Source organism: Undibacterium sp. Ji83W, from assembly GCF_049340385.1.
Taxonomy (GTDB): domain Bacteria; phylum Pseudomonadota; class Gammaproteobacteria; order Burkholderiales; family Burkholderiaceae_D; genus Undibacterium.
Map to the genome: position 1 here is coordinate 346029 of NZ_JBMPOZ010000001.1, position 115343 is coordinate 461371.

At 50.4% G+C, this 115343-nt stretch carries 95 protein-coding genes, 1 tRNA gene and 2 riboswitches (2 of these 98 cut by a window edge); of the genes, 36 read left to right on the plus strand and 60 right to left on the minus strand.

What is annotated here, in order from left to right; all coding sequences use genetic code 11:
- On the minus strand, positions 1-1815 hold the 5' portion of the coding sequence (locus ACO0LD_RS01620; protein ID WP_423003064.1) for a TonB-dependent receptor plug domain-containing protein. 489 nt of this gene lie to the left of the window's left edge; the window shows 1815 of its 2304 coding nt (coding positions 1-1815); it begins with the start codon at positions 1813-1815; its stop codon lies beyond the left edge, outside the window.
- 247 nt (positions 1816-2062) lie between these two features.
- Here ACO0LD_RS01620 and ACO0LD_RS01625 point away from each other — a divergent pair, with 247 nt between their 5' ends.
- Positions 2063-2257, plus strand: a complete 195-nt coding sequence (locus tag ACO0LD_RS01625) for a hypothetical protein (protein WP_423003066.1) — start codon at positions 2063-2065, stop codon at positions 2255-2257.
- Positions 2258-2275: 18 nt separating this feature from the next.
- Here ACO0LD_RS01625 and ACO0LD_RS01630 read toward each other — a convergent pair whose 3' ends face one another.
- The 5 genes from ACO0LD_RS01630 to ACO0LD_RS01650 form a co-directional block, all read right to left on the minus strand.
- Positions 2276-3031 (minus strand): hypothetical protein, encoded by a 756-nt coding sequence (locus ACO0LD_RS01630; RefSeq protein WP_423003068.1) that lies wholly within the window; start codon positions 3029-3031, stop codon positions 2276-2278.
- A gap of 12 nt (positions 3032-3043) precedes the next feature.
- Positions 3044-3886 (minus strand): MipA/OmpV family protein, encoded by an 843-nt coding sequence (locus tag ACO0LD_RS01635; RefSeq protein ID WP_423003070.1) that lies wholly within the window; start codon positions 3884-3886, stop codon positions 3044-3046.
- Positions 3887-4217: 331 nt separating this feature from the next.
- Positions 4218-5345, minus strand: a complete 1128-nt coding sequence (locus ACO0LD_RS01640) for a glycosyltransferase family 4 protein (protein ID WP_423003072.1) — start codon at positions 5343-5345, stop codon at positions 4218-4220.
- Positions 5346-5494: 149 nt separating this feature from the next.
- Positions 5495-6817: an ATP-binding protein gene (locus tag ACO0LD_RS01645; RefSeq protein WP_423003074.1), complete on the minus strand. Its 1323-nt coding sequence runs from the start codon at positions 6815-6817 to the stop codon at positions 5495-5497.
- 3 nt (positions 6818-6820) lie between these two features.
- Positions 6821-7507, minus strand: coding sequence for a response regulator (locus tag ACO0LD_RS01650; RefSeq protein WP_423003076.1), 687 nt, complete (start codon positions 7505-7507; stop codon positions 6821-6823).
- 228 nt (positions 7508-7735) lie between these two features.
- On the opposite strand from ACO0LD_RS01650, the gene ACO0LD_RS01655 reads away from it, so the two are divergent.
- Together ACO0LD_RS01655 and ACO0LD_RS01660 are read left to right on the plus strand one after the other, a co-directional pair.
- Complete coding sequence (locus ACO0LD_RS01655; RefSeq protein ID WP_423003078.1) at positions 7736-8452, plus strand: hypothetical protein; 717 nt, start codon at positions 7736-7738, stop codon at positions 8450-8452.
- Between the two features lie 96 nt (positions 8453-8548).
- Positions 8549-9229 carry a GNAT family N-acetyltransferase gene (locus ACO0LD_RS01660; protein ID WP_423003080.1) on the plus strand — a complete coding sequence of 227 codons (681 nt, stop codon included), beginning with the start codon at positions 8549-8551 and terminating at the stop codon, positions 9227-9229.
- A gap of 20 nt (positions 9230-9249) precedes the next feature.
- Here the strand turns inward: ACO0LD_RS01660 and ACO0LD_RS01665 are convergent, their stop codons facing one another.
- From ACO0LD_RS01665 to ACO0LD_RS01700, 8 genes are all read right to left on the minus strand, one after another.
- The gene (locus ACO0LD_RS01665) at positions 9250-10194 is read right to left on the minus strand and encodes an exopolyphosphatase (RefSeq protein ID WP_423003082.1); all 945 of its coding nucleotides are present in this window, start codon (positions 10192-10194) and stop codon (positions 9250-9252) included.
- 393 nt (positions 10195-10587) lie between these two features.
- A complete protein-coding gene (locus ACO0LD_RS01670) occupies positions 10588-12243 on the minus strand; it encodes a methyl-accepting chemotaxis protein (RefSeq protein ID WP_423003084.1) in 1656 nt (551 codons plus the stop codon).
- Positions 12244-13148: 905 nt separating this feature from the next.
- A tRNA-Ser gene (locus ACO0LD_RS01675) sits at positions 13149-13240 on the minus strand.
- Between the two features lie 93 nt (positions 13241-13333).
- Positions 13334-14584 (minus strand): aspartate kinase, encoded by a 1251-nt coding sequence (locus tag ACO0LD_RS01680; RefSeq protein ID WP_423003086.1) that lies wholly within the window; start codon positions 14582-14584, stop codon positions 13334-13336.
- A 446-nt stretch (positions 14585-15030) separates the two neighbouring features.
- Positions 15031-15597 carry a DUF1415 domain-containing protein gene (locus ACO0LD_RS01685; RefSeq protein ID WP_423003088.1) on the minus strand — a complete coding sequence of 189 codons (567 nt, stop codon included), beginning with the start codon at positions 15595-15597 and terminating at the stop codon, positions 15031-15033.
- A gap of 138 nt (positions 15598-15735) precedes the next feature.
- Positions 15736-16425: an aquaporin Z gene (gene aqpZ, locus ACO0LD_RS01690; protein ID WP_423000622.1), complete on the minus strand. Its 690-nt coding sequence runs from the start codon at positions 16423-16425 to the stop codon at positions 15736-15738.
- Positions 16426-16705: 280 nt separating this feature from the next.
- The gene (aceB, locus tag ACO0LD_RS01695; protein ID WP_423003090.1) at positions 16706-18292 is read right to left on the minus strand and encodes a malate synthase A; all 1587 of its coding nucleotides are present in this window, start codon (positions 18290-18292) and stop codon (positions 16706-16708) included.
- Between the two features lie 33 nt (positions 18293-18325).
- Positions 18326-19006, minus strand: coding sequence for a haloacid dehalogenase type II (locus ACO0LD_RS01700; protein ID WP_423003092.1), 681 nt, complete (start codon positions 19004-19006; stop codon positions 18326-18328).
- Positions 19007-19173: 167 nt separating this feature from the next.
- On the opposite strand from ACO0LD_RS01700, the gene ACO0LD_RS01705 reads away from it, so the two are divergent.
- The gene (locus ACO0LD_RS01705) at positions 19174-20079 is read left to right on the plus strand and encodes a LysR family transcriptional regulator (RefSeq protein ID WP_110254094.1); all 906 of its coding nucleotides are present in this window, start codon (positions 19174-19176) and stop codon (positions 20077-20079) included.
- A 92-nt stretch (positions 20080-20171) separates the two neighbouring features.
- On the opposite strand, the gene ACO0LD_RS01710 is transcribed toward ACO0LD_RS01705, so the two are convergent.
- The 4 genes from ACO0LD_RS01710 to ACO0LD_RS01725 form a co-directional block, all read right to left on the minus strand.
- The gene (locus ACO0LD_RS01710) at positions 20172-21920 is read right to left on the minus strand and encodes a methyl-accepting chemotaxis protein (protein WP_423003095.1); all 1749 of its coding nucleotides are present in this window, start codon (positions 21918-21920) and stop codon (positions 20172-20174) included.
- 228 nt (positions 21921-22148) lie between these two features.
- Positions 22149-22352: a cold-shock protein gene (locus ACO0LD_RS01715; protein WP_007878889.1), complete on the minus strand. Its 204-nt coding sequence runs from the start codon at positions 22350-22352 to the stop codon at positions 22149-22151.
- A 255-nt stretch (positions 22353-22607) separates the two neighbouring features.
- Positions 22608-23393: an enoyl-CoA hydratase/isomerase family protein gene (locus ACO0LD_RS01720; protein ID WP_423003097.1), complete on the minus strand. Its 786-nt coding sequence runs from the start codon at positions 23391-23393 to the stop codon at positions 22608-22610.
- A gap of 60 nt (positions 23394-23453) precedes the next feature.
- Entirely contained in the window at positions 23454-23933 is a 480-nt protein-coding gene (locus ACO0LD_RS01725) for a thioesterase family protein (RefSeq protein WP_423003099.1), read from the minus strand.
- Positions 23934-24078: 145 nt separating this feature from the next.
- On the opposite strand from ACO0LD_RS01725, the gene ACO0LD_RS01730 reads away from it, so the two are divergent.
- The 4 genes from ACO0LD_RS01730 to ACO0LD_RS01745 all read left to right on the plus strand — a co-directional run bounded on the left by ACO0LD_RS01730 (position 24079) and on the right by ACO0LD_RS01745 (position 29008).
- Positions 24079-25281 (plus strand): acetyl-CoA C-acetyltransferase, encoded by a 1203-nt coding sequence (locus tag ACO0LD_RS01730; RefSeq protein WP_423003101.1) that lies wholly within the window; start codon positions 24079-24081, stop codon positions 25279-25281.
- 21 nt (positions 25282-25302) lie between these two features.
- Entirely contained in the window at positions 25303-27435 is a 2133-nt protein-coding gene (locus ACO0LD_RS01735) for a 3-hydroxyacyl-CoA dehydrogenase NAD-binding domain-containing protein (RefSeq protein WP_423003103.1), read from the plus strand.
- Positions 27436-27713: 278 nt separating this feature from the next.
- Positions 27714-28013: a hypothetical protein gene (locus ACO0LD_RS01740; protein WP_423003105.1), complete on the plus strand. Its 300-nt coding sequence runs from the start codon at positions 27714-27716 to the stop codon at positions 28011-28013.
- On the plus strand, positions 28010-29008 hold the full coding sequence (locus ACO0LD_RS01745) for a CapA family protein (RefSeq protein ID WP_423003107.1): 999 nt from the start codon (positions 28010-28012) through the stop codon (positions 29006-29008). The genes ACO0LD_RS01740 and ACO0LD_RS01745 overlap by 4 nt, the downstream gene beginning before the upstream one ends.
- On the opposite strand, the gene ACO0LD_RS01750 is transcribed toward ACO0LD_RS01745, so the two are convergent.
- Entirely contained in the window at positions 29005-29328 is a 324-nt protein-coding gene (locus ACO0LD_RS01750; RefSeq protein ID WP_423003109.1) for a 2Fe-2S iron-sulfur cluster-binding protein, read from the minus strand. The two genes, ACO0LD_RS01745 and ACO0LD_RS01750, sit on opposite strands and share 4 nt — an antisense overlap.
- Before the next feature lie 105 nt (positions 29329-29433).
- Between ACO0LD_RS01750 and ACO0LD_RS01755 the strand changes: the two genes are divergently transcribed.
- Positions 29434-29772, plus strand: a complete 339-nt coding sequence (locus ACO0LD_RS01755; RefSeq protein ID WP_423003111.1) for a hypothetical protein — start codon at positions 29434-29436, stop codon at positions 29770-29772.
- A gap of 252 nt (positions 29773-30024) precedes the next feature.
- Here ACO0LD_RS01755 and ACO0LD_RS01760 read toward each other — a convergent pair whose 3' ends face one another.
- The 4 genes from ACO0LD_RS01760 to ACO0LD_RS01775 all read right to left on the minus strand — a co-directional run bounded on the left by ACO0LD_RS01760 (position 30025) and on the right by ACO0LD_RS01775 (position 32807).
- Positions 30025-30321: an SCP2 sterol-binding domain-containing protein gene (locus tag ACO0LD_RS01760; RefSeq protein WP_186951940.1), complete on the minus strand. Its 297-nt coding sequence runs from the start codon at positions 30319-30321 to the stop codon at positions 30025-30027.
- Between the two features lie 98 nt (positions 30322-30419).
- Positions 30420-31073 carry a class I SAM-dependent methyltransferase gene (locus tag ACO0LD_RS01765; RefSeq protein WP_423003113.1) on the minus strand — a complete coding sequence of 218 codons (654 nt, stop codon included), beginning with the start codon at positions 31071-31073 and terminating at the stop codon, positions 30420-30422.
- Entirely contained in the window at positions 31066-31869 is an 804-nt protein-coding gene (locus tag ACO0LD_RS01770) for an HAD family hydrolase (protein ID WP_423003115.1), read from the minus strand. The genes ACO0LD_RS01765 and ACO0LD_RS01770 overlap by 8 nt, the downstream gene beginning before the upstream one ends.
- Positions 31866-32807 (minus strand): CysB family HTH-type transcriptional regulator, encoded by a 942-nt coding sequence (locus ACO0LD_RS01775; protein ID WP_423003117.1) that lies wholly within the window; start codon positions 32805-32807, stop codon positions 31866-31868. The genes ACO0LD_RS01770 and ACO0LD_RS01775 overlap by 4 nt, the downstream gene beginning before the upstream one ends.
- A 330-nt stretch (positions 32808-33137) precedes the next feature.
- Between ACO0LD_RS01775 and ACO0LD_RS01780 the strand changes: the two genes are divergently transcribed.
- On the plus strand, positions 33138-35351 hold the full coding sequence (locus ACO0LD_RS01780) for a patatin-like phospholipase family protein (protein ID WP_423003119.1): 2214 nt from the start codon (positions 33138-33140) through the stop codon (positions 35349-35351).
- 75 nt (positions 35352-35426) lie between these two features.
- On the opposite strand, the gene ACO0LD_RS01785 is transcribed toward ACO0LD_RS01780, so the two are convergent.
- Together ACO0LD_RS01785 and ACO0LD_RS01790 are read right to left on the minus strand one after the other, a co-directional pair.
- Positions 35427-36593, minus strand: coding sequence for an ABC transporter substrate-binding protein (locus tag ACO0LD_RS01785; protein WP_423003121.1), 1167 nt, complete (start codon positions 36591-36593; stop codon positions 35427-35429).
- Positions 36594-36646: 53 nt separating this feature from the next.
- On the minus strand, positions 36647-37633 hold the full coding sequence (locus ACO0LD_RS01790) for a fumarylacetoacetate hydrolase family protein (RefSeq protein WP_423003123.1): 987 nt from the start codon (positions 37631-37633) through the stop codon (positions 36647-36649).
- A gap of 188 nt (positions 37634-37821) precedes the next feature.
- Here ACO0LD_RS01790 and ACO0LD_RS01795 point away from each other — a divergent pair, with 188 nt between their 5' ends.
- The gene (locus ACO0LD_RS01795) at positions 37822-39546 is read left to right on the plus strand and encodes a methyl-accepting chemotaxis protein (RefSeq protein ID WP_423003125.1); all 1725 of its coding nucleotides are present in this window, start codon (positions 37822-37824) and stop codon (positions 39544-39546) included.
- 95 nt (positions 39547-39641) lie between these two features.
- Here the strand turns inward: ACO0LD_RS01795 and ACO0LD_RS01800 are convergent, their stop codons facing one another.
- On the minus strand, positions 39642-40757 hold the full coding sequence (locus ACO0LD_RS01800; protein WP_423003127.1) for a hypothetical protein: 1116 nt from the start codon (positions 40755-40757) through the stop codon (positions 39642-39644).
- A gap of 376 nt (positions 40758-41133) precedes the next feature.
- Between ACO0LD_RS01800 and ACO0LD_RS01805 the strand changes: the two genes are divergently transcribed.
- Positions 41134-42990, plus strand: coding sequence for a DUF885 domain-containing protein (locus ACO0LD_RS01805; RefSeq protein ID WP_423003129.1), 1857 nt, complete (start codon positions 41134-41136; stop codon positions 42988-42990).
- Positions 42991-43287: 297 nt separating this feature from the next.
- On the plus strand, positions 43288-44172 hold the full coding sequence (locus ACO0LD_RS01810) for an HDOD domain-containing protein (RefSeq protein WP_423003131.1): 885 nt from the start codon (positions 43288-43290) through the stop codon (positions 44170-44172).
- Between the two features lie 86 nt (positions 44173-44258).
- Here the strand turns inward: ACO0LD_RS01810 and ACO0LD_RS01815 are convergent, their stop codons facing one another.
- The 6 genes from ACO0LD_RS01815 to prpB form a co-directional block, all read right to left on the minus strand.
- Positions 44259-46193, minus strand: coding sequence for a propionate--CoA ligase (locus tag ACO0LD_RS01815; protein WP_423004062.1), 1935 nt, complete (start codon positions 46191-46193; stop codon positions 44259-44261).
- A 101-nt stretch (positions 46194-46294) separates the two neighbouring features.
- A complete protein-coding gene (prpF, locus tag ACO0LD_RS01820; protein WP_423003133.1) occupies positions 46295-47488 on the minus strand; it encodes a 2-methylaconitate cis-trans isomerase PrpF in 1194 nt (397 codons plus the stop codon).
- Between the two features lie 78 nt (positions 47489-47566).
- Positions 47567-50161: a Fe/S-dependent 2-methylisocitrate dehydratase AcnD gene (gene acnD / locus ACO0LD_RS01825; protein WP_423003135.1), complete on the minus strand. Its 2595-nt coding sequence runs from the start codon at positions 50159-50161 to the stop codon at positions 47567-47569.
- Positions 50162-50216: 55 nt separating this feature from the next.
- A complete protein-coding gene (locus tag ACO0LD_RS01830; protein ID WP_423003137.1) occupies positions 50217-50690 on the minus strand; it encodes a GNAT family N-acetyltransferase in 474 nt (157 codons plus the stop codon).
- 17 nt (positions 50691-50707) lie between these two features.
- Positions 50708-51856 (minus strand): bifunctional 2-methylcitrate synthase/citrate synthase, encoded by a 1149-nt coding sequence (gene prpC, locus ACO0LD_RS01835; protein ID WP_423003139.1) that lies wholly within the window; start codon positions 51854-51856, stop codon positions 50708-50710.
- Positions 51857-51941: 85 nt separating this feature from the next.
- Positions 51942-52832, minus strand: coding sequence for a methylisocitrate lyase (prpB, locus tag ACO0LD_RS01840; protein WP_423003141.1), 891 nt, complete (start codon positions 52830-52832; stop codon positions 51942-51944).
- Between the two features lie 218 nt (positions 52833-53050).
- On the opposite strand from prpB, the gene prpR reads away from it, so the two are divergent.
- The 8 genes from prpR (at position 53051) to phnE (ending at position 60256) form a co-directional block, all read left to right on the plus strand.
- Positions 53051-54664: a propionate catabolism operon regulatory protein PrpR gene (gene prpR, locus ACO0LD_RS01845; protein ID WP_423003143.1), complete on the plus strand. Its 1614-nt coding sequence runs from the start codon at positions 53051-53053 to the stop codon at positions 54662-54664.
- A gap of 116 nt (positions 54665-54780) precedes the next feature.
- Entirely contained in the window at positions 54781-55140 is a 360-nt protein-coding gene (locus ACO0LD_RS01850; RefSeq protein WP_423003145.1) for a response regulator transcription factor, read from the plus strand.
- A gap of 2 nt (positions 55141-55142) precedes the next feature.
- Positions 55143-55754 (plus strand): chemotaxis protein CheX, encoded by a 612-nt coding sequence (locus tag ACO0LD_RS01855; protein ID WP_423003147.1) that lies wholly within the window; start codon positions 55143-55145, stop codon positions 55752-55754.
- Between the two features lie 11 nt (positions 55755-55765).
- Positions 55766-56776, plus strand: a complete 1011-nt coding sequence (locus ACO0LD_RS01860) for a diguanylate cyclase (protein ID WP_423003149.1) — start codon at positions 55766-55768, stop codon at positions 56774-56776.
- A 123-nt stretch (positions 56777-56899) separates the two neighbouring features.
- Positions 56900-57733, plus strand: coding sequence for a putative selenate ABC transporter substrate-binding protein (locus ACO0LD_RS01865; protein ID WP_423004064.1), 834 nt, complete (start codon positions 56900-56902; stop codon positions 57731-57733).
- An 80-nt stretch (positions 57734-57813) separates the two neighbouring features.
- Positions 57814-58599, plus strand: a complete 786-nt coding sequence (locus tag ACO0LD_RS01870) for a phosphonate ABC transporter ATP-binding protein (RefSeq protein ID WP_423004066.1) — start codon at positions 57814-57816, stop codon at positions 58597-58599.
- 5 nt (positions 58600-58604) lie between these two features.
- Positions 58605-59444 carry a PhnE/PtxC family ABC transporter permease gene (locus tag ACO0LD_RS01875; protein ID WP_423003151.1) on the plus strand — a complete coding sequence of 280 codons (840 nt, stop codon included), beginning with the start codon at positions 58605-58607 and terminating at the stop codon, positions 59442-59444.
- On the plus strand, positions 59441-60256 hold the full coding sequence (gene phnE, locus ACO0LD_RS01880; RefSeq protein ID WP_423003153.1) for a phosphonate ABC transporter, permease protein PhnE: 816 nt from the start codon (positions 59441-59443) through the stop codon (positions 60254-60256). Before ACO0LD_RS01875 ends, phnE begins: the two co-directional genes overlap by 4 nt.
- 15 nt (positions 60257-60271) lie before the next feature.
- Here phnE and ACO0LD_RS01885 read toward each other — a convergent pair whose 3' ends face one another.
- Together ACO0LD_RS01885 and ACO0LD_RS01890 are read right to left on the minus strand one after the other, a co-directional pair.
- Positions 60272-61663 carry a YfcC family protein gene (locus tag ACO0LD_RS01885; RefSeq protein WP_423003155.1) on the minus strand — a complete coding sequence of 464 codons (1392 nt, stop codon included), beginning with the start codon at positions 61661-61663 and terminating at the stop codon, positions 60272-60274.
- A gap of 13 nt (positions 61664-61676) precedes the next feature.
- Complete coding sequence (locus tag ACO0LD_RS01890) at positions 61677-62795, minus strand: succinylglutamate desuccinylase/aspartoacylase family protein (protein ID WP_423003157.1); 1119 nt, start codon at positions 62793-62795, stop codon at positions 61677-61679.
- Between the two features lie 278 nt (positions 62796-63073).
- Here ACO0LD_RS01890 and ACO0LD_RS01895 point away from each other — a divergent pair, with 278 nt between their 5' ends.
- From ACO0LD_RS01895 to ACO0LD_RS01910, 4 genes are all read left to right on the plus strand, one after another.
- Positions 63074-64027, plus strand: a complete 954-nt coding sequence (locus ACO0LD_RS01895) for a MurR/RpiR family transcriptional regulator (protein ID WP_423003159.1) — start codon at positions 63074-63076, stop codon at positions 64025-64027.
- A 92-nt stretch (positions 64028-64119) separates the two neighbouring features.
- A complete protein-coding gene (locus ACO0LD_RS01900; protein WP_423003161.1) occupies positions 64120-66834 on the plus strand; it encodes a TonB-dependent receptor in 2715 nt (904 codons plus the stop codon).
- Positions 66835-67044: 210 nt separating this feature from the next.
- A complete protein-coding gene (locus ACO0LD_RS01905) occupies positions 67045-68214 on the plus strand; it encodes a cyanophycinase (protein ID WP_423003163.1) in 1170 nt (389 codons plus the stop codon).
- Positions 68215-68531: 317 nt separating this feature from the next.
- On the plus strand, positions 68532-70136 hold the full coding sequence (locus ACO0LD_RS01910) for a methyl-accepting chemotaxis protein (RefSeq protein WP_423003165.1): 1605 nt from the start codon (positions 68532-68534) through the stop codon (positions 70134-70136).
- Between the two features lie 46 nt (positions 70137-70182).
- On the opposite strand, the gene ACO0LD_RS01915 is transcribed toward ACO0LD_RS01910, so the two are convergent.
- Positions 70183-71604 carry a hypothetical protein gene (locus tag ACO0LD_RS01915; RefSeq protein ID WP_423003167.1) on the minus strand — a complete coding sequence of 474 codons (1422 nt, stop codon included), beginning with the start codon at positions 71602-71604 and terminating at the stop codon, positions 70183-70185.
- A 344-nt stretch (positions 71605-71948) separates the two neighbouring features.
- Positions 71949-72284, minus strand: coding sequence for an energy transducer TonB (locus ACO0LD_RS01920; protein ID WP_423003169.1), 336 nt, complete (start codon positions 72282-72284; stop codon positions 71949-71951).
- Positions 72285-72630: 346 nt separating this feature from the next.
- Here ACO0LD_RS01920 and ACO0LD_RS01925 point away from each other — a divergent pair, with 346 nt between their 5' ends.
- From ACO0LD_RS01925 to ACO0LD_RS01935, 3 genes are all read left to right on the plus strand, one after another.
- A complete protein-coding gene (locus tag ACO0LD_RS01925; protein WP_423003171.1) occupies positions 72631-73083 on the plus strand; it encodes a cache domain-containing protein in 453 nt (150 codons plus the stop codon).
- Between the two features lie 301 nt (positions 73084-73384).
- The gene (locus tag ACO0LD_RS01930) at positions 73385-75508 is read left to right on the plus strand and encodes a putative bifunctional diguanylate cyclase/phosphodiesterase (protein ID WP_423003173.1); all 2124 of its coding nucleotides are present in this window, start codon (positions 73385-73387) and stop codon (positions 75506-75508) included.
- A 60-nt stretch (positions 75509-75568) separates the two neighbouring features.
- Positions 75569-75814: an Imm32 family immunity protein gene (locus tag ACO0LD_RS01935; RefSeq protein ID WP_423003175.1), complete on the plus strand. Its 246-nt coding sequence runs from the start codon at positions 75569-75571 to the stop codon at positions 75812-75814.
- 72 nt (positions 75815-75886) lie between these two features.
- On the opposite strand, the gene gcvP is transcribed toward ACO0LD_RS01935, so the two are convergent.
- From gcvP to gcvT, 3 genes are all read right to left on the minus strand, one after another.
- Positions 75887-78775: an aminomethyl-transferring glycine dehydrogenase gene (gene gcvP / locus ACO0LD_RS01940; RefSeq protein WP_423003177.1), complete on the minus strand. Its 2889-nt coding sequence runs from the start codon at positions 78773-78775 to the stop codon at positions 75887-75889.
- Positions 78776-78898: 123 nt separating this feature from the next.
- Complete coding sequence (gene gcvH, locus ACO0LD_RS01945) at positions 78899-79276, minus strand: glycine cleavage system protein GcvH (RefSeq protein WP_305262518.1); 378 nt, start codon at positions 79274-79276, stop codon at positions 78899-78901.
- Between the two features lie 92 nt (positions 79277-79368).
- A complete protein-coding gene (gene gcvT, locus ACO0LD_RS01950; protein ID WP_423003179.1) occupies positions 79369-80499 on the minus strand; it encodes a glycine cleavage system aminomethyltransferase GcvT in 1131 nt (376 codons plus the stop codon).
- A 72-nt stretch (positions 80500-80571) separates the two neighbouring features.
- Positions 80572-80694: riboswitch (glycine riboswitch) on the minus strand.
- A gap of 11 nt (positions 80695-80705) precedes the next feature.
- A riboswitch (glycine riboswitch) is annotated at positions 80706-80794 on the minus strand.
- A 441-nt stretch (positions 80795-81235) separates the two neighbouring features.
- Between gcvT and ACO0LD_RS01955 the strand changes: the two genes are divergently transcribed.
- Positions 81236-82600, plus strand: a complete 1365-nt coding sequence (locus ACO0LD_RS01955) for a pectate lyase family protein (protein WP_423003181.1) — start codon at positions 81236-81238, stop codon at positions 82598-82600.
- Between the two features lie 90 nt (positions 82601-82690).
- Here ACO0LD_RS01955 and ACO0LD_RS01960 read toward each other — a convergent pair whose 3' ends face one another.
- Both ACO0LD_RS01960 and ACO0LD_RS01965 read right to left on the minus strand, forming a co-directional pair.
- Positions 82691-82966 carry a hypothetical protein gene (locus ACO0LD_RS01960; RefSeq protein ID WP_423003183.1) on the minus strand — a complete coding sequence of 92 codons (276 nt, stop codon included), beginning with the start codon at positions 82964-82966 and terminating at the stop codon, positions 82691-82693.
- Between the two features lie 52 nt (positions 82967-83018).
- Positions 83019-85424, minus strand: coding sequence for a penicillin acylase family protein (locus tag ACO0LD_RS01965; protein WP_423003185.1), 2406 nt, complete (start codon positions 85422-85424; stop codon positions 83019-83021).
- 203 nt (positions 85425-85627) lie between these two features.
- Between ACO0LD_RS01965 and ACO0LD_RS01970 the strand changes: the two genes are divergently transcribed.
- Entirely contained in the window at positions 85628-87463 is a 1836-nt protein-coding gene (locus tag ACO0LD_RS01970) for an ABC transporter transmembrane domain-containing protein (protein ID WP_423003187.1), read from the plus strand.
- A 47-nt stretch (positions 87464-87510) separates the two neighbouring features.
- Here ACO0LD_RS01970 and ACO0LD_RS01975 read toward each other — a convergent pair whose 3' ends face one another.
- Complete coding sequence (locus ACO0LD_RS01975; RefSeq protein ID WP_423003189.1) at positions 87511-88086, minus strand: TetR/AcrR family transcriptional regulator; 576 nt, start codon at positions 88084-88086, stop codon at positions 87511-87513.
- Between the two features lie 113 nt (positions 88087-88199).
- On the opposite strand from ACO0LD_RS01975, the gene ACO0LD_RS01980 reads away from it, so the two are divergent.
- Complete coding sequence (locus tag ACO0LD_RS01980) at positions 88200-89420, plus strand: MFS transporter (RefSeq protein ID WP_423003191.1); 1221 nt, start codon at positions 88200-88202, stop codon at positions 89418-89420.
- Positions 89421-89574: 154 nt separating this feature from the next.
- On the opposite strand, the gene ACO0LD_RS01985 is transcribed toward ACO0LD_RS01980, so the two are convergent.
- Entirely contained in the window at positions 89575-91251 is a 1677-nt protein-coding gene (locus ACO0LD_RS01985) for an amidohydrolase (protein WP_423003193.1), read from the minus strand.
- Between the two features lie 510 nt (positions 91252-91761).
- Here ACO0LD_RS01985 and ACO0LD_RS01990 point away from each other — a divergent pair.
- Positions 91762-93321: a transglycosylase SLT domain-containing protein gene (locus ACO0LD_RS01990; protein ID WP_423003195.1), complete on the plus strand. Its 1560-nt coding sequence runs from the start codon at positions 91762-91764 to the stop codon at positions 93319-93321.
- 192 nt (positions 93322-93513) lie between these two features.
- On the opposite strand, the gene ACO0LD_RS01995 is transcribed toward ACO0LD_RS01990, so the two are convergent.
- The 11 genes from ACO0LD_RS01995 to ACO0LD_RS02045 all read right to left on the minus strand — a co-directional run bounded on the left by ACO0LD_RS01995 (position 93514) and on the right by ACO0LD_RS02045 (position 106153).
- Positions 93514-94515 carry an NADP-dependent oxidoreductase gene (locus ACO0LD_RS01995; RefSeq protein ID WP_423004068.1) on the minus strand — a complete coding sequence of 334 codons (1002 nt, stop codon included), beginning with the start codon at positions 94513-94515 and terminating at the stop codon, positions 93514-93516.
- Positions 94516-94661: 146 nt separating this feature from the next.
- Entirely contained in the window at positions 94662-95471 is an 810-nt protein-coding gene (locus tag ACO0LD_RS02000; protein ID WP_423004070.1) for an oxidoreductase, read from the minus strand.
- Between the two features lie 129 nt (positions 95472-95600).
- Positions 95601-96209 (minus strand): TetR/AcrR family transcriptional regulator, encoded by a 609-nt coding sequence (locus ACO0LD_RS02005; protein WP_423003197.1) that lies wholly within the window; start codon positions 96207-96209, stop codon positions 95601-95603.
- A 235-nt stretch (positions 96210-96444) separates the two neighbouring features.
- Positions 96445-97119: an OmpW/AlkL family protein gene (locus tag ACO0LD_RS02010; protein WP_423003199.1), complete on the minus strand. Its 675-nt coding sequence runs from the start codon at positions 97117-97119 to the stop codon at positions 96445-96447.
- A 14-nt stretch (positions 97120-97133) separates the two neighbouring features.
- On the minus strand, positions 97134-98660 hold the full coding sequence (locus ACO0LD_RS02015) for an alpha/beta hydrolase (RefSeq protein ID WP_423003201.1): 1527 nt from the start codon (positions 98658-98660) through the stop codon (positions 97134-97136).
- A 315-nt stretch (positions 98661-98975) separates the two neighbouring features.
- A complete protein-coding gene (locus ACO0LD_RS02020) occupies positions 98976-102098 on the minus strand; it encodes an efflux RND transporter permease subunit (RefSeq protein ID WP_423003203.1) in 3123 nt (1040 codons plus the stop codon).
- A 9-nt stretch (positions 102099-102107) separates the two neighbouring features.
- Positions 102108-103289: an efflux RND transporter periplasmic adaptor subunit gene (locus tag ACO0LD_RS02025; protein ID WP_423003205.1), complete on the minus strand. Its 1182-nt coding sequence runs from the start codon at positions 103287-103289 to the stop codon at positions 102108-102110.
- Between the two features lie 285 nt (positions 103290-103574).
- Positions 103575-104045 carry a DoxX family protein gene (locus ACO0LD_RS02030; RefSeq protein WP_423003207.1) on the minus strand — a complete coding sequence of 157 codons (471 nt, stop codon included), beginning with the start codon at positions 104043-104045 and terminating at the stop codon, positions 103575-103577.
- 53 nt (positions 104046-104098) lie between these two features.
- A complete protein-coding gene (locus ACO0LD_RS02035) occupies positions 104099-104920 on the minus strand; it encodes a putative DNA-binding domain-containing protein (RefSeq protein WP_423003209.1) in 822 nt (273 codons plus the stop codon).
- Positions 104920-105843 carry a DUF692 domain-containing protein gene (locus ACO0LD_RS02040; protein WP_423003211.1) on the minus strand — a complete coding sequence of 308 codons (924 nt, stop codon included), beginning with the start codon at positions 105841-105843 and terminating at the stop codon, positions 104920-104922. Before ACO0LD_RS02040 ends, ACO0LD_RS02035 begins: the two co-directional genes overlap by 1 nt.
- Before the next feature lie 55 nt (positions 105844-105898).
- Entirely contained in the window at positions 105899-106153 is a 255-nt protein-coding gene (locus ACO0LD_RS02045) for a DUF2282 domain-containing protein (RefSeq protein WP_423003213.1), read from the minus strand.
- Between the two features lie 265 nt (positions 106154-106418).
- On the opposite strand from ACO0LD_RS02045, the gene ACO0LD_RS02050 reads away from it, so the two are divergent.
- Together ACO0LD_RS02050 and ACO0LD_RS02055 are read left to right on the plus strand one after the other, a co-directional pair.
- A complete protein-coding gene (locus tag ACO0LD_RS02050; RefSeq protein ID WP_423003215.1) occupies positions 106419-106661 on the plus strand; it encodes a hypothetical protein in 243 nt (80 codons plus the stop codon).
- 36 nt (positions 106662-106697) lie between these two features.
- Positions 106698-106916: an RNA-binding S4 domain-containing protein gene (locus tag ACO0LD_RS02055; RefSeq protein WP_162041999.1), complete on the plus strand. Its 219-nt coding sequence runs from the start codon at positions 106698-106700 to the stop codon at positions 106914-106916.
- Here ACO0LD_RS02055 and ACO0LD_RS02060 read toward each other — a convergent pair.
- From ACO0LD_RS02060 to mobB, 3 genes are all read right to left on the minus strand, one after another.
- The gene (locus ACO0LD_RS02060; RefSeq protein WP_423003217.1) at positions 106904-107356 is read right to left on the minus strand and encodes a hemerythrin domain-containing protein; all 453 of its coding nucleotides are present in this window, start codon (positions 107354-107356) and stop codon (positions 106904-106906) included. The genes ACO0LD_RS02055 and ACO0LD_RS02060 overlap by 13 nt on opposite strands.
- A 164-nt stretch (positions 107357-107520) precedes the next feature.
- Positions 107521-107721, minus strand: coding sequence for a YjfB family protein (locus ACO0LD_RS02065; protein ID WP_423003219.1), 201 nt, complete (start codon positions 107719-107721; stop codon positions 107521-107523).
- A 63-nt stretch (positions 107722-107784) separates the two neighbouring features.
- Positions 107785-108342, minus strand: a complete 558-nt coding sequence (gene mobB / locus ACO0LD_RS02070) for a molybdopterin-guanine dinucleotide biosynthesis protein B (protein ID WP_423003221.1) — start codon at positions 108340-108342, stop codon at positions 107785-107787.
- A gap of 131 nt (positions 108343-108473) precedes the next feature.
- Between mobB and ACO0LD_RS02075 the strand changes: the two genes are divergently transcribed.
- Together ACO0LD_RS02075 and ACO0LD_RS02080 are read left to right on the plus strand one after the other, a co-directional pair.
- The gene (locus tag ACO0LD_RS02075) at positions 108474-109595 is read left to right on the plus strand and encodes an ABC transporter substrate-binding protein (RefSeq protein WP_423003223.1); all 1122 of its coding nucleotides are present in this window, start codon (positions 108474-108476) and stop codon (positions 109593-109595) included.
- 195 nt (positions 109596-109790) lie between these two features.
- A complete protein-coding gene (locus tag ACO0LD_RS02080) occupies positions 109791-110351 on the plus strand; it encodes a porin family protein (RefSeq protein WP_423003225.1) in 561 nt (186 codons plus the stop codon).
- A gap of 155 nt (positions 110352-110506) precedes the next feature.
- On the opposite strand, the gene ppc is transcribed toward ACO0LD_RS02080, so the two are convergent.
- The 3 genes from ppc to eda all read right to left on the minus strand — a co-directional run.
- Positions 110507-113293, minus strand: coding sequence for a phosphoenolpyruvate carboxylase (gene ppc, locus ACO0LD_RS02085; RefSeq protein WP_423003227.1), 2787 nt, complete (start codon positions 113291-113293; stop codon positions 110507-110509).
- A gap of 225 nt (positions 113294-113518) precedes the next feature.
- Positions 113519-115153 (minus strand): glucose-6-phosphate isomerase, encoded by a 1635-nt coding sequence (gene pgi / locus ACO0LD_RS02090; RefSeq protein WP_423003229.1) that lies wholly within the window; start codon positions 115151-115153, stop codon positions 113519-113521.
- A gap of 77 nt (positions 115154-115230) precedes the next feature.
- Positions 115231-115343: the final stretch of a bifunctional 4-hydroxy-2-oxoglutarate aldolase/2-dehydro-3-deoxy-phosphogluconate aldolase gene (gene eda, locus ACO0LD_RS02095; protein ID WP_423003231.1), read on the minus strand. 541 nt of this gene lie beyond the right edge of the window; the window shows 113 of its 654 coding nt (coding positions 542-654); its start codon lies beyond the right edge, outside the window — the gene reads right to left on this strand; the stop codon is at positions 115231-115233.

Here is a 115343-nt window from a genome sequence, read left to right on the forward strand (position 1 = left end):
CATGGTGACGTACACTGCATTCGGGTCAGTCCCCTCTTTGACCAACTGCGTACGCGTAAAATCATTGATCCGGCGGAAAAATACACTGGCACTGAGCATGCCACCACCAGGCAGATAGTGTTCATAAGCCATATCCAGACCCCAGGCCAGCTCTGGCTTGAGATTAGGATTACCCATACTGTCCGGGCTATTCGGGTTCTTGTTATCGTTCGAGATGAAGCGGCGAGGTATCAAACGGCTGGTATCTGGTGCCTTATAAGTACGGGTAAGCCCCAGCCTGATCTGGTCGTTCTTGCTGTCTGGCAGTTTGTACAAAGTTTGCAGTATCGGACTCCAGACGCTGAATCTGTTATGGATACTGTAAGGCGTGTTAGTCACATCCGTACTACTCGCTTTGAAGGCACCACTGCTACGGGTATCAATACCTTCCCAGCGCAAACCACCATACACGGACCATTGCTTGGTGACATTCCATTCATCCTGGGCAAACACCGCCATGCGGGTCACATCGGCATTGAAGTTTTCGTCAAGATTGATCAACGGCAAAGTGTTACTGACGTCAACTTGCGTACGTGTTTCACCACGCTTGCTATACGCGCCATCCCAGCCAAATACAAACGAGTGATCCTGAACAAATGGCGCACTATATTTGCCACTCATGGTCAGCCCTTTGTCTGTAGCGCCAGAAATGCTCCTGCGATCAAGTATCTGCGCATTATTCTCGCCATAACCCCACAATTCCACATCAGAATTGCGCTTGTTGTAGTTTAGGCCGAGTTTGACATCCAGCTTGGCACTATCGGCCAACTTGTGTATCCAGTTCAAATTAGTGCGCAACATAGAGAAATCGGAGTGCACATTTTGCAGGTCACTCGCATAAATTGGTTTTAAACTATTCTCCTTGCCAATCAATTCTGGAGGCAATACGCCAACGATAGCAGGCGTTCTTACCTCACTGAAATGTCCATCAAAACGGTTCGCATTGACAAAACTCTGCGTGGTCAGGGTATCGCCATTTTCAAAATTCCAATTGATCCTCGGTGAGAACCCCAGGTTATTGAAAGTCCCCCAACCGAGAGTGCTGGTGTGCGTTGTTGCATAAGGTCTGCCATTCGCATCCGTGCGTACTTCATCCGAATACGAAGGACGCTCATATTGACCATGATTCAGATTACCGGAGATGGAATAAGACATGCGGCCAGCTTTGTCGGAGACCTGGTAATTGATGTTTTCACCAAATTTGCCGCCATCTTCAAACAAACCAAGCTTGAGCTCTTTTTGTGCTGTCTGCACAGACTTTTTCAACACGATATTGATCGTACCTGCAATTGACGCGGTGCTGAGATCAGCAGTCGCTGCGCGTATCACTTCTATGCGCTCGATCAAATCAGGAGAAAGTGAATCCAGCGAAAAACCCGGTGGACTGGGTTCACCGTTCAGCATAATCTGGGTATAACCCGCGCCCAGGCCACGCATGCGGATATCACCGCCACGGCCTTGTACGCCACCTATAGTCACGCCTGGCAAGCGCTTGAGCACTTCGCTGACGGTGGTATCACCATAACGCACGATGTCTTCCTGCGTGACGACGATCTTGGTGGCTGTGTCCTGACGGCGCTCATCATAGGCGCGCGTACCCTGCACTTCCACTTTTTGCATCTTTGGTTCCAAGGCTTTGGCATCGGCTTTTTCAGCGGTTTCTGCTTTAGGTGGTGTTGCTGGAGTTGCAGTTTGAGCAAAGGAAGACTGGCTAAAAGCTGCCATGATCGCCAGGGACAAGATAGTCGGGCGCAAGCTGATACTGTTGGTTTGCATATAGATATTATTGTGGCAATAGTCGTTGAAGAACAAACCTAAGACCATACCACACGGCGTCAAGTTCCGCGACGCAGCAATTCTTTGCTCAAGTTTTTGCTTATTGCGGTTTTCAAATAAGCAATATTTCTTATCAAATCTTACAAATTATTTTTTGAAACATCAGAAACAGAGTTTTACACTAAAGTTGTCAACGCAATAGGCCTGTCAAGCATTGAATGAGGAGCAGTACAAACAGGAGTACATCATGCGAAGAAACATTATTACCATTGCCAGCATACTTGTTGGCATGTTCAGTCTGTCCGGCTGCGTTGTGGCACCGGCACATAACGGCTATGGGTATGGATATGGACCCAGTGTCTATGTCAGCCCTCCTCCGATTATCATCCAGAGTGGTCCTTACTGGGGCGGTGGTGGCGGCAGACATTGGCGTCGCTGGTAAGAACGAGAGTAATAATTTCTACTCAAAGACTGGCGCAATAGCTACAGGTGGCTGTTGTGCCAGCACTTGTGCTTTTTCTGGAGTATCAGAAAAACGCAGGGTCACGGTTCTATAAGCTCTGTTATTTTCATCAGGGAAAGCACTATTGTCTTGCCAGGCAAGTGCATGCACTTGCATGTCAGTGCCCCTGAGTTTGATTCCTGCTTGCGTCATACTTTTCAGGTATGAAAATCTAACGCCTGCACAGGACTTTGCAGCGGTTTTGGCATCTCCCATATTTTTCAAATATGCCTGCGCCTGCTCACACGCCAGGCGCAATTCAGCAATTTCGTAAATACCGTCAGCCCTGGCGATAATGGAAATCCGGCTTTGAAAACTGATCTGCCCGGATGCCTGGTTCAAGACCAGTTCAGCATTCTCATCGTAAGCTGATTTCAACAAAGGGAAATTAGCACGGCCCACTGCATCCAGAGGCAAATTAAGCCGCATGTTTTTGCTGACAAGATGCAATTGCAAATTGTCCGGTAAAGGATTGCCATTTTTTGTGCCCACCTGAAAATGGCTTTGAATCAGATGCTTGGGTTTGCCATACTTTTCAAACTGTATCATCAGGCGGTAAGCATTGCGGTAGCTGATCCATTCAGTCTCGACCTGGCTTTCCGATACCTGTGCCGCCGCCGGCTTCGTGGCTGGCGTTGCGCTATTCATTTGCGCAAAAGCCTGCACTGAAGCTAACTGCATCAGGACAAAAATGGAGGCGTACTTATTGATCATGCTTTTATAAAATTAAAATCGATATGCCAGGCCAGAATATACGGTGACGTAATTCTTCTTGCCCAACCACAAACTGTCGCTGTCAATATCAAACTGATGTATTCCCGTCACATGCGAAGTGACTATCCAGGATGAACTCAACTCCCAGTTCCAATTAACGCCCAGGTAAAAATTCCTGGCATTGGCATTTGTGTGCACGATATCTTTGCCTGACCTTGCAATCAGTATTTGACTGCCAGTGCCGACAAAATCGTTTGTATTACCACCGTTGACATACACAGGGTAGCCATCTGCAAAATTAGGATCAAACCTTGAGTTGGCACTATCGTAATAGCGCCTGCTCCAGGCCAGACCAGAAGATAATGCCAGCCCGTGATGGGATGCTATCTTGTAATAAGTACGTGCTTCTATGCTCAAGTAGGTAGTCTTCTTGCCTGCACCTGCGCCAAATAATAATTTGGACCCCACACGCAAGTTACTCATAGGGCGAAAGTTAAAAAAACCACCGGCTTGAAAACTGCCATCCACATCACCAAACCCAGCCAGCTTGCGCGCAGTTGAAGCGCTGCAACCTCTTTGGTAAGACAACAAAGGGCCATACTCATAGGCACTGGACTGGCTCAGATGCATGCCGAGATTGGTGTTGCGTAAAAAAACACCATTACTCCATTGCATTTGTACATTGGGCATGACACGCGTGGTTTGCTCACCACCCACTTCGCAACTGGGTTCGGAAATCACACCCAGGCCGACATACATGTCAGAACTGCCGTCCGGTAACATGCTAGCCGCCGGGGTCTGGGCGCAAGCAAGATTGGCAACGCAAAAAAGGGAGGCAAATATTATAGATTTCATGCTGGTCAATTGTAGTCGTATGTATACCCGGCCCATTTTCAATATCATTGAAACAGAAAAGCGGCACTACAGGTATAAGGGCGTGAGAAATCCGCATCATAGACACCTCTTTCCAATTTCGCAACTTCAATACCCATACTGAAACTCATCCTATTCATCCTATTTATCCAATGCGCTCTAAGAACCTGCTTGCGACCTGTAGCGAGCGTGCGTCAGCGGGGTCAGGACAACAAAAACGCAGCGCAAAAAGCGGAATGTACTCTAGTACATGAGCATTTTGAACAGCACATGAGCCACGATCACGCAGGCACAGTAAGATCGCAAACAGGTTCTACGGCTCTTTGGTATTTCCTGAAATTACATCAACATACAAGCGCACATAATTCTTTGCCATCATTTCAGAAGTAAATATGGTCTGGTAACGTTTTTGCGCAAATTGTCCCATTTGCGCTGCCAGCGCAGGCTTGTCCCACAGACGTGTCATGGCCGCCCGCAAGGCCAACACATCTTCTGGTGGCACCACCATACCGGTCTCGCCTGCAATATTGACATAACTGGTGCCTGTCCCTATCTCGCTCGATATCATGGGCTTGGCATACATCGCCCCTTCCAGTAGCGAGATGCCAAAAGCCTCTGAACGTAAGTGGGAAGGGAACACCACGCCATAGCAAAGACTGAGCAAGGCGACTTTATCTTCTTCAGGCAATGCACCCAGAAAATGTACATTGTCTAATTTCAAATCCCTTGCCTGTTGCTTCAGTGCGGCTTCTTCCGGTCCATTTCCGACGATCAGCACAGGCATGTCCGTATCGGCCACAGCCTCAAGCAAAATATGCAAGCCCTTGTAATAGCGCAGCATGCCAACGAATAAAAAGAAGCGGCCAGCAAAACGCTGCTGCCATTTGTCGATTAATTCTGGTGACGGCTGCGGATAAATATCTTTGTCCAGGCCATAAGTGATCACTTCAGTCTTGTCACGGTAACGGTTCAAGACCGGGCTGCTGGACAGATAATTAGGTGAAGTGGCAACGATCCTGTCCACATCATTCAAAAACCAGTGGCGCAAGGGCTGATACACTTTTTCCAGGAATTTTTGTCTCACAATATCTGAATGATAAGTCACGATACTTGGCTTTCTGATCCGGCAAAACAGATGCATCAAATCCATAAATGGCCAAGGGAAGTGATAGTGAATAATGTCAGCACTATTCGCCAGTTCCCTGAAGCGCGAGAGTGCCTGCCAGGAAAAACCTGTTGAAGCAATTTCAAAATTCTGTCTTACCCTGTGTACTCTATGCCCTTCCAGTTCCAATTCCAGATCGCCATGTTTGCGTGTCAGGGTCAGCACTTCTGCATCCACGCCCAGACGACTCGTCCCTATCGCCAGTTGCCGTATCGCTTGTTCTATTCCACCGAAAGTATCAGGGTGATAAGTGCGATAAAAATGCAATACTTTCATGGCAGACCTTGATCAGAGCGAATCAGAATGCAAACACCGTTTTGCAATATTATTGAGCAATGATAGATAGCCGTCTACTGCAAGTCTTCCCCAACTTGTCTGGCAAATGTCATCAATTTGTAAGCCTGGAATTTACTGCTGCCGTATTGCTATTCCTGAAGCAAAACAGGCAAGGAAATGATGAATTTGGCTCCGCCATATTGCCCTTCTTGCACCAATATTTGACCGCCGTGTGCAGATATCGCTTTTTTTACAATCGCCAAGCCCAGACCAAAACCACCAGTAGTTCGGTCACGGCTACGGTCCAGCCTGTAAAAAGCCTCAAAAATACGCTCTCTTTCCTCTGCTGGAATACCGGGACCATCATCTTCCAGAATGATTTCAACGCCACCATCTTCACTTCTGCTTGCATGCAGCCAGATGCGCGCAGTGGCGTACTTGGCGGCATTACGCAAGAGATTGCTGATTGCCCGTTTAAGCAAGCGTTGATCACCACAATAAGTACCCAGATCCGCAGAAAAATCTGCGCTGACCTGGTGTTCATCCAGCACATGCTGCAAGCTGTCCAAGCAATCAGAAAGACTACTGTTCAAGTCGAATTCACTACGGTACAGACTGACATCCTGATCAAGTTTGCCCAGATCCAGCAACTCGCTGACCAGCGCATTGAGCTCGCCGATATCGGCTTCCATGGCTTGCATCCGTGGTTCCAGTTGGGGATTTTTTGCGGCATTTCTCAATAGCTCCAGTGCAAATTCCAACCTGGCGATGGGTGTACGCAATTCATGCGAGACTGAATGCAAGAGATTTTTTTGCGCATCCAGCAGGCTCTCTATACGCGCCGCCATCTGGTTCATGCGCTGTGCCAGCGGGTGTATGCTGTCACGCTCTTTGGTTTGCGCCCTGACCTTCAGGTGACCTGCACCAAATTCGTCTGCCACTTTTTCCAGCGCCTGCAAGCCACGCCAGTGTGAACTGGACCAGACCGCAATCGGGATCAGCAGGCAAAGTGCCACGATGATGTAGCGCAGCGCTTCTGTTTTCAGGACGGGTGCAACATCGATAGGCAATTCCTGCGCATGAATGACTTCTTCATCACTGCCTACGTAGCGCTCCCCCTTCAGGTCAACACGGCGGTAAAAAGATTTGCTGGCGACATCAATCACTACTTCACCACGCATCAGTTGCGCCTGCCTTGCCTGGGTCAACTTTGCCAGTACCGGCTGCAGAGGGATCAAATCCATCTGGACGTGGGCAATTTCCCTTATTTTATTGAGACGTGTCAGCCATTCATTCTGGCCAGCCTGATCGACATACCCGGTCAATAATAAAATTTGTCCTGATGCCTGCTGCTGTGCGACTTCCTCCAGAGGATCGCCAAAGAAAATGGTGATGGAGACATAGATGGCAATCGTGGCAACGCTGATAGACAGCATCACCAAAGCAAAAAAACGCAGGAACAGGCGGTTCATCTGCTAGTCCCAGGCAGACGGGCTGAACAGATAGCCCTCTCCCCAGACAGTCTTGATTTTATCGGCATGCGGATCATCAAATTTGCGCCGCAAGCGGGAAATCTTATTATCGATGCTGCGATCCAGGCCATCAAACTCTATGCCACGCATCTGTATCAAAATATCGTTGCGCGACAAGACCTTGCCCGCAGCCTCTGCCAACACCAGCAATAATTTATATTCTGCGCTATTGAGTATGACCGTTTCATCGCGCCAGAATACCGTGCGGTCACTGCGGCACACGCGAAAGGCACCGAAGACGAGATCGGCGTTTTCATCTGCCGGTTCTTCCTTGACACGCCTGAGCAAGGCGCGCAAACGAGCCAATAATATCCTCGGTTGCACAGGCTTATTGACATAGTCATCTGCTCCTTGCTCCAGGCCTGAGACTTCATCAAAGGCATCTTCACGCGCCGTCAGAATCAAGATCGGCACGGTACTGATAGCACGCAACTGGCGGCAAACCACCATGCCGTCCATACCAGGCAACATAAGATCAAGCACGACAATATCCGGCGAAGTTTGCTGGAAATGGCTCAGGGCGACATCGCCACGGCTGACGATGTCAATGGTGAATTCGTATTCTCTCAGGTACTCGGCAACCAATGCTGCCAGCTTGGCGTCATCTTCCACCAGCATTACACGAAACATAAATCTCTCCTTTGCCCGCATTGTAGTAGAGCAGCGCGCGATTTTACGCACATTGCATGCTGCTGCGGTACAAATTACAATTTTCAGACAATTCCAGACTGAGCAGGATTTACAAATTGGAGACAATTACCTGACATTTCGAGAACGATTTTATCGCTTCGTCCCGCTATTCTCTGTCGCCATACCACCCCAACAGGCAAGCGTTTAAACTCTTTTTTGGTTTTCATCATGAAAATACCCGCACATTTCTTTGTAGCTACTCTCATCGCGACCCTGCTGACTGCCTGTGGCGGCACCAGTGATTATATTCCCAAGCCCCTGCCAGTCCAGATCAATACTGATTTCAGTACCGAGCCACCGGGCTGGGCATTTGGTACTTCAGATTTTAGCAACGAGACCAAGCCCACCGACATCGTCACTGAGTACCGCACCCTGCCCCTGCCTTTCAGTGGCAAGGGTTTGTACACCTTTGGCACCAACCGCAGCGATGATCTGTTCATTTACATCAAGAAAAAATACTCAGGCTTTGCCCCGAATACCGAATACGCTTTAAGCTTCCAGGCCACCATCGTCACCAATGTGGCCACTGGTTGCTTTGGCGTTGGTGGCTCACCTGGCGAAAGTGTCTGGTTCTTCGGCGGTGCATCCCCTATCGAACCATTGACAATACAAAAAGGCAATGAGTTCGTCATGAATATAGACCGGGGTGGTCAGGCTGGGTCGGGCAAGTACGCCCAGGTACTGGGCACCATAGGCAATGCCAGCACCGATTGTGGCCGGGCACCGTATATGGAGAAAAAACTCACTAATCAGACAGCCTTGAATGTCAAGACCGAAGCCGATGGCAGCCTGTGGATATTGTTCGGTCTGGATTCCGGTTTTGAATCCACCAGCCATATCTATTACAAGAACATCACCGTCAATGCCGTGCCAGTAGTGAAATAAGTACCAGCAAATAAGTTCCAAGCTTGCCGTTTGCCTGTACGCCGGGCAAACGGCACAGTAAAATCGCCTATTGTGAAAACCTTAGATGAATAAGCCATGTCGCCAGCTTCACCAGCATTACCATCACCGTCATCAGAAGCTCTATCCAGTATAGCTACGCAGATACAGGCATGCGCCCTGCAAGCAGGCATAGCCGGACGCCTTGCTGACCGGGGCTTGACAGCAGGGCCAGTTTTTCTGAAAGCGCAAAAAATTATCGGTCATAAACTGAGCATGCGTAATGCCGCAGTGGCAGACGCCAGCTATATCGTCGCTTTACGCACTGATGAGCAAAAATCCAGATTCATTTCCTCCACCTCTGCCGATGTAAAACCGCAAGAACAGTGGCTGGAAAAATATACCCAGGATGACAAGCAAATCTACTTCATCATACAAAATATGGAAGGCGAAAATATAGGCACAGTACGTCTGTATGATCAGCAAGCTGATTCATTTTGCTGGGGTTCCTGGATCATACAAGCGGGTTCTGCCAGCAGCAGTTCCATAGAATCTGCTTTAATGGTGTATCACTATGCACTGGCTCTGGGGTTTCAAAGCGCGCATTTTGATGTAAGAAAAGGCAATGAATCCGTCTGGAAATTCCACGAACGCTTTGGTGCAAAAAAAAACGGTGAAACGGCGGAGGATTTTCATTACTCAATCGCAGCCAGCGACATTACCAGTTCCCTGAGCAGGTATGCGAAGTTCCTGCCCAGTGGAATACAAATACAGTTCTGAATCGCAAAGCATTCAGATCGTCAGCCATCCTGATTGATACGGCTGATCAAGGTCGCCAATACTTGTGCTGCCTGCTCATTCCCGACCTGGCAAGTACCTGCATTTTCATGGCCGCCGCCGCCAAACTCCAGCATCAATGGGCCAATATTGGTGTTGGAACTGCGGTTCAAAATCGACTTGCCGGTGGCAAATACGGTATTCTGGTTTTTCAAACCCCAGAGCACGTGGATGGAAATATTAGTTTCCGGGAATAAGGCATAGATCAGGAAACGATTTCCCGCAAAAATCGTCGACTCATTGCGTAAATCAAGTACCACCAGATTCTTATGCACAGTCGCGCAGCGCAGAATTTGCTCCTTGCATTTCTCTTCATGCTCAAAATACAGGTCAACCCTTTCCTTCACGTCCGGGTCTTGCATGATTTCTGTGATGCTCTGTGTCTTGCACAGGTCGATCAATTTCATCATCAGATTGTAGTTTGATATCCTGAAGTCGCGAAAACGCCCAAGGCCAGTGCGGGCATCCATGAGGAAGTTCAGCAAGTCCCATTCTTGGGGATGCAAGACTTCCTGGCGATTGAATTTCGCCGAATCACCCTTGTCTACAGCAGCCATCATGCTATCCCAGGATGCCGGGAAAGCCTTCAAACCGCCGTAATAGTCATACACAACCCGTGCTGCGGAAGGAGCCTCAGGCGCGATGACATGATTTTTTCTGGCACCACCCTCGGCATTGCGCAGGGTTTCAGACAAGTGATGGTCGAAAGCCATATGTATGCCTTCGACAAAGGGTAAATTGGTACTGATGTCAGCGTCACTGACCGCGATCTTGCCATCCTGCATGTCTTTGGGATGCACAAACAGGATGTCATCAATCAGGTCAAGGTGCTTGAGCAAGACTGCACAAACCAGTCCATCGAAGTCACTACGCGTAATCAAACGGAATTTTTTGGCATTTGCAGACATGAATACTCCCCGGTGGGTGGTTTATTCCTGATACAACAAAACTCGTTTTCGAATACTGGAAAATAATTTGATGAAAAATTGATTATTCAATGTAATCACTTTCTTGCAACTTGTCCACCTCGTAAATCATGCTCCATTTACATGACTGGAAAGAACAAACCTCTTACTTACCGATGCTGTCACTGAGATTTGGAGAAAAACGCCATCGCACAGGCTGAAAACATCCGTCTCACCGGGGTTTTCATCGCATCGCACTCAGCAATTTATTTTTGCATTTCGCTATCTTTTGCAGCATTCTTAATTGAAATAATGCTTATGAATCACACAGTTGCTCCAACTCCTTCGTAGTATTGGAGGCATTTAACTTTGTCCGCCCGGCGCGTATCAAGGAAGTTAGTTTGCGGACAAGCGCTTGGCTGCACTATCATTAGCAAATTTCCCCCTTGCCGTGTTCGCCGTCCCGAGGTGTTGAGTAGTGTTACTTTGTTGACCAAATTCAGCCTGTTGCCCTGGCATCCTGAAAATGCTAACTACTCGTGCCAGAACGTGTGTCTGCTCTGCCAGAGAGCCTGCTGCTGCGGCTGCCTCTTCAACGAGTGCGGCGTTTTTTTGTGTCGTTTCATCCATGTGCGTTACTGCAAGGTTTATCTGTTCAATACCCGTGGTTTGCTCTTTGCTTGCAAGGGTAATTTCGCCCATGATCTTGGTCACATTTTGGATGCTTGACACGACTGACTCCATGGTGGACCCAGCCTGATTGACCAGACGGGAACCTATCTCTACCTGCTCGACCGAATCATTAATTAAAGTTTTAATTTCCTTGGCTGCCGCTGCAGACCGTTGCGCCAGGTTGCGCACTTCACTGGCGACGACGGCAAAACCTCTGCCCTGTTCACCAGCACGTGCAGCTTCAACTGCAGCATTCAATGCGAGGATATTGGTCTGAAAAGCAATGCCATCGATCACGCCAATAATATCGACAATTTTTTTCGATGATGCATCAATTGACCCCATCGTGCTCACCACTTCGGTAACAACTGCGCCACCTTTGATGGCGACCTGAGAAGCAGAAATTGCCAAATCATTGGCTTGCCGCGCACTATCTGCATTATGTTTCACCGTGGATGTCAATTCCTCCATGGATGAAGCAGTTTCTTCCAGCGAACCAGCCTGCTGCTCTGTTCGTGAGGACAAATCCAGGTTGCCAGATGCGATTTCACCCGTGGCCGTTGCAATCGTATCAGTTCCATTGCGAACCTTGCCGACAATGTCGATCAGGTTGTCGTTCATTTCTTTTAGCGCCTGCATGAGCTGACCAGTCTCATCCGTAGAGTTGACTTGAATGTCACTTGTCAAATCCCCTTTGGCGACTGTCTTGGCAACACCAACAGCGATTGCCAGAGGTGTTGTAATAGAACGCGTGCTGAACCAGGCAATACCAGCACCAAAAACAAAAGCTAAACTTGTGATGATGATCATCATGGTCAGTGCTGAGTGATACGCCTTGGTTGCCAATTCCTCGTCGTTTTGATTCTTCTTTTCTTGCAGATCAATGAATTCTTGAATCGCATCTTGCCACTTCGCATTGGCAGGCCCCGCTACTTTTAGCAAAAATATCGTGGCTTCGTCTTTGTTGGTCTTGGCCATGTCAGCAAACTTGTCATTGAGCGCCCTGGCTGCAACTTGATCTTCTTTTATTTTTGCAACAAAAGCCTTCCCGGCTGCATCCAGCGGCATTTTCTCAAGCAAGCCAAACGCCGTGTTGTAGTGAGCCCGCGCTTCATCAATTTTCTTGTGTTCGGTGTTTGCCATCGTTTCGTCTGAAAGCAAAGCGATCGTGCGTATCACCCGCGAAACAATATGTACAGATTTCGACATGTCTTCAAGTACTTCAATCTTTTTTACATTGACAGTCACAACATGATGCAAGGCCTCATTGGATAGTGCCATCCCGTGCACACCAAGATAGGCGACTCCGAGAAGCAATATCAATATCAGGGCAAAACCAGATGCAAGTCTGGTGCCTATGCGTAAATTTGTGAGTCTCATATGTTCTCCGAAGGCATTTGGATGAATGCTGGATCAGCGCAAATCTCCATCAAGATCAATAGAATATCTATGCGATACAGACCGATGCTGGACTGCCAAAATAACAATTGATACCGACGACTAAAGCTGCTTCCAAAGATTGAGGTGTGGCGCTCAGCAATTTGAGGATTCGATTTAACAGCCTCGAAGAAAATAATGTGGCTTCCCCGTGATATGTCTGTCACTTATGCAAATCCAGGGAATATTTGCCTGATGATTTGCATGATAATTCGACTGAAATACACGCTGGTTTTTCTCAACATCACTGCCATGGCTATTTTGATGGTTTTTTGGAGAAACATCAAAAATATTATTCATTGCATCCTTAGTCATCGTAGACCAGCTTGTCAACTACATCCACTTTTTCCAATTCAAATGACAGCTTAACTTCGCCGCACTGGCAAAGTTTGCAACTTTTAAAATTGATCCTGTCTTCTCGCCAACACAAGCTCAGCTGGCCAAATCAATGCCAATGGCTGGGGCCTGGACTTAGCTCGAGGACGTAGTGATAAGGTGGTTAAGCGCAGCCAGGAGACTGAGGATCACAGGATTTGCCAAGACAGGATGCAGCCAAATTACACAAATTCATGCCGCCGGAAGCATTGCTACTCCGCAAGTTGCAGAATGGACTGCTAAACATTTATTGACTTGGTTCGTAGAGAACCTGCTTCAGTGGATAGCATGTTTTATGAAAAATTCAATTTCACCTGCAAATCAGTGCAAAGCTTTGCACCACCTTACATTTTTGGAGATTACATATTGCAGCAAAACCCGGCAGCAAAACCCTCTTCTTTATGCATAAAAAGCGAAGCTGGCAGGACAAAAAGAAAAAGCCCCTGGTTACCCAGGGGCTTTTTCAGTATTGCTGGCGGAGATGGTGAGATTCGAACTCACGATTCAGGTTACCCCAAATGCTTCCTTAGCAGGGAAGTGCCTTCGGCCACTCGGCCACATCTCCACACTCTTACAACCGCTAAAAACTCAGCTGTAATTGAGACCGTGATAATAGCTGTTTGTGTGACTTTGGTCAACAGCCATACCAGAAAAAATTTTAAGCGCTTTCCAGGCCGAATGCTTTATGCAGGGCGCGTACAGCCAGCTCCATGTATTTTTCATCAATCAGAACCGAGATTTTGATTTCAGAAGTGGAGATCATCTGGATATTGATGCCCTCTTCCGACAGGGTGCGGAACATCTGGGAAGCAATACCAACATGGCTGCGCATGCCTACGCCAACGACAGATACCTTGGAGACCTTGGAGTCACCCACGATGCTGCCAGCACCGATATGTGCCTTGACGCTGGTTTCCAGCACGTCCATGGCCTTGGTGTATTCGCCACGTGGAACGGTAAAGGTGAAGTCAGTCTTGCCTTCGACAGACTGGTTCTGGATGATCATATCGACTTCGATATTGGCATCCGCAACCGGGCCCAGGATTTGATAGGCAATGCCTGGCCTGTCTGGTACACCCAGGACGGTGATTTTTGCTTCATCACGGTTAAACGCGATGCCGGTGATGGTAGCTTGTTCCATGTGTGTATCTTCCTCGAACGAAATCAGGGTGCCGGAATTCGCTTCTTCTTCCAGCGGTATTAATGGGTCAGTCAGTGATGACAAAACGCGGGTAGGCATGCGGTAGTTACCGGCAAATTCGACGGAGCGGATTTGCAGGACTTTAGAACCCAGCGAAGCCATTTCCAGCATTTCTTCAAAAGTAACTGTTTTCAGGCGACGGGCATCAGATACCACGCGCGGATCGGTCGTATAGACACCATCGACGTCAGTATAAATCAGACATTCTTGCGCCTTGAGAGCTGCAGCAACTGCCACAGCAGAAGTGTCAGAACCACCGCGACCCAGGGTCGTGATATTTCCCAGTTCATCCACCCCCTGGAAGCCGGTAATGATGACGATCTTGCCCGCATCAAGATCAGCCTTGACCTTGGTTTCATCAATCGAGGCTATCCTGGCCTTGGTGTGGGCAGAATCCGTCTTGATGGCAACTTGCCAGCCAGCATAAGAAACTGCCTGCTTGCCTATCGCTTGCAGGGCAATAGCCAGCAAACCGACAGAGACTTGTTCGCCGGTGGAGGCGATCATGTCTAGTTCACGGGGATCAGGCTGGGCAGAAATTTCTTTTGCCAGGCCGATGATACGATTTGTTTCACCAGACATTGCTGAAGGCACCACGACTATCTGGTGACCGGCATCATGCCATTTGGCGACGCGCTTGGCGACGTTCTTGATGCGTTCTGTCGAACCCATCGAAGTACCGCCGTATTTGTGGACGATTAAAGCCATAGATATAGAAACTGAGATAGAAGACTAAAGGGTGAAAAATGCGGAAAATCAACCTCTTACTGTACATGTTGCTCTGCAAAATAACAAGGCACTTGTCAGCAGAAAATCAGAAGAAACACTTGCTCAGTAATTGCCAAAAGCAAATTTTCTACAGAAGCGTGGTTATTAAAGCATGGGATTTGCAAGAAAACGGGAATTGACTGCTTTAGCCTGGCCCAGAAATTCGAGATGGATTTTCCGGGCAGATGTGAATGATTGAGACAATCACATGGAATATTATGGCTTTTCTCTTTTTAATCAATGACTTAAATTAATATACCCCTACCAGTATATTGATTTTATATGGTTTTGAATAATATTCGTCAGTGCGTAGATTGCAAATTACTTATTTGCATATCGATATAAGAATTCGATTGATCCTCATTCAGCGGACGGGCTTGAATTACTTACTTTTTAGCGTAGCTGGAAAACAGGCGACGCCAGCCTTCATGACCCAGTTCGCGCATGGTTTCCATATTCTTTTCATAGATTTGCTCTGCTTCAGGGAAAGCTTCAACTGCCTTGTCTATACTTTCTTCACGCAGCAGATGCAAGGTCGGGTATGGTGAGCGATTGGTATAGTTTTCTATATCGTCTTGCTCGGTACCGGCAAACTGATAATCGGGGTGGAAGCTGGCAACCTGCAAGATGCCATCCAGTTCCATTTCTTCCAACATGCCATCGGCGACATCCAGGAAATCATTGAAATCGAGAAAATCATTCAATGCGAGAGGATGAATCAGCAAAGTGGTTTCTATCTTCTCTGGATTGGCTTCGGCCAGCAATTCGAGTTCGCGCTCCAGGTCTTCCAGCAAGGCTTCTGGTGTCTTCGCTTCACTGACGACATAGCGCACCTGCTGCTTGACCTGCACGGCTTTGGCAAATGGGCACAGATTCAAACCGATGACGGCTTTGTCCAGCCAGGTTGCGGTCGCTGATATTACATCTTCGGTATTAATGAGATTGCTGGGCATGATGAACATAAAAAGAGTGAAGGTCCGAGAATACCATGTCAGATTTGCAGATGCATGACACCCGACAACTTTTGCATGATATTTTGCGGACCTTCAAAGGAATTATGTGAGGCGCAAAGCCTCATATCCTCCTTCTATTTACTTGGCCTCGCCAGCAATCGCCTTGTAGCTGACAGCACCCAATACAGCACCAACGATAGGGGCAACCCAGAACAGCCACAATTGCTGCAAAGCCCAGCCACCAACATAGATGGCCACACCAGTACTACGCGCCGGATTGACCGAGGTATTGGTGACAGGGATGCTGATCAGATGTATCAGTGTCAAACCCAGGCCAATAGCGATAGGCGCAAAACCTTGTGGTGCGCGGCTATCTGTTGCGCCAAGGATGATGACCAGGAACATCATGGTCATGACCACTTCAGTCACCAGTGCAGCCACCATCGAATAACCACCAGGTGAATGCTCGGCAAAACCATTGGAAGCAAAACCGCCAGACACATCAAAACCTGCCTTGCCACTGGCGATCAGGTACAAGACACCACCGGCAACGATGCCACCCAAGACCTGGGCAACAATGTAAGGCAGTAATTTGTTGGCTGGAAAGCGTCCACCTGCCCACAGGCCGATAGAGACGGCGGGGTTAAGGTGGCAACCAGAGATATGACCTATGGCATAGGCCATGGTCAGTACCGTCAAACCAAAAGCCAGTGACACACCGTGCAAGCCTATGCCCACACCAGGGAAAGCAGCCGCCAGCACCGCACTGCCGCAGCCGCCTAGCACCAGCCAGAATGTTCCCAAAAATTCAGCTCCATATTGTTTCATTTTTTCACTCACTTTTCTAAGGTATGGGGTTGCCCGGATTTGCTGTGCAAGGGACCACAAATCGCGCCAGCACAGTGGCAACAATATAACAAACTTATATTGCCTTATTGTTAAAATGTGTGATGTATTGCTATTTTTTTCCTGAATGAGCTAATGAATTAAACATGTTTTTCAAAAAATCTGGATGACACTCACAAAAGGCAATAAAAAAGCGAACACCTAAGTATTCGCTTTTCTGGCTGCCTGCAGCCTTGTTGGGGGCTGCAATGCTGCTACAACATCAGATTTCTTCGTATAAAGGCAAGGTCAGGAATTCAGCAAAGTCTTCAGAAGTCGACATCTCTTCAAAAATTTGCGCGGCACGGTCATAAGTTGGTCCTGTACCAGCCACTTCTTTGACCTTGGCCAATTCTTCCGGGATCATGGCGCGGACCATGTCGGCAGTGACCTTGCGGCCATCTTCCAGATTGCCCTTGGCAGAGCGTATCCATTGCCAGACTTGTGAGCGGCTGATTTCTGCCGTTGCGGCATCTTCCATGAGGTTATGGATAGGCACGCAACCATTGCCTGCCAGCCATGCACCGAGGTAATGAATACCGACGTTGATGTTGTAACGCAGGCCGGCTTCAGTGATCGGTGTTTCTGGCTGGAAGTTCAGCAAGTCCTTGGCGCTGACTTCGATATCAGGACGCTGTTTGGAAATCTGGTTAGGTGCATCGCCCAATACTTTCTTGAACTCTGTCATCGCCAATTCTACCAAGCCTGGGTGAGCTACCCAGCCGCCATCGTAACCATCAGTGGCATCACGAGCTTTGTCAGTGCGCACACCGCCCATGGCGATATCGTTTTTCTCAGGATCGTTCTTGATAGGAATCAGTGCTGCCATACCGCCTATCGCTGGCGCATTACGTTTGTGGCAAGTTTTCAGCAACAGCAAAGCATAAGAACGCATGAAAGGCGCAGTCATGGTGACCTTTGCACGGTCTGCCAGGCAGAAGTCTTTGTCGTTCTTGAATTTTTTGATGCAAGAGAAAATATAATCCCAGCGACCGGCATTCAGGCCTGAGCTATGCTCACGCAACTCATACAAAATCTCATCCATCTCAAAAGCTGCAACAATGGTTTCGATCAGGACTGTCGCCTTGATGGTGCCTTGTGCCAGGCCGATTTCATTTTGTGCCATGACAAAGATATCGTTCCACAGGCGTGCTTCCAGATGCGATTCCATCTTCGGCAAATAGAAGTAAGGGCCAGCGCCGCGTGCCAGTTGCTCTTTGGCGTTATGGAACAGGAACAGGGCAAAATCAAAGATACCGCCGGAGATACGCTTGCCATCGACCAGCACATGTTTTTCATCCAGATGCCAGCCACGTGGGCGCACGACCAGGGTGGCGATCTTGTCGTTCAGTTTGTATGACTTGCCGTTTTGTTCAAGGCTGATAGTGCGGCGCACGGCGTCGCGCATATTGATCTGGCCAGTGATCTGGTTATCCCAATTTGGTGTATTGGAATCTTCAAAGTCCGTCATGTAGCTGTCAGCGCCAGAGTTGAAGGCGTTGATGACCATCTTGCGTTCTACCGGTCCGGTGATCTCTACGCGGCGGCATTCCAGCGCTTTGGGGATAGGCGCGATCTTCCAGTCACCTTCACGGATATGCAGGGTTTCTGGCAAGAAGTCTGGTGTCTCACCGGCATCCAGGCGCTTGGCACGCTCGACACGGGCGGCCAATAATTCTTGGCGGCGTGGCTCGAAAGCACGGCTCAGTTTGGCAACCAGGGCAAGGGCTTCTGGCGTCAGAATCTCGGCAAAGCCTGGCTTGATTTCGCCGCTGATTTGCATGCCTTCAGGTAAAGTCAGTTGTGTCATTGTAGTCTCCAGAAAAAATGAATTAAAACGAAATCAGTTGCGATGTTTTGCTATAAAAGGAATCAGGTCTTGCAGCGTGCGTCCTACACCATGCGGCGTGACGCCCAGTTGTTCCAGCGGCGCATTTTGCCGGTTGACCCAGAAAGTGGTGTAACCAAACCAGGTGGCGCAGCAGGCATCCCAGCAATTGCTGGATACGAACAGGATATTCTTGGCGGGCACACCAAATACATCAGGTGCCATTTGATAGGCTTCAGGTGCGGTCTTGAATTTCTTGACGACTTCTACCGATAGCAAATGGCTGAATATGCCCTGCATGCCGGCCGCATCGACAGCGGACTGTAGCATGTGCAGATTACCGTTCGATAAAATCGACATTTTCATGTCTTGTGCCTGCAAGGCTTGCAACACCGCCAGATTTTCAGGGAAAGCTTTCAGCCTTGCATACTGACCCATGAGGCTATTTTGCGCATCCAGCGTCAATTCCAGACCCAGCTTCTGGCAGCAAAATATCAATGCGTCCTGAGTTACCTCCCAGAATGGTTTGTACATGCTGCACATGGTGCGCAAGCGGGTGTATTCAATCTGTTTGTCGCGCCAGAGTTCAGCCAATGCTCGCCCCTGACCAGGAAACAGCTTGTCTGCCTGTTCACTGATGGAATACACATCGAACAAGGTACCGTAGGCGTCAAAAGCGATGGCGGAGATGGTCATGGTTTTCTTTAATGCCCGAACAATGTGCAGGTAGCTGTAAATGTAGAAAATTGAATAGCAATCATCATGAAAACAGTATATTCAATATAAAATACTATAATCATCGAATTTCATCACTACATCTTTTCATTTTAGTTGCAAATGAAAACTTAAAGAGCTTAGCCTTCATGGATCAATTCAAACAAATTTCTACTTTTGCTGAAGTGGCAACACGCGGCAGCCTGTCGGCAGCAGCAAGAGCTGAAGGCGTGGCCCCGGCCATGATAGGTCGCCGTCTTGATGCGCTCGAAGAACGCCTGGGCGTCAAGCTTTTGCAACGCACTACCCGCAAACTGGCACTGACCAATGAGGGCGAAGCCTTCCTCGAAGATTGCCAGCGCATATTGGCTGACCTGGAGGCAGCCGAAGGTGCGGTGTCAGAACGTAGCGCCCGCGCCAGCGGTACGCTGACTATTTCAGCCCCGGCAGGTTTTGGCCGTCAACATGTGGCACCACTGATGCCCTCCTTTTTGAGCGAACACCGCGATGTGAAACTGACGCTGAGTCTGAATGACCGCGTGGTGGACTTGATCGGTGAAGGCATAGACGTGGCGATACGCATCGCCGCCTTGACCGATTCCAACCTGATAGGCGTCAAGCTGGCAGACAACAAACGCGTGGTAGTCGCGTCGCCTGCCTATATCAAGCGCCATGGCACACCGCAAACCCTGGATGAACTCAGCAAACACAATTGCCTGGCTTTCAGTGCCGATGGCAGCCAGCGTGGCTGGACTTTTCGCCAGAACGGCAAGAATGTCACGCTGAAGGTGGAAGGGAATATGGTTTGCAATGACGGTGAAGTCTTGCATGACTGGGCGCTGTCAGGTAAAGGTCTGGCCTGGCGGTCCATGTGGGAAGTGGGGGCTGAAATTGAAACCGGCAAGCTGATTACTGTGCTGGATGAATTCAATGCGCCCGGCAATGACATCTATGCGATATTTGCCCAGCGTCGTCACCTGCCCTTGCGCATACGTGCCTTTATCGATTTTTTGCGTCATGCCTATAGCCAGCCGAATTACTGGAAAAAATCCTGAGCAGGATTCTTTTGAAGTATTCTGAATTTTTTTGAGTCGCTGCTCCACACCAAAGTCATGCATCTGATGCGGAGAGAAATCACTGCACGCTTTTAAAACTCTTCCCAGTCATCCTGTGCAGCTGACGGGGCTGGTTTGGTCGTCTTTTTCGGTGCTGCCGAGGCCGTAGCAGGCAGGGATTTGACTGTCGCACGTTTGGCTACAGGGTTTTCTCTGATCACTGCTTTTGCTGGCGATACCACAGGCGCTTTGCTGTGGTTGTTAGCACCACTGTTGCCGCCACTGTTGCTACCATCGTTGGCATCAATCTTGAAGATGCTGACAGCGTTATTCAAATTATTCGCCTGATCCCGCATGCTGCTGGCAGCAGCGGCGGCTTGCTCTACCAGAGCCGCATTTTGTTGAGTTGCCTCATCCATCTTGCCTATCGCCATACTGACCTGGTTGATACCATCTCTTTGCTCGGCACTGGCAGCAGTGATTTCTGCCATGATGTCAGCCACACTTTTGATAGAGACGACAATCTCGTCCATAGTCTTGCCAGCATCATCAACCAGGCGTGAACCAACTTCAACTTTATCGACAGAACTGCTGATGAGCTCCTTGATTTCTTTCGCCGCATTGGCAGATCGCTGCGCCAGGTTGCGCACTTCAGTCGCCACGACAGCAAAGCCACGCCCCTGTTCACCTGCACGCGCAGCTTCTACAGCCGCATTCAAGGCCAGGATATTGGTCTGGAAGGCGATGCCATCAATGACGCCAATAATATCGACAATCTTTTTCGAGCTTTCCTTGATCGATGACATGGTATGCACCACATCACCAACCACCTGACCACCTTTGCTGGCGACTTCAGATGCGTTCGATGCCAGGGTATTGGCCTGTCGTGCATTGTCAGCATTCTGTTGCACGGTCGAAGTCAGTTCCTCCATGGAAGAGGCAGTTTCCTCCAGGCTGGCAGCTTGCTGCTCGGTACGGCTGGACAAGTCCATATTGCCAGTGGCAATTTCTTCAGACGAGATAGCAATAGATCCGCTAGAATTTCGCACCATGGTGACAGTTTGCATCAGGCTTTGGCGCATGTTTTCGAGAGCGGAGACCAGTTGCCCCATCTCATCCCGCGAGGTAGGTTTGAGTTGCTGGGTCAAATCACCATTGCCTATCGCTTCAAACTGGGTTATCGCCTGCTTCAAGGGATGGGAGATGGCTGCCAGTAAAAAGTAAGCCGAAATAAATACAGCGACCAGTCCACCAATCACACCCAGTATGTCTACCCACAAGAAGGTAGTAAAAGCACTCTCGCTTTCTTTAAGCGAACTGGCGGCACCAGCAAATTGATATTCACTGAGCTTGGCCATTTTCTCAGAATAAGCGCTAAAGGCAGGCGGTACCAACTTCATGTTGATGTTGTCGGCTTCTTCCTTATTGCCAGCTTTGATGGCGTTATACATCGGCAAGTGCGCATCTTTAATGTACTTGTCACGTAAGGCAGCAGCTTCGTCAGAAATCTTTTTTTCTTCAGCATCTTGCGGCAAGGCCAGGTATTTTTTCCAGTATGTTTCAGATTGATTAAAAAAATCTTCTGAACGCTTGATGGTCTCGGCATTATCCGGGAATTCGGGATGAGCAATTGCTCTGTCGAGAGCAGTACGGGCCCGCAGCATAAAGACCCGGGATTGCCCCATTGCCTCTACCGAAGGTAATTGATTGCTAAATATTTCCTTGATGACGGCATTGCTGTTCCTGACGCCATAAACCCCCATCAATCCACCAATGACCAACATGATTGCCATGAAAGCCATTGCACCTATCAGTCTTAACCTGATTGTCAGATTGAACATCTTATTTTCCCCTTGTAACGTTCCTGGCAAATGTGGAACAAGAATACAAAAATTCTTAATGAGAGTCTTGATCAGGGACAACTTTAGTCTAACTGCTGCAAATTAAGTATAAATAAGTTTGCAAGTATCCGGGGAGAAAAGTTTTGTGCTAGCGCAAAAAAAAATCCCCGATAAATCGGGGATTTTTTAGCGCAAATCTAGTGCAATACTAGACTAACAAAGAAGCAATTAGATTGCTTGGATGTTAGAAGCTTGCTTGCCTTTAGGGCCTGTAGTTACTTCAAAAGAAACACGTTGGTTTTCTTTCAAAGATTTGAAGCCGTTAGATTGGATAGCGGAGAAATGAGCAAACAGATCTTCACCGCCTTCATCTGGAGTGATGAAGCCGAAACCTTTTGAATCATTGAACCATTTAACAATACCTGTTGCCATTACAATTTCCTATTTCAGTTAATGTGGGCATATGCCCGATAGATCGTTTCAACCAAGTAAGAAATGACAGACTGATACTGCACTACCACTTTGAATCTCAACGACTGAACGATTATACGCAGAATTTCAGGGAAAAGTAAAATAAAACACTACACACTCGATTTATCTTGCAGTTTCAGAGGGGAAAACCGGTTTTTAGACACAAAATTCGTCACAAACCTGTCATATATCCCTGTAATTGCCCAAAAATAGCGTTTAGTTAAGCTTGCAGCCAAAATGAGCTGTGCGCTTATCCAGGAAGGCGGATACCCCTTCGGCAAAGTCTGGCGTCATGGTGACTGAGGCAAAAGCCTCGATTTCGTCATTGACTTGTTGTTCCAGCGAAGTCGCATCTGACTGATAAACCAGGCGCTTCATCCTGGCATAGCTTTCTTGCGGACCGCGCAAGAGGCGCATTGCCAGCTTCTCTGTGACATCTTTCAATTGCTCAGGCGGTACGACAAGATTAATCAAGCCAAACGCCAGGGCTTCATCGGCATCAAAATTTTCTGAAAACAATAGCCATTCGAGTGCCTTGCGGTTACCCACAAGGCGCGGCAGGAACCAGGTATTACCTACATCCGGGCTGGCACCTATCTTGGCATAGGCCATATTAAAACGCGTGCCCTTGGCTGCCACCACCAGGTCAGCTGCATTCATGGTGCCCATGCTGCCACCGGCAACCGCACCATGGACAGAGGCAATGACTATCGCAGGCAGTTGATGCAAGCGCAATATTGCCTGGTTCAGTTCTGCGCCTATTTCACGTATGGCTTCGGGGGATGCGGGATCACCGGGCTTGAAGCTGGCAATGTCGCCACCCGCCCCAAATACCTTGCCTTCGGCACGGATAATGACGACGCGTATGCTGTGGTCTTCTGCCAGCAACTCGGTCAACTGGTTCAGGGCGCGTATCTCTGCTGCACCCATGACATTCATGCAGTTTGGATTATCAAAGATGATGGTGGCCAGTCCATTGGCTTTTTCCAGACGTATGCTCATGCTGCTCCCCCTTGTTGTAGTTTGTATCTACTATCCTAGTACAAGTAGGCAGAAAGGCAATCAGGCTCTGCCGTGAAGCATGAAAGCGGCTGCACCTGTCGCAATTCTGTCACCTTTTTCATTACGCAAATCCATCAAGACATTGGCGACACGCTTGCCCAGCCGGGTGACTTCAGCAGTAGCAACAAAATGCTTGCCGCGTCCTGGTTGCAAATAATCGATGCGCAAGTCTATGGTGCTCATCTTGCCAAATTCCTTAATCTGCGAGATCACATCATCTTGCGGGCTTTGCTGCGCCATTTTGAGCAAAATGGCAAAACCTGCCACGCTATCCAGTACGGAAGCAATCACGCCGCCATGCAGCATGCCCTGGGCAAAATTGCCTAGCAACTCGTCCCGCATGCCTATGCTGAGACGCGGTGCATCCGGGTCAAAGCTGTCCAGCTTCATGCCGAGCAAATGGCAAAATGGGATTTTTTCCTCTATCACCATTTTGAGCATGCCTTGAAATTCGGGGTTGTTAATGATGTTTTGTGTCATTGCGTGTTTTCCTCATATCCTGTGGTCAAATCAGCCACACAGCATTTAATCAAGCATTTGCTTTATTAATTGTATCATCATACACTTGAGCATCAATAAAGCCACATATCCCCTCATACAGAAACAGCCAGACTGGAGAACACAAATGACCGAAGCCTATCTTTTTGATGCGCCCCGCACGCCGCGTGGCAAGGGCAAGAAAGATGGTTCACTGCATAGTGTCAAACCCATCTCCTTGCTGTCTGGCCTGATGCAGGATATGCAGCAACGCCTGTCGCTCGATACCGCGCTAATCGATGATGTCGTGCTGGGTTGTGTCACCCCCATCGGTGACCAGGGTGCAGACATCGCCAAGACTGCAGCGCTGGCTGCAGGCTGGGATTGGCAAGTGGCAGGCGTGCAACTGAACCGCTTTTGCGCATCCGGCCTCGAAGCAGTCAACCTGGCCGCTCAAAAAGTACGTTCAGGCTGGGAAGACCTGGTCGTCGCTGGCGGTGTTGAATCGATGTCACGCGTGACCATGGGTTCAGATGGTGGTGCCTGGGCAGCCGACCCGCAAACCAGCATGCAAACCGACTTTTTGCCGCAAGGCATAGGGGCAGACCTGATCGCCACGCTGGAAGGATTCAGCCGTGAAGATGTCGATGCCTTTGCCTTGCGCTCACAAGAAAAAGCCACAGCGGCACGGGCTGCTGGCCGCTTCAAATCCCTGCGCCCTGTGCGTGACATGAATGGCCTGGTGATACTGGCTGAAGATGAATTCATCAAACCACAATCCAGTATGGCAGCACTGGCCTCGCTCAAGGCTTCATTTGAAATGCCGGGCAAGATGGGTTTTGACAGTGTTGCCATACGCAAGTATCCACACATTGAACGGATAAATCATGTACATACTGCCGGCAACTCTTCCGGCATCGTTGACGGGGCTGCCCTCGCCCTGATAGGCACAGAGGCCATGGGCAAGCGCCTGGGCCTGAACCCGCGTGCACGCATCGTCGCCACAGCAGTCACGGGCACTGATCCTACCATCATGCTGACCGGCCCCGGCCCGGCGACTTTGAAAGCCTTGAGCAAAGCTGGCCTGCGCATAGAAGATATCGATCTGTTTGAAGTCAATGAAGCCTTTTCGGCTGTCGTCATGAAGTTCATGAAAGATCTCAAGGTGCCAGAAGAAAAAGTGAATGTGAATGGCGGCTCGATTGCACTCGGCCACCCGCTGGGGGCAACCGGCTGCATGTTGCTGGGTAACCTGATTGATGAGCTGGAAGCACGTCAGTTAAAGCGCGGCCTCATCACCCTGTGTGTTGGTGGTGGCATGGGCATTGCCACCATCATAGAGCGCGTATAAAGAGCGAGAGAGCAAAACATCATGATCAATTACAGCAAAGACGAACATCAGATAGTCACCCTCTGCATAGATATGCCAGGCTTGTCAGTGAATACCATGAACGCGGCATTTCGCGATGCACTGGCATCGGCCGTAGCCAGGCTGGAAGAAGAAAAAGAGCAAGTCAGCGGCGTCATCCTGACATCTGGCAAGGAGAGTTTTTTTGCTGGTGGCGACTTGCGCGAACTCATCAGCATACAAGACGCCAAAACCTGCCTGGAGATGGTAGAGAAAAACAAGGCGGTATTGCGTCGCCTGGAAAAACTGGGTAAGCCTGTAGTTGCCGCCATCAATGGCAGTGCCCTTGGTGGTGGCCTGGAGCTGGCGCTGGCCTGCCATTACCGAGTCGCACTGGATAATGCCAAAGCAAAAATTGGCTTCCCTGAAGTGACGTTGGGATTATTGCCCGGTGCGGGCGGCGTGGTACGTACAGTACGTATGCTGGGCTTGCAGGAAGCCATGCCCTACCTGCTGGAAGGCAAGCAGGTTTCCCCGGCTGCCGCAGTCAAGGCAGGCCTGGTGCATGCGCTTGCCAGTAGCCGCGAAGACATGTTGCAGCAGGCGCGCGCCTGGATACTGGCCAAGCAACAGGCACAACAACCATGGGATGATGCAGCCTATAAACTGCCGGGTGGCGCACCCAATTCACCCAAATTACTACCGATGATCATGGTGGCACCTGCCATGTTGCGCGAAAAAACACGCGCCAATTATCCTGCCCCCGAAGCCATACTGGCAGCCATGGTAGAAGGTGCACAAGTTGATTTTGATAATGCCCTGAAAATTGAAGGCCGTTACTTCACCCATCTGGCAACCAGCCAGGTCGCCAAGAACATGATAGGCACTTTGTTCTTCCAGATGCAGGAAATCAGCTCAGGCAAAAGCCGCCCGCGAGACATCGCAAAATCCAAAGTCAACAAACTCGGTGTGATAGGCGCAGGCATGATGGGCGCTGGTATAGCCGCAGTCAGTGCAGCACGCGGCATACATACGGTATTGAAAGAGCAGACACTGGAGAAAGCTGAGCAAGGCAAAACCACTATTGCCAACAGCCTGCATAAAAAAGTGGGGCAAGGTCGCTTGTCTGCAGAAAAGGCAACGAGCCAGTTGGAATTGATACAGCCTACGGCAAACGCCAGTGATTTTTCTGCATGTGATCTCATCATCGAAGCCGTCTTTGAAAACCGTGAACTCAAGGCTACGGTCAGCAGCGAAGCAGAACACATGCTGGCAGCAGATGGCATCATGGCCAGCAATACCTCTACCCTGCCGATCAGTGGCCTGGCAAAAGCGGTGAGCAATCCTGAACGCTTCATAGGCATACACTTCTTTTCGCCTGTCGATAAAATGCAGTTGGTAGAAATCATCAAGGGAAAACAAACCAGTGAGACAACACTGGCACGCGCCTATGACTATGTACTGCAGATAGGCAAGACACCCATCGTCGTCAATGACTCTCGCGGCTTTTTCACCAGCCGGGTGTTTGCCAGTTTTGTCAACGAGGGCCTGAGCATGCTGGCCGAAGGATTGCCAGCAGCACTCATAGAAAATGCGGCGCTCTCAGTTGGCATGCCGGTTGGCCCGCTGGCAGTGCAGGATGAAGTGTCGCTGAGTCTGTCGCGCCATGTCGCCGCGCAAACCAAGGCCGATCTGGAAGCAGAAGGCAAGAGCTGGCAAGCCACGGCATCCGCTGCCATCATCAATACCATGCTTGATCAGCATGAGCGTGCAGGCAAAGCAGCCGGTGCGGGCTTTTATGAATATCCCACAGATGGTGGCAAGAAATATCTGTGGCCAGAATTGGCTGACTTGTTTGGCAAAGCTGGATACAGCCTGCCCTATGCCGACATGCAAGACAGGTTTTTATACATGCAGGCGATAGAAACCCTGCGCTGCCTGGATGAAGGTGTACTGGAATCGACCCGCGACGCCAACATAGGATCAATTTTTGGCATAGGCTTCCCGTCCTGGACTGGTGGTGCTGTGCAATTCGTCAATCATGTGGGTGCGCAGCGATTTGCTGAAAGAGCTGCTGAGCTGCAAGCCAGTTATGGTGAGCGTTTTGCCTTGCCAGCAAATTACCTGGGGTTTGCAGCATACAGCAAACAATATTAGGAAATCTACATGCCGTAGCAGCATAGAGAAGTGATTGCTGCGGCATACAAAAAAGACAAAATCTATACTTCCCTGCACTTACGAATCCTGTGATAATCACCGCTCGACTAATTAAGGGCGGCAAAGCTATGTGGTCAGTTGAAAGATGCTTGAGAAGTGCAGAGATAAAGAAAAGCTACACCAGGTTTTTTGTATTCAGCAGTCTTTTACTGATAGGCAGCCAACTACCATGTGCTGCCAAGCCCTTATTGCGCTGCTATGTAAGTTATGCTAGCAGCATGCAGACTATAGAGAGCCAGATCGTGCAAGACCCCTATGATGTGAAGACCACCGATATAGGTGAGCGCTTTACATTCAAGGCTGTCATGGTGGGCAAGGCGCAGCAGATAGACTATATCAAGCTGTACGCCTATTTCCAGACCCGCCGCAGCGATGTCCCGGTGCATCAGGCGACTTACCGCCCTCCCTTCAAAGTCACGGCTAAAGAAAGCGCTCTGACGCCACAGAATTCTGTGTACGCCGGTGATGTTGAACGTGAGTTGCAATACCGTTGCACACTGCAAGAGGTGCAGCAATGAAAACACTCAAACAAACTTTGATTCATTGCTTGGCCACCTGTGCCTTGTCTATGATAGCTACTGGTACAGCCCTGGCGCAAGACGATAGCGTCAGCATACTGTTTGCTGGTGACGTGGTTTTGGATGGCAAACCTGGCAAGATGATCGCTGAGGGTAAAGACCCGTTTTTTGCCTTTGCCACATTATTCAAGAACGCTGACATCCGCGTCGTCAACCTGGAATGCGTAGTCGCCACGACAGGCGAAGCGGCCGACAAAAATTTTACCTTCCGTGCCCATCCACGTACCTTGGCCACACTCAGGCAGCATGTCGATGCAGTGTCGATTGCGAATAATCACTCCGGTGATTTTGGCCGCGCAGCATTCCAGGAGATGCTGGGCTTGCTGGACCAGCAGCAAATCAAGCGCTTCGGTGGTGGCAATAATCTGCGTGAAGCGCATACGCCGCTGATCCTGGAAAAGAAAGGCTTGCGCATTGCCTTGCTGGGCTATAACGAATACATGCCACGCAGTTTTGAAGCGGAAGCACAGGCAGCAGGTGTGGCATGGAGTGAAGACGAACAGGTAGCACTGGATATACGCAAGGCACGTCAGCAATACCATGCCGACCTGGTGATCCCATTCATGCACTGGGGCTGGGAAAATGACAAACTCGCCGTCGACAGGCAGCGTCAGTTAGCCAGGGTCATGATAGATGCGGGTGCTGACGCCGTCATAGGCGGCCATCCCCATGTGATACAGGATGTAGAACATTACAAGGGAAAACCTGTCATTTACAGCCTGGGTAATTTTGTCATGGATGAACTCGACAATGAACCGCAAACACGCGGCTGGGTAATACGCCTGCAACTGGATAAAAAAGGCGTGAAGGCCTGGGACACCCGTTTGGCCAAGATAGATAATGATGGTGTGCCCCATCCTGTACCGAAAGCCAGCACCGCCTGCTGGAACCGTAAGGATGGGCAGCTTAAGCAATGCAGTAATGCGAGTGATTAAGTCTTTTCCAGGACATTCACTGCTGCTGGCACATCCAGCACCACATCAGAGCAGGCCTGGGCAACACAGGGCAAAATCCAGCCCTCCTGCTTTTCTTCCAGACTCAGGCCGGGCCAGTCTATCTGGTACTTGATTTCCCCGGCCAGCATCTTGCACATACAGGTGCGGCAGGTACCGTTACGGCATGAATTGGGAATACGTATGCCTTCCAGCAAAGCTGCCTCCAGCAGGCTTAGCTCATCAATGACAGCACAAGTCCAGCCTTGAGCTTGCAAGGTCAGCTTCCATGCATTATTCCCTAACACATCCTGCTTACTCATTTTTTCTCGCTATCGTCCTTGTCTTCATGCCCGAATTTTACTAGATTGAAAGTCTGCCCTCCTGTTGACTGTCAGCAGCGGCAGAAGTCACTCCAGGAGCTAAACATGATGACAGCCAGTGCACATCTACTTTCCCAACAGCAAGATAGTTATTCAGAAAGGCGTAATGCCCGCGCACCAGATTTTACCCTGATGCAGCTTGATCCCCGCGACGTCATAGAAGGAGTAATGTTAGAAGAAGGTTTTCAATCCGAGGATGCGCCCTCGGCAGGTAATATGCGTGAGCATTGTCCCCATTGCAGCGGCGTACAACTGCAACTGATACTGCGCTATAAATTCGTCAAGCGTTCCCACCTGTTTTGCAGCAGTTGCACACGCTGCTATGACGCCCTGTACCCAGACGGTACTTCGGCATTGGCTTTGAGTGCGATGTCGCTGGTTTAAGGAAATACCTTGAGGAAAGCAACATAGCAAATCCAAAATGAAAACGGCATTTCCTCGCCATCGTTAAAGGAAATGCCGCTTTATTAGAACCTGATTACAATCTTACTGCGCATGCGTGATCGGGACTCATGTGCTGCTCAAAATGCTCATGTACTGCAGTACATTCCGCTTTTTGCGCTGCTCTTCACCCCGCTGACGCACGCTCGCTACAGATCGTAAACAGGTTCTTAGAGCTAGATTGTCAGACCAGATTTACACCACAGTCTGCAAGCGCATGGCAACGCTCATGTCGCCAGTTACCTTGAGTTTGCCCATCATGAAGCCATTCATGGGATTCAATTGGCCAGTCAGCAAGGCTGCCAGGTTTTCCAAGGAAATCGTGATCGTGCAACCAGCTTCATTATTTTCATTGCTGACTGTGTTTGGTGTCACCAGCGCATCGACGAATACAACGCCTTCATCACCGCAATCAAATTTCAGAGTGGCATTCAAACCACTATCGTCACCAACTTTAGCGCGTATCGCTTCTGTGCAAGCTTGCAGATCCATGAATTACTCCAGAAAAAATTTAAACGACTTGCAATGTATCACGGCAGGCTTTCGAGGGACAATACTAGAAAGTCCTCCTAAGCTCACTTCCTCAACATCTACTTCAATACGCAAGTCAGCATCCAGTAGTAAGTATTCCTGAAAATACGGATATCACGCACTGCAGGACCAAACTTTTTGCGCAGTGCACTATCTGTAGGAAAATTCTTGAGTATCTCTACCCTGCTGCCATCTTCCTGCTTGCGTAACTGGAAGGTATTACCTTCGAGATCAGTGCGGGCAATCACCGTGCTGCTGCCTTCGACATAATTATTATCGATCAGGACCAGCGTAGTGCCTTTACCTGTCACCTTGCTCAGATGCCCCAGCAGACTGGTTTGATCGTCACGCATGACATGCGACCAGAAAAATCCGGCGAAGCAAGTCGTGTACTGGTCTGCCGTTGCTGCTGGCAAATCATGCAAGTCAGCCAGACTAAACTGGACTTTGCCTTCTGGATAAGATTTAGTTTGCGCCACATCCAGCATGGGCTGGCAATAGTCAGTTGCCACGACGCTCGTTGCCACAGGGGCAAAACGCTCGGTCCAGTAGCCTGTGCCGCAGGCAACTTCCAGCACACGCTGGTCTTTCAATACTTCCAGCACTTTGCCCTGGATTTCACGCAAATCTTGCTGGCGTTCAGGTTTTTGATAGACCTTTTCCAGGGTCTGGGCACGTTGCGCATAGTATTCGCGCATTTTATTTTCACTCATTTTTATCTTTCAACAGAAAATCAACCAGCTCTACAAATCCCTCGCCGTATTCAGCGTTGCAGACATAGGCCGGGTGGGCTTCAAATCTGTCCAGGTATTTGTAGATATTTGCCACCCCAACCGAGAGCGGATAATGGGCAAACATGCTGGCATCATTGGCAGAATCACCAATAAATACATAAGTCGTTTTTGCAACTTCATCGCCGATGCCAAATACTTCACGCAACACACGCTGGCTCATGCTTTGCTTGCTGAAGGGTGCAACTGAGGCATGCGCATGGATGCTGCTGGTGGTGGCATACAAACCATGTTCACGTATCAGGGCCACGACTTCATTCAATTGTGACAGCGGTATCGCAGGAATATTTTCCGCAATATCAAAAGCCAGATCACCTATGCGTTGTGCTGCATCAGCTGCGGGTAATACGTCCGGAAAATGCTTGCGCATGATGTCAGCAAAATCCAGCAAGCGCTGCCTGTGTTGCAGCCTGGTTTCAGCATCGGCATAATATATGGCTTGTTGCCTGCCCTCTGCATCAATCCAGAAAGCACTTGCGCCGTTTTCAGCAATGATGGCATCAAAATCACATAGCCTTAATAAGGGCAAAGTCCAGTAGGTGGGCCGCCCTGTTACAGCGATGCGCTGCAGACCTGCAGTTTTTGCACGGCCCAGAGCAGCCAGAGCATCCACTGTCAGCTTGCCATGGCTGCTGAAGGTATCATCAATATCCGTCAATATGCCGCGTACCTGCCTGCGTTGCTCTGCTGGCCAGCTACTCAGTGCCCGCATGCTCATAAATCGTAAGTATCCTTATTGCCCTGCATGACATTGTCTATCATTTTACGGTTCAGGGTAGGATTCAGTAACTCAATAAAGGTATAGATATAGCTGCGCAGATAAGCTCCCTGCTTGATCGCGACCCGCGAAATATTCATGCCAAACAATTGGCCTACTGGTATGGCGCGCAAATTCTTGTCGCGCTCGGCATCAAAGGCCATGCCGGCAATAATACCCACTCCCATGCCCAGTTCTACATAAGTCTTGATAACGTCGGCATCGATAGCTTCGAGCAAGATATCCGGCTTCAGATTCCGTATCTGGAAGGCATGGTCTATCTTGCTGCGGCCAGCAAAGGCTGCATCATAGGTAATCAATGAGTAATTGGCAATTTCTTCCAGGCTGACATTCTTCAACTTCAATAAGGGATGTTCAACTGGTACAACAACGACATGCTCCCATTGATAACATGGCAAAGAGATCAAGCCATCAAAGCCTGCAATAGCTTCGGTCGCAATCGCAATATCTGCCTGGTCACGCATGACCATTTCAGCAATTTGTTTTGGGTTACCCTGCAACAGGGATAAACGCACCTTGGGGTATTTTTGCATGAAGGCCTGTACCACCTTGGGCAATGCATAGCGCGCCTGGGTGTGGGTAGTGGCAATGGTGAAGCTGCCACTGTCCTGTGCCGCGAATTCCTTGCCTATGCGTTTAAGCCCGTCAATTTCTTGCATAATCAGTTCAACTGACTTCAACACCGCCCTACCCGGCTCAGTGAGGCCACGTATGCGTTTGCCATGGCGGGTAAAAATATCGACGCCCAACTCCTCTTCAAGCTCAATAATTGCCTTGGAAACACCGGGTTGCGATGTAAATAAGGCCTTGGCAGCCTCAGTCAGATTAAAATTCTGTCTTACAGCTTCGCGTACAAAGCGCAATTGATGTAGGTTCATGGGTAGTTTTTTTGTAAAGGCGAGGATAATCTCGTAGAACCTGTTTGCGATCTTACTGCGCGAGCGTGATCGGGGATCATGTGCTGCTCAAAATGCTCATGTACTTAAGTACATTCCGCTTTTTGCGCGGCTCTTCACCCCGCTGACACTCGCTCGCTACAGATCGTAAACACGTTCTTATGCAATTAGACCTAGGTTAGCATCGTTTTATATGCATGCGCTAGTATATAGACCCTGAGCCAAGAATTCCATGTTTCCACCAATTACAACATGTACAAATCATTATTTCCGGTAGTTATTACTATCTTTATTAGTCTTTTAGGCTACTTGTTGACACCATCTCTTGCCTTGGCAGAAAGTATTACAGTACCAGGAGAACAAGCAAAAAAACCCAGGATTTGCCTGGCCTTGTCTGGCGGTGGTGCGCGCGGCTTTGCCCATGTCGGGGTGCTCAAGGTCCTGGAAGAACTACACGTCCCCATAGATTGCATTGCTGGCACCAGTATGGGTGCGGTGGTCGGTGGATTATATGCTGCTGGTTTTTCTGCCAGTGAAATTGAAAAACGGCTGGATGCATTGAAGCTTAACGACATTGCGCTGGACAGAGTAGAAAGGCGTTACCTGCCGCAAAGCGTCAGGGAAGAAGATGAACAATACCCCCTCGGTGCCACACTGGGCCTGAGTGCCAATGGCGTGCGCCTGCCCGCAGGCGTAGTGCAGGCCAGCCAGTTTCTGGAAATTTTGCAAAACTGGACGGCGCACTTACAACCCGACATCGATTTTGACCGTCTGCCTATTCCTTTCCGTACACTGGCAACGGATATGGAAACCGGCAAGATGGTGATCTTTACCAAAGGCCCCTTGCATAAAGCCATACGCGCCAGCATGGCAGCGCCAGGCGTGTTTGCACCTGTAGAGATAGATGGCAAATTATTGTCCGACGGCGGCCTGGTCAAAAACCTGCCCGTGGATATCGCCAGGCAGATGGGTGCAGACGTGGTGATCGCCGTCAACATAGGCACGCCCTTGATGCCGCGCGACCAGTTGCTGACTCTGTTCAATGTCAGCCAGCAAATGGTGAACATTCTGACTGAGCAAAATGTGGAAGCACAAAAAGCGCTGCTGGGCCCAAATGATGTATTGATAGAACCTGCTCTTGGCAACATCACTTTCATGGATTTCGCCAGATCGAAAGAAGCCGTCAAGATAGGTGAAAAAGCTACCCATGAACTGGATGCCAAGCTGCTTGCCTTGAGTCTGTCACCAGAAATGTATGCCATCAGGCATGAAATACGCCTGAACCCGCAATTACCACCGATTAAAATCCAGTTTATTGACATCGTCACCAATGGTGCCGTGCCTGAGAGCGATATACGTCGCCAGTTAAATATATCCATGGGTACTGAATACAAGGCCGAAGACATCAACCGCAAACTGAGCATACTGAATAATGCCCGCGAGTTTGATAGCGTCAACCATGAACTGGTTGAGCGTGATGGTGAATATGGCATACGGGTAAACGCCCATGGCCGCAACTGGGGCCCGCATTTCCTGCGCTTTGGCCTGGCCCTGTCCAGCGGTTTTGAAGGTGCTGGCGGCTTCAAGCTGCAAGTCGGCCACCGCCGCCCCTGGCTGACAGATGGTGGCCTGGAATGGCGTAATGACCTGGAATTTGGCAACAGCATCAAATATCACACCGAATTGCGCCAACCCCTGTTTGAACGTGAAGGCATGTATCTCGCACCATTTGCAGAAATAGGCCAGAACACCAGGAACCTGTATAGCGGCAATACCCGTATTGCCGAATACAATTTCCGCAGCGACAAACTGGGGCTGGATCTGGGTTTCCGCATAGGGGAACAAAGCACACTCGGCGAGGCCAAACTGGGTTTGAATTTCAATCACTACCGCGTGCGCCCCAAGATAGGCGGCTTCTTGCTATTGAATGAAGATGGCAGCACGAAAGTCGAATCCCTGCCCAGTGCAGACTTGCAACAGTTTGGCCTGAAGTCAGCAGTAGTCATAGACCAGCTCAGTGATGCCAGCTTCCCGCGCTATGGCTATAAAGTCGACGCCAGCGCTTTTCTGGGCACCAGCGATACCCGTAAGAATTTTCAGGAAGTGGCGATCAATACTACCTGGGCAAATAGCATCAATAACCACAGCATCAACCTGAAGCTGAATGCTGCAGGCCTGTTCCAGAAAGGCACAGATGTACGCGGCATAGGTTCTACCCTGGGTGGCTTCCAGCAGTTATCTGCCTACCAGCCCGACCAGTTCACTGGGGACTTTATGGTGTATGGCAGCGTGACGTATTTGCTGCGTGCAGTGAAGTTTGATCTGGCGGGACAAAGCCTGTTCCTTGGTACTTCGCTGGAAGCGGGCAATGTCTGGAACAAGGGGGAAGACATTTCATTCAAGTCCCTGCGCAAGAGCGCCAGCCTGTTTGCAGGGTTCAACAGTTTTATCGGCCCTATCTACCTGGGTTTTGCGGTTGGGCAAAGTGGTGCAAAAAATGTCTTCTTCCAGTTAGGCAGGCAATAAAAAAAACGCTCAGTTCACAGTCCTGCATAAACTGAGCGCGCCTTTGTATTCACACCACGTATTCACAAATGGATTTCAACCACCATAGGCATACACAAATTTCCCGCCCTGGATTTTACCCATGACACGTGAACGCTGATCCAGGCCTACATGGTCAGTTGCATTCATATTGATGACGCCTTGAGGCACAATCAAATCCTTGGTGTTTTCGATTGCCGTGCGCAAGGCCTGCCGGAAAGCCTTGCTGCCTGGCTGCGCAGTTTTCAAGGCGACAGGAATTGCACTCGCCAACAACATATATGCGCCCCAGGCGTCCCCAGCAAATTGTGTGGTTGTGCCTGCTCCATAAGCTGCTTCATACTTGCGCACAAACTCTGTAGAGATTTTTTTGACTGCATGCTTTTCAGGTAATTGCAGTGCTACTACTGCTGGCCCGGTAGGGAATAAAGTGCCTTCCACATCCTTGCCACCGAGCTTCAAAAATTCCTGGCTGGCGATACCATGGGTCTGGTAAATCTGTGCTTTATAACCACGTTCCATCAATGTTTTTTGTGGCAAGACTGCGGGCGTACCAGAACCGGCGATGAGCACGGCATCCGGTTTGGCAGACATCATTTTCAAGACTTGTCCTGTAACACTGGTATCGGTACGGGCAAAACGTTCATTGGCAACGATTTTAATATGGCGCAGTTCAGCCAGTTTGGAAAACTCACGCCACCAGCCTTCACCATAGGCGTCAGCAAACCCGATGAAGGCAACAGTCTTGACGCCATGGTCAGCCATGTGTTGCGTCAATATGGTCGTCATGTGCGTATCATTCTGCGGCATCTTGAACGCCCAGGCACGTTTGGCATCCATGGGTTCAACGATGCTGGCAGATGCAGCAAGAGTGATCATGGGCGTCTCGTTTTCTGCCACGGTTTCCAGCATGGCCAATGCACTGGGCGTGGTATTCGGACCGACGATGACATCGACCTTTTCTTCAGCGATGAGCTTGCGCGCATTCTTGACTGCATTGCCAGGGTCGCTGCCATCATCAAGCAGGATATACTCAAGCTTTTTGCCGCCAATTTCTTTCGGCCACAACATGATGGCATTTTTGGATGAAGCACCGATCGCAGCTGCCGGACCTGTGGTCGACAAATTGATACCTACCTTGATCTGGGCCTGCGCTATAACACTGCCAAAACTCAAAGCTGCGACAACAGCGCCACGCAGGGAATACGAAAAAATCAAGGACATGCGATGACTCCCAAAAAATACAGTCAAATACGACATTCACTCACTGAATACGCTTAAAGATGTGACTCAACCACGCTTTGATCAATCGCACCAAAAATCGATTTACCATTCTTATCCAGCATTTCTATCTTGATGCTGTCACCAAATTTCATGTATGGCGTCACTGGTTCACCAACGGCGATCATTTCCAGCGCGCGTTTTTCAGCGATGCAGCTATAACCTTTGCTGGCATCTTTATTAGATACCGTGCCAGAACCAATGATAGTGCCTGCCCTGGCATTCCTGGTCTTGCACAGGTGCGTGATCAGTTGTGGGAAAGAAAACACCATGTCCACACCGGCATTTGGCTGGCCAACCAGCATGCCATTCATGCTGGAGCGCAATGCCAGATTGACCTTGCCATCTTTCCAGGCTTCGCCCAATTCGTCAGGCGTCACTGCAACCGGAGAAAAGCTGGAAGCCGGTTTGGACTGGAAGAAGCCAAAGCCTTTGGCCAGCTCTGCCGGTATCAGGTTACGCAGGGACACATCATTCACCAGCATGAGCAGGAGTATGTGGTCGCGTGCATGCTGCACTTTGACACCCATGGGTACATCGCCAGTCACGACGGCGATTTCACTTTCAAAGTCTATGCCCCACTCTTCAGTAGTCATGACGATGTCATCACAAGGGCCAATAAAATCATCACTGCCGCCCTGATACATCAAAGGGTCGTGCCAGAAACTCTCAGGCATTTCGGCATTCCTGGCTTTGCGCACCAGTTCTACATGATTGACGTAGGATGAGCCATCCGCCCATTGAAATGCACGCGGCAAGGGTGCCATACAGTTTTTTGGTTCAAACTCAAAGCTATAGGCAGCCCTGCCAGAATTCAGGCGGTTATACAATTCTTCAAGCTGGGGTTGGATAAAATTCCAATCATCCAGGGCACGCTGTAAGGTCGGGGCGATACCGTCCGCAATCGCTGCCGTCTTCAAATCACGGGCAACCACCAGCAATTGCCCATCCCGGGAGCCATCCTTCAGTGTTGCAAGCTTCATAATTCCTCTGTTTTGATCAAGTATTTTACGATTTTACCTGAAGGGTCTGTCTAATTTGTCAGGAAACTGACAACCATAACGACTAACAAGCAATTTACTTAGCAGAACGGCGCAATTTTAGGTATGCTAAAACCTGATTTCGCTGTTGCCTGTCTCCCTAAAAACTGATCTGTACAGGAATCCTCACCATGAACTTCAGTAACTTTAAAATCAGGGTACGTCTCAGCTTTGGTTTCGGCCTGACCTTGCTTACCATGTTGCTCATGGTAGTCATCAGCGTGGTAAGGCTGAATGAAATTGCTGACCGGAATAGAGACATTCTCGAAGATGACGCGGTAGGCGTCATCAGTGCACTGGAAATGTCTGCCCTGATACAGGAAAATGGTAGCCGCACGCTGGAGTTGTTTATTACACCTGATCAGAAAGCCCGTACCGCTCAATATGCTGCGATTGATGCAAACAAGAAAAAAATAAACGCCCTGCTTGAAATCTCCAAAAAGCTGGCACTGCCGTCCACTGAGAAAGAGGCGGTCGAAAGATTAATCGCCTCCAATGCCGTTTTTGTGACGGCCTTCAGCAAGACTGGTGACTTGATCGAGCTTGATCAAAAGGATGAAGCCATTGCCATGATGGGAAAATCCACCTTCCCTGCCTTGAAACAATCCCTGATTGACATAGACAAGCTGGTTGCCATACAAAAAAATGACATGAGCACCAGTGGCGAGGCAATTAAAAGCATCATCATGTTTTCGCGCAATCTGATGATCGTCCTGGGCATTATTGCCTTCATCATCAGTGCGGCCTTCGCGGCATGGATTTCGCGTTCAATTACCAATCCGCTGGATGAAGCCGTCAAAGTCGCCACCAAGGTCGCCAATGGTGATCTGACTGGCCGCATAGAAGTGCGCTCGCGCGATGAGACCGGACAATTGCTGAGCGCCCTGGCAGATATGAATAATAGCCTGGTCATGACCATCACCCAGGTACATAGCAGCACCGCCATGATCTCCACGGCTTCCAGCGAAATCGCTTCTGGCAATGCCGACTTGTCCAACAGGACAGAGTCGCAGGCCAGCTCACTGGAAGAAACCGCTTCTTCTATGGAAGAATTGACTTCCACCGTCAAACAAAATGCCGACAATGCACGCCAGGCCAATCAACTTGCTATCTCTGCCACCGAAGTCGCTACCAAAGGTGGGCAAATCGTCGGCCAGGTCGTCAATACCATGGGGTCCATCAAGGATAGTTCGGGCAAGATCGTTGACATCATCGGCGTTATTGATGGCATTGCCTTCCAGACCAATATCCTGGCATTGAATGCCGCCGTAGAAGCCGCCCGCGCTGGTGAACAAGGTCGTGGCTTTGCCGTGGTGGCAGCCGAAGTCAGGAACCTGGCACAACGTAGCGCCAGCGCCGCCAAGGAAATCAAAACCCTGATTGATGACTCGGTCGAAAAAGTCAATCTCGGTAACAAATTGGTTGATGAAGCCGGGCTGACTATGGATGAGATTGTCACCTCCATCAAACATGTGGCCGACATCATGAGTGAAATCACTGCAGCCAGTCAGGAACAAAGTGCGGGTATAGAACAAGTCAATCTTGCCATCACCCAGATGGATGAGATGACGCAACAAAACTCAGCCCTGGTTGAACAAGCGGCGGCAGCAGCCGAGAGCATGCAGGAGCAGGCAGGTGCATTGGCGCAGGCGGTAAGTGTCTTCAAGCTGGATACGGTAGTGAATAATCAAGCAGCGCCAGTGGTCAGCAAGGCAAAAAGCAAAGCACCCAAGGCTGCAACTACGCCTTTAAAAATCAGCAAGGCACCTGCCAAAGCAACAGAAAATCCTGCCAGGAAGACATCCAGCATGGAGAAACCGACTGCTGCTACCAATGATGACTGGGAAGAATTTTAAGCATTATTTGTATTGATTTGTATTGCCCACACAAAAACAGCTCCACATGTGGAGCTGTTTTTACTTGCCTTGATGTGCCTTGACCAAGCCGTTATTTATACCGACAAATCCACTTGCTGCAAACTATGCGCCTTGCCATCTTCACTTAACCAGACACCAGAAGAACGGATTTGTCCGTTAGATTGATTTTGTGCATTTTTTAAATCGAATTCAGTACTGGCATTGCCAAGATAAAGTGCCCCCACATTGGCCTGCTTCAGAGTCTGTAATTGATCATGACCGGCACCATCCTTGGTCCATACTTTCAATTTCTGGTAAATCGCATCGTTTTCGTCTATCCAGTGATTGCCGTCGCTGTCATAGGCTGCCAACTCAGAAAATCCATTCCCGGTGCCCGGCCCAAACAATTCACTGCCATTATTGATCTTGCCATCATTGTTTTTATCCAGTGCCAGAAAGCCTGCACCCTGGACGAAAGAGACATTTTCTTTCTTGCCATCGGCATCCAGATCAAATGCAAATTTTTGCGACGTCAATTGTGCAGAGTTACCAGAAAAATTGATGACCAGTGGATCGACTTTTTTGGCGTCACCAAGCCGCACACTGCTACTACTCTCTTCGTGATAGCTGCGACTTAGCTCAAACGACAAATCGAAACTGATTTCCTTATTATCTGCTGTGACTATTTTTCCGGTAGAGTGGAAAGAAGTCTGCTCAGTCTCGGTATAGGATTGATGGCTGTCTATCTCTACACCCCAGCCTTTTTGTGCTGGCGGAGCATTTTGCGCTGCAGCGTCTGCAGCAGGCTGGGCCGTTGCCTGTGTTGCGGGTGCGGCGGTATCTGGCTGTACATCAGCGCTACTCAGGGAATTGATTTTCCTGCCTGTCATGAGTTCTATGATGTACTTGATCAGCTGTATGCGCGGGTCATTTTCAGCTTCATCGCTGGCTTGCTGCACCGCATCAGTTGGCGCAGCAGAGCTTGCCGGAACTGCGGGGGGCAGAGGTGGCGCAAACTGCGCAGCCCTGCCAGCATCAGAGATTTGTACATTACTGGATGCATTTCTCAAGTTCGCAGGGCCATTGGCATTCCTGCCCTCAAAATCAGGGCGCTCCTTGCCTATCCAGGTCCGTAATTTTTCCTGCGTTTCCAGAGTCGTGGTGGCAGCGTGTTGTGAAGAAAGGGAAATATCCGAGGAAGCAATTTTCATGATGCGCTCCAGCCTTGATCTGCCAATTTAAAAAACCTGGAACGTATATCAAAGATCCATGCACTTTCACATGCAAGAGCCTGCCCCTCGCGTACAAAAAAGAACGCGACCACGCATGGCTTGCCAGCCCGATATCAGTTCCATCCGCACGCACTTCGGAATTGGTGAACCATCAAATGGAATATGCGTGATCTAATGGTTTAACGGTCAAAGTTCAAAAAGCTTTATGAAAAAATGCCGGATAAACCGATTTTTTATTCGAAGAAGATCCCGCTCATGGGAACTGCCATACGCTCACTAAGGTCATAGCAAACTTGCACACGCACAGTGGTATGCTTGCAAACTATTTTATTTCTATCTTCTTTGGGAAACTCTTATGTTCAAGTTGCGCTTATTAACAAGTGTTCTTATTTCTGCTGGCTTGATCAGTTGCGCCACTGTCATGGCCGCGAATGATGCTGCCAAGACTACAAATAAGCATGCTGCAGTTGCGCAATCCGGGCAGCAAGGAAATACTGAACTGAGTCGATACCTGAGCCCACAGTTAAATAAGCTGGCGGATGAATACTATGAAAAACAAACCGCCTTTGACCCCATAGGTGCCACCTATAACGGTGACACCCGTTATGATGACAAACTGCCTATGACACTGTCAGCGCCGGTCCGGGCAAAACAGATCGCCATGTGGAAGGATGTCGCCAGCAAATTGGCGCGTGTCAAACGTGAACAATTATCAGCGACCGATGCAGTCAGTTATGATTGCCTGGACTATGAACTCAAGGCCAGCCTGGAAATGGCCAGGTTTGATGGCCACCTGCTGCCCATCAATCAAATGGACAGCCTGCCAGTCACGCTGGCCCATTTTGCCTCGGGACAAAGTGCACAAGCCTTGAAGACGGTTAAACAATACGACGTCTTTTTACGTCGCCTGGCACAATTGCCAGTATGGATAAACCAGGCCACTGGCAATATGCGCGAAGGCATGAAGCGCGGTATCGTCTTGCCCAAGGCCCTGGTCAGCTCTGCCCTGCCCCAGTATGCGCAACTGGTGACCGACAAGGTGGAAGATCATGCCTACTTTGCACCGGTCAAGAATTTCCCCGACAATTTCAGTGCGGCGGACAAGCAACGCCTGAGCAAGGAATACAAGCAGGTATTAACAGCAAAAGTCTTGCCTGCCTTGCGCCAGTTCAATCAATTCCTGTCGCAAGATTATCTGGCTGCCAGCCGCAGCAGCAGTGGCTTCAGTGCCGTGCCAGGTGGCGACGCCTGGTATCGCGCACTGGTGCGCGACCAAACTACAACCAATCTGGACCCGGACTCTATCCACGCCTTGGGTTTGAAAGAAGTAGCGCGCATACAAAGTGAATTTGTCGCCCTGGGGCCAAAACTGGGCTACACCGGCGACCCGGTGGGTTTGCCAGCCTGGATAGATACGCAAAACCAGTATCGCCCTTACAAGACTGAGGCGGAGGTGCTGGATGGCTACCGCCAGATAGAAAAAATGGTCAAGGCCAAATTGCCAGAACTGTTTAACAAGATGCCAAAAGCGGCGCTCGACATTCGTGCCGAACCGGAAATCAGCAGGCAGACAGCATCTGATCACTACACCCAGCCTGCCTTTGATGGCTCGCGTCCGGGCGTATTCTGGGCTGTCATTAATAATCCTGCCGACTACAGTACAACCGGCATGAAAACCCTGTACCTGCATGAAGGCCAGCCTGGACATCATTTCCACTTGGCAACATCACAGGAACTGGACATCCCTAAATTCCGCAAATTCGGTGGTAATAATGCCTATACCGAAGGCTGGGCCCTGTACGCTGAAACCCTGGGCAAAGACATGGGCCTGTTCGAAAACGACCCTAGCGCCTATCTGGGTCACCTGACGGACGAACTTTTGCGTGCAACCCGCCTGGTGGTGGATACCGGTTTGCATTCCAAGGGCTGGACGCGTGAACAGGCTATCCAGTACCAGCAAACCACTTTGGGTTATAGCGAAGCCGCCTCACGTCAGGCAACCGAGCGCTATATGGCCTGGCCGGGCCAGGCTCTGGGTTACAAGATAGGCTCACTGAAAATTGTCGAACTCAGGCAAAAAGCCAGCGCAGCTTTGGGCAAGCGCTTTGACCTGCGCCAATTCCATGATGTGATACTCAGCGATGGCACTCTGCCGCTAGCCTTATTGGAAGCCAAAGTGAACAAGTGGATAGACAGCCAAAAGACAAATTGAGCGAGTTTGGATTTATTTTCCATCGCTTGATTGACCTGCATCACTATCTGAAGCAGAATGAAATCTCATGTTGGAGTAACGCAAAACCGCCCCAGCTGCGTTGCAGCTCCTAGCCGTACTAAAGTACTGTCTTCGTCGCTGCGCCTTGCTGGGACAATTTTGTGTTACTCCCACTTGCAATTAGTAAGTGGGGCGCAGCATTTGACTTGTTAATCAACGAACAAGTCCCGCGCTGACCGGTAGGGCGTAGTTTGCGTCCGCCAAATGTTTGTTTAACTTGTGCAAAAGACACCTGCGATGAATAAAATCGATGCGCTCAACAGCATAGCGGAACAAGCCAAACGGGGAGAGCTGGTTTTCCCTACGAATGTTGCGGCTTCCCTGAAGCTGCAACAAACGCTGGATGACCCTGATTGCAGTATCGATACTGCAACAAAGTTAGTCCTGAATGAGCCCTTCCTGGCCGCCCGCATGGTGGCCATTGCCAATTCTGCGGCTTACAACCGTGGCAACGATGTTACCAATGTCAAGGCTGCCATCAGTCGGCTGGGCTTCCGCACCTTGCGTGCAGTGGTAGCCTCGCTGGTGGTACGCCAACTGGCAGGCAGCAGCAAGAACAAGCAACTGCAAGCCATGACGAACAAGCTCTGGGAACACACTGCCCAGGTTGCAGCACTGTCACAAGTCATTGCCAGGCGCATCACCAAGCTTGACCCTGATACTGCCATGTTTGCTGGCATCGTCCATGAGGTGGGCAATTTTTACCTCTTGTCACGAGTTGATGAGTTCCCCTCACTGCTGGAACGTGATGAGCCAGCACCAGATTCCAGCGTCGATGATTTGCCGTCCTTTTCTGACACCATCATAGACCGCGAATCATCCGAGTCACAGATAGGTGCGGCTGTCATCAAGAGCTTGATGCTGCCTCAAGCCGTGGTAGAAGCAGTCGAGGCTCTCTGGTTTGGTTTGCGCGCGATGCCACCAGAAACCTTGGGTGACACACTGTTGCTGGCGAATGAACTGGCAACCACGCATTCGCCCATGGATATCCATTCCTATGCTGAAGAGTCGGAACAGTATTCTTCAGAAATCGATTTTGTCGTAGGTGATGGCACGCTCAACAGCATTTTGGAAGAGTCAGAAGAAGAAGTGAAAACCCTGGCTGCGGCGCTGCAACTCTGAATCTGCTCATGTAAGCAACAAAGCAACAAAGCAACAAAAGGGAGCAAATGCTCCCTTTGTTTTTTAGCTCGCCGATTTCAAAACATTCAAGCAGTCAGTGCCGCCTGGATTTGCTGCAAGGAAGATGGATCTTCTATCGTTGTCAAATCCCCTGCTTCACGTCCTTCGCAAATCGCCTGAATGGAACGACGCAGCAATTTACCAGAACGTGTTTTCGGCAACATGCTGACAAAATGCACGCGTGATGGCCTGGCAACTGCCCCTAGCTGCTTGTCAACCACACTCATGACTTCTGCCTCCAGCGCGCGCTTTTGTTCTGGTGTTTCCACAAGCTCAGGATTCTTGAGTATGGCAAACGCGACTGCCACCTGTCCTTTTAGCTTGTCTTCCACCCCCACCACCGCCACTTCAGAAATTTGCGGATGGCTGGAAATGCTTTCTTCTATCTCACGCGTACCCAGACGGTGCCCCGCAACATTGATGACATCATCTGTACGCCCCAGAATGAAATAATAGCCATCAGCATCCCTGATACCCCAGTCAAAAGTTGAATACAATTGTTCATGGGAGAAATTGGACCAGTAAGTATTGACGAAGCGCTGGTCATCGCCATACACGGTTTGCATGCAACCTGGCGGCAATGGCCCTTTGATGGCAACCACGCCTTTTTCATTGGCTGCACATTCAGCGCCCGTGTTTTCATTGATGATGCGTACGTCATAGCCATACATGGCAATGCCAGGACTGCCCAGACGGGTGGCAGTATGCTCAACACCACGCGCCACGGTCAGGATGGGCCAGCCAGTTTCTGTCTGCCAGTAATTATCTATGATGGATACACCCAGTTCATTGGCTATCCAGCTTGACGTGGTTTCATCCAGCGGCTCACCTGCCAGGTACAGGGCTTTGAGTGATGACAAATCATATTTTCGCATCAGCTCGGATGGATGCTTTTTCAAGACACGCACCGCCGTCGGTGCCGAGAACATGCGCGTGACCTTGTATTTCTCGACTATGCTCCACCAGATGCCGGCATCAGGACGTATAGGTGTGCCTTCATACATGATGGTCGCCATACCGGCAATCAGCGGGCCATAGACAATGTAGGAATGCCCCACCACCCAGCCTATGTCGGAAGTGGCGAAATAGGTTTCACCCGGCTTGCCGCAGAAAATATGCTTCATCGATGAAGCCAGTGCCACTGCATAACCACCTACATCACGCTGCACGCCCTTGGGCTTGCCAGTCGTTCCTGAGGTGTACAAGACATAGGACATGGCATTGGACTCCAGCCAGGTCACAGGCACCTGAGCATCCATATGCTGCGCTCTTGCAGTCGCATAATCAACATCACGCCCGGCTACCAGTTGCATGGTATCGAGGCTACGATCTACCAGCAAGACATGTGCAGGTTTGTGCTCAGCCAGGGTGATGGCTTCATCCAATAAAGGTTTATAAGGCACAGCCTTGCCACCACGCATGCCTGCATCAGCCGATACCACCAGTACAGGCCTGGCATCATCAATGCGTGTGCCCAGGCTCTTGGAAGCAAAGCCACCAAATACAACAGAATGCACCGCACCTATGCGCGCGCAGGCCAGCATGGCAAAAGCGGCTTCTGCAATCATGGGCATGTAGATCAAGACCCTGTCGCCCTGCTTGACGCCCAAACCCAGCATGATGGCAGCCATGCGCTGCACTTCTGCATGCAGCTCAGCAAAGCTATAAGTTTTTTCGGTATTGGTTTCAGTAGAAATGGCGATCAGCGCAGGCTGGTCTGCCTGGGTTGCCAGCCAGCGATCGACAGCGTTATGGCAGAGATTGGTTTCGCCACCGACATACCATTTGGCAAATGGCGGCTTGCTGTGATCGAGCACCTGCTCATAGGGTTTGTGCCAGTCTATCAACTGCGCTTCTTTGGCCCAGAACCCTTGCGGGTCTTGTATCGATTCCTGATAAAACGCTGCGTAAGTCATGCTGTCTCCTGGTTTTTCGCAAAATGTTTTTACCTGTCGCGACAGTGCCGTCAGCTTATTTTTATTCTTGAACAGCAACGCTGGCGCGTGACCCTGCCTGCACTTTCATGTGCATAAAACTACTACAATTCAAACCTGAAAATTTGTCAGTTAATATCTGTTGGCGGGATACGTACCCAGCCTTCCATGAGCACACGTGCGCTACGGCTCATGATGGCCTTGGTGACACTCCATTCGCCGTTGACCTGTGTTGCCTCTGCCCCTACCCGCAAAGTGCCGGATGGGTGGCCAAAACGCACTGCAGTGCGTGTGCCACCGCCAGCAGCCAGATTCACGAGGGTGCCTGGTATCGCTGCTGCCGTGCCGATGGCAACAGCTGCCGTGCCCATCATCGCGTGGTGCAGTTTGCCCATGGACAGGGCGCGTACCAGCAAATCGATATCCGCTGCCTGGACTTGCTTGCCACTTGAAGAAGTATAGTCGGCAGCTTTGGCAACGAAGGCCACCTTGGGTGTGTGCTGACGTTGTGCGGCTTCGCTGATATCCTTGATCAGCCCCATGCGCAGTGCACCGTGGGCGCGTATGGTTTCGAACATAGCCAACGCTTTGGCATCACCATTGATGGCATCCTGCAATTCAGTGCCCGTATAGCCTATCGCTTCGGCATTGATGAAGATGGTGGGAATACCGGCGTTGATCATGGTTGCTTTGAGCGTACCCACGCCATGCACTTCCAGATCATCGACCAGATTACCAGTCGGGAACATGGAGCCACCAGCGCCCTCTTCATCGGCGGCAGGGTCCATGAATTCAAGCTGTACTTCCGCTGCTGGAAAAGTCACGCCATCAAGTTCAAAATCGCCGGTTTCCTGCACTGCCCCATCGGTCATAGGCACATGAGCAATGATGGTCTTGCTGATATTTGCCTGCCATACGCGTATGGTGGCGATACCGTTTTGCGGTACACGTTCAGCATCAACCAAACCAGCACTGATGGCAAAAGCACCGACTGCCGCAGACAGGTTACCGCAATTGCCGCTCCAGTCTACAAAGGCCTTGTCTATAGCCACCTGACCAAACAGGTAATCAACATCATGATCGGGCTTGCTGCTTTTTGAGAGGATGACAGTCTTGCTGGTGCTGGACGTTGCCCCCCCCATGCCATCGATCTGTTTACCATAAGGGTCGGGGCTGCCTATCACACGCAACAACAAGGCATCACGTGCCGCGCCCGGCTGTTGGGCAGCTTCGGGCAAATCCTGCAGGCGGAAAAACACGCCCTTGCTGGTGCCGCCGCGCATGTAGGTTGCCGGGATTTTGATCTGTGGAAGATGTGCCATGTATTTACTCTTTTAAATTTGACTCAGAGGCAGCACTACTCCGTCAAGAGTAGTGCTTGCAAACCGTATCAGTAGAACTTATGCAGCTTTGACAGATTCCAGGAAATCTTGCGCAAAGCGCTGCAAGACACCACCGGCCTCATAAATCGACACTTCTTCTGCCGTATCCAGGCGGCACATCACAGGCACGGCCACTGATTCACCATTCTTGCGATTGATGATCAGGGTCAGGGTTGCGCGTGGCATGCGTTCACCTATGACATCAAAGGTTTCTGTACCATCGATGTTCAATGTCAGGCGGTTCACGCCTGGCAAGAATTCCAGCGGCAAGACACCCATGCCAACCAGGTTGGTGCGGTGTATGCGCTCAAAACCTTCAGCAACAATCACTTCCACACCTGCCAGGCGCACGCCCTTGGCAGCCCAGTCACGCGAAGAACCCTGGCCATAATCGGCACCGGCAATCACGATCAAAGGCTGTTTGCGTTCCATATAGGTTTCTATGGCTTCCCACATACGGGTGATCGTGCCTTCTGGTTCTATGCGGGCCAGAGAGCCTGCCTTGACCTTGCCATCGATCACGACCATTTCATTCTTCAAGGTCGGGTTGGCAAAGGTGGCACGTTGCGCTGTCAAATGATCGCCACGGTGGGTCGCATAAGAATTGAAATCTTCTTCTGGCAAACCCATCTTGGCCAGGTATTCACCAGCGGCGCTGTCGAGCATGATGGCATTCGATGGTGACAGATGATCAGTCGTGATGTTGTCACCCAATACTGCCAGCGCACGCATGCCCTTCATGTTGCGGGCACCGGCCAGTGCACCTTCCCAATACGGTGGGCGGCGGATATAGGTGGTCTGTGGACGCCAGTCATACAGGGGGCTGACCTTTTCACCATCATCTGCCTGTTTGGCAAACATGGGGATATACACTTTACGGAATTGCTCAGGCTTGACGCTGGCAGCAACCACGGCATCAATCTCCGCATCTGTTGGCCAGATATCTTTCAAGGTCACCGGATTGCCTTCTGCATCCAGCCCCAACACATCTTTCTCGATATCAAAACGGATGGTGCCGGCAATCGCATACGCCACGACCAGCGGCGGCGATGCCAGGAAGGCTTGCTGTGCATACGGGTGGATACGACCATCAAAATTGCGGTTACCCGACAACACAGCCGTCGCATACAGATCACGATCTATGATTTCTTTCTGGATGACAGGATCAAGCGCACCCGACATGCCATTGCAGGATGTGCAGGCATAGGCAACCACACCAAAACCGAGTTGCTCCAGCTCAAGCATGAGATTGGCTTCTTCCAGATACAGGGTCACGGCCTTGGAGCCAGGCGCCAGTGAACTCTTGACCCAGGGCTTGCGAGTAAGGCCCAGCTTGTTGGCATTGCGTGCCAGCAAACCGGCAGCCACCATATTGCGAGGATTATTGGTATTGGTGCAGCTAGTGATAGCAGCAATGATGACTGCGCCATCAGGCATCAGGCCAGGTTCGTTTTCAACCGTGCCGCTGATGCCGCGCGCGGCCAGTTCAGAGGTTGGCACACGCTTGTGCGGATTCGACGGACCAGCGATATTGCGCACGACGGAAGACAGATCAAACTTCAGTACGCGCTCATATTCTGCATTTTTCAGGGTGTCTGCCCACAGGCCAGTTTCCTTGGCATAGGTTTCTACCAGCTTGACGAGTTCATCATCACGGCCTGTCAGTTTCAGGTATTTGATGGTTTGCTCATCGATATAGAACATCGCCGCAGTAGAACCAAATTCTGGTGCCATGTTGGAAATCGTGGCGCGGTCACCCAGGGTCAGGTGGGATGCACCTTCGCCATAAAATTCCAGGTAAGACGAGACCACTTTTTGATTGCGCAAGAATTCTGTCAATGCCAATACCGTGTCTGTAGCAGTAATGCCTTCCTGCGGTTTTCCTGTCAGTTCAACACCGATGATGTCTGGCAAACGCATCCATGATGCACGACCCAGCATGACGCTTTCTGCTTCCAGGCCACCTACACCAATCGCGATCACACCGAGTGCGTCTACCATGGGTGTATGGCTGTCGGTACCGACCAGGGTATCAGGATAAGCCACGCCATCGGTGACTTGCACGACTGGTGACATGCGTTCCAGATTGATCTGGTGCAGGATGCCATTACCTGGAGGGATCACATCAACATTCTTGAATGCCTTCTTGGTCCAGTTAATGAAGTCAAAGCGATCTTCATTGCGCCTGTCTTCAATGGCGCGATTCTTGTTAAACGCGTCGGGATCAAAACCACCGCACTCAACGGCCAGAGAATGATCGACCACCAGTTGGGTAGGCACAACAGGGTTGACCAATGCCGGGTCGCCACCTTGCAGGGCAATCGCATCGCGTAAACCCGCCAGATCGACCAGCGCAGTCTGGCCCAAAATATCATGGCAAACCACACGAGCCGGGAACCACGGAAAATCCAGGTCGCGCTTCCGTTCTATGAACTGGCGCAGGGAATCAGTCAGCGTAGCCGGGTCGCAGCGGCGCACCAGGTTTTCTGCCAGCACACGCGAAGTGTAGGGCAGCTTGTCATAAGCACCTGTCACGATGGCATCTACTGCTTCACGTGTATCGAAGTAATCCAGAGTAGTGCCAGGTAGTGGCTTGCGGAATTGAGTATTCATGGCTCGCTATTTTTAAATATTAGTATTCGGTGTTTAGAAGATTTCATAGAGCAACTCAGAGTTGCAATTTGAAGCCTTCATGTGATGCTGTGAAGCCCATGCTCCCGTAGAACCTGTGCGCCTGTATGCGCTTCTTGTCGCTGGTCAGTTGTACCAACTGGCAGCCACGCTCGCGTGCCAGTTGTATGGCCTGCTGTATGAACCAGTGACCTATGCCCTGCCCGCGCAGATAGCCATCAACCCGCACGCTTTCTATCATGGCGCGGGTAGAACCTTTTCTGCTCAGGCCAGGGATGAAAGTGACCTGCTGCATGGCGATGATGCGGCCATCCAGCTCGGCTACCATCAAAAACTGATTGTCATCAACTGTTATGCGATCAAAAGCCTCGGCATAACATGCGTCCTCAGAGCCTACGCCTTCACGGTTCTTGCCCAGATCATCATCGGCGATGAGTTCCAGCAGACGCGGCAGATCCTGCTTCACAGCGCGTCTGGTGCTGAGTTTGGACAGGTCTGCCTGCTCTTTCATATTGCGACCTCTATTGTTTATTTACGTTTATTCAAAGGAACAAATTTCAGGTCTTCAGGACCAACATAATTGGCGCTAGGACGAATGATCTTGTTATCGATGCGCTGTTCTATAATGTGCGCCGCCCAGCCCGATGTACGGGCAATCACGAACAAAGGTGTGAACATGGCAGTCGGCACACCCATCATGTGATAGGACACGGCAGAAAACCAATCCAGGTTGGGGAACATTTTCTTGATATCCCACATCACGGTTTCCAGGCGCTCGGCAATATCAAACATCTTCATTGCGCCAGCTTCTTTTGAGAGGCTACGCGCCACTTCCTTGATGACCTTGTTACGTGGATCAGAGATGGTGTACACAGGGTGACCAAAACCGATCACGACTTCCTTGTTTTCTACACGCTTCTTGATATCCGCTTCTGCTTCATCAGGATTGTCGTAACGCTTCTGGATTTCAAATGCGACTTCATTTGCGCCACCATGTTTAGGGCCGCGCAAGGCACCGATCGCGCCGGTGATGGCTGAGTACATGTCAGAACCCGTGCCAGCGATGACGCGGCCAGTAAAGGTGGACGCATTGAACTCATGCTCTGCATACAGTATCAGCGATGTATGCATGGCTTTTTCCCACGATGCGATTGGCTTTTTACCGTGCAGCAGGTGCAGGAAATGACCACCTATGGAATCATCATCGGTTTCAGTTTCTATGCGTTTGCCATTGTGGCTATAGTGGTACCAGTACAGCAGCATGGAACCCAGCGAAGCCATCAGGCGGTCAGCGATATCACGCGCGCCCGGGTGATTGTGATCATCTTTTTCTGGCAAGACACAACCCAGTGTGGATACACCAGTACGCATGACATCCATAGGATGGGACGATGCTGGCAAGCATTCCAGCGCTGCCTTGACATTCGCTGGCAAGCCACGCAAAGCTTTCAACTTGGTCTTGTAACCGTTCAATTCTGCGACGGTAGGCAATTTGCCGTGCACCAGCAAATGGGCAATTTCTTCAAACTCGCAGGCATCAGCCACGTCCAGGATATCGTAGCCACGGTAATGCAGGTCATTACCAGTTTTGCCTACGGTGCACAGGGCAGTATTGCCAGCAGTGACGCCAGACAGGGCAACCGATTTCTTTGGTTTGAAAGGAACTGCTTCAGTCATGATTATTTCTCCATTGATACATTAAAAGTGCTATTCCCACCTGCTGGCTTGATGCAGCACAAAGGCGGGAAAGTATATTTATTTTTTATTTGGATTTTTGCTGCGCAAACAATGCATCCAGCTTTTGTTCAAAGTCGTGGTAATTGATGCGCTCATACAATTCCATGCGGGTTTGCATGGTATCAACGACATTCTTTTGCGTGCCGTCGCGACGTATCGCGCCATAGACGTTTTCTGCTGCCTTGTTCATGGCACGGAAAGCGGACAATGGATACAAGACCAGACCTACATCCACCGCAGCCAGTTCTTCGACCGAGAACAAAGGGGTCGCACCAAATTCAGTGATATTTGCCAGGATAGGTACTTTGACTGCATTGGCGAATTGCTTGTACATCGCCAGTTCAGTGATCGCTTCCGGGAAGATCATGTCTGCGCCAGCTTCCACGCAAGCCAGGGCACGGTCTATCGCTGCTTCCAGTCCTTCAACTGCCAGCGCATCAGTACGTGCCATGATGACAAAGTTGTCGTCAGTACGGGCATCGACTGCAGCTTTCACGCGATCTACCATTTCCTGCTTGCTGACGATTTCCTTGCCGGGGCGATGACCGCAACGCTTGGCACCAACCTGATCTTCAATATGAATGGCAGCAGCGCCAAACTTGATCATGGATTTGACAGTACGTGCCACATTGAAGGCAGAAGAACCAAAGCCGGTATCAATATCCACCAGCAAAGGCAGGTCGCAAACATCAGTAATGCGGCGTACATCGGTCAGCACGTCATCGAGATTGGAAATACCCAGGTCAGGCAAACCCAGGGAACCAGCTGCGACGCCGCCACCAGACAGGTAGATCGCCTTGAAACCGGCACGTTTTGCCAGCAAGGCGTGATTGGCATTGATTGCACCGACGACTTGCAGAGGGGATTCTTCCTGCATCGCCTTGCGGAAGGCGGCACCTGCGGAGTATGTACTCATGTGTATGCTTTCAGGTTAATGAACAGATTCTGGGATGCACATTGCAAACGGCGTGCCAGCGTGAGCATGACAAAGACATTTCCTTATCATCCTCATATAAATCAAACACTTATTTTCTTTGAGAGCAGGATAAAGCCTGTGCATTGTTTCAATTTTGTTTCATAATGCTGTTTCATATTGAAAATTGAAACATCCATTCAAGCAAAAATGAAACAATTATGAAACACCCACCAACAATTCGTGATAATCAGGACAAGCCCGTCATCTGGACGGTGTCGATATCACGCCTGTTCGACATGTTCCGTGACATCATGGTTGAATATGATGTCAGCGCCGACATAGAACCCATACACATGGGTTTTGAAGAGGCCGCGCAATACCTGAAAGAGCGCCTGCAAACCGAAAGATGCGATGCCGTTATCGCGGCGGGTTCTAACGGTGCTTATCTCAAGAACCGCTTGCCAGTCCCTGTCGTCATCGCCAAGGCCAGTGGCTTTGATGTCATGCAGGCATTGGCCAGGGCGCGCAAGGTGTCACCCGCCATCGGCCTGATCAATTACCAGGAAACCATGCCGGAACTGGCCGACTTCAAAACCACTTTCGGCTTCCCGCTGGAGCAGCGCACCTATGTCACCGAAGAAGATGCCCGTGCCCAGATCAGTGAACTCAAGGCTGGCGGCATCAAGGTCATTGTCGGTGCCGGCCTGATTACCGACCTGGCTGAAGAAGCTGGCCTGACAGGCATTTTCATGTATTCCGCCACATCGATACGACAAGCCTTTGACGATGCCCTGGAAATCGCCCGTCTGACACGACTGGAATCGGCCAGGGGACGGCACCACTCTGCCGCAGAATCTTTGCGTGCCAAACATGGGCTGAACGATTTACGGGGTGACTCTGCCCTCATGCAGGCTACCCGCAAGTCCATCGCCTTGTTTGCCCGCTCTCCGGCGACTGTGTTGTTACAAGGTGAAACAGGCACAGGCAAGGAACTCGCGGCCCAGGCCTTGCACAGGGAAAGTACGCGCGCACGCCAACCCTTCGTTGCCGTGAATTGTGGCGCCATTGCCGAAAGCCTGCTGGAATCTGAATTATTTGGCTATGAAGAAGGCGCATTCACCGGCTCCAAACGGGGTGGTCATGCAGGCTTGTTTGAAATCGCTCATAGAGGAACGGTATTCCTGGATGAAATCGGTGAAATGCCATTGAGTTTGCAAACCCGTTTATTGCGTGTACTGGAAGAACGGGAGATCAACCGCGTGGGCAGCATGCGCCCGATACCTGTAGACGTACGCATCATCAGCGCTACCCATTGCAACCTGGAAAGTCGGGTAAAAGAAGGAAAGTTTCGTGCTGACCTGTATTTCCGTCTGGCCGTACTGCGCCTGCATCTGCCCGCATTACGCGACCGTCCCGACGACTTGCTACCTCTGACAGAATGGTGTCTCAAGCACGCCTTGGCTGCCATGGGTATCAGGCCACACGCCAATCTGCATGCTGAAATAGGCAGTTGCAGCACCCTGCTGCAAGATTATGACTGGCCGGGAAATGTAAGAGAATTACGCAATCTCATGGAACGCCTCGCTCTGTTTTTGGCAGCCGAACCCCTGCAAGCCCTGACCCCTGGCTTCGTCGCGAAAATCCTGCCTGAACTGGGCCAGCATCAATACGCCTTGAATACGGTCAATGCAGGCAATACAGTCAACAATATGCCCGCCCTTGAGTCTCTGGAACTCGTCATGGAAAGATTCAATCACAACCGCGAAGCGGCTGCGGACTATCTGGGCATCAGCAGAACGACTTTATGGCGACGCCTGAAGCAAAAAGCGTAATCATTTGAAACATTAATTGATCATCTGAACCACGAATTTTGTGTCTCACTAAGGTAGAATGAATTTACGCTGCCACTCACACTCTTTGGGGGCATTTATCTTGCATAAAATATATTATGAAAAAACTACTTATTGTTGACGATAGTAAAGTTTCTCGCATGGTGATCCGTGCGCACGTCAAAGCAGTGCATCCAGACTGGGAATTTTTTGAAGCTGGCAATGGCGAAGAAGCCATCAAGTCAGTCATAGAGAACAAACCAGACTTTTGCACCATGGACATCAATATGCCAGGCATATTGGGAACTGATGCTGCTGAGCAAATCTTGCAACAACATCCAGAACTACGCATCGCCATTTTTTCGGCGAATGTGCAGGACACCATGCAAAACAGGGCCACTTCCATAGGCACCATCTTCGTGGCTAAACCGGTTACTGAGAAATCCATCACTATCGTCCTCAATTATTTCGCGAGCTGAAAATGAATTCCCTGACCGAACTTCATCTCGATGCATTAAGCGAGGTATTCAATGTCGGCGCTGGCAGGGCTGCGGCCAGCCTCAGCGACATTGTCGGTGAAGAAGTTCGCCTTTCTGTTCCATCAGTTGAAATCCGCAAGTCCTCAGAGATTGATGTCTCGTCCATGGGTTTGCAAAATGATCGCTTTGGTGCGGTACATCAAACCTTCAGCGGCTCTTTTGAAGCAGAAGCTATTTTGCTGTTCACTGAAGAACACGCCCTGAAAATCGTACGCGACATGATGGGCTCGCAAATCAGCCTGGAAGATCTGGCCGAGTTTGAGCAGGAGGCCATGTGCGAACTGGGTAACATCATCCTCAATGCCTGTCTGTCGGCCATGGCAGATATGTTGAACATACCGCTGAATTGCTCTTTGCCGGATTACTCCGTGGCCAGTACGGAAGAAATCTTCCGCCGCGTCAGCAATGATCTTCAGCAGCCTTATGTCCTGCTGCTGCATATCGACCTCGCAATTGAGAGCAGGCATTCTGAAGGGCATTTGATTTTCTTGCTGAGTTCTACCTCTTTGACAGATTTGGTGACACAGCTTGATCGTTTTCTGGGAGCTGTTTAATGGCACAGTTGATGCCCCTTTCTACCTTCCGTGTGGACGAGATATTAAATACCATCAGCCTGGGGCTGATAGTGCTTGATACCAACCAGACCATACTCTTATGGAACGGCTGGGTAGAAAGATATAGCGGCATCCCTGCCAGCCAGGCAGTAGGCAAACAAATTTCCGAAGCTTTTGAAGAGTTACCCAGCCGTGCCATCCTGAGTGCGATTACCAATACCCTGAGCTATGGCTTGCCTGTGGTCTTGTCCAATGCCCTGCACCGTTCACCCCTGCCCCTGTTCCAACGCGGCGAACAGGATATTGAAAAAAAACGCATTGATCAATCCATCACCATTACACCAATTGCGGCAGAAGATGGTGCGCGCCAATGCCTGATACAGATCATTGATTCAACCACGTCAATCAAGCGCGAAAAAATCCTGCGCACCCATTCTGAAGCATTGAAGCGTGAAGCAACGACCGACAGCCTGACCGGCATCTATAATCGTCGTTTCTTTGATGAACACTACAAAATGGCCATGGGCCATGCCGTGCGTCACAATGTTCCGTTGACAGTCTTCATGGTCGACATTGATTACTTCAAGGAATACAACGACAACTATGGCCATGTGGCTGGTGACAAAGCCCTGATACAAGTTGCAGCAGCCTTGCGCAAGCAATTGCTCAGGGCCACTGATGTACTGGCGCGTTTCGGTGGTGAAGAATTCATCCTCATGTTGCCCAACATGGCACCTGACTCTGCCATGCTGTTTGCAGAAAAACTGCGAATAGCAGTCTGGGACTTGAACATACCGCATTTTAAATCGCACATCAGCCAGCAGATCAGCGTCAGCATAGGCTTTAGCAACTACCACAAACATCCTGATGTTGACGCCAATTTCTTGCTAAAGTGTGCTGATGCAGCGCTTTACGAAGCCAAGAAGGCTGGCCGCAACCAAAGTCATTACTTGCCCCTGCAGCAGTTCAGCAGTCAAACTGTAGCCCCAGTTGGCACTTTACATAAATCTATCAGTCATTAATATTTGTCCTTAATCTGTCATTAAATACAGGACTGCTGATGCAGCCCTGCCATAGATTGCCCCACCCTTTCAGGAACTACTATGACTAATATTGTTTCATGCTTTTCCGCGTCCCGTCGCAGCATGATCGTGGCCCTGGGCTTGTTTGCATTCGCAGGCATGGCACAGGCGCAGCAGATCTTGCGCGTATCTGCCATTCCAGATGAAGCACCAACAGAATTGCAGCGCAAATTCAAACCCCTGGGTGCCATGCTGGAAAAAAAACTGGGCATGAAGGTGGAATTCATTCCCGTCACCGACTATGCGGCATCGGTCGAAGGCCTGGTCAATAAAAAACTCGACATGGTCTGGTTTGGTGGCTTTACTTTCGTGCAAGCCAAGGTCCGCAGCAAAGACCAGGTGATACCGCTGGTGCAGCGCGAAGAAGATGAAAAATTCAAATCAGTCTTCATCACCACCGACAAAAGCATCACTAAACTGGAAGACCTTAAAGGCAAGACCTTCACCTTTGGTTCTGAATCCTCCACTTCCGGCCATCTGATGCCCCGTTCTTACCTGCTGGCCGCGAAGATCAACCCTGATACGGACATGAAACGCATCGCCTTTTCTGGCGCGCATGATGCGACTGTGGCTGCGGTATCTGGCGGTAAGGTAGATGCCGGTGCGTTGAATATTTCAGTCTGGGAAAAACTGCTGGCACAAGGCAAGGTCGATACCAAACTGGTCCACGTGTTTTACACCACCCCAGGCTATTTTGACTACAACTGGTCAGTACGTGCCGACATGCCTGCCGACTTGCGCAAGAAGATCAGCGATGCATTCCTGAATCTTGATCCGGCCAATCCGCAAGACAAGGAAATTCTGGATTTGCAACGTGCCACACGCTTCATCCCTACCAAGGCTGACAACTACAAGGCCATCGAAGCGGCGGCACATAATGCTGGTCTGCTGAAGTAATGTCTTCAAAAATGTTGGCAGCGCAGTTGCGTTTGCAGCAATTGAGCGTGCCTTTTCCCGGTGCGGTACACACGGCACCGATGGCAGGGCAAGCGCAACAGCAATACATACTTGAAAACCTGAACCTGACGGTAACACAGGGTGAGCAGATTGCCATCATAGGCCCATCCGGTGCAGGCAAAACCACCCTATTGCATACCCTGGCTGCCGCCCATCAGCCAGCCAGTGGTCAATTCCAGTTCATGGACCAGGATGTCTGGGCGCTGTCACATACGGCACGCCATGTATTGCGCAGTCATCTGTTTCTGGCACCACAAACACCGCCGCTGCCAGCACGCCAGCGCGTCGTCACAGCGGTGCTGGCTGGCCGCCTGCCACACTGGACACTGGCTCAGGCCTTGCGCAATCTTATCAAGCCCACAGACCCGCTGGCTGCCTGGCAAGCCTTGCAACGTTTTGATCTGCAACACAAACTGTATGCAAGAGTAGATAAACTGTCTGGCGGCGAACGCCAGCGCTGTGGCCTGGCACGACTGCTCTTGTCCGACGCCAGCCTCTTGCTGGTTGATGAACCCTTGTCTGCACTCGACCCGGCGCTGGCCCTGCAAACCCTGAACACCCTGCAGCAGGAAGCAAAGCAACGTAATGCGACGCTGATCTGCAGCCTGCATCAGGTGGAACTGGCACGTCAGCACTTCCCGCGCATCATCGGTTTGCGCGCTGGCAAAGTCATGTTCGATAGTGATAAGGTGGATGACCACATGATAGCTGACTTGTACAGTAATGCTGGTAGCCCTGAACAACAGTCTTTGGAAATAACTGCGCTGGATCAGCCTGATTTTTCTGACGCTCCCCGCTGTTTTTAAGCACGATGACACAGCGGACAAGCCATCCAGATATACAGCATGATCCCGCATGGCGCATGCGTGTGACTGTCACGCTGTGCATGCTGGTGCTGCTCTGGCCCATGCTGCTGATCACTGAATTCAAACCCTGGCAACTGATCGATGCGCAAAGCCTGGGGGCGACCTGGCGTTTCCTGTCCGGCTTTTTCCCACCTGCGCATTCGACAGAATTTTTACTCATCGTGCTGGAAGCGACCTGGCAAACCATCGCCATTGCCACGGCGGGCCTGACGCTGGCACTGCTGGGCGCAATCCCCATGACCCTGATTGTCAATGAACATTTATCGATTTCACGCATAGGCAGCGGACGCATGCATGGCATGGCCAGGCTGCTACGCCAGATCGTGCGCTGGAAGCTGGTCTTGCTGCGCAGCGTGCCTGAACTGGTCTGGGCCCTGCTGTTCGTGCGTCTGGTCGGACTGGGGCCGACTGCGGGTGTATTTGCCATCGCCCTCACCTATGCAGGCATGCTGGGCAAGGTCTATGCAGAAATACTGGAGGCCAGCGATGCCCACGCCACCGACAGCCTGCTCAGGGACGGCAGCAGCCGCCTGACGGCATTTCTGTACGGGGCCTTGCCAAATGCCGCACCAGAACTGATTTCCTACACCATCTACCGCTGGGAATGCGCAATACGCGGTTCCGTCGTCATGGGCTTTGTCGGTGCTGGTGGCCTGGGGCAACGCATGGACGAATCGATGAAAATGTTGTCCGGCGCTGAGGTGTCAACCATGCTCATCGTCTTCGTGCTGTTGGTGGGTGTCGCCGATCTGGCCAGCAAATTATTCCGCAAGGCATTGGCATGAGTACGCACGACACACACAATAACAACGACATGCCTGCTGCACCCGCACTATTCAGCCCGCTCAAGCTGGCATTAAGTGTGGGCATCACGCTGCTGGTAATCGCCAGCTTTGTCAGCCTGAACATGGAATGGCGCGCCCTGTTCAGTGACGATGCGGCAGGCAAGACCTGGGAATTCCTGCAAGGTTTTGCACCGCCTGACATCAACCCTGCCCTGCTTAGCAAAACCGCCTTTGCCTCTTTTGAAACCCTGGCCATGTCGGCGCTGGGCACCCTGATTGCCGCCATGCTGGGTCTGTTCCTGGCATTGCCAGCCAGTGGGCGCTTTGGCAAGACCGCAAAAAGCAGCACACGATTATTTTTGAATGTGGCGCGTGCCATACCCGAACTGGTGTGGGCATCCATCATGCTGATTGCTGCTGGCCTGGGGCCATTTGCCGGCACCATCGCGCTGGCAGCCCATACCACTGGCGTACTTGGCCGCCTGTTCGCTGAAGTACTGGAAAACGCCGCACCACAGGCAGAATCGACCTTGCGTCTGAACGGTGCATCTGCCATCAATGCCTTCCTGTATGCCACGCTACCACAAAGCCTGCCGCAAATGCTGTCCTACACTCTGTACCGATGGGAAAACAATATCCGCGCTGCTGCCATACTTGGCGTAGTCGGTGCTGGTGGCCTGGGCCAGATGTTGAAGTATCATCTGTCACTGTTCCAGATGCAAACCGCCGCCACGGTCATCATCGCCATGCTGATTTTGGTGGCCATGGTAGATGCATTGAGCTTCGCGACGCGGCGCTGGTTGATGCACTAACACTATCCATTAGCACTACCAACTGATCACGCAAGACAAAGCCAGCAAACCCAGGGCCAGGACAAAGTACAGCAACTGCAAGGGTACCATCCATTTCGCCCAGGTCGCCCAGGGTATGCGCGCCAGTGCCAGCACGCCAACTGTAATACCAGAGGTCGGTATCATAGGCGTGGTGAATTCACCAAACTGAAATGCCAGTATTGCAGTCTGCCTGCTCACGCCGACCAGGTCAGCCAGGGGAGCCATGATGGGCATGGTCAATGCCGCCTGCCCGCTGCCCGAATGGATAAAGAAGTTGATGACAGACTGGATCACAAACATCTTGTGTGCTGCAAAGATAGGGTGAGAAGACTGCACGAAAGGCATGAGGAAATTCAACATGGTGTCGATGATATTGGCATCACGCGCCAGTATCATGGTGCCGCGTGCCAGGGCAATCACCAGCGCGGTGGTCACCAGGTCCTTGGCACCCTGCATGAAGGCATCGACAAAACTGTCGGCGTTGAGTTTGCCGACTATACCTACCAGAATGGCCATGACCAGAAACAGGGCAGCAATCTCTTCTATATACCAGCTATATTTGACTACTCCCACCACCATGGCAATGAGTGTCAACAGGAACATAAATAGCACGGCCTTGTGAGTCGATGTCATGCCGGTAAAACTGGTGAATTCGTCGATTTTGAGATTTTTTCGTTTTTCCTCATCTATCTCAAAGGTAGGACTGAGCAAGGGATTTTTTTTGATGCGTGCCGCGTACCAGCTCAGAAAAGCGATGGTGACCAGTGTCGCCAAGAACCACGCAAGCAGCCGGAAACCTATGCCGGAAAACAGCGGTACACCAGCAATCCCCTGCGCAATCCCGACATTGAAAGGATTCAAAAACGCCGCAGCAAAGCCAACTTGCGAACCGATAAAGGGAATCGATACGCCTACCACCGAATCGTAACCAAGAGCCAGCGCCAGCGGAATAAAAATCATGACGAAGGGAATCGCTTCTTCAGCCATGCCAAAGGTCGCCCCTCCCAATGAAAACAGAGTTATGAACAGTGGAATGATACCGGCCCTGACCACACTGGAATGAGTGTGTGCCCTGGCCACGGATTTGATCATGGCATCAATCGCTTCTGTCTTTTGCAAGACAGCAAAAGCACCACCGACTATGAGTATAAAGCCTATGATCAATGCGGCTTCAACAAAGCCCTTGATAGGTGCCATCATCAGGGCCACTACACCTTGCGGATTGCTCGTAACGTAATGAAAGCTAGTTGGGTCAATCAGCGTCTTGCCATTCACCACATGGGTATCATACTTACCGCCCGGAACCAGCCAGGTAGCCAGTGCGATCAATGCCAGCAAAGAAAACAGCAGGACAAAGGTATTCGGTAATCTGAGTTTTTTCAACATGATCTACTCCTGGTCACAAGGACAGTAAATTACCGGTGCGATAGGCAACGGGCCCAGCGATCTTGGCGATGCGCATGCCGTGCGTGGCATAACGCCTGGCGACGCGAGCAAATAAAATGCCGGAAACAGTCGCCAGTACTGGCGTCACCTTCGCGCTGATCGGGTCAACGATGTCGGCCACCCTCTCACCCGCCTTGACCTGATCACCTGTCTCTCTGGCAAATACCAGGATGCCTGCATGTGGGGCGCGCAAAGGTTCCACGCCTTCCAGCGGCGTAGGCTGGCACAAGGCTTGGGGTAAAGCCGGGGCTTTCCCACGCAGGTAGCCCGCATGCCTGAGGAAGTTAATAATGGCCAGGGCATCTGCCTGCGCCAGCTCATGACTGACCTCGGTTTCGCCACGCAATTCCACCGTGACAGCCAAGCAGGCATTCGGAATAGGTTTGGCAGCACCAAAGTGTTGCGTCAACTCCCACCAGTGACGTGAACAGGATTCATCAAAAGGATCATCGCCCGACAATACCGAGACCAGCACCGCCTGCGCCCCCAGGTAGGCAGCCAGCGGCATACAATCGTGCGCCAGCGGAGTACCCGTATATAAGTGCATGACAGCCTGGTTATCACAATGCAGGTCCAGCACGATGTCGGCATCCACGGCCAGGGTTTGCAGGATTTTCTTTTGCTGTTCTGTTGCTGTTTCTGGCTGCCATGCCTGCAGCACTGCCAGTGCCTGCTCGCGTATCAGTCTTACATTTTCTTTTTCATCCGTACCGAGCTTGCCTTCCAACAGAGGTAAAAGATGCGGTGTCAGGTGGCGATAGCCACGGTTGAAATTGACACCAGTCGCCAGATCAAAGCGACCAAAAGCCGTACCCTGTATGTCCTGTGCCAGACCTATAGGGTTGGCCACTGGCACCACAACGATTTCAGCCGCAATCGCAGAAATTTTTTCATACTGCTCCAGCATTTCGCGCAAATAGTGATTCACCAGCATGCCGGGTATTTCATCAGCGTGCAAGGATGACTGTATATACACCTTGCGGCCCTGGCCTGGAGTGCCGTAATGAAAACTCCGCAATTCCCGCACTGTCCCGCTACTGATATCTGGCAAGGCATGGCTTTGTATTTGCATAAAAACTCTTTTCTTTTGTTGGTGATAGTAAGACCAAAAACTGACTCATACAGCATTTATCTTGTGGCACACATTGTTCCTGCTTCCACAGCGCTTTTCCAATAGCAGCTTTTGCAAGGAGAAAAATACAACACTTCCTGAACCCGTCTCCGCTGCAATTTATGAACGATTTTTTACATATTCTACATTTATGAAAATAAAACGACAAATAGTATTGAAAATATTTTTAAACAGGGCTACAGTTCATTCATCGAAAAAAGTTCTATTGAATGCTGCAAATGAAAAAATTAAATACCCCTGTTGAATCCGCCTCGCCGGAAATGGTCTTTGCCAAATCCACGCTGGGTGAATCATTGATGCTGGTCTTGCAGGAAGGATCTGTCTCCTATAAGCGGATTGCCAATTTCCTCTTGCGTAACCAGGTCAAGGTGACGGCGCTGGGCATAGAAGACATGGCGGAACAATGTGATGTGTCAACCGCCACCATCAGCCGCTTTGCACGTGACATGGGCTTTAATAACTACGCTGGTCTGCGTAATCAGATCGCAGAAGTAGTACAGGCAGTGTTCCAGCCAGTAGAAAAACTGCGCAATACCATAGAAGCCAAAAAGAATGCGCCTTCGCCTGCCCACACCAGCATGCAGTTTGCTGCTGCCAATATTGATGCAGCAAGCCAGGGCATGTCTGAACCAGATCTGAACGAGGTAGTCAGCCACATCGCCAAAGCTAAAACTGTGTATGTCATGGGTTTTGGCCTCAGCGCCCATCTGGCTGGCATGCTGGCCCTGCATTTACAGCCCTTCTGCTCACATGTGGTGGAGGTGGTAGGTTATGGCGGCACTGAAGTGGCGGCTGGTCACCTGGCGAATATTACTGACAAGGATGTACTCATCGTTATCTCTTTTCCCCGCTATGCGCTGGATGTCATCAAGCTCACGCAGTTTGTACGCGACCATGGTGCCTGCATAGTCACGATTACCGATTCGCCAGCCTCACCTATCGCACAACTGGGTCATTATCTGCTGCTGGCACCCAGCAGCCATGGTGTCTTGCCCAGCAGTGCCAGTGCCGCGATTGCCGTCATCGAAGCCCTGGTCAGCAGCATGATGGTGTCGAATAAAAAGAACGTAGAAAAGGCCATGCGCCTGACCGAAGCCATATCAGCCTTTTTGCACAGCGCTGACAACAACGTCAAATACACACAGCCGGACAGTAATAAACCCAAGAAGTAAATAAACAAAACAAGCAAATCACAGTCACTCCCCGGAGTGCCTGAGGGGGATGCTTTTTTTAAATTTCTGTAAAACCTGAGGAGAAGAAGGCAATGGCAACGAAAAAACAAGCATGTCAGCCCATACCCAAGAAATTGGCTGTCGCAACCTGGTCGGCATTGAGTGTCATGGCGATGTTGGGCATGAGTACGCAAAGCGCATGGGCGCAGGCTGAGAATGATCCCAACAAACCGCAGCGTGTAGAAATCACCGGTTCATCAATCAAGCGCATCGATGCAGAAACTGCTTTGCCTGTGCAAATCATCAGTCGCGAATCGATAGAAAAATCTGGCGTCACCACTGCCGCAGAATTATTGAGCAAAGTGTCAGCCAGCACAGCAGGCCTGACGGACGGTGCCAGCTTCAGCGACAACGGTGGTACGCAACGTGGTTTCAATGGTGCCAACCTGCGTGGCATAGGTGTCTCATCCACTCTGATCTTGCTGAATGGTCGCCGCCTCGCCAACTTCGCTTCGCCCGGCACTTCATCTGGTGTGGATTTGAATTCCATTCCTTCCGCTGCCATCCAGCGAGTGGAAGTCTTGAAAGATGGCGCATCAGCCATCTATGGTGCAGATGCGATTGGTGGTGTCATCAACTTCATTACCCGTCCTGATTATCAGGGGGCGGAAATATCCGCCTATGTCGGCAATACCCAGCATGGCGGTGCCGACAAAAAAATCATCAGCCTCTCTGGTGGCATAGGCAACCTGATCCAGGACAGATACAACCTCATGGGTGTGGCTAATTTCCAGAATACCGGCAGCTTGCGCTCTACCCAACGTTCATGGATAGGCTCGGCCTATCAGCCTGACATCAATCTGGACGTAGGCAGCTCCAACACTTTCCCGGCAAACGTGCGTCGTACCACGGCCAGTGGCGGTGCCACCGGTTCACGCTTGAACCCCAGCGCGCCGACTTGCAATCCACCTGCCACTGTGTTTGCTGCTGACAGCTTTGTCGGCAGCAAAGCCTGTCTGTATGACTACATGCATGACACCGAGATTTTCCCTGAGTCCCAACGCGCATCCCTGCTGGGTCGTGCTCAGTTTGCCGTCGATGCCGACAACACCCTGTTTGCAGAACTGCTGCACAGCGATACCAAAACCACTTATCGCATCAGCCCGCTGACGGTCAGCAATCTGAATTATCCAGTCAATGGAATCTACTATCCCAATGACCTGATCACGACCAACAAAACGCCTTTGCGCGTGGGCCTACGCCTGAGTGCTGCTGGCCCGCGTACCAATGAAGTCAATGCAGTTGCACAACGTCTGATAGTCGGTGCAAAAGGCACAATTGCAGGCTGGGATTATGATACTGCCCTGAATCACAGCGTCAGCAAGGTCGATGACAAGTATGTTGATGGCTACGTCAGGACTTCGGCTTTTGACAGTGCCTTTTTGACTGGCAAGATCAATCCTTTCGGTCCATCGGGAACTGAAGGTACGAGTCTGTTGAATGCAGCAAAAATCAGCGATGCTGCGCGTCAGTCCAGGGCTACTACCGATGCTTTTGACATCAAGGCTTCACGCGAATTGTTTGCCATGGCAGGCGGCAATGCCGGTCTGGCGATAGGTGCAGAATACCGTCGTGAGAAACTGGAATTCACTCCCTCTGCCCTGCTGGCTGCTGGCGAGATACGCGGTGACGGTGCTGCATCCGCCTATGGTGGCAGCCGTACCGTCAAGGCCCTGTTTGCCGAATTGAATTTACCCATCCTCAGCAATCTCGAAGCCCAGGCCGCCGTACGCCTTGACAGCTATAACGATGTGGGCAGCACCACCAATCCAAAATTTGGCCTGCGCTGGACACCTGCCAAAGAAGTCGTAGTACGCGGCTCTTATAGTGCCGGCTTCCGTGCACCGAGCCTGGCTGACATCAATGAACCGGCACGCACAGGTCAGACCAGTGGCATCTATAATGACCCGCTCGGTTGCATCAAGACCGGCAATATCGACAATACCAAAAACCCTGATTATTGCGGCATACAGCCAGACCTGATCAAGGGTGGCACGGCCAATCTCAAGCCTGAGACATCGAAGCAGTTTTCTGCCGGTATCGTCGTTGAACCCAGCCGCAGCCTGACTGCCTCCCTCGATTACTGGCGCATAGAAAAGTCTGACACCTTGCTGGCCAACGAAGGTGCTTACTTCAGCGACCCCAAGTCCAACCCAAGCTACGCGATACGTGGCGCGGCTGACCCCAGCCTGCCAGGCATCCCCGGCCCCATCCTGTCCGTCGATGGTCGTGTGAAAAATATAGGTTCATTGAAAACATCAGGTGTGGATGTCAACGTCAACTGGAAATTGCCAGAAAACAGCCTGGGTAAATTCAATGTCAGCCTGAACGGCACTTATGTCATCGACTACAAGACCCGTAACACTGCTGCCAGCCCGGAAGTGAATGGCGTCGGCATCTATACCGACACCCAGGTAGTACAACGCTGGAGACATACCCTGACATTTGACTTTGACCGTGGTCCATGGGGCGCGACACTGCAGCAGACTTACTATCAGGGTTATCACGACCAGAATGCCCTGGCCGATGGCAGCACCCGTGACGTGCCTGCCTATGTCTTGTGGGATTTGAGTGGCAGCTATAAGTTCAGCAAGGCATTCAGCCTGCGTGCAGGCATCAAGAACCTGCTGGATACTAATCCACCACGTTCCAACCAGGTATATAGCTTCCTGGCTGGCTATGACCCCAGCTATACCGATCCACGTGGGCGCTTCGTCTATATATCCGGTAACTACTCGTTTAAATAAGCGGTATCAATAATCACTTCCAAAGCAGCGCGTTCGGGGACAAGATTTTTGCTTGTCCCCTTTTTTTAAATTCATACAGATAGTGATGAATTGAATCACTTACAATAGCAAAAAATCAGGATGAAAATAATGACGATTTCTCTGAAAAATACTATCCGACTGCTGCGTAGTTTGCTCAGCTGTCTGGTTCTCTTACTCTGGCAATTACCCATGAATGTTCATGCAGAAGACACCTCACCGCAACAATCCAAAGGTTCACTCGTCATCATAGGCGGTGCCTTGCGGGTAGATAATGCCGTCGTCTGGCAACGTATAGTGCAACAGGCTGGTGGCAAGGGTGCAAAGATTGCCGTCATCCCGGCGGCGGCGGGCAGCCCGGAAAAGTCCGGGGGATTTGCAGTGGAATCACTGAATCAGCATGGTGCCCAGGCATTTTTGATCCCACTGTCGGTGAAGCACGCGCAATTCAAGCCACAAGACATCGTCAACGACCCGGTCTGGCTCGATAAACTCAAAGATGCCAGTGGCGTGTTTTTCACTGGTGGCGACCAGGGCCGCATAGTGCAGGCGCTGGTCAAGCCAGATGGCAGCAAGACAGCGATGCTGGAAGCAATCTGGGCATTGTACCAACGCGGTGGTGTTATTGCTGGCAGCAGCGCCGGTGCGGCCATCATGAGTACCACCATGTTTTATGATGCCAAACCTGTACTGCCTACGCTCAAACTCGGCGTCACTGATGGCAAGGAGATTGCCAACGGCCTTGGTTTTATCGGCCCGGATGTATTCATAGACCAGCATCTGATTATCCGTGGTCGCTTTGCCCGCATGCTGCCTGTCATGCTCAAAAAGAATTACAAGCTGGGTCTGGGTGTCGATGAAAATACGGCGATGGTGGTCAGCAATCAGGGTGAAGTTGAAGTCATCGGCTATAAAGGTGCCATCCTGTTTGACCTGAGCCAGGCAAAAACGGATGACACTCAAAAAAATTTCAATGTCAGCAATGCCCGCATCAGCTACCTTGACCGCGGCGACCGCTACAATTTGCGCAGCAAGACACTGACACCTTCGGCTGACAAACTGCAGCACAAGCTCAATCCTGCCCAGGCATACAATACCGACCAGCGTTTTTATCCCGATATCCTGGCTAATACAGTGGTCACTGACCTGATGTTCCATTTGATCGATGGCAAACAGGAGCGCGCAATCGGTCTGGCTTTTGGTATGGATGCACAGCCTGAACTAGGTTTTGAATTCAGTTTCAGCAAAGTAGCAGAAAGCCAGGGTTATTATTCCAATGCCTCTGGTGCAGAAAGCTATACCGTACATAATTTGCGCCTTGACATACGGCCTGTCAGCATGAATCTGCCACTGTATAAATAAGGCAAACCTGGCACCAGACTCCATCAAACAGGATAGTCTTGGCACTATCCTGCGATCCACCCATTCCCCAGCACAAGATCCTTGCCCTAATTTGTCGTTTGTTTGCAAATTCTTCCTCTCAGGCATCTGAGCTTCACTTACAATCAAGATAACGCTCGCACCCTGCAACTTGCAGGCTGCGGTGCGTGATCGCCAATTAATAAAACTATGCAGACCTGCCCCGGATGCTGGTGGATTAGCCTGAGGTGATAGCCGTTTTTCTCTCACGCATCCGCCCGGCATTGCGGCACACTGCAGCAAACCAGTGAGACCACACCATGAAACTCAGCACCCGCATCATCTTGCTGTGCGCCATCACCCTGTTCGGCATTTCAGTCATTTCGGCCATTTCCCTGTACTCCTTGCGCCAGACCATGACCAGGGAGCGCACCGAGCAGATTGCCAATATGGTGGAAATGGCCCATGCGGCCATAGAAAAAGCCTATGCACTGGAACAGGCAGGCAAGCTCTCACGTGATGATGCACAAAAACAGGCCAAACTGGCGATTTCCAGTTTTCATAAAGATGAAATGTATTTCTTTGTGCGGGGTTATTCCGATGATTTACTGCGCGTACACCCCAAGGCTGACCGCATCGGTGTTCCGCAAAAGGACATGAAAGAATCTGGTGACCGTTATCGTGCCTCGCTGGAAAAAAACAAAATAGGCGTTGTGCAGGCCTTGGGTACCAGGCCTGGGGTGCAAGGCCAGGTAGAAAAAATCTATGCCATCATGCGATTCGCCCCATGGGATTGGCTGGTAGGCACCGGTACCTATCTGGATGACATCAATGAAGCCTTCTGGCAGCAGGCAGGCATCATGCTCGGCGTAGGCTGCATCATGATGGCCATGGTGGGTGCCCTGGCCTGGCATATGACACGCTCCATCCTGGGTCAATTGGGCGGTGAGCCTGCATATGCGGCTGAAGTGGTAGGTCATATTGCTGAAGGTGACCTGACTACCGATATACAGATCAGGGACAATGACCAGGCCAGCCTGTTGTTTGCCATCAAGACCATGCGCGACAAACTCGCGGCCGTCGTCGGTGAAGTGCGTACCGGATCTGAATCCATCGCCACTGCGTCTGGCGAAATTGCCTCAGGCAACCTGGATCTCTCTAATCGCACTGAGCAACAGGCAGGTGCATTGGAAGAAACTTCGTCCACCATGGAAGAACTGACTTCCACCGTCAAACAAAATGCCGATAATGCCAGACAGGCCAATCAACTCGCCATATCTGCGTCTGAAGTGGCAACCCAGGGCGGCAGCGTGGTAGGCAAAGTGGTGGCAACCATGGGTTCCATCAATGAGTCATCGAAAAAAATCGTCGATATCATCAGCGTGATCGACGGCATTGCCTTCCAGACCAATATCCTGGCCTTGAATGCTGCTGTGGAAGCTGCACGTGCGGGTGAACAGGGTCGTGGCTTTGCCGTCGTTGCCAGTGAAGTGCGTAACCTGGCCCAGCGCTCTGCCTCTGCTGCCAAAGAAATCAAGACCCTGATAGACAGCTCCGCAGAAAAAGTCGAAGAAGGCGGCAAGCTGGTTGCCATCGCTGGTTCCACCATGGATGAGGTGGTCGCCAGCGTCAGGCGCGTGACCGACATCGTCGCCGAGATTGCCTCGGCCAGCCAGGAGCAAAGCTCAGGCATAGAACAGGTCAATCATGCCATCGTTGATATGGACAATATGACACAGCAAAATGCCGCACTGGTAGAACAGGCATCTGCTGCTGCACAGGCCATGAATGAGCAGGCTGCAGCGCTGGCACAGGTAGTGAATATTTTCAAAGTACAGCAGGCCAATACTGCACCGCAGGTGAGCCGGGCAAATGGTCGTCCAGCGCAAACCGGTCAGGCAAATCAGCCACGCCGCTTGCGCTAGATCGTCATTAGTTAAAGAAGGAATTAGGAAGGAATTAGAGAAAGAGTTAGAGAAAAATTTTCCCACTCAATGCGGCAATGATGCGCTGGCGCTGCAAGGCCTGCTCACTTGCCGTATTGTCGCGGCCTGAACTGACTGAGAGATCAATGACGCTCGTCTGTTTGTCTGGTTGATTTTTTGTATCCACCAGCTTACCCAACTCGTAACTGGAAATGGATAGATTGCGATCATGACTCTTTTCCAGGCGCGCACTATTCAATTGATTTTTTTCAAATCCAAGATCCAGTTTGCTGCTCTCATGATCGTCTACCTTGACGTAGCGATAATTCTGCGAACTCTTGCCCTCATCAAGCACCGGTTTTTTGCCTGATTTTAATTCAAGATGAAAAGCTGCACTGAGGCTGGATTCAAGGTTCTGGCTGATCTTACCACTCGTCAGATGCCCTTCCTGCGTGGTCTTCTGGCTGGTCTGGAAGTTGAAATAATCACTTTCCTGCAAGCGCGCCGGATTTGGTGAGGTGGTTACGCCTTTGATCTGCGCATCAAAGTCTGCCAGGCCAGTTAACAATGAACTGGCACTGGTATCCCAAAAGGCTGGTGTCTTTGCTGGCACCAGGCCACCCACACTATTGTCATCATCCGATGTATTGATTTTCTGCATGACAGAAAATGCTTCCTTGTATTGCGATACCAGGCCTTCATCTGCATTGCCGCGCTTGGCAGCACTGTCGATTTGTCCCAGGAATTGCTGAATGGCGTTATTTCTTTGCGTCGCATTTCCCTTGAGACCTGCGTTGTCATGCTTGACATCAATATCAATAACACCACTAGCCGATGTCAGTTTAAGCTGGTGATGTGCCTCGTTAATCTTGAAATCGAGCTGGCGGTCTCCTGCTTTGATATTGAACGCCAGCGAACTGACAACAGACGTGTCAAAGCCTGACAAAGCACCCAGATTGATCTTGTTATCCGTAAAATAACTTTGTGCCGCCGCTTCCAGGCCTGCTGCCAGTTTATCGAGTGCCTTGCTATCCGCTTCGCTTAATTCTGCATCGCTGCTGGCTTCTACACTCAGGCCATTGGCATTGCTTTTGATGGACAAAGTAACACTGCGCCCTGAAGCCAGCTTCACACTCAAGCCAAGGCTTTGATCTGGACGGTCACGCAAGTCATTCAGACTGACCTGACCTGCTTCGGCCACGGCTTTGTTGTCAGCACCGGCATCGAGAGATGTCGAGATGTAGGCCTGTTTGACGTCAGCACCAGTGGTATGCAGGCGTTCTATGAGGCCAGTGGCAAGGCCATTGAAACGGCCTGAAGTGGTCGTCGTTGCAATCGCATTTTGTTCCAGCAGATAGCTGAAATGATCGTCACTCTTGTTTTCCCACCATTGCGAGGGCGCAGCAGTTGCAGCCGTACCCAATTGGCTATACGTCTGGCTGTCAGCATCAGTACGTGATGATCGCAAATTGACTTGATACGAATTTGTAGATGAAGCCGAATATGAACTGGCAGCCACAGACGAGGCTGATGATGCAGCCGCAGCCTGGTTGTTCACATTCTGTGAATGGCTAATTCCAGGGTTTACTGCTGTATTCAAACTTGTAGAAATAGTCGACATGGCTTGCATACATCCTTGAAATAAGTCCTTGCTTGATTTTCTTTATTATCGACAATATTTATTATTTCTTTAGCAAATATGCGACAAAAATCCGGATTACTCATGTTGCCTTGCACATAAAAAAAGAGATGCCTATTGCATCTCTTTTTGATGTTTTGCTGAACAAATACTTCAGCACTGATTATTGCCAATCAGGAAAGGCTCCAGACATATTCCAGCTTTGTCCAGGCTTGTTGTGGCTTGCCATCTTTAGCACCTGGTTTGAATTTGCAGGAAGAATAAATCTTTTGTGTTGCCTTGTCCAAAGCCTTGGAACCACTGGACTTCTCTACTTTTGAATCAACTACCGCACCATCTGGGCCAACCAGCACGGACAAAACAACGGTGCCAGTTTCTTCATTCATCAAGGCGGATTTTGGATAAACTGGTTTTTCGCAAGTCTGCTTGTCAACAGTTGGTGCCACTTCACTGGCAAATGTAGCGAAAGAAGAAGCAACGAGAATGGTAGCGAGAAGTAATTTTTTCATGGGAGTAAGGACGTAAGTTCTGGGGAAAGTTTGATATTGCCACATGGAAACAAGTGCGTATTTTACTGCACATTTTTTCCGCAACGCAACATTTTTTCCATTTAATCAGTGCAATGATTGTTAAAGATTGTGCCCCGCACACATAGCCAAACGACCATCATTGCGCTATGACAATGTGAACTTTGCAAGGTGTTGCCCTCGGACATGCAAGCTTTGCTTTTTTCACACATCTCCACTAGTCTTAATTCATGCATACTGTTGCCATAAATGCTGCCCATAAAAATGAAACGCTTGCTTAAATGATTAGGCAAGCACTTAATTGAACACTTATAAGGAGACCAGGAAAATGAAACTCTTCAAATTACTGATGGCATTTCTGCTGCTAGGTCAATTCAACCTGGCCCTGGCTGATGACAACCCTGCCGATGCCATCGCCATGGTCGATAAAGGGCTGGCTTACATGCAAAAAAATGGTAAAGATGCCTTGGTACAGGAAATCAATAATAAAAATCCAGAGTTTATCAATGGCTCAATTTATCTTTATGTGCGCGGACTTGATGGTGTAGTTATAGCCCACCCTATCAACCCTAAACTGATAGGCAAAAACATGCTGGACCTGCCTGATGCAGACGGCAAATACTATCGCAAGGAAATCATCGCACTGGCCAAGAGCAAGGGTAAGGGCTGGGTAGACTATCGCTACAATAATCCTGTCACCAAACAGATAGAAAACAAAACCACTTATATTTTCCGCAGCAATGATGTGATCCTAGAAGCAGGGATATATAAAGGGAAATAATGATGGAGTAATAATTAACAAGTAATAATTTTTCAAATGCAGTACATGGCAAAAAGGTATCGATTTTTCGATACCTTTTTTTATTTTTTCGCCCGAAAAAATGCAGCCATTGAAATGAAGCCTTTCCAGACACTTTGTACGGCATCGTACAGACGCATAAGTTTTCATCAAGTAATTTCTGTCCAGACATCATGACAAGAGACACTCTTGCATGAGGAAGGATATATAGCAAACCGGCTGGCGACTCCCTCACGACAGTCTTTGGCTACCCTTATTTGCAAAGTTTACAAGGAGCCAGCTCATGGCCAAGAGAATTCTCGTCGTTACACCTGTTATCGCCGATGCCCTGGCACTTCAGGACGCATTGCTAAAAGCCCGCGATGGTTATTATGAAACTGTGTTTGCAGATAGCTTGTCTAGCGCTGTTGAACACCTGCAAGACAAAACCAAGCCTATTGATATCATACTGCTTGACTGTTTTCTGCCAGACAGCAAAGGCATAGCCAGCTTCCAGCATTTATTTGCTATTGCCCCAAAAATTCCCATACTTACTATCTGTGACACAGATCATGCTCTGGCACTGGAAGCCGTAGAACTAGGCGCCCAGGGTTTTCTGACACGAGGTCATTTTTCCAGTTACCTGGTACCACAATCCCTGCGCAATATCATCCAGCGTAAAGCGGTTGAAGATGCTGCCTTCCTGGAAAAAGCACGCGCAGAAATTACACTTAATTCCATCAGCGATGCCGTCATAGGTACGGACATGGCTGGCAATATCGATTATCTCAATGTCGCCGCTGAGCATATAACCCTATGGAAGCGTGAAGAAGCCCAAGGAAAAACTATCAGCGCGGTCATGCCGCTCATCCAAAGTGAAAACAGGCAAGTGAAAGCCAATCCCGTCATGCAGGTCTTGCAACAGGATACCGCGACGACACTGACGCCCGGCACCATACTGGTCAGGCGAGATGGCAGCGAGGTAGCGATTGAAGACTCGACTACCCCCATCCACGATTCATACGGCAATCTCGCCGGTGCCGTCATGGTGTTCCGGGACATTACGGCGACCCAGGCCATGGCAGTAAAAATGGCACATTTGGCGCAACATGATTTCCTCACCAATTTACCCAATCGCGCCCTGCTGAATGACCGCATAGCGCAGGCTATAGGCCTCGCTAAACGGCGCGAGACGCATCTGGCCGTGCTCTTCCTTGACCTGGATAATTTCAAGCATATCAATGATTCCCTTGGCCATGCTCTGGGCGACATGCTGCTAAAATCAGTGACTGAACGCCTGTGCGCCTGTGTACGCAGCTCAGATACGGTCAGCCGCCAGGGTGGCGATGAATTCGTGATACTGGTGACAGATGACAAGTCTGCAGAAAATGCGGCATTCACCGCCGAGAAGTTATTAAAGTCGCTGGCAACGCCGCACAGTATCAATGGTCATGAGCTATATGTCACCACCAGCATAGGCATCAGTTCATATCCTGCTGACGGCGCTGATGCAGATACATTGATTAAAAATGCCGACACCGCCATGTACCAGGCTAAGGAAAAAGGCCGTAACAACTACCAGTTCTTCAAGCCAGAAATGAATGTGCGTGCCGTTGAACGGCAAGTCATAGAAGCCAATCTGCGGCTGGCAATGATACGCAATGAATTCTCTCTACACTATCAACCCAAGATCAATCTGGAAAGCGGCGTCATCACTGGCGCAGAAGCCTTGTTGCGCTGGGACCATCCTCAATGGGGTATGGTGCCGCCAATACGCTTTATTGGCATTGCAGAGGACTGCGGCGTCATCATCCCGCTAGGCCGCTGGGTCTTGCGAGAAGCTTGCGCCCAAACCAAACAATGGCAGGATGCTGGGCTGACAATAGCTGAAATCGCCGTGAATATTTCTGCGGTCGAATTTCGACGCCAGGATTTTGTTGAAACCGTGCGCACTATCTTGCTGGAAACCGGTCTTTCCCCTAGTTGCCTGCAACTGGAAATTACTGAAAGTGTCCTGATGCGTGATGCAGAAAACAGCATCGCCATACTCCAGCAATTGAAAGGCATGGGCATACAACTGGCCGTTGATGATTTTGGTACTGGCTATTCCAGCCTGAGTTATCTGAATCAATTCCCGATTGATGTCTTGAAAATCGATCAGTCCTTTGTACATGAAATAGGAGCCAACAAAACTGGCGGAGATGGCATCATCGTCAGCGCTGTCATCGCAATGGGAAACAGCCTGAAGCAAAAAGTCATTGCAGAGGGTATAGAAAAACAGGGGCAACTGGCATTCTTGAAAGCCCAGCATTGTGAAGAAGGACAAGGCTATATTTTCAGCCGTCCTTTGGCGGCGGAGCAATTCGCGAAAATGCTGCGATTGGGGATTACAGCGCACGCGCCTATTCCTGTGTTGATGCCGAATTGAAACGTGCATTATTCTGATATATAGTGGTCCATATAAATATCAGATCGCCTGGAGCAAGCATTGAAAATTTATGGATATAAAAATACAGAATTGGCGCCAGAACACATAGTTCCTGATGAGCTGGCAGAAATCACTCTGTTAGCCTCAGCTCAAGAATTACGGAAAATAGCAAGCTTCATACTTTCTGCTGCTGATGATATGGAACGTAAAAACTCAAATTGGGAACACAGGCATTTATCAGATGCAGATAAGAGTTTTGAAGGTTCACCACACTTCATCGTGTACAACCCAAGTACTCATAACTGAACCGCAATCAGTGTTAAAAAAAACGGACATGCAAGGCATGTCCGTTTTAATTTACCGCAAAGCAGTCAAAGCTTATTCGTAATCACTGACTGGTATGCAAGAACAGAACAGATTGCGGTCACCATAGACATTATCGGCACGGCCAACTGGCGCAAAGTATTTATTCTTGCGCAGGGAGGCTACCGGGTAAGCTGCCACTTCACGGCTGTAAGCATGTGCCCACTCATTGGCGATCAGCACTTCTGCAGTATGTGGTGCATGCTTCAAAGGATTGTCCTTGGCATCGAATTCACCACTGGCTACCTTGGCGATTTCTTCACGGATACTGATCATGGCATCAATGAAGCGGTCGAGTTCAGCCTGGGATTCGCTTTCTGTCGGCTCTATCATCAAAGTGCCAGGCACAGGGAAGCTCATGGTAGGTGCGTGGAAACCAAAGTCGATGAGGCGTTTGGCCACGTCTTCATTGCTGATGCCAGTCGCATCTGTCAATGGACGCAGATCCAGGATGCACTCATGCGCAACCAGGCCATCATGACCGCTGTACAGCACAGGGTAATGCGGGGCCAGGCGTTTGGCGATGTAGTTCGCTGCCAGGATCGCGGTTTCTGTCGCTGCCTTCAAGCCTTCAGAACCCATCATGGCGATATACATCCATGAGATAGGCAAGATGCTGGCAGAACCGAATGGTGCAGCGCTGACGGCTGAAATACCATCTTCACCACGTACATAGCCTGTCGATTTCTGGTTAGGCAAGAACTTCGCCAGATGCGCACCAACAGCAACCGGGCCTACGCCTGGGCCGCCACCACCGTGAGGAATACAGAAAGTTTTGTGCAAATTCAAATGGCTAACGTCGCCACCAAATTTGCCTGGTGCGGCTACGCCAACCAGCGCATTCATGTTCGCGCCGTCAACGTAGACCTGACCACCGTGGCTATGCACGATTTCGCACAGTTGCTGTATGCCTTCTTCAAACACACCATGCGTGGATGGATAAGTCACCATCGCTGCGGCCAGGTTGGCACTGTGTTTTTCTGCCTTGGCTTGCAGGTCAGCCAGATCAACGTTGCCCTTGTCATCACAGGCAACCACGACCACGTCCATGCCCACCATGCTGGCAGATGCCGGATTGGTGCCGTGAGCAGAAGATGGAATCAGGCAGATATTGCGGTGTGCTTCACCACGGGATGCGTGGTAAGCCTGGATCACCAGCAAGCCAGCATATTCACCTTGGGAACCGGCATTTGGTTGCAGGGATACGGCGTCGTAGCCGGTAGCTGCACACAGCATGGCTTCCAGTTGATCGATCATTTCGCGGTAACCGATGGTCTGGTCATTTGGCGCGAATGGATGGATGCTGGAGAATTCAGGCCAGGTCACTGGGATCATTTCGCTGGTCGCGTTCAGTTTCATCGTGCATGAACCCAGCGGTATCATGGTGCGGTCCAGCGCCAGGTCTTTGTCAGCCAGGCTGCGCAGGTAGCGCAGCATTTCATGTTCTGCGTGATAGCGGTTGAACGTTGGATGTGTCAGATAAGTTGTGCCACGTGTCAGCGCTGCCGGGTAAGCATCATTGACGCCAGCTTCTATCGCTGCAAAATCTGGTGCTGTAGTAACACCACTTGCCTTGGCAAAAATCGCCCATAAAGCTTCAACATCAGTACGTGTCACTGTCTCATCCAGAGAGACGCCAACTTGCGTTGCACTAATCTGGCGCAGGTTGTAGCCAGCAGCCTGGGCAGCCTGATGGTAGTCCGCAGCATTGGCGACATTAACTGTGAGGGTGTCGAAGTAAGTAGTGTTGGCGATAGCCAGACCTTGTTGTTTCAGACCACCAGCCAGAACACCTGTCAGGCGGTGTACGCGCAAGGCGATCTGGCGCAAGCCTGCAGGGCCGTGATAGACGGCATACATGGAGGCAATCACTGCCAGTAACACTTGGGCAGTACAGATATTCGACGTGGCTTTTTCACGGCGGATATGTTGTTCGCGTGTTTGCAGGGCCAGGCGATAAGCCTTGTTACCTTGTGCATCGACTGTCACGCCAACCAGACGACCAGGCATGCTGCGTTTGAATGCATCGCGTGTACCCATGTAACCTGCATGCGGGCCACCAAAACCCAGTGGTACGCCAAAGCGCTGGCTGTTACCAACCACGACGTCAGCACCCCACTCGCCTGGAGACGCGATCAGTGTCAATGCCAGCAAATCGGCAGCAGCGATGACCATCGCACCCTTGGCATGCAAGGCTGCCGCGTATTCGCGGTAATCCATGATGGAACCATCAACGCCGGGGTATTGCAACAAGACGCCGAAGCAATCATTGTCCAGCGCTTCATTGCCAGCACAGGTGCGTACTTCTATACCCAGCGGCTTGGCGCGAGTTTCTATGATTTCACGTGTCTGTGGCAAGACATCGGCAGCGACATAAAACACATTGGATTTGGATTTGCCTACGCGCTGTATCAGCGTCATCGCTTCTGCTGCAGCCGTGCCTTCATCGAGCATGGATGCATTGGCGATGTCCATGCCAGTCAGGTCAGTGATGACTTGCTGGAAGTTCAAAATGGCTTCCAGGCGTCCCTGGGAAATCTCTGGCTGATACGGTGTATAAGCTGTGTACCAGGCAGGGTTTTCAAAGATATTGCGCAGGATAACGCCAGGAGTATGCGTGTTGTAATAACCCTGACCGATCAAAGACTTCAGTACACGGTTTTTCGACGCCAGTGCCTTCAATGTGGCCAGTGCTTCCTGTTCGGACTTGGCTTCTGTGAATTGCGCCAGTGGCAGCACATCGTGACGGCGGATATTGGCCGGGACGATGGCATCAATCAGGGCTGTGCGGTCAGCATAGCCCAGGGTTTTCAGCATGGCGGCTTGTTCTGCTTCAGAAGGGCCGATATGGCGAGCGATGAAAGCGTCATGCGCTTCCAGTTGGGTCAGTGAAGGACGGGTCATGGTATATGGGGTACAGAAGAGTAACGTGGAATATCAGGCGGAGCTATGCGGGGCCAAGGATTTCATTGCATCATGCAAATCCAAAGCAATAAGGTGACCATCAGGCCACCTTATGTGCATTAATTAAGCAATATTTTTTGCGTAAGCTTCAGCATTCATCAAGGCATCAACATCAGCAATATTGGCTGGTTTCAGTTTGAACAGCCATGCTGCAAACGCATCAGCATTGATGGATTCTGGTGCATCGGCCAGTGCTTCATTGATGGCAACAACTTCACCAGTCACTGGTGCATAAATATCACCAGCTGCCTTGACGGATTCAACCACTGCACAGTCCTTGCCTGCTTCGAGTGCTGTGCCAACTTTAGGCAGGTCAACGAAAACGATATCGCCCAAAGCATCTTGAGCAAATTCAGTAATGCCGACAGTGATCGTGCCGTCTGCTTCTGTGCGTACCCATTCGTGGGATGTGGTGTATTTCAAGTCTGCTGGTACGTTCATGATGGGCTCCAGTTAAATAAATTGTTTTAAATAATAATGAGTGGCTAATCAATAGTAGTCAGTACCAGTAGCTGTACTGACTGCAGATCAAATTATACGGCCAGGATTTTGCCGTTACGGACAAAAGGCAGTTTGACAACAGATGCTGCCAATTGCTTGTCACGGATAACAACATGCACAGTATCGCCTACCGACACACCCATAGGCAAACGCGCCAGTGCAATTGCCTGCTCCATGGTGGGGCTGAAAGTGCCGCTGGTGATTTCGCCTTCGCCTTGTGCGCATACCACTTTTTGATGGGCACGCAGGATGCCGCCTTTTTCACGCAGGATCAGGCCCAGGAACTGGGCGTTCTGTCCTTGTGTTTGCAGTGCTTGCTTGCCGACGAAATCACGTTCGCTGACCAGGTCTATGGTCCATGCCAGACCAGCATCGAGCGGGTTGACTGTTTCATCCATGTCCTGACCATACAAATTCATACCAGCTTCCAGACGCAAGGTGTCACGCGCACCCAGGCCAGCAGGTTTGACACCGGCTGCAACCAGGGCATTCCAGAAATCAGTCACACGGTCAGCAGACACGGCAATTTCAAAACCGTCTTCACCGGTATAACCAGTACGTGCCACCATGACTTCACCAAAGGAAGTGTCGGCCACGATGACTGCGTTAAAAGGTTTGATTTCTGCACTGGCAGCTTTGGTCTCTGGCAAGACTTCCCATGCCTTGGCGCGGGCGTTCGGGCCTTGCACTGCCACCAGGGCAAAAGCGTTAGCACCATCACGGCGCTGGGTAATGGTCAGGCCGCTATTGGTTTCTGCATTGCGGGCATTCATCCAGGCGATGTCTTTTTCTGCGGTGCCAGCATTGACGACCAGGCGGAACCAGTTTTCGCTGAAGAAATAAATGATGAGGTCGTCGATGACCGTGCCTTCAGGCTTCAGCATGCAGGAATACAGGGCCTTGCCCGCTACCTGCAATTTATCGACATTATTGGCAACCAGGTCACGCAGGAAGCTGCGTACATTTTCACCCTGCAAATCGACGACACACATATGGGATACATCAAACATGCCGCAATCAGTGCGCACTGCATGATGTTCTTCGATTTGGGAACCATAGTTGACGGGCATGTCCCAGCCGCCAAAATCAACCATTTTTGCACCAGCCGCACGATGGGCTGCATTGAGGGGAGTTGCCTTGAGTGATGTCGCTGCTTGCGTCATGAGTGCCTCGCTACCAGATTGAAGGGACGAACAAACGCATGCCGACGAATAAACGCCGCATGCGCTGAAATCGCATACCCCTCTGTCCTGGTACCTGAGAGATTACGGGAGCCATGTATGTTTGCTGCCCGCGCGCACCTTCGGTGGGTAGTCCGGCGAATTGCTGTGCCGCTACCGCTCTCCAGAGTTGGGGCAACTTTTAACTACCCCGTTGATCAGTCCTTTGTGCCTGAGAGTTTTTTGGGTATTAGCCCCTTCGGCGGCAACTTTCGTCGCGCTCTCCCGATCAAGTAGCGCGATTATATAAGGCTTGCAAGGGCTTGGATAGTTGAGCGTGGAAATATTTACAGAAAAGTCGCTGGAATAGTAAAAAAATGAGCAAAACAACAAGCCAGGACAAAAGCAACAAGATTGCGAGCAATAAAACCACTTATAAAACTTACGCGAAACTTACTACAAAGACCTGATCAGCAAGAGCAACCAAAGCCAGACCACTATCAATTTTGACGCTCTTCCCTGTGTTAATTTGTAACTATTGTTTTAAGAGGAAACAATCACGGGAATGATCAGCATCCATTGTTACCCTAGCTCCGATTTTATTTCTATTGTGCAAATATTCGCTTCACCAAATTGAATGCCAAAGCAGATCTTTTAATACAAAAGAGATCAGTTGCGCAGAGGTTTGGGGTAAGCGATTTTTTTTTAAAACTGACGAAGCAAAAAACCCGGAGGGAAAATGAATAACAAAAAATTGAATTTGATCGCCTTTGCCATCATCGCAGCAGCTGGCAGTGCAGGTAATGTCTACGCAGCAGACTGGCCTTCCGGTTTTTCCAAATGTGCCGATGAAGGCGGCATCTGCAAAGTAGGCGACAAAGCACTGCAGGTATCGTTTGGATTGAAAGACAAATGGGTGGTCAAATCGCTGTCTGGCAATGTCAGTTGTACTGCCGCCACCTTTGGTGTCGCCGCAACTGCTGACACCAAAGAGAAATGTGCCGTGGGACCAGCTGGCGCGCCAGATACTGGCGGTGGCAGTGGCTCAAATGACGGTCCTGGCTCTGGCTCTGGCACAGCGCCAGCCGGACACAGCGGCGGCTTTGCCGGGCTGGTCACTGGTGGTGGCACAGTGGCAGCAGTAACCGTCACAACAGCAGCACAAATGCAGGCAGCGCTTGATGCTTATAATGGTACCGGTGGTCTGGTGATACGCTATAACGGTACTTTTGATTTCCGCACTATTCCTGATGCCTGCACACAATGGAAAAAAGCCAAAGGCGCGATAGTCGAAATCAAGAATAAAGGCAATGTCACGATTGAAGGTAGCAATGGCTCAGCGGCTAATTTTGGCATCGCCGTCAAAGGTGGCGCGACCAATGTCATTATCCGCAACATGACCATAGGCTTACTGCCTGGTTCTATTGATGCCATAGGCATTGAAGGCCAGAGCGGCAAATTCCCGGGCTATGTCTGGATAGACCACAACACCCTGTTCAGCTCTCTTGCTGAATGCCCGGGCGCGGGCGATCTGGAGTTTGATGGTTTGGTGGATAATAAAGCAGGTGCGCACCACATCACTTACTCATACAACTACATTCATGATCATCACAAAGTGGGCTTGATCGGTTCCAGCGACAGTGACGCAAGTGACCGCTACATCAGCTTCCATCACAATTATTATAACAACGTAGGCTCACGCCTGCCCCTGCAGCGCGGTGGCTATACTCACATCTATAACAATCTGTATAGCAATATCAAAACCTCGGGCATCAATGTGCGCATGCAAGGTTATGCTCTGATCGAAAGCAACTATTTCGAAAATTCACAAAATCCTGTGACTTCACGCGATAGCGATGTGATTGGCTATTGGGAACTGCGCAATAATAATATCAAGTCACCCGCCGACTTCAACACCTACGGCATCAAGTGGGTAGCGAGCGACTCCAAGCCCAGCCGTGATGCAACAGACTGGGTAACGACTTCGCATTTGCCAGTTGGCATACCTTATAGCTATACACCTGATGCACCTGCCTGTCTGAAGCAAAAACTGCCAACTGTCGCAGGTGCTGGCACTTCTCTGGCAAAATTGAGCTGTAAATAAGTAGTTGATTTATTCAGCATCTGCTGGGCGGCGATCATGTCGCCCAGTTTTTTGCCTGCCTGAGCTGGCAGGCAAAACCAGCATTACTGCTTAGTCATCTGTGCGGCGATGCTCCTGATTCAGCAAAGGAAGATAAAGCGTAGCTGCACCTCGCTTAGCATAAAATTCCTTCAACTGTCTCAACTCTGAAAGGTAGCGACTCCAGAATAAATTCCATTTTTTAATTTTTCTGGGCGAAGGCACACGAAGTTTCCAGTGCACGCGAATGCTCTCCTTGCCGCAATGCGGGCAAAAAAAGGCTGGCATATTTTGATCCTTGCGCTGCAACTTCTTAAAGTCAAGACAGGCAAAAGTACGATTGCTCATTATTTTTAAAAAATATCTCAAATGGCATTGTCGAGGATGTCAACTCCTTCAATTACTTTGCTCTTAATATCAGAGTACCAGTCGTGTGAGCAGCAACATCCTTATCACTCAAATACTGCGACACATAAGCCCCAGCCGCAAACCCTGCTGCCTGATCATTGTAGTGAGCATCAAACAAAACCCCGCTTTGCCCCACAGGATTAATACCCAAAGCTTTCGAGGCATCGGCAAAATCTATCAGGCGTCGCGTGGATGGTCCATACACGACATCCCATGGTGCCGGGCCTATCGCTGCCGCCAGATTATTCGGCACTTCACGTCCACCAGCTACTTCAAACGGGCCTATGTTGAATATCTTGTCCAGCGGTTTTTGTTGAGATAGCGGATGCTTGTGCGTCAGGGTATGCGCCTTGCCCCAGGTCCATTGCTTGCTGTCCGTACCAAAGGTCTTTTGCAAATGCGCGATGCTGTCGCGCCAGGCCAGTACCAGGATATCGTCACGGGTTTCCACTGCTGGGGTAGCGCGATTGTCCCACCAGGGTGAATTTGCATCAGACAGCAAGCGTGGCAAGGCATAATCCAGTGCGCGGGTGCGCAAGAGGTTTTTAAACTGCACTTCGCCCACCTCATCTGCCATTGCTGCATAGATGATTTGATACAGCAATTGGCTGAAGATGGTGGGTGCTAAGCTATTTGCCTGGTAACTGCCATCCCATTTTTCCAGTTGTTCCAGCAGGCGTTTGCCGTCCGCATCATTTATTTGCTTGCGCAAGATGGGCAATATGGATGGCAAAATCTGCGCGGCATAAGCTGTCTTATTTTCAAGCTGCAAAGCCTGGCTGTTTTTGGTGTCCCACTTGATACCGGGTTGCGACAACAAGGCTTCCAGCCGACGCGCGCGTTCGTTCAGATTGTAATAGCCGGGAATGGCAAAATCTGTTGAGGGCAAAGGTTGCTGATTGGCGGAGACGATAAAGCCACGCGCAGGATTGACTTCATGCGGGTTATCGGCAAAATCAGTAAAGCCCGGCTTATCAGCCTCTGCTGTGCTGCCATCGAGGATAAAGGCAGGGTTGACATCGGTCGGCCGCTTGACCAGCTTCGCCGCCGCCCACCAGGCGATATCGCCTTGCGCATTTGCCCAGACCACATTCAAACCCGGTGCATGGATATTGCTGGCGGCATGGGCAGCAATATCTTTTGTGCCCGCGCGATTCAATTCGTAAAAGGCATCAAGTACAGGGTTTTCAGTTTCCAGAAATGCCCACCACATGGCGATGGGCTTGGCTGTTAAATCATCACCCCAGGCTAGCCGGAAGGCATCGCTGATGATGGGGCCATGAGGGGACTTTCGCAATTGCAATTTAACTGCTTCCGCTCCTTTGACCTTGATGACTTCCTCGCGGCTTTGCAACTCCACCCATTGCTCCTTGACCCAGACTTGATTGGGATTTTGCGGGTTGATTTTTTCAGCTATAAAATCAACATCATCATTCTGGAACATCGTCAGCGTCCAACCAAAGTTCTGGTTATGGCCTAACAGTGCAAACGGATTGAGTGCCTGGTGATGACCATATAATTCAAAGCCCGGCATTTTGAGATGCGCTTCATACCAGACTGCTGGTGCCGAGTAAGCAATATGTGGATCACCCGCCAGCAAGGGTTTGCCACTGGCAGTATTTTTGCCAGCGACTACCCAGGCATTACTGCCCTCGAACTGCGGCAGGCCAAATTCTTCCATGACTTGCTGGCTGGTCGTTGCGATGCGGTTCATCCTGTCCCAGTCTGTCGCGCTCAATTGCAAGGGTTTAATGACACCTTCGGGATGCCAGGCCAAATCAAAAATGCGCAAATAATCTGCGCCTAGCTTGTCTCGTATTTGTGTCAAAACTGGTTCTGAACGGAAGGCAGCTGCAAAGCTGTAGGCCATGTAGCCGGATACTGCGATCGTATCTTCTGCAGTAAATGGACGCTTGGGTATGCCCAGCAATTCAAATTCCAGCGGCACTGCATGGCCAGCCTGATATTGATTGATGCCATCGAGGTAGGCATTGAGGGCCTTGACTGCTGGAGAGTTTTTATCGAGTCTGGCAGCATAATCCACCGCATGTTTGCGCAAACCCAGGGTGCGAAAAAGACGGTCAGTGTCCAGCAGTTTTGGGCCAAGAATTTCAGCCAACTCACCTTTGGCAAGACGACGCACCATTTCCATTTGAAACAGCCTGTCCTGCGCATGCACATAACCCAGGGCGCGATATAAGTCTGCTTCATTTTTTGCTTCTATATGTGGCACGCCACGCTCGTCATATTGCACCGTCACTTCAGCTTGCAAGCCTGTCAGCACCTGATTGCCTGAGCGTTGCACGCGCTTGCCATACAGATGGACAGCGGCTGCGGTGATAGTGATCAACAGCAGGCCAAGCAATACAAGCAGACTCCATTTCAGCAGGCGTTTCATTCGTTCGCTTTCAACGTGGCATAGTGTTCAGATTCTACACTCAGTGGCAAGAAACGCGCTCATGAGCTTAGCAAGTTCAAATATTATCAATAGTTCATCACTGGAAAAAGAGCGTTGTGGACTATTGATTTTGGCTCACCTATCATCATCTATACCTTTTGCTATTTGCTTAGCCCACGCTTGCCCACTATTCCGGACTGCGCATGACCACTCCCGCCCCAACGTCCCCTCCCAAGCCGCAACCAGCCGCTGAAATTTCCCAGCGCAGCAGCTTGCAAACACTGAAAGGCTTATTGCCCTTCCTTACACCATACAAGATGCAGTTTGTATTGGCCGGTATTGCTTTGCTGGTTGCTGCCAGTGCCACATTGGCAATACCTTATGCTTTTCGCCAGATGATAGACCTGGGTTTTGGTGCTGGTGACCGCAGTATCAAGCATGTGGATCTGACCTTCATTGCCTTGTTTGGCGTGGCCTGTGTGCTGGGCATCGCGACGGCTGCCAGGTTTTATATGGTGTCGTGGCTGGGTGAAAGAGTGACTGCAGACATACGCAATGCCGTGTATTCGCATGTGGTCACGCAAAGCCCCGAGTTTTTTGAAACCACGCAAACCGGTGAAGTGCTGTCGCGCCTGACTACCGATACCACGCTGATACAAACCGTGGTGGGCACCAGCATCTCCATGGCTCTGCGTAATTTCCTGCTCTTCCTTGGTGGCCTGGTGATGCTGTTCATTACCAGCCCCAAACTGTCATCCATCATCATCGTCATGCTGGCCGTGGTGGTCTTGCCCATCATCCTGTTTGGGCGGCGCGTACGTACATTGTCGCGTGATTCGCAAGACCGGATTGCTGATGCATCGGCAATTGCAGGCGAAATACTGAATGCCATGCCAACTGTGCAAGCATTCACTCATGAGCATATAGAAGCCCAGCGTTTTTCTGGCACGGTGGAAGGCGCGTTCAAAACTGCCATGCGCCGCATACGTGCCCGCTCACTGTTGACAGTGATGGCCATCCTCTTGATCTTCGGTGCGATTGTTTTTGTGTTGTGGCTGGGTGCCCATGCGGTGATGCAAGGTCGCATGAGTGGCGGTGAGCTGGGTCAGTTTATTTTGTATGCCTCTATCGTGGCGGGGGCTGTTGGTGCTTTGTCGGAAGTCATGGGTGATGCCCAGCGCGCTGCCGGTGCGACAGAGCGCTTGCTGGAATTGATCGAGGTCAAATCACCGATACAAAATCCAGTACAGGCACTGAGCTTGCCTACCCGTGCCGAGCATGACCCCCGAGGGGCGGCGCTGTCATTGCAGGGCCTGGAATTTCACTATCCTTCGCGCCCCAATACTGCCGCCTTGCTGAATCTGAACCTGGAAATACAACCAGGTGAAACTGTCGCCATCGTTGGTTCTTCCGGCGCTGGCAAGACGACGCTGTTCCAGATGCTGTTGCGCTTTTATGATCCGCAGCAAGGCAGGATCACTCTCGATGGCATCAATATACGCGAACTGAATTTGCATGAATTGCGCGGCGCGATAGGCGTGGTACCGCAAGATACCGTCATCTTTTCAGCCAATGCCATGGAAAACATACGCTATGGCCGCGCCGACGCCAGCGATGCAGAAGTGATTGCAGCAGCAAAAATGGCAGCAGCGCATGAGTTCATAGAAAGACTGCCGGAAGGCTATCAATCCTTCCTCGGTGAACGTGGTGTACGCCTGTCTGGTGGACAAAAACAAAGGATAGCAATTGCCCGCGCCTTGCTGAAAAATCCTCCACTGCTGTTATTGGATGAAGCCACCAGTGCACTGGATGCAGAATCAGAACGCCTGGTGCAAGGTGCACTTGAAGTAGCCATGCAGGGACGCACTACCCTGATCATTGCCCACAGGTTGGCCACCGTACAGCGTGCCAACCGTATTATCGTCATGGAACATGGCCGCATTGTGGAAACCGGCACTCATGCCTCGCTGGTAGAGCAAGGTGGGGTCTATGCGAAACTGGCGGCACTGCAGTTTGATTTGCATAGGAATGAAGAGTAGAAACTTTGCAGGCTGTTGCATGACTTTGCAGCAGCCTTTCGCCTCAATTACGCAGAAGCTTTTTCCAGATTAGTGGCAACTGCCTGCAAAATACGCTGGGAAAATCCCTCATCTTCTGCCACACGCGCCAGAACAACAGCACCCACCATACTGGCCAGGACCAGCATCGCCTTTTCCTCTCTTTTCTCTGCGGTTTCGCCAGGCAGCAATTCTGCCAGCACGGCCATCAAGTCATGCGCGCCCTTGTCGGCAACTTTGCGCACTGTTTCGTTTTGCCTGGCAATATCCGATCCCAGGGCAGCAAGCGAACAGCCTCTGCCCGGCTTATCTCTGTGCGCAGGAGACAGATAATCATTGGCGATGCGTGACAAGGCAGTATCTGGAGATTCTGCCTGCCACCTCTTCCAGCGCTCTGCAGAGCGCCCCAGGCTCAGCGCGCAAGTTTGTGCAATGAGGTCTTCTTTGGAAGAAAAATTTCCATAAAAGCCACCATGGGTCAAACCTGCGCCCTTCATCAGGTCAACCACGCTGACACCGTCATAGCCACGCTCCCGGAATAGCTGCGAGGCTACATCCAGGATGCGCTGGCGATTTTCATTTGCCTGCTCTCTGCTAACTTTCATGGCACTACTCCATCAATAAATCCCTTGACATTATAAATTACAAACGTAATATATACAATCATGATGACTATCATCTAAAATAAAAGCCGCCGATCCTCATTAACGGAAACTCCATGAATACCAAGAACAATCTATTCAACAAATACCCTGCCATCTGGCTGGTATTACTTGGCACTGCTGGCACCTTCGCCCTGACCATGGGTGCAAGGCAAAGCATGGGGCTGTTTTTGAGTCCCATGAATACGGCTACAGGCCTGGGTGTAGGCAATATCAGCCTGGCTTTCGCCTTTGGGCAACTGTGGTGGGGTCTGACGCAGCCATTTGCGGGTGCATTTGCTGACAAAATGGGTGCTGGCCGCGTCTTGTGCGTAGGTATTGTCCTGGTGGCCGTGGGTACTTTCATCACGCCGCTGATGACGACCACGGCAGGCCTGATTTTTGCCATAGGCATGCTGGCAGCTGGTGGAGCTGGCATGGCGGGCCCCGCGGTGTTAATGGCAACTGCCACTCGCATGATTCCGGCAGAAAAACGTGGCATTGCCACGGGCATCGTGAATGCTGGTGGCTCTTTTGGTCAGTTCCTGATGGCACCAATCGCCATCACGCTCATGGGTTTGTACGGCTGGAATAATGCAATGCAGATCATGGGCGTGCTGGTTTTGCTGGCCCTGCCCGCTGCTTATTTGCTGCGTGGCAAACCTGTGCAAGCTGTCAGTACAGGGCAAGCACCTGTCAGTACAACCAAAGCGATCGCTATCGCCCTGAAAAATCCCAGTTACCTGATGCTGGCGGCAGGCTTTTTTGTATGCGGCTTCCACGTAGCTTTTCTTGCCACCCATTTGCCGGGCGTGGTCAGCCTGTGTGGCTTGCCTGCAGAATTTGGTGGCTGGGCGCTGGCCATGCTGGGCCTGTTCAACATCATAGGCAGCATTTCCATGGGTTGGGCGGTCGGCAAATGGCGTATGAAATCGCTGCTGTCCTTGTTGTATGCGACACGCGCCATTGCGATCATCCTGTTTTTGCTGGTACCTAAAAATGGCACTGTCGTATTAGTGTTTGCGGCTGTCATGGGGCTGACATTCTTGTCCACCGTGCCACCGACTGCTGGCCTGGTAGCGAAGTTCTTTGGACCTGCAAACATGGCCAGTCTGTTTGGTATCGTCATGCTGACGCACCAACTCGGTGGCTTCCTGGGTGTCTGGCTGGGTGGCAAAGTGCTGGAGGCAAATGGCAATTTCAATTTGCTCTGGTATATCGATATCACGCTGGCAGTGGGCGCAGCCTTGATACATTTGCCGATACAGGAAAAACAATTGCAACTGCAGGCAGCCTAAGCCGCGCTGCTTCAACATGAAAGCAGGGTTTAGGGATCTCTGATTAAGTGTAGCGAGCGGCGTTAGTTTGGGTTAAGAAGCGCAGTCGTACGATAGTACGGCGAGCATCGCAGGCCCAAAATAGCGTCGCGCAGTAACTTAATCAGAGATTCCTTTATTTAGTAGCTGAATAAACCTGCTTACCTGCCACCCAGGTTTGCAAGACCTTGATCTTGTAAATATCCGCAGCAGGCATGTTCAGCATATCCTGATCGATAAGGATAAAGTCTGCCCACTTGCCTGCCTCCAGCGTACCAAGCGTATTTTCCTGATGTGCGGCATAGGCAGCATCAAGGGTAAAGCAACGCAAGGCTTCTTCCAATGTCATGGCTTGATTGGCATACCAGCCTTGCGCAGGCTTGCCCGCCATGTCCTGTCGTGTGACCGCTGCATGCACGCCCCAGAATGGATTGGGGGATTCTATCGGGAAGTCAGAACCACAGGCGATGCGTGAACCCTGCTTCAGGAAGCTGCGCCAGGCATAAGCCCCCTTGATGCGCTCTGCCCCTACCCTGTCTTCAGCCATATTCATATCAGATGTCGCATGGGTGGGCTGCATGGAGGGCAATATCCCCAGTTGTTTGAAACGTGGAATATCATCCTGCGCCACGACTTGCGCATGCTCTATACGATGGCGCAAGCTGGCAGAAGCTGACGCTGGCAAGCGGGCAAAGCCATCCAGTATCTGACGATTGCCGGCATCACCAATCGCGTGCACATTCACCTGATATCCCTTGCTGGCTGCTTTTTCTATCATGGCGTACATTTCATCGGCAGTTTTGAACAGCAGGCCATGGGTATGCGGCGCATCTGAATACGGTGCCATCAAAGCTGCACCACGACTGCCAAGTGCGCCATCAGCAAACAGTTTTACTGCGCGCAGAGAATAAAAATCACGTCCATATGTCAGCAAAGGGCCTTGCTGCGAAACTTTGTCGAAAAAACCATCAGTACCGCGCACCATGCCATAGATGCGCGTCGTCAATTTGCCCTGATCTGCATATTCACGGAATAACTTATCGGCAGATTCTGAAACACCGGCATCATGCACACTGGTGACACCAACCTTTGCCAATTCCAGCAAGGCCAGATCCAGGGCAGCCCTTTGCTCGGCATTCGATGCGGGTGGCACTACCTTGTCGACCAGACGCATGGCGGCATCAACGAGGATGCCGGTAGGTTTGCCCTGGGCATCTTTTTCTATCTTGCCACCTGCAGGGTCAGACGTAGTTTCAGTAATGCCTGCCAGTTGCAAAGTCTTGCTATTGGCCCAGCCAGCGTGGCCATCAACCCTCGATAACCAGACCGGACGGTCTTTGATTACGACATCAATTTCTTGCGCAGTCGGAAAACGCCCCAACTTCCAGTTGGCCTGGTTCCATTCACCACCGATGATCCACTGGTTCAAAGGGAAGCGGCGTGCATAGTCAGCAATTGCCTGTTGCGCCTCCGCCAGATTGGCAGTAGCGCGCAAACCCAGTTGCATCTGGCTCGCACCCAGGCTGAGTACATGACCATGCGCATCTATCATGCCTGGCAACAGGGTTTTACCTCCGCCATCCACATGTTTAGCCTTGGGCAATTTGCTTGCCAGGTCAGCCACTTTACCAATCCCGATAATCTTGCCAGCATCATCAAAAGCCAGAGCTTGAAATTGCTGCAGCTTCCCCTCCTGATTCAAGGTGTAGCCGCGAACATTATCGATAATCGTGTCGGCAGTTGCCAGACCTGCACTCACAATAGTAAAAACCGCAGCAAGTGCCAAAATCAGGGGTTTCAATGTGCTTTGCATAGATCACGTCCAGATTGAATAGATACGTCGATGAGGGTGTGTATTGTATTTCAATATTCTTTAGAACCTGCTTGCGATCTTACTGCGCGAGTGTGATCGAGGCTCATGTGCTGCTCAAAATGCTCATGTACTAAAGTACATTCCGCTTTTTGTGCTGCTCTTCACCCCGCTGACACTCGCTCGCGACAGATCGCAAACAGGTTCTTAGCAACACTCGTTTTGCAGCAGCCTATATTTCACTGTCATATAGCTTAAACATTAAATTACCAAACCAGGAAAAAATGCATTTTAAAAGTACTTAAATACATTTACTTATATTTTGGATAAAGTTGAAAGAATTTGAACCCACTTACTTATGGGCAAAGGTGAAATCCAGCAGGATATGCATGTAACAGATGTAAAACTTGTCATTCAGCTGACATTTTTCTTGACGCTGCAAACTGCACTTGCGTACACTCACACGATTCTGCAATCCACGTCGACTATGGTCGATTAGACAATTCATTGCCTATGAAACGATTCCGACTAAGCTCCCCAAGCATATTGACCGCCGCCTTACTGGCTGGCCTGGCACCTCAACTATGTCTTGCAGACGCACCGCCCCCAGTTTTTGCCCTGGTATCCGCACCAGAAACCACCAGCACAGTACAAGCTGCCGCCGCCAGTCAAGCCGTCAATCTGGAATTGCCAGCTGACGTAGCCAATTTTGATTACACCGACAAAACCACAGACTTGTGGGAACGAGTACGCGCAGGTTATGCCATCCCCGATCTGGAAAACCAGCTGGTAAGCAATCAACTGGCCTGGTATGGCACCCGCACAGAATATATTTTGCGCACAGTGCAGCGGGGTTCACGCTATCTCTACCATGTGGTCGAAGAGCTGGAAAAGCGCGGCATGCCAACTGAACTGGCTCTGCTGCCATTCATAGAATCTGCTTTTAATCCCCAAGCCATCTCCACTGCCAAAGCAACTGGCATGTGGCAATTCATGGCAGCGACAGGTCGTGACTTCAACCTCAAGCAAACCATGTTCAAGGATGACAGGCGTGGTGTATTGGACTCTACCGATGCCGCCCTGAATTATCTGGAAAAACTGTACGGCATGTTTGGCGACTGGCAACTGGCGCTGGCAGCGTACAACTGGGGCGAAGGCTCAGTCCAGCGCGCCATCAAGAAACAACAGGCACAAGGCTTGCCAATAGACTTCCAGAGTCTGTCAGTGCATATGCCGAATGAAACAAAGAACTATCTGCCAAAACTGCAGGCCGTTAAAAACATCATAGGTCATCCGGAACAATTCAATCTGGCACTGCCCAAGCTGGATAATCAGCCATACTTTGTCTCAGTTGAAAAAACCCGTGATATTGATGTGCGTGTTGCTGCACAGTTGGCGGAGTTGCCACTCGATGAATTTACAGCGCTGAATCCGCAGTTCAGCCGACCTGTCATTACCGGCGGTAGCAATACCAAGATTTTGCTACCAACTGACAATGCAGTCCTGTTTAAAGAAAATCTGAACAAATGGCAAGGCCCGCTGTCGAGCTGGTCTGCCCATACTGTACAAAAAACCGAACGCGTAGAAGCGCTGGCGACAAAACTGGGGCTCAAGCCTGAGGTTATACGCGAAGTGAATTTCATTCCGGCGAAGATGATGGTGAAAGCAGGCTCGACCTTGCTGGTACCAAAATCCTCCAAAACGCCAGATCATGATATTTCTTTGGAAATCGCCGAGAAAGCACAACTGGTCATAGAAAAAACCTCTACCCGCCAGGTCAGCTACAAGGTAAGCAAGCACGATAACCTGGCTGGTATTGCAAAACGTTTCCGCGTCAGCGTTGCCGAATTAAAAACCTGGAACCATCTGAAGCGTGAAAACGTCGCCCATGGCCAGACTTTGCACATACAAACGCCAGTTGTCACCCAGGTCAACCAGACCAATATACTGGCAAGTGCAGGCAGCCGCCGTGCAGCACCTGCACCTAAAATCGTCCATCGCTCAGCTGCACCTGCACGCCATGGCAAGACTCTGCTTGCCAACCTGAAGGCAGGCAAAAAGAAACACAGTTGATCAAGCTGGCCAGGTAGTGTCACCTAAGCCGGGCCAATTTGTCAGTATCCATACAAAATTCAAAGTCCTCACATGCAAATGTGGGGACTTTGAACTCCAACAGACTTCCTTCACACCAGCACACACAAGCCTATCCTGCAGCCAGGATTAGCTGTACTGTAATTCACACCTCCGCAACAGGCCTTGCTCTCTCTACCGGACCTTGATAACGACCTTGCCTTTTGCCCGTCCACTTTCAACATAAGCCATTGCTTCATTACTGGCTTCAAATGGAAATACCTTGTCTATCACCGGACGTATTGCCCCGGCATCAATAAGAGAAGTAATCTCGCGCAATTGCCTGCCATGCGCTCTCATGAACAGGAAAGAGTAGCTTATATTGCGACGCCCGGCTTTTCTCCTGACGCCAAAACTCAACATGCGCATGATCAATTTCACGAACCACGGCGCGCCAATTTCTTCTGCAAACGCTGTATCCGGTGGTCCGGAAATTGAAATGAGTTTTCCACCGGGTTTTAGTATTTGCAGCGATTTCTCCAGGGTCTTTGCATCCTGGCTATTCAACACCACATCATAATCGTGCAAGATTTTCTCGAAATCGTCTCTCTTGTAATCGACCACGACATCTGCGCCCAGACTCTTCACCAGATCAATATTAGCAGTACTGGTTGTGGTGGCGACAAATGCACCCAGATGCTTCGCCAATTGAATCGCAAATGTCCCCACGCCACCTGAACCAGCCTGGATGAACACCTTTTGCCCTGGTTTCAAATTGGCTTTTTCAACCAGCGCTTGCCAGGCCGTTAAACCCACCAACGGGATAGAGGCAGCCTCTTCCATGCTCAGTGACGCTGGTTTCATCGCCAGCGAATCTTCCTTGATGGCGATAAATTCTGCAAAGGCACCTATCCTGAAGTCATCTGGCCGGGCATAAACCTCATCACCCAACTTGAACTGCCGTACTTTGGAACCCACTTTGACTACGACCCCGGCTGCATCATGGCCCAGAATGAGTGGCAAGCGGTAAGGCAGGATGAGTTTGAATTCACCGTCGCGTATCTTGGCATCCAGCAGGTTGACGGCGGCGGCATGAACCTGGACCAGGACTTCATCCTCCCGTATCTCCGGAACTGGCATTTGACCAATTCGCAACGCACTCTTTTTTTGGTAGCGATCGACAATGGCAGCTTTCATCATGGGTATTACTCCAATTATTAAAAATAAGGTTTCTGGCAAAAATCAGTTCAACATCTACTGGTGCGATAGCTTTGCATATCATTTCCGGCCTGCATCAGACGATCACGGAACAAGAAGCAAGAAGCAAGAACTAAGCACCGCACCTAAGCTTCGAGCCTGAGGTCTTTTCGTATCCCCGCATCCATCAGACTAGCTGGTGCAAATGTGCGCAACAAGCGCAAGCGATACGCCAGGCTGCCTGCGGTGTAACGCAATTTGGGATGCTGCACGCTGGCAGCCTTCAACACAGTCTCAGCCACGACTTCGGGCCCCTCAGCTGTTTCCATTACTTCTTTAATCCTCCTGTTCACTGCGGCACGAATTTCGCGATACTCTTCCATCTTGGTGTCAGGTTCCAGCATGTTCGAGTCGAATGCTGTTTTGGTGTATGCAGGCTCTATCACTGTGACGCGGATACCTCTGGTGCGCAGTTCATGGTCCAGGGATTCGGAATAAGCTTCGACCGCATGCTTGGTCGCAGCATACAAAGCCCCGTAAGGCATGGGCAAAAAGCCCAACACTGAACCGATGTTGATAATGCGACCGGTACCCTGGCGTCGCATATGCGGCACGACTGCCTGTGTTACCCGCAAGAGTCCGAAAAAATTCGTATCAAAAATCGCCTGAGCCTGGGCTATGGAGACCTCTTCGGCACCGGCAGGAGCAATGCCTATCCCGGCATTGTTGACAAGCAAGTCTATGCGGCCACTCAAACGTATCACCTCATTGACAGCTGCGGCTACAGATTCATCGCTGGTCACGTCCAATGACAACATGTCGTAGGATCGTTCGCCCGTTGCAGCTCCCCGGCGGCTGGTGCCGTAGACTTGATAACCTGCTTTTGCCAGGCTACTGGCAGTAGCTTCGCCTATGCCCTGCGAGGCACCTGTCACCAACGCAATTTTTTTACTCATCATATTCTCCAATCTATATGGTCTGTGTATTCAATGGGTAGCAAGACTTTAATTTCACAATAAAATATGACGAACATCATATTTTAAAACAAACAAAAACCAGCATAAGCTGGCAAACATTTACCTCAATCAAATATTCGCTGGGGCAAGTTTTTCCCGCGCTGCCTCTAGAAAGCTTTCAGACAACTTGGGGTCATCAACAGCACGTGCCAGCAACATGGTACCCACCATGGTGGCAACCATCATCAATGCCTGCTCATGCGCACCTGGCTGCCCCCAGTCTGGCAGCTGACGCGCTACGACATCTATCATCTCTTTGATGCGACGGGTAGCCGCACGCCGCACCTCTGGTGCCTGCCTGGGCATCTCTGAGCCCAGAGCACTCACTGGACAACCAGTTTCTATGCTGGCGAAATGTTCTTTCGACAAATAGGCCTGCACCAGTGCCCGCAATGCCTGCTCTGGAGGCACGGCAGCAGCAATGCGGGTAGAAGCAGCTACCGCCTCTGCACCCGCTCTATCTGCAGCCTCGGCCAGCAATGCCTCGCGTGAGGCAAAGTGACTGTAGAAGCCACCGTGTGTCAAGCCGGCCTCCTTCATGAGGTCAGCGACACCGGTGCCATCATAGCCACTACGTCGTATTGCACGCGCAGCAACTTCAACGATACGTTCGTGTGTAATTTCCTTGCGGCTAGCGCCTTTTTGCTTAGATGAATTATTTCCCATGATGATCATCATATACCATTTCAGAAAAATGTGCTGGACAGCACATTAAAAAAGATCCGGAACTCAATTCATCGGCAGACTGATGCCTGCGACCTGACTAGCTTTTTAGCGGGGAATACGGATATAGGCGGATTGGTGACATTGCATGTGTCACGCTTGCCAAGAATAACTTTGTCAGTCATGCAAACAAAAAAGGGTTCCAGCTGATACTGGAACCCTTTTTATCAAGCTAAGCTAGCCTAAATTATCAGAAGCTGTAACCCAATGCCACGCAATAGACGACAGGACGGAAATCAATCGTCGTTTTACGCTCGATACTGCCAGTCGTTGCTGTCATGTCTGACTTGACTTTGGCAGCCGCGATGGTTGCAGTAACAGACCAGCGTTCATCGTATTGATATCTGACGCCGACCTGACCGGCCAGGCCGACTGAATCCTTCAAATCAATCTTGGTTGGTCCACCGGTTGCAATATTACCTACTGCAGTCGATTTCGCATCGAAGAACTGGGTGTAGTTCAAACCAAGGCCGACAAAAGGACGGAAAGTATCAGTCGGAGCACCAAAATTGTAGTTAAGGAAGAACGTAGGTGCGCGTTGTTTGACTTTGGAAATAACACCGTAAGGTGCCAAAGTACCACGACCGGTCACTTCATGCTCCGGTGGGATACCAGCCACAAAATCAAAATCGAGATGATCATTGATACGGCGGGAATAGCCCAGTGCCAGCGTAGTGGCATTCTGGACGACCAGACCAGCCGGCTGTGGCGTCAAAAATGACGGGCCATTGCTGGTGAAATCCGGAGACTCGGAATGTACCTGCACATTGATAATACCTGCACGTACGGTATTTTCAAAAGCATGAGCAGAAGAAACGCAGGCCAGACCAAACAGGGCGCTAACGGCGAAATGAATTTTTTTCATGATGGCGTCCTCTCTTATTTAGCCAAAACTTGCTGGAAGAAGGCGCGGGATGCGGCATTACAGAACGGTGGAACCAGAGTACCGTGGTACTGGCTGGCGACCGCTGTTGTCGGATCTACTTTGGCAGCGATAGCAGCATTGATCGCAGCAGTTTTGCTTTGGGCAAAGCCAACTTTAGCTGCAGCAAATGGATCAGCTGCGCTGGTTGGTGCAGAGTCCACATCCAGTACTGTCAAGGCTGCCGCTGGCAAGCCTTTGGCCTGGAAGAAGCCTGCTGTTGCCTGAGTGCTGGCAAAGAACACAGTAGGATCGCCATTACCACCACACAGCATGACTGGTACATTAGGTACGTAGTTACGCAAGTCGTTTCTCACGCCAGCCTTACGGAAAGGATTGGCAGGAGTACAGTTCAAAGGATCTGCAGGATTGACGTTGCAAGGATTTTTCTGCGCATCAGCCAGATAGGTATTGCGATAGCTGGTTTTCACCAGGTTACCGTCACCAAAGAAAGCAGCAAATGCAGGAGAAGATGGACCTGGCAGAGAGTCTTTGGCAAACATGGCATACGCTGGCAATTTACCAGTCGTGAACAAGTCATTGAAAGTCAATGCGCCTGGCAACAGTGTTTCTATGCCGGTGGCGTATTTGTCTTCATAGACTTCGTTCGGGCTAGAGTACAAACCACCATAGGATTTTTGCCAGCTGGTTGTGATCAGCGGGATAAATACCGTGCCACCTGCGTTCGGGCTACCAGCAAAAGTTGCGTCACCCAGCAAGGACATGGCGTATGGACCGGACATACCAGCCAACGCGCTTACCTTGAATTCGGATGCATAAGTCGTTTGCATGGCGCGTTGCGTTGCCATGGCAACGTGACCACCTTGTGAATAACCACTGATGACCAGCTTGCCAGAATCTTGCGCACCGATAGTAGCGAAAGCCTTGCGTGCAGCACGCAGGGAATCGACCATATCATTGGCTTGTTGCTCAGCATTCAGGTAAGGATGATAAGTCAGTGCAGAAGTATCGTAGCCTGCGTAGTTAGGTGCAACGACGATGAAACCTTGCGCTGCATACATGGCGGCCATCAGGATGGCTTCTGAGTTATCACGCAGATTGGCCATGTTGAAGGATTTTTCTACTGTCGTGCCATGGGCATACAGGATGACCGGACGTGGGCCGGTACATGCAGGGTCGCTGCCGGATGGAACCATGATGGCACCAGTTGCGTCAGTCGCTTCATTAGCGCCGCCAACTGTGATGTACTTCATGTAGTAAGTACTGATTTCGCACTTCGGCGCACCTGTGATTTGTGTCAAACCAGGTTTGGCCGCATCCAGCGAAGCCTTGAAAACGACAGGATCAAGCTTGGTCAATGCCGGACCACTTGCCTGGGGAATAGGCACCAGTACAGGTGGATTGGCGACCAGAGTGCCGCGGGTAGGTGTGTTATCGATGACTGGACCAGCACTACCACCGCCGCCGCAAGCCGTTAAAACGGCAGCAGAAAGCAGACCCAGTGCTATGTGAGTTTGACGCATTGTTGTCTCCTGTTAAGTATTTTTTTGCAAGTCAGTAGATTTAACCAGCACCATATAAAAATGGAACGAGCGTTCTAAAACTTAGCAAGTAGTATGTCATTTACGCAATTTGATGAATAGCGAAAATTTCACATCTAGAGTAAACACTCTTAAAAAATTAGCCTGAACTTGCCCCATGGATTTTCCATGCGGGGCAAATACAACACTCTTAAAAAATCATTGAAAAAGTGAGCTTGCACGCTTCCCTTTTTCCGGGCGGCAAGTATACCTTTTTCACCACCCAAATAAGCGCTTTGATTCAGATATTTTTATGCTTTAGTCCTGCGCCACTGTCACTACTGCATTCACCGCTACAGTGTTCACTTCTGGCTCATGGTAAGCAAAATAAGCTTTCGCCTTTTTGCCCAGATTATCCAGATAAGTATAGGCAATCGGCACGACCAGCAAAGTCAGCAGCGTCGAGGTGATGATGCCACCTATCACTGCCCTGCCCATTGGCGCCTGGGTTTCTGCACCATCACTGATACCCATGGCCATGGGCAACATGCCAAAGATCATAGCCAGCGTCGTCATCATGATAGGACGCAAGCGTACCTGACCGGCGGCCAGCACCGCATCAAACTGGCTCATGCCCTGCTTTTGCGCCTGATTGATAAAATCAACCAGCAAAATCGCATTCTTGGTCACCAGGCCCATCAGCATGATGAAACCGATGATGGAGAAAATATTCAGGGTACTGCCGGTAATCAGCAAAGCCAGCAACACACCGATCAAGGAAAACGGTAAGGCCGTCATGATCGCCAGTGGTTGCAGGAAGCTACCAAATTGCGAAGCCAGGATCAGGTAAATAAAGATCACGGCTATACCCAGCGCTGCCACGGCAGCACTGAAAGACTCTTGCATTTCCCTGGTCTGGCCGCCGATATCAAAACGATAGCCGGGTGGCAGCTCTATGGTCTTCACAAGTTTTTGCACTTCAGCACCCACGTCACCAGCAGGACGCCCTTCGACGTTGGCATAGATCGCCGCCCTGCGTTGCAAGTCCTGACGTTTGATCACGCGCGGACTGGTGCTGGGAACAAATTGCACGACCTGGCGCAAAGGCACCATCATGGGTTTGCCATTTGCATCTATCTTGCTGCTGGCCAGTGACAAATCTGCCAGGTCAGAAATTTTTTGCCTGCCTGATTTGGGCAATTGCACATTGATTTCATAATTCTGGCCATCCGGTGCCAGCCATTGTCCCAAGGTGTCGCCTGCAACAAATGGACGCAGAGCTGAACCTATCTGCTGCACCGACAAGCCCAGGTCATTGGCCAATTCATTATTGACCTTGACCAGTACAGTTGGATTAGCCCCTGTCAAACTGCTCTCAAGGTCAGCAATGCCTTTGATGCCTGCCATTTTTTTCATGACGCTATCGATGACATCTTGCAGCTTGTCGGCATCTGGCCCAAGTATCGCAACATAAATAGGCTTGTCAAAACCAACGGCCATTTCTATGCCAGGTATGCTTTTCAGGCGCTCACGGATTTGCATCTCCATCTGTTTTTGCGATTTGCGATGGCTGATGCGCTTTTCGCTGAGCTTCATATTGATTTGCGCGGTATTTCTTTCATTCTCGATACCGACCGAAGTATTGATGGTCTGGATATCTTTCATCTCTTTCAGAACAGCCTCGACCTGACGGGTCTTATCATCGGTATATTGCAGGCTGGAGCCAACCGGGGTTTTGAGGTTGATGGTGATCTGGCCTTCATCAGCCTCAGGTACGAATTCGGTACCTATCATGGGCACGAGGAAAATACTGCCGACAAAAAGTGAAGTCGCCAGCAACAAGGTGGTTTTACGTTTGCGCAAAACCAGTTGCAATAACTTGCCATAGATGACGTGCAGCTTGTCGATGACATGTTCTATGCCGCCCATGAATTTCGCCAGCCACGGCAAGCGCTTGAAGCGCCCCTCTTCGGGATCACGCCACACTGAAGACAACATGGGGTCAAGCGTAAAGCTGACGAACAGCGACACCAGCACTGCCACGGTCACCGTAATACCGAACTGGAAAAAGAATTTACCTATCATGCCCTGCATGAAAGCCACAGGCACGAACACGGCAACAATGGCAAAGGTCGTTGCCATGACAGCCAGGCCGATTTCATTGGTGCCATCTTCTGCCGCCTGCTTGTGCCCCTTGCCCATGCCCAGATGCCGCACGATATTTTCCCGCACCACAATCGCATCATCAATCAGCAAACCTATGCACAGCGACAGCGCCATCATGGTCAGGAAGTTCAGGGTAAAACCAAAAGCCTTGAGCGCGATAAAGGTGGCAATCACCGAGATAGGCAAAGTCAGGCCAGTGATGATGGTGCTGCGCCAGGAATGCAGGAACAGGAAGACGATCAACACCGTCAGGCCCGCCCCTTCGAGTATGGTTTCTTTCACGCCATCAAGAGAGTGTCTGACAAAATCAGCATTGTTTTCACTGACTGTCATTTGCACATCCTTGGGCAGGCGTGTTTTGAGATCAGCAATCGCTTCCACGATGCCATCACCGACCTCAACGATATTCGCATCCTGTATCTTGCTGATGGCAACGGCAACCGACCTTTGCCCGTTCACGCGTGAGATAGAATATTCTTCCTTTTCACCATCCTGTACTTCTGCGATCTGTTCCAGATAGACAGGTGCGCCAGCGCGGCGGGCGACGATGATTTTATTGAAGCCTCGCGTATCTGCTATCTTGGCTTCCAGCCTGACCAGTTGATCTTGTGAGCCACGGGTGATCAAACCTGCTGGCATGTTTTGATTGGTGGTTTGTATCGCAGTCAGCACCTCATTGACGCCGATATGATTGGCTGCCATGCGGTCAGGCAAGAGTTTGACCTGCACCTGGCGCACCACTGCACCGCGCACATCGACCCTGCCCACACCTGGTACGCTTTGCAATTTCTTGACGATGATCTGATCCGTCATATTCGACAGATCACGCAAGCTGCGTTCGCCAGAACTGATCGCCATTTGCACGACCGGGCGGCCATTACCATCGCCACCCTTGACGATGAACGGATCTTTTACATCACGCGGGAAGCTGGGGCGTATCTGGGCAACTTTATCGCGCACTTCCTGCAAGACCTTGTCACCATTCACTGACAACTGGAACTCTATCCAGATACCGGCACGGCCTTCATAAGAACTGGCCATGATGCGCTTGACGCCGCTAATGGTGTTGACGACATTTTCTACCGGCTTGGTGATGTCATTCTCAACGATCTCTGGGGAAGCGCCAGGATACATCACTTCCATCCAGACGCCGGGCGACTCAACATTAGGCATGTTTTCCAGGCCCAGGCCTTTATAGGAAAAAATACCCAGCACCATCAGGCCGACCATGATCATGGTGGCAAACACCGGGTTTTGTATACTTACTTTGGTCATCCACATGGCTTAGACTTTCGACGCTGCGCTGGACTTGGGCATCTTCACCTTGCTACCGGCTTTTACCCCGTCGAGGCGGGAAGAAATCAACACGGCACCAGCTTCCAGCCCCTGCACAATTTGCACCTTGCCTTCGTCATCGCTGCGCAAACCAAGCTTGACGGTTTGCATCTTCACCTGCTCATTGATGATTTGATAGACAACATCACTACCATTCACTTGCCGCACCGCTGTCAGTGGTACTGTCGTGGCCGCAGCAGATTTTTCCAATACCAGACTGCCCTTGGCGAACATGCCGCCGCGCAATGCTGCATCTGCATTATCAACAGCGACATACACCATCATGGAACGTGAACCAGCTTCTGTCGCAGGATTAATGCGTGCCACCTTGCCGACAAATTCACGTCCACCAAAGCCATCTACCTGGAACATCACTTTTTGTCCCGCCTTGACTCTGGGAATTTCACTGGCGGGCACTTGCGCCTCCAGCGTCATATGACTGAGATTGACGATGCTGTACAGCGCGGTATCTGGAGAAACTTTTTCACCCGGCTGCACATGGCGCTTGCTGATGAAACCATCCAGTGGCGAGCGCACCAGGGTATCCGCCAATGCCAGTTGCGCCACCTGTTTTTGTGACATTGCAGACTTCAGGCTGGCCTGTGCCAGCTCCAGGCCATTGTGCGTCGTGTCAAAAGCATTTTGCGAAATATAGTTTTGCTTTAGCAAGGTCTCATTCGATACCCTGTTCTTTTGTGCCAGTGCGAGTCTGGCCTGGGCTTCATCCACTGCAGCTTCTTGCGTGGTCAGGCGCGCATGCAAATCTGCGGCCGTAAAACGGGCAATGATCTGACCTTTTTGTACTGCCACGCCTTCTTGCAAGGGTGCTTCTGCCACTTCGGCTATGACCTTGGCACGTACGGTGACCTGACTATCTGGCACCAGCGAACCAGAGATGGGTAATTGCGCCGATAATTCCTTGAGTTCAGCGCTGGTGATGTCGGCTGCAGCCAATTCATAAACTACTTCCTTGTCTGCCTGTTTTTTTTCATTGGTGCTGGCCTGTGCAGTCATCTTGCTGGAATAGACCATCCAAAGTGCACTGCAAATTGCCACGACAACAACAGTCATGACAGGGGTGCGCCATTGAATTTGGCCCTGGGCATTACGAAAATGAAATTTGTTTTGCATGATGAAGATAATCCAGTGTATTTGCGCTGTATCCGCTCTGCCGCCAGGCAGGCCAGACTTAGAGGCTTAGGCAAAATTAAGATGGCTAGGCGTCGCCGACGAAGACAGTACTTCAGTACGGCAAGGCGGCACAACAACGCCAGGTTAATTTTGCAACAGCTTCGTTGTTTAGCGGTTTGACTGAAATGTAGATGATAAGTTCATCAAATAATAGTCAAAAAAAAGGCCTGCATCAGCAGGCCTCTTAAAATTTCAATTTAGTATTAGCAGTCAGCTCACTTCAGCTCATTTGTCCTGCTTGCCTGCATGCAGCCATGCATCGAGTGACAACTTGCCAGGCCCAAAACTAACCAGCACCAGCAATAATATGCCCCAGTAAAAATGCGAATTGACTGCCGCCGGGCATTCCAGCTCAAACAACTGCGGATAAGAAACCACGGCCATCAGATTCACTGCAAACAAAGCCAGGGCTGCCGGGCGGGAAAAAATACCCAGTGCCAGCAAGACAGGTAAAACCAATTCCCCGCCCGCCCCCATCCAGGCTGCCAACTCAGGCGGTATGATGGGCACCATATATTCTTCGCGGAACAGGGACAAGGTGGACTGCCAGTCAGCGATTTTCACCAGGCCAGCCTTAAAAAACTGCCAGCCGACAAATAACCTGAGGGCCAGGCTAAGGGCTGAACCGCCCCAGGCACTGAGCTTGTCATCAAAACGGGTACTCAGGCCATGAAAGTATTGCAGGGTGTTATACATAAAAATTCTCCAATTTAGTCTCCTGCAACTTAGTCAGCCAGTTGATGGATTCCTTACAGCTGATTGTCAGGAAATTTGAATTTGGCAAATAATCCGGCGGCAAACCAGGATTGCAGATGAGCATTGATCTCAAACTCGCTATCTGCATCCAGCGCTATTTCAAGGACTGTACCCAGACGACTGCCCTGCTGCAAGGCAGTCAATGCCAGCCAGGCTGGCTTGTTTATCGCCTGCAATTCGACTGACCAGTTATTTCTGCAAACAAGGCCGTAGCAAATCTGCCTGATATTTTCGGGCAATCCTGCATCAGTCCCTGTTTCAGTATTTGCTTGATGGGCAAGCCAGATGGCGACGCTATCCCATTCTGAAGTGTACAAGCTGACTGCGGGATGAAATTCCAATTGCACGGCCTGCACATCCTGCCCTGAAGCAGCCACACCCTGTAGCAAGTCAGCCAGGCTGATGACATTTGCATCAGCTGCATAATAGGCAGCATGTATCTGCCATTCCAGCGCGGCGACATCAGGAAAATAAGGATAATCTGCAGCATCCGGTATGGTTTTCAGGAATTCTGCCAGCTTTGCGCCAAACTGGTTCAGGTCACCAGATTCTGAAGGGCAGGCGCGGCCAAAAGCGCGCACCACTTGCTCGAAATAATCATTACCCACCAATTGATAAAGTACGGGGTAGGCATTCTTTAATGCCGATGTCCAGATCGCTGTGAGGTTGCCGCGGTACAAGGCCAGTCTGTCATCCTGAAATGGGTGCGTATGAAATAAAGCGGAAGCCTGCACCGGGCTGGATGGTTGCAGCAATGCCAGGGCAAATTGCTCCTGTATTTCAGCCAGGGTATATGGATCTCTCATCGCATTCATTATGCAACGGCTACATCTTTAGCAGTCAATGTTGCGAGAATTTGCCTGGCTTTATTTGCTTCATTCAACAACACAGGCAAGTCAGGAATAGCTGTATCCCACTCTATTAAAACCGGGATACCGGCAGGCAGCATCTTACCTGCCTGTTTAAACAATTCCCACACAGGATCAGCAACCTGGCTGCCATGATCGTCGACCAGGCAGATATCGGTTTGCAAATGACCTGCCAGATGAATTTCACCTATCGCGCCAACTGGCAAATCGGCCATGATACGCAAGGCCTGCAGCGCATCTTCTCCATGATTATGTTGATTCACATACAGATTATTAATGTCCAGCAGGACACCGCAACCAGTACGCTTGACCAGTGCGGCAAGGAATTCGGCTTCCGACATATCGTCCTGGGCAAAACGCAGGTAGGTCGAGACGTTTTCTACCAAAACCTGTCTTTGCAAACGCGATTGCAATTCATCGACACGCTGGCATACCAAGTTGAGGGCGCTTTGCATCAATGGCAAAGGCAAGAGGTCATTCAAATGCCTGCCAGCAATTGCTCCCCAGCATAGGTGCTCAGAAACCAGGGCAGGCTCAGTGCGCTCTATCAAACGCTGCAAGCGGCTAATATGGCTATCAGAATAGCCGGATGCCGATCCCAAACCCATGCCTACACCATGCAGGCTTAAAGGATAATCACGGCGCAATGTTTGCAGTACATGCAAATCATAGCCGCCATCACCAAAATAATTTTCTGAATGCACCTCCAGCCAGTCGGCAGATACCGATGCAGACTCAGTTGCAAGTTCCGTTGCAAGTTCAGTTGCAGATGCATGCAGAAAATCACGATAGTGTTGAGTGCGCAAACCCACGCCCACCCCTTGCAGGGTCGACGTGGGTTTATTGTTTGCGCGAGCCGTATCAATCAAAATAAATCAATCAAAATCAATCAAAATAAGACGGGCTCACGGAAGCACGAAATACTCAGGATTTAGGGGCTTCCAGTTTGCCACCCATTTTTTCGCATGAACCGGCTGGGACTTTTTTCCATTCACCTGGATCATTGTCTTTCTTGGATTGACCAGCGCAAGAATGGGAACCGGATTTAGTGGCGCAGTCATTTTGACCTGCTTTGGAAATACCAAAGCATTTCTCTGTCTTGACTGGATCAGCAGCCATTGCCATGCTGGAACCCAACAAACCTGCCAGTGCGACTGCAACCATTGCTTTATTACTCATGTTCATCTCCTGTTAAAAGTGCAAAACATCCCACATGGGAAAATTTGAAACTACAGCCTATAGTCGGTGCAGGTAAAGCAAACTTACAAAATTTCGTAAAATATTTTCAGTCACGCTACCTGCACTATCTTCTACGCAGCACATTTTCGATTGGATTCAGGCGGCGATCAGATTATCCTACTAGCTTATGACATTTTTTCAAGCTAAAAGTTTCTATATGCTCAACTTGACACAAGAATTGCGACAAAGTATCCAGGATTTATCTATGGAACAAATCAATATCAGCCGTTTTTGCCAAATCTGGCGAGGCCAGACTGCCTTATTAACTGATTTGCCACCGCAGTTTGGCGAGGTCATGGAAAACCTCTTGAGCCGGCTGGAGTCACGCAGCCTGTTCACAGAAGAAAGCTGCTCTTTCAGCCAGGCAGACCTGATTGCCCAGTTGGGAATGTGGCTGGAGAAAGCCAATGCAGCCAATACGCGCCTTGCGCCCGGCAAAATAGTGTAAGCTGCGTCCCTTTTATTGCAGGATCGAGGAATTTATATGCAAAGCCTGAGTTTTAGCCTGGAAGGCGAATACGTGGAACTGAACCAGTTATTGAAACTGGTTGGTCTGTGCGAAAGCGGCGGCGCTGGCAAAGCTATCGTTGCCAGCGGTGATGTCAGTGTTGACGGTGAGCAGGAATTGCGCAAGACGGCAAAAATCCGCGCTGGCCAGGTCGTCAGCCTGGGCGATATAGAAATCCGGGTTCAGGCTGGTTGAACTTGAGCGGTATTGACAGCAGTAGTAATAGCATCATCGGCAAGCTTTTCAGGATTGCTTGCCATGAAGCGTGCCAGCATATTATCCATGGTATCGACATGATGCTCGAACCATAATGGCAATTCTTCTGCCAGGCGCGTAGCCAGATCGGCCTCACCCAATTCCACCCTGCGCCTGACTTCTTGCATGACTTCCAGCACGGCCTCATGTTCCTGCCTGTGACAGCCAGCAGGTGGGAAGGCAGTTTCTATCATCCACTGGTTCTCTTGCTCAAAATGGGCGATGGAATGCACGATCAGGGCATCCAGCCTGGCCACGAAAGTAGTCGGATTATCTTCAGACAATGCCGCGCAGAGTTCGACAAACTCTTTATGGGTTTCGTCCATGGGTTCATAGCTGAGGCTGAGGCGATCAGACCAGCCCCAAGAATTTTGTTCCATGCTTAATCCAGATATTGTGAAATGGCGAGATTATCGCTGATAGTCGGACAACTTGCTTGCGCACGATCATATGTCATGCATCACCACAAACAAAAAAGCGCGCCATCAGCGCGCTTCTTGAAGATCTGCTTTATATCTACTTACCACTACCCGCTAATAAACAATCAAGCCGTGGTGTTGATATTCCTGCCCAGATTAGGTGGCAGATTGGCGACAGACTTGTTATCAGACACTGCTTCTATCAATGCAGTTGCACTTTCAGCCGTAATATCATTGGCTTTTTTCAAAACAGCAATACTCACTGCTTGACTAGTACCTACATCAGCCAATGTCGTTGCCACGCTGGCAATACCGGTTACATCCATGACAATTCTCCTTATCTGTCTACTTAAGATAACGGCGGCTTAAGTAAAGTCTTTAGGAAAATTTCAGATTTTTTTTAATATCTTGTTTTGCATCGCAACAAGAATCCAATCCAGCACCCCTTGTGGCTGATTCAAATCCAGCCATTGCAGGCCAGTACGCAAATCGGCAGGGGCGGCAACATCGGAGGCAACCACTACTATATGAGCATCGTCCGGGTAAATTGCTGACTTGCCAAGGGCTGGACGAAAAACCTCAATCTTGGGCATGGCTTCCCATTTATAACCTTCTACCAGCGTCAAGTCTGCCTGTGACAGACGTGCCAGCAGTTCATCCAGCGGTGGTTCTGCCTCTTGCCGCAGTTCATGGGCAATCACATAGCGATAAGGCGATGCCAGCAAGACATCTTGCGCACCAGCAAGACGCAGGCGTGAGCTGTCTTTTTGCGGTGGTTCTATCGTGACATCATGATGACTGTGCTTGACGATATTAATCTTATGCCCTGCAGCCGTCAGTTCCTTGACAAGATACTCAAGCAAACTGGTTTTGCCGCTGCCTGACCACCCTATCACGCCCAGTATTTGCCCCGCCTCAGTCACATCATTCTTTTCGCCGCTAGTCACTCTGCTCTCCAAATCTTCAAATTCAGCATATGCATATAACTTACGAGTATGAACCAGTTACTGCCTCGTCATTCCATAGTCATATTTAAATGTAACAATTGTCACATTGCAATATTTTACAGGTTATCAGTATGCGTTTTCCACACAGGCTCTGGCCTTTTTGTTTTGCCCTGCTTTGCTTTTTGTTTGCCCTGAATGTACAGGCGCAAGGCAATGTTATCGTCGTCGGGCAGGCAATCGACTTGTCCGGACCGAATGGTAGCATTGGCCGTGACTATGTGGCAGGCATTACCACTTACTTTGACAGCATCAATGTAAATGGTGGCATAGGCGGCAAGCGGATTAAATATCTGGTGCGCGATGATCAGGGCAACCCGGCGGTCTCGGCGCAAGCAGTCAGCGATTTGCTGGAAAAAGACAAGGCAGATTACCTGCTTGGCGGCATAGGCGCGGCTGTGACAGATGCCGTGCTGGCCAATGCCAGGTTTTCACAAAGCGGGCAAACCCTTTTCGCCCCGCTGGTAGCATCAGTCAAAACTTATAATTCACGCGTGCTGTTCTGGCGTCCCAGTCCTGAGCAAGAGATGCAATATATCTTCTCTTATTTCGACAAGCTGGGCATCAAGAGCGTGGGCATTGCTTATCAGGAAAACGCCCTGAACCAGGACATGTACCAATATGTCGTTGCCGAGTTGCGCAAGCGCAATATGCTCATGAGCGGCCTGGTACGCATAGGTGCCTCCCCCGCCGATATGGAAAGAGAATCTGCCGTGCTGGCCAGATCCAACCCCGGCATCGTGATTGCCATTGCAGATACCTTGGGCACTGGCGTATTTTTGAAAGAATTCAGAAAACACGCTCCGCGCACCTTTGTTGCCGGCATGTCACTCATCAATCTTGATACCCTGGCAGAAGTCGCTGGCCCCAAGGCATTGGAATGGACCGTGTTTTCACAGGTAGTGCCCAACCCGCTGAGCAAGAAGTCACTGATACAGATAGATCATAGCAATATGATGAAAAAATTCAGGGATGAAGATCTGTCTGCGCTGACATTTGAAGGCTTCATGGTCGCCAAAACCCTGGTCAAAGCCATACAGACTGGCAAACCGGGGCGCGATGCCCTGCAAGCCTTGGCGCAAAAGAATATTGTTGACCTGGGTGGCGTTACCCTGAGTCCATCGGAGACGACACGCCGCATGTCCAATTATGTCGATATGGCACTTTTCAGAAAAGGCGGGGGACTGCTGTTTTAAACGTCTTTAAACGTTTTAATTGCAAATAATACATTCATACAAAAAACGACATATATCGCCGTAAATAGATAAGGTTTTTTGACATCATCATGATTTTAGAATAAAGTGCTGCGCTGCAACAAAAGAATTTCAGGTTTGCTTATCCAGTAAATAAAGAAATCTCGTTGCGTTATTCAAAAATCAATCAGGTACAACATGTTTAATAAAAAAATTATCGCCGCTGCTCTGGCAATTTCCGGTTTGTTTATCGGCACAACTGCAAATGCAGAGTTTTATGCTGGCGCCACTGTAGGCCAGGCTCGCTGGAATATGGATTGCGCAGGCACATCTAGCTGCAAAACCAATGACACCTCTTTCAACATCCTGGGTGGTTACAACTTCAACCCTCATTGGGGTATTGAAGGCAGTTACTACAATCTGGGTACAGTCAAAGCCAATGTCTATGGCATCGCTGCAGAAATGAAAGCAACCGGCATTGACCTGGCAGGCACATACCGCGCCCAACTCGGCAATAACTGGGGCCTGTTCACCAAACTGGGTCTGGCTTATTCCAAAGGCGAAGCAACTGCTGCCTTCAATAATGTCCGTGGTTCCACCAACAAAAATTCTGCCCAAGTCATGGTCGGTGTAGGTGCAACTTATGCATTCACGCCTAACTTCGCAGCACGTGCTGAAATCGCCAGCCGCAAAGTTGACTTTGTTGGCGGCGACGGCAACATCACTAACTTCAACGTTGGTGTTCAGGCCTCGTTCTAATATGGCGATATTGAGCTTGATTTAATTTATCTGGCTCGACTCCCAATAAAAAAACCTCTCTGACATTTGCAAGAGAGGTTTTTTTGCATCTGGATCAGGCTAATCAATTAGCCACTACATCAACCAATACGTCAACCGATGCACCAACCAATACATCAGCCACTATTGCGCAAGCCTGCAGCAATGCCATTGATGGACAAATGTATGCCACGACGCACGCGTTCATCTTCATCACCATTACGATAACGCTCCAGCAATTCCACCTGCACATGGTTCAAAGGTGACAGATAAGGGAAGCGGTTACGTATAGAACGTGCCAGCAATGGATTCGCTGCCAGCAATTCATCCTGACCTGAGATAGCCTTCAGTATGTCTATCGTTGCTTCATGTTCAGCCTGTATGCGCGGGAAGATGCGGTTACGCAAAGATTCATCCTTGACCAGTTGTGCATAGCGGCTGGCGATGCCTATATCGCTCTTGGCCAGTACCATTTCCATATTCGATAACACGGTACTAAAGAAAGACCATTCATTAAACATCGCTTGCAAGGTCTGCAAACCGGTATCAGGATGTGCCTTCAGGTAAGCTTGTACCGCAGAGCCAAAACCAAACCAGCCCGGCAACATCAAACGACATTGTGACCAGCTGAATACCCACGGAATCGCTCGCAAGTCTTCTATCGCTGTCGATTTTTTTCGTGATGCCGGACGGCTGCCTATGTTCAAACCCGCGATCTCGGAAATCACTGTCGATTCCCAGAAATACTGCTCGAAACCTTCCGTTTCATACACCAGATTACGGTAGGCTTTGAAGGCATGATCAGACAATTCTTCCATCACCGATAAAAATTCTGGCTTGGGCGCAGTTTCGGTATAAGCCAGCAAACTGGCTTCCATGGTGGCTGCAGCCAGCACTTCCAGGTTGCGGCGACCGACTTCAGGGTTACCATACTTGGCGGTAATCACTTCGCCTTGTTCAGTCAAACGGATTTGCCCCTGTACTGCACCAGCGGGTTGCGCCAGGATGGCCTGATAACTGGGGCCACCACCACGACCTACTGAACCACCACGACCGTGGAACAGGCGCAAACGCACCTGATGTTTAGCGAACACGTCAATAAGGTCAAGCTCAGCCTTGTACAACTCCCAGCCTGAAGTCAAAAAGCCACCATCCTTGTTACTGTCTGAGTACCCAAGCATGACTTCTTGCGCATTGCTGCGGCTGGCCAGCAGACGTGCATAAGCTGGTATGCCAAACAATCTGTCCATCACAGGTGCGCTATTTTGCAAATCGCCTATGGTTTCAAACAACGGGATGATATTCACATCCACACGCCCTTCAGCCGGGTGCAGCAAACCAGACTCTTTCAGGAGCAAGGCCAGTTCCAGCATGTCAGACACGCCATCGGTTTTGGAGATAATGCAATTCGGCACCGCGCCTTTGCCATAACGCTTTTGCGCGGTACAGGCGGCGCGGTAGATTGCCAGTTCTGATTGTGTTTCTTCAGAATATGTCAGGTAAGGCGAAGCCAGTGGGCGGGCTGAACTGATTTCCTTGATCAATACTTCTATGCGCTGGTCTTCATTCAAATCCAGATACTTCATTTCAGGATTGGCGGCTTGCAGTAACTCATGCACTACGCGTTCATGCACATCTGAATTCTGGCGTAAATCCACAGGTGCCAGATAAAAACCGAATACCTTGACTGCACGGCGCAAGTGACGCAAACGGCCGCGCGTGATTGCCGCAGAACCATGGTCATACAGCGAGTGATGCACTATATCAAGATCAGCGGCCAGTTCTTCTGCTGTCGCATAAGGTTCGGCGACACCACTGGGGTGTATGACTGGTTCCAGGTCCAGCAATTGTTTGTAGGTGGCAGACAAGCGCGCATACACACCACTGATGGCCAAGCGATAAGGCTCATCAGAGCGATGCGGTGAATGATCGGGCGAACGTTGCGCCAGGGCCAGCAAATCGTCAGAGACTTTCACCAGCAAATTTGCCATCGATAATTGCGAACCCAGGGTATGCAATTCATCCAGATAGAATTTAAAGGCACGGGTAGCCTGCATGGCCAGGGTTTTTTCCAGCACAGTGGCTGTGACGAATGGGTTACCGTCACGGTCACCACCTATCCAGCTACCCATTTTCATGAAGCTTGGCAGTTCTGTTTGCGTCAATGCGGCATCCTTGCTTGCCAACAGGTCTTCGAGGCCAGCATACAGATGCGGCAATTCTCGCAGGAAGGTGTAGTCATAAAAACTCAGACCATTTTCCACTTCATCCAGCACCGACAATTTGGAAGTACGCAGCATGCGTGTCTGCCACAAGGTCAGCACAGCGCGTCCCAAAGCCTCTTCATTCGCAGCGGATTCTTCCGGTGTCAACTGCATGCGGTCGCGTTCATCCAGCAAGCGAGTAATCACCATCTGGCAATTCAAGATACTCTTGCGCTGCACTTCAGTTGGGTGTGCCGTCAATACCGGGAACACTTGCGCAGTCTCAAAAAAATCCAGCAACTGCTGGCTGCTGTGGCCAGTGTTATACAAAGCTTCTATAGTATGTGCCAGACTACCCTGGCGAGGCGCGGAACCTGCGATCAAATGAGCACGGGTGCGGCGTATATGATGCTGATCTTCTGCCAGATTCACCAGATGTGAAAAATAACTGAAGGCGCGTATGACTTGCGTGGTCTGGTCATTGGTCAGTGTATCGAGTGTGGTTTCCAGCTCGGCGCGCGCAGCCTCATCGGCATCACGGCGAAAACGTATGGAATTCTGGCGCACCTGTTCGATGAGATCGAATACTTCATCACCATGCTGGTTTCTTACCGTATCGCCTAATATGCGGCCTAGTCTGCGTATATCCTCACGCAGGCTCTGGTCTTTGTCGTCACTGATATCGTTCATTTTTAATTGAGGGTGTAGGTGGGCGTTCATGCTGACAAATTCTACGGTAAGAAAAAAAACAGATCGATGAAAATTCTTGTGCGCCTGGCTGCGGCAATATATTTGCAGTGTCAAAGACGCAGCGCTACAGAGTAAGCAGCTGCCTTGACAGCATGCTTGCATCACAATTTGCAACTTGATATATCAAGTTGACTGAGGCTTAGTTACAACAATAGTTACAACAATATTTACAACAACTTGGTTTGAATAAATGAGCTAAGCAGCTTTTTTCAATTTATGACTGCGGCCAACTGCCATCAACAAACCTTTGGTTGAGCTATCGTAGTCTTCCTTGACTGCACTTGGATCAAGACTGATCAATTGCTGCGCCAGCGATTTACCCAGCTCCACACCCCATTGATCAAAGGCATTGATATCCCAGATCACGGATTGCACAAACACCTTGTGTTCATACAGCGCAATCAAGGCACCCAAAGAACGTGGCGTCAAAGAATCCAGCAAAACTGTCGAGGTCGGGCGATTACCTTCAAACACACGGGGTGCCAGCACTTTTTCAGGCAAGTCACCAAGTTCGGCGCGCACTTCCTGCATGCTCTTGCCCCAGGCCATGGCCTTGGATTGCGCAAAACAATTTGCCAGCAAAGCCTGGTTATGACCGGGCAAACCAGCATCATCATCTGCCACCACGATAAAGTCGGTAGGGATAATCGTTGCACCCTGATGCAATAACTGGAAGTAAGCATGCTGGCCATTGGTACCCGCTTCGCCAAACAAGATAGGTGAAGTGGTGTAATCAACCCGCTGGCCTTCACGCGTGACAGACTTGCCATTGCTTTCCATTTCCAGTTGCTGCAAGTAGGCAGGCAAGCGCGTCATACGCTGGTGGTAAGGCGCAATAGACAGGGCTTGCAAGCCAAGGAAATTGATATTCCATACACCTATCAAGGCCATCAATACTGGCAGGTTTTGCTCCAGCGGTGCCTGGGCGAAATGCAGGTCCATTTCATGCGCACCAGCCAGCATTTCTTCAAAACGGTCTGCGCCTACATACAGCGCAATCGACAGGCCAATAGCGCTCCACATGGAATAACGGCCACCAGCCCAGTTCCAGAACGGGAAAACATTTTCAGGCGCAATGCCGAATTCAGCAGCAGCTTTTACATTGGTACTCAGCGCCACGAAATGCTGGCGTATCTGGTCAACCGGGCAACCATGCGACAGCATCCATTCACGTGCGGTGCGGGCATTGGTCAGGGTTTCCATGGTCGCGAAAGTCTTGGATGCGACTACAAACAAGGTCGTTTCAGGGTCAGCATTTGCCAGCGCATCGGCGACATGACGGCCATCGACGTTAGAGACAAAATGCAGGGACAGGTTTTTTTGCGACCATGGTGCCAAAGCGATACAAGCCATTTGCGGGCCAAGGTCAGAACCACCTATGCCGATATTGACTATGGTGCGTATGGCCTTGCCGGTATATCCCTGCCAGCGCCCTTCCCTTACTGCATCGCTGAAGCTGCGCATTTGCGCCAGCACCTGATGCACATCGGCAGCGATGTTTTCACCATTCAAGTCAAAGGACTCACCTTTAGGCAAGCGTAATACCGTATGCAGTACTGCCCGGTTTTCCGTCTGGTTGATCGCTTCACCGCGCAGCATCGCATCGCGACGTGACTCCACATCCTGTTGCCTGGCCAGCGCCAGCAAATTCAGCTTTGCTGTCGTGTCTATGCGTTGCTTGGAATAATCCAGCATGATGCCGCAGGCAGAAGCTGAAAAATGCGCAAAGCGCTGAGGATCAGCACGAAACAAATCTTTCAGGTTGGGCATGTTGGTGGCACGTTGCTGCAACAAACCCCAGATAGGAGTACGCGATACGGAAGTGACCATAATCTTGCTTATTTGCGAAAAGTGATTGGTGAAAATGCTTAACAAAAACTGCTAAAATTTTTTATTCAAATCTACGTTTACTTCTTGCCTGCCGCTGCAGCAGCGGCTGCAAGTACACCAATTGCTGCCCAGTCACCTGCATTGATCAGTGAGGCCGGACACATCCACGAACCACCTACGCACAGGATAT

Bases quoted from the DNA above. Each gene is read 5' to 3' on its own strand.
- ACO0LD_RS01625 (WP_423003066.1), top strand. From the start codon at position 2,063: ATGCGAAGAAACATTATTACCATTGCCAGCATACTTGTTGGCATGTTC.
- ACO0LD_RS01630 (WP_423003068.1), bottom strand. From the start codon at position 3,031: ATGATCAATAAGTACGCCTCCATTTTTGTCCTGATGCAGTTAGCTTCA.
- ACO0LD_RS01635 (WP_423003070.1), bottom strand. From the start codon at position 3,886: ATGAAATCTATAATATTTGCCTCCCTTTTTTGCGTTGCCAATCTTGCT.
- ACO0LD_RS01640 (WP_423003072.1), bottom strand. From the start codon at position 5,345: ATGAAAGTATTGCATTTTTATCGCACTTATCACCCTGATACTTTCGGT.
- ACO0LD_RS01645 (WP_423003074.1), bottom strand. From the start codon at position 6,817: ATGAACCGCCTGTTCCTGCGTTTTTTTGCTTTGGTGATGCTGTCTATC.
- ACO0LD_RS01650 (WP_423003076.1), bottom strand. From the start codon at position 7,507: ATGTTTCGTGTAATGCTGGTGGAAGATGACGCCAAGCTGGCAGCATTG.
- ACO0LD_RS01655 (WP_423003078.1), top strand. From the start codon at position 7,736: ATGAAAATACCCGCACATTTCTTTGTAGCTACTCTCATCGCGACCCTG.
- ACO0LD_RS01660 (WP_423003080.1), top strand. From the start codon at position 8,549: ATGTCGCCAGCTTCACCAGCATTACCATCACCGTCATCAGAAGCTCTA.
- ACO0LD_RS01665 (WP_423003082.1), bottom strand. From the start codon at position 10,194: ATGTCTGCAAATGCCAAAAAATTCCGTTTGATTACGCGTAGTGACTTC.
- ACO0LD_RS01670 (WP_423003084.1), bottom strand. From the start codon at position 12,243: ATGAGACTCACAAATTTACGCATAGGCACCAGACTTGCATCTGGTTTT.
- ACO0LD_RS01680 (WP_423003086.1), bottom strand. From the start codon at position 14,584: ATGGCTTTAATCGTCCACAAATACGGCGGTACTTCGATGGGTTCGACA.
- ACO0LD_RS01685 (WP_423003088.1), bottom strand. From the start codon at position 15,597: ATGCCCAGCAATCTCATTAATACCGAAGATGTAATATCAGCGACCGCA.
- aqpZ (WP_423000622.1), bottom strand. From the start codon at position 16,425: ATGAAACAATATGGAGCTGAATTTTTGGGAACATTCTGGCTGGTGCTA.
- aceB (WP_423003090.1), bottom strand. From the start codon at position 18,292: ATGACACAACTGACTTTACCTGAAGGCATGCAAATCAGCGGCGAAATC.
- ACO0LD_RS01700 (WP_423003092.1), bottom strand. From the start codon at position 19,006: ATGACCATCTCCGCCATCGCTTTTGACGCCTACGGTACCTTGTTCGAT.
- ACO0LD_RS01705 (WP_110254094.1), top strand. From the start codon at position 19,174: ATGGATCAATTCAAACAAATTTCTACTTTTGCTGAAGTGGCAACACGC.
- ACO0LD_RS01710 (WP_423003095.1), bottom strand. From the start codon at position 21,920: ATGTTCAATCTGACAATCAGGTTAAGACTGATAGGTGCAATGGCTTTC.
- ACO0LD_RS01715 (WP_007878889.1), bottom strand. From the start codon at position 22,352: ATGGCAACAGGTATTGTTAAATGGTTCAATGATTCAAAAGGTTTCGGC.
- ACO0LD_RS01720 (WP_423003097.1), bottom strand. From the start codon at position 23,393: ATGAGCATACGTCTGGAAAAAGCCAATGGACTGGCCACCATCATCTTT.
- ACO0LD_RS01725 (WP_423003099.1), bottom strand. From the start codon at position 23,933: ATGACACAAAACATCATTAACAACCCCGAATTTCAAGGCATGCTCAAA.
- ACO0LD_RS01730 (WP_423003101.1), top strand. From the start codon at position 24,079: ATGACCGAAGCCTATCTTTTTGATGCGCCCCGCACGCCGCGTGGCAAG.
- ACO0LD_RS01735 (WP_423003103.1), top strand. From the start codon at position 25,303: ATGATCAATTACAGCAAAGACGAACATCAGATAGTCACCCTCTGCATA.
- ACO0LD_RS01740 (WP_423003105.1), top strand. From the start codon at position 27,714: ATGCAGACTATAGAGAGCCAGATCGTGCAAGACCCCTATGATGTGAAG.
- ACO0LD_RS01745 (WP_423003107.1), top strand. From the start codon at position 28,010: ATGAAAACACTCAAACAAACTTTGATTCATTGCTTGGCCACCTGTGCC.
- ACO0LD_RS01750 (WP_423003109.1), bottom strand. From the start codon at position 29,328: ATGAGTAAGCAGGATGTGTTAGGGAATAATGCATGGAAGCTGACCTTG.
- ACO0LD_RS01755 (WP_423003111.1), top strand. From the start codon at position 29,434: ATGATGACAGCCAGTGCACATCTACTTTCCCAACAGCAAGATAGTTAT.
- ACO0LD_RS01760 (WP_186951940.1), bottom strand. From the start codon at position 30,321: ATGGATCTGCAAGCTTGCACAGAAGCGATACGCGCTAAAGTTGGTGAC.
- ACO0LD_RS01765 (WP_423003113.1), bottom strand. From the start codon at position 31,073: ATGAGTGAAAATAAAATGCGCGAATACTATGCGCAACGTGCCCAGACC.
- ACO0LD_RS01770 (WP_423003115.1), bottom strand. From the start codon at position 31,869: ATGAGCATGCGGGCACTGAGTAGCTGGCCAGCAGAGCAACGCAGGCAG.
- ACO0LD_RS01775 (WP_423003117.1), bottom strand. From the start codon at position 32,807: ATGAACCTACATCAATTGCGCTTTGTACGCGAAGCTGTAAGACAGAAT.
- ACO0LD_RS01785 (WP_423003121.1), bottom strand. From the start codon at position 36,593: ATGTCCTTGATTTTTTCGTATTCCCTGCGTGGCGCTGTTGTCGCAGCT.
- ACO0LD_RS01790 (WP_423003123.1), bottom strand. From the start codon at position 37,633: ATGAAGCTTGCAACACTGAAGGATGGCTCCCGGGATGGGCAATTGCTG.
- ACO0LD_RS01795 (WP_423003125.1), top strand. From the start codon at position 37,822: ATGAACTTCAGTAACTTTAAAATCAGGGTACGTCTCAGCTTTGGTTTC.
- ACO0LD_RS01800 (WP_423003127.1), bottom strand. From the start codon at position 40,757: ATGAAAATTGCTTCCTCGGATATTTCCCTTTCTTCACAACACGCTGCC.
- ACO0LD_RS01805 (WP_423003129.1), top strand. From the start codon at position 41,134: ATGTTCAAGTTGCGCTTATTAACAAGTGTTCTTATTTCTGCTGGCTTG.
- ACO0LD_RS01810 (WP_423003131.1), top strand. From the start codon at position 43,288: ATGAATAAAATCGATGCGCTCAACAGCATAGCGGAACAAGCCAAACGG.
- prpF (WP_423003133.1), bottom strand. From the start codon at position 47,488: ATGGCACATCTTCCACAGATCAAAATCCCGGCAACCTACATGCGCGGC.
- acnD (WP_423003135.1), bottom strand. From the start codon at position 50,161: ATGAATACTCAATTCCGCAAGCCACTACCTGGCACTACTCTGGATTAC.
- ACO0LD_RS01830 (WP_423003137.1), bottom strand. From the start codon at position 50,690: ATGAAAGAGCAGGCAGACCTGTCCAAACTCAGCACCAGACGCGCTGTG.
- prpC (WP_423003139.1), bottom strand. From the start codon at position 51,856: ATGACTGAAGCAGTTCCTTTCAAACCAAAGAAATCGGTTGCCCTGTCT.
- prpB (WP_423003141.1), bottom strand. From the start codon at position 52,832: ATGAGTACATACTCCGCAGGTGCCGCCTTCCGCAAGGCGATGCAGGAA.
- prpR (WP_423003143.1), top strand. From the start codon at position 53,051: ATGAAACACCCACCAACAATTCGTGATAATCAGGACAAGCCCGTCATC.
- ACO0LD_RS01850 (WP_423003145.1), top strand. From the start codon at position 54,781: ATGAAAAAACTACTTATTGTTGACGATAGTAAAGTTTCTCGCATGGTG.
- ACO0LD_RS01855 (WP_423003147.1), top strand. From the start codon at position 55,143: ATGAATTCCCTGACCGAACTTCATCTCGATGCATTAAGCGAGGTATTC.
- ACO0LD_RS01860 (WP_423003149.1), top strand. From the start codon at position 55,766: ATGCCCCTTTCTACCTTCCGTGTGGACGAGATATTAAATACCATCAGC.
- ACO0LD_RS01865 (WP_423004064.1), top strand. From the start codon at position 56,900: ATGATCGTGGCCCTGGGCTTGTTTGCATTCGCAGGCATGGCACAGGCG.
- ACO0LD_RS01870 (WP_423004066.1), top strand. From the start codon at position 57,814: ATGGCAGGGCAAGCGCAACAGCAATACATACTTGAAAACCTGAACCTG.
- ACO0LD_RS01875 (WP_423003151.1), top strand. From the start codon at position 58,605: ATGACACAGCGGACAAGCCATCCAGATATACAGCATGATCCCGCATGG.
- phnE (WP_423003153.1), top strand. From the start codon at position 59,441: ATGAGTACGCACGACACACACAATAACAACGACATGCCTGCTGCACCC.
- ACO0LD_RS01885 (WP_423003155.1), bottom strand. From the start codon at position 61,663: ATGTTGAAAAAACTCAGATTACCGAATACCTTTGTCCTGCTGTTTTCT.
- ACO0LD_RS01890 (WP_423003157.1), bottom strand. From the start codon at position 62,795: ATGCAAATACAAAGCCATGCCTTGCCAGATATCAGTAGCGGGACAGTG.
- ACO0LD_RS01895 (WP_423003159.1), top strand. From the start codon at position 63,074: ATGAAAAAATTAAATACCCCTGTTGAATCCGCCTCGCCGGAAATGGTC.
- ACO0LD_RS01900 (WP_423003161.1), top strand. From the start codon at position 64,120: ATGGCAACGAAAAAACAAGCATGTCAGCCCATACCCAAGAAATTGGCT.
- ACO0LD_RS01905 (WP_423003163.1), top strand. From the start codon at position 67,045: ATGAATGTTCATGCAGAAGACACCTCACCGCAACAATCCAAAGGTTCA.
- ACO0LD_RS01910 (WP_423003165.1), top strand. From the start codon at position 68,532: ATGAAACTCAGCACCCGCATCATCTTGCTGTGCGCCATCACCCTGTTC.
- ACO0LD_RS01920 (WP_423003169.1), bottom strand. From the start codon at position 72,284: ATGAAAAAATTACTTCTCGCTACCATTCTCGTTGCTTCTTCTTTCGCT.
- ACO0LD_RS01925 (WP_423003171.1), top strand. From the start codon at position 72,631: ATGAAACTCTTCAAATTACTGATGGCATTTCTGCTGCTAGGTCAATTC.
- ACO0LD_RS01930 (WP_423003173.1), top strand. From the start codon at position 73,385: ATGGCCAAGAGAATTCTCGTCGTTACACCTGTTATCGCCGATGCCCTG.
- gcvP (WP_423003177.1), bottom strand. From the start codon at position 78,775: ATGACCCGTCCTTCACTGACCCAACTGGAAGCGCATGACGCTTTCATC.
- gcvH (WP_305262518.1), bottom strand. From the start codon at position 79,276: ATGAACGTACCAGCAGACTTGAAATACACCACATCCCACGAATGGGTA.
- gcvT (WP_423003179.1), bottom strand. From the start codon at position 80,499: ATGACGCAAGCAGCGACATCACTCAAGGCAACTCCCCTCAATGCAGCC.
- ACO0LD_RS01955 (WP_423003181.1), top strand. From the start codon at position 81,236: ATGAATAACAAAAAATTGAATTTGATCGCCTTTGCCATCATCGCAGCA.
- ACO0LD_RS01960 (WP_423003183.1), bottom strand. From the start codon at position 82,966: ATGAGCAATCGTACTTTTGCCTGTCTTGACTTTAAGAAGTTGCAGCGC.
- ACO0LD_RS01965 (WP_423003185.1), bottom strand. From the start codon at position 85,424: ATGAAACGCCTGCTGAAATGGAGTCTGCTTGTATTGCTTGGCCTGCTG.
- ACO0LD_RS01970 (WP_423003187.1), top strand. From the start codon at position 85,628: ATGACCACTCCCGCCCCAACGTCCCCTCCCAAGCCGCAACCAGCCGCT.
- ACO0LD_RS01975 (WP_423003189.1), bottom strand. From the start codon at position 88,086: ATGAAAGTTAGCAGAGAGCAGGCAAATGAAAATCGCCAGCGCATCCTG.
- ACO0LD_RS01980 (WP_423003191.1), top strand. From the start codon at position 88,200: ATGAATACCAAGAACAATCTATTCAACAAATACCCTGCCATCTGGCTG.
- ACO0LD_RS01985 (WP_423003193.1), bottom strand. From the start codon at position 91,251: ATGCAAAGCACATTGAAACCCCTGATTTTGGCACTTGCTGCGGTTTTT.
- ACO0LD_RS01990 (WP_423003195.1), top strand. From the start codon at position 91,762: ATGAAACGATTCCGACTAAGCTCCCCAAGCATATTGACCGCCGCCTTA.
- ACO0LD_RS01995 (WP_423004068.1), bottom strand. From the start codon at position 94,515: ATGAAAGCTGCCATTGTCGATCGCTACCAAAAAAAGAGTGCGTTGCGA.
- ACO0LD_RS02000 (WP_423004070.1), bottom strand. From the start codon at position 95,471: ATGAGTAAAAAAATTGCGTTGGTGACAGGTGCCTCGCAGGGCATAGGC.
- ACO0LD_RS02005 (WP_423003197.1), bottom strand. From the start codon at position 96,209: ATGATGATCATCATGGGAAATAATTCATCTAAGCAAAAAGGCGCTAGC.
- ACO0LD_RS02010 (WP_423003199.1), bottom strand. From the start codon at position 97,119: ATGAAAAAAATTCATTTCGCCGTTAGCGCCCTGTTTGGTCTGGCCTGC.
- ACO0LD_RS02015 (WP_423003201.1), bottom strand. From the start codon at position 98,660: ATGCGTCAAACTCACATAGCACTGGGTCTGCTTTCTGCTGCCGTTTTA.
- ACO0LD_RS02020 (WP_423003203.1), bottom strand. From the start codon at position 102,098: ATGACCAAAGTAAGTATACAAAACCCGGTGTTTGCCACCATGATCATG.
- ACO0LD_RS02025 (WP_423003205.1), bottom strand. From the start codon at position 103,289: ATGCAAAACAAATTTCATTTTCGTAATGCCCAGGGCCAAATTCAATGG.
- ACO0LD_RS02030 (WP_423003207.1), bottom strand. From the start codon at position 104,045: ATGTATAACACCCTGCAATACTTTCATGGCCTGAGTACCCGTTTTGAT.
- ACO0LD_RS02035 (WP_423003209.1), bottom strand. From the start codon at position 104,920: ATGAATGCGATGAGAGATCCATATACCCTGGCTGAAATACAGGAGCAA.
- ACO0LD_RS02045 (WP_423003213.1), bottom strand. From the start codon at position 106,153: ATGAGTAATAAAGCAATGGTTGCAGTCGCACTGGCAGGTTTGTTGGGT.
- ACO0LD_RS02050 (WP_423003215.1), top strand. From the start codon at position 106,419: ATGGAACAAATCAATATCAGCCGTTTTTGCCAAATCTGGCGAGGCCAG.
- ACO0LD_RS02055 (WP_162041999.1), top strand. From the start codon at position 106,698: ATGCAAAGCCTGAGTTTTAGCCTGGAAGGCGAATACGTGGAACTGAAC.
- ACO0LD_RS02060 (WP_423003217.1), bottom strand. From the start codon at position 107,356: ATGGAACAAAATTCTTGGGGCTGGTCTGATCGCCTCAGCCTCAGCTAT.
- ACO0LD_RS02065 (WP_423003219.1), bottom strand. From the start codon at position 107,721: ATGGATGTAACCGGTATTGCCAGCGTGGCAACGACATTGGCTGATGTA.
- ACO0LD_RS02075 (WP_423003223.1), top strand. From the start codon at position 108,474: ATGCGTTTTCCACACAGGCTCTGGCCTTTTTGTTTTGCCCTGCTTTGC.
- ACO0LD_RS02080 (WP_423003225.1), top strand. From the start codon at position 109,791: ATGTTTAATAAAAAAATTATCGCCGCTGCTCTGGCAATTTCCGGTTTG.
- ppc (WP_423003227.1), bottom strand. From the start codon at position 113,293: ATGAACGCCCACCTACACCCTCAATTAAAAATGAACGATATCAGTGAC.
- pgi (WP_423003229.1), bottom strand. From the start codon at position 115,153: ATGGTCACTTCCGTATCGCGTACTCCTATCTGGGGTTTGTTGCAGCAA.